This is a genomic window from Pseudomonas sp. CH235 (genome assembly GCF_004368175.1).
GTDB lineage: Bacteria > Pseudomonadota > Gammaproteobacteria > Pseudomonadales > Pseudomonadaceae > Aquipseudomonas > Aquipseudomonas paraglycinae.
In genome coordinates this window covers 57,059-167,322 of the sequence record NZ_RRZJ01000005.1, presented here as the reverse complement: position 1 = coordinate 167,322, position 110,264 = coordinate 57,059, and the positions used below count along the sequence as shown (strand labels likewise).

110 protein-coding genes (2 of these 110 running past the window's edge) are annotated in these 110,264 nt (G+C 60.0%); 53 read left to right on the top strand and 57 right to left on the bottom strand.

All coding sequences use genetic code 11. From position 1 onward, the window contains the following. From cmk to EIY71_RS07880, 5 genes are all read left to right on the top strand, one after another. A protein-coding gene (cmk, locus tag EIY71_RS07900) for a (d)CMP kinase (RefSeq protein WP_085647507.1) crosses the window boundary here: on the top strand, positions 1 to 196 show its 3' end. It extends 494 nt beyond the left edge of the window; the window shows 196 of its 690 coding nt (coding positions 495-690); its start codon lies beyond the left edge, outside the window; the stop codon is at positions 194 to 196. A 120-nt stretch (positions 197 to 316) separates the two neighbouring features. Then, positions 317 to 2,002 (top strand): 30S ribosomal protein S1, encoded by a 1,686-nt coding sequence (gene rpsA, locus EIY71_RS07895; RefSeq protein ID WP_102717097.1) that lies wholly within the window; start codon positions 317 to 319, stop codon positions 2,000 to 2,002. A 203-nt stretch (positions 2,003 to 2,205) separates the two neighbouring features. Beyond that, a complete protein-coding gene (locus tag EIY71_RS07890; RefSeq protein ID WP_085745007.1) occupies positions 2,206 to 2,484 on the top strand; it encodes a hypothetical protein in 279 nt (92 codons plus the stop codon). A 151-nt stretch (positions 2,485 to 2,635) separates the two neighbouring features. Then, positions 2,636 to 2,926, top strand: coding sequence for an integration host factor subunit beta (ihfB, locus tag EIY71_RS07885; RefSeq protein WP_085745006.1), 291 nt, complete (start codon positions 2,636 to 2,638; stop codon positions 2,924 to 2,926). Positions 2,927 to 2,950: 24 nt separating this feature from the next. Continuing rightward, on the top strand, positions 2,951 to 3,190 hold the full coding sequence (locus tag EIY71_RS07880; RefSeq protein ID WP_134021262.1) for a LapA family protein: 240 nt from the start codon (positions 2,951 to 2,953) through the stop codon (positions 3,188 to 3,190). An 89-nt stretch (positions 3,191 to 3,279) separates the two neighbouring features. On the opposite strand, the gene EIY71_RS07875 is transcribed toward EIY71_RS07880, so the two are convergent. From EIY71_RS07875 to wecB, 10 genes are all read right to left on the bottom strand, one after another. Next, positions 3,280 to 4,290, bottom strand: coding sequence for a glycosyltransferase family 4 protein (locus EIY71_RS07875; protein ID WP_134021259.1), 1,011 nt, complete (start codon positions 4,288 to 4,290; stop codon positions 3,280 to 3,282). After that, the gene (locus EIY71_RS07870; protein WP_085745003.1) at positions 4,287 to 5,246 is read right to left on the bottom strand and encodes an SDR family oxidoreductase; all 960 of its coding nucleotides are present in this window, start codon (positions 5,244 to 5,246) and stop codon (positions 4,287 to 4,289) included. The genes EIY71_RS07875 and EIY71_RS07870 overlap by 4 nt, the downstream gene beginning before the upstream one ends. Before the next feature lie 2 nt (positions 5,247 to 5,248). Continuing rightward, complete coding sequence (locus tag EIY71_RS07865) at positions 5,249 to 6,427, bottom strand: glycosyltransferase family 4 protein (protein ID WP_085745002.1); 1,179 nt, start codon at positions 6,425 to 6,427, stop codon at positions 5,249 to 5,251. Positions 6,428 to 6,434: 7 nt separating this feature from the next. Continuing rightward, complete coding sequence (locus tag EIY71_RS07860; RefSeq protein WP_134021256.1) at positions 6,435 to 8,084, bottom strand: heparinase II/III family protein; 1,650 nt, start codon at positions 8,082 to 8,084, stop codon at positions 6,435 to 6,437. 51 nt (positions 8,085 to 8,135) lie between these two features. Then, positions 8,136 to 9,974 carry an asparagine synthase (glutamine-hydrolyzing) gene (asnB, locus tag EIY71_RS07855; protein WP_129972547.1) on the bottom strand — a complete coding sequence of 613 codons (1,839 nt, stop codon included), beginning with the start codon at positions 9,972 to 9,974 and terminating at the stop codon, positions 8,136 to 8,138. Then, the gene (locus EIY71_RS07850) at positions 9,974 to 11,596 is read right to left on the bottom strand and encodes an O-antigen ligase (protein ID WP_134021253.1); all 1,623 of its coding nucleotides are present in this window, start codon (positions 11,594 to 11,596) and stop codon (positions 9,974 to 9,976) included. The genes asnB and EIY71_RS07850 overlap by 1 nt, the downstream gene beginning before the upstream one ends. A gap of 2 nt (positions 11,597 to 11,598) precedes the next feature. Continuing rightward, positions 11,599 to 12,078: a serine O-acetyltransferase gene (locus EIY71_RS07845; RefSeq protein ID WP_085744998.1), complete on the bottom strand. Its 480-nt coding sequence runs from the start codon at positions 12,076 to 12,078 to the stop codon at positions 11,599 to 11,601. Between the two features lie 2 nt (positions 12,079 to 12,080). Next, entirely contained in the window at positions 12,081 to 13,325 is a 1,245-nt protein-coding gene (locus EIY71_RS07840; protein ID WP_085744997.1) for a hypothetical protein, read from the bottom strand. Between the two features lie 133 nt (positions 13,326 to 13,458). After that, positions 13,459 to 14,724 (bottom strand): UDP-N-acetyl-D-mannosamine dehydrogenase, encoded by a 1,266-nt coding sequence (gene wecC / locus EIY71_RS07835; RefSeq protein ID WP_085744996.1) that lies wholly within the window; start codon positions 14,722 to 14,724, stop codon positions 13,459 to 13,461. A 9-nt stretch (positions 14,725 to 14,733) separates the two neighbouring features. After that, positions 14,734 to 15,861, bottom strand: coding sequence for a non-hydrolyzing UDP-N-acetylglucosamine 2-epimerase (gene wecB, locus EIY71_RS07830; RefSeq protein WP_134021250.1), 1,128 nt, complete (start codon positions 15,859 to 15,861; stop codon positions 14,734 to 14,736). Between the two features lie 1,078 nt (positions 15,862 to 16,939). Between wecB and EIY71_RS07825 the strand changes: the two genes are divergently transcribed. The 4 genes from EIY71_RS07825 (at position 16,940) to fabF (ending at position 21,702) form a co-directional block, all read left to right on the top strand. Further along, complete coding sequence (locus tag EIY71_RS07825) at positions 16,940 to 18,934, top strand: nucleoside-diphosphate sugar epimerase/dehydratase (RefSeq protein ID WP_134021347.1); 1,995 nt, start codon at positions 16,940 to 16,942, stop codon at positions 18,932 to 18,934. Positions 18,935 to 19,047: 113 nt separating this feature from the next. Then, positions 19,048 to 19,383 (top strand): helix-hairpin-helix domain-containing protein, encoded by a 336-nt coding sequence (locus EIY71_RS07820; RefSeq protein ID WP_134021247.1) that lies wholly within the window; start codon positions 19,048 to 19,050, stop codon positions 19,381 to 19,383. Between the two features lie 217 nt (positions 19,384 to 19,600). Further along, positions 19,601 to 20,395 carry an SDR family oxidoreductase gene (locus tag EIY71_RS07815; RefSeq protein WP_134021244.1) on the top strand — a complete coding sequence of 265 codons (795 nt, stop codon included), beginning with the start codon at positions 19,601 to 19,603 and terminating at the stop codon, positions 20,393 to 20,395. A gap of 32 nt (positions 20,396 to 20,427) precedes the next feature. Beyond that, the gene (gene fabF / locus EIY71_RS07810; RefSeq protein ID WP_134021241.1) at positions 20,428 to 21,702 is read left to right on the top strand and encodes a beta-ketoacyl-ACP synthase II; all 1,275 of its coding nucleotides are present in this window, start codon (positions 20,428 to 20,430) and stop codon (positions 21,700 to 21,702) included. Here fabF and EIY71_RS07805 read toward each other — a convergent pair. Continuing rightward, positions 21,699 to 22,256 (bottom strand): TetR/AcrR family transcriptional regulator, encoded by a 558-nt coding sequence (locus tag EIY71_RS07805; RefSeq protein ID WP_134021238.1) that lies wholly within the window; start codon positions 22,254 to 22,256, stop codon positions 21,699 to 21,701. The genes fabF and EIY71_RS07805 overlap by 4 nt on opposite strands. A 175-nt stretch (positions 22,257 to 22,431) precedes the next feature. On the opposite strand from EIY71_RS07805, the gene EIY71_RS07800 reads away from it, so the two are divergent. Then, a complete protein-coding gene (locus tag EIY71_RS07800) occupies positions 22,432 to 23,283 on the top strand; it encodes a DUF1989 domain-containing protein (protein ID WP_134021234.1) in 852 nt (283 codons plus the stop codon). Between the two features lie 45 nt (positions 23,284 to 23,328). Here the strand turns inward: EIY71_RS07800 and EIY71_RS07795 are convergent, their stop codons facing one another. Then, entirely contained in the window at positions 23,329 to 23,496 is a 168-nt protein-coding gene (locus tag EIY71_RS07795; RefSeq protein WP_007950938.1) for a DUF2897 family protein, read from the bottom strand. A 119-nt stretch (positions 23,497 to 23,615) separates the two neighbouring features. Then, positions 23,616 to 24,980 carry an ethanolamine permease gene (gene eat, locus EIY71_RS07790; protein ID WP_064598376.1) on the bottom strand — a complete coding sequence of 455 codons (1,365 nt, stop codon included), beginning with the start codon at positions 24,978 to 24,980 and terminating at the stop codon, positions 23,616 to 23,618. 417 nt (positions 24,981 to 25,397) lie between these two features. On the opposite strand from eat, the gene kdpF reads away from it, so the two are divergent. Genes kdpF through EIY71_RS07760 form a run of 6 tightly spaced genes read left to right on the top strand, consistent with a single transcriptional unit; the run spans position 25,398 to position 33,303 of the window. Further along, positions 25,398 to 25,487, top strand: coding sequence for a K(+)-transporting ATPase subunit F (gene kdpF, locus EIY71_RS07785; protein ID WP_007950940.1), 90 nt, complete (start codon positions 25,398 to 25,400; stop codon positions 25,485 to 25,487). An 8-nt stretch (positions 25,488 to 25,495) separates the two neighbouring features. Beyond that, positions 25,496 to 27,190 carry a potassium-transporting ATPase subunit KdpA gene (gene kdpA, locus EIY71_RS07780; RefSeq protein ID WP_039770510.1) on the top strand — a complete coding sequence of 565 codons (1,695 nt, stop codon included), beginning with the start codon at positions 25,496 to 25,498 and terminating at the stop codon, positions 27,188 to 27,190. A 10-nt stretch (positions 27,191 to 27,200) separates the two neighbouring features. Next, entirely contained in the window at positions 27,201 to 29,267 is a 2,067-nt protein-coding gene (kdpB, locus tag EIY71_RS07775; protein ID WP_134021231.1) for a potassium-transporting ATPase subunit KdpB, read from the top strand. A 57-nt stretch (positions 29,268 to 29,324) separates the two neighbouring features. Next, a complete protein-coding gene (gene kdpC, locus EIY71_RS07770; protein ID WP_134021228.1) occupies positions 29,325 to 29,870 on the top strand; it encodes a potassium-transporting ATPase subunit KdpC in 546 nt (181 codons plus the stop codon). A gap of 34 nt (positions 29,871 to 29,904) precedes the next feature. Beyond that, a complete protein-coding gene (locus EIY71_RS07765; protein ID WP_134021225.1) occupies positions 29,905 to 32,556 on the top strand; it encodes a sensor histidine kinase KdpD in 2,652 nt (883 codons plus the stop codon). Positions 32,557 to 32,604: 48 nt separating this feature from the next. Beyond that, positions 32,605 to 33,303: a response regulator gene (locus EIY71_RS07760; RefSeq protein WP_134021222.1), complete on the top strand. Its 699-nt coding sequence runs from the start codon at positions 32,605 to 32,607 to the stop codon at positions 33,301 to 33,303. Here the strand turns inward: EIY71_RS07760 and EIY71_RS07755 are convergent. Further along, entirely contained in the window at positions 33,300 to 34,337 is a 1,038-nt protein-coding gene (locus EIY71_RS07755) for a patatin-like phospholipase family protein (RefSeq protein ID WP_085607182.1), read from the bottom strand. The two genes, EIY71_RS07760 and EIY71_RS07755, sit on opposite strands and share 4 nt — an antisense overlap. Before the next feature lie 216 nt (positions 34,338 to 34,553). On the opposite strand from EIY71_RS07755, the gene EIY71_RS07750 reads away from it, so the two are divergent. From EIY71_RS07750 to EIY71_RS07740, 3 genes are all read left to right on the top strand, one after another. Next, on the top strand, positions 34,554 to 34,832 hold the full coding sequence (locus EIY71_RS07750) for a hypothetical protein (protein ID WP_007950948.1): 279 nt from the start codon (positions 34,554 to 34,556) through the stop codon (positions 34,830 to 34,832). Positions 34,833 to 34,909: 77 nt separating this feature from the next. Beyond that, the gene (locus tag EIY71_RS07745; RefSeq protein ID WP_134021219.1) at positions 34,910 to 35,677 is read left to right on the top strand and encodes a CHAD domain-containing protein; all 768 of its coding nucleotides are present in this window, start codon (positions 34,910 to 34,912) and stop codon (positions 35,675 to 35,677) included. A 121-nt stretch (positions 35,678 to 35,798) separates the two neighbouring features. Then, positions 35,799 to 36,593: an acyl-CoA thioesterase II gene (locus EIY71_RS07740; protein ID WP_085744984.1), complete on the top strand. Its 795-nt coding sequence runs from the start codon at positions 35,799 to 35,801 to the stop codon at positions 36,591 to 36,593. A gap of 1 nt (position 36,594) precedes the next feature. Here the strand turns inward: EIY71_RS07740 and EIY71_RS07735 are convergent, their stop codons facing one another. The 3 genes from EIY71_RS07735 to EIY71_RS07725 form a co-directional block, all read right to left on the bottom strand. Continuing rightward, on the bottom strand, positions 36,595 to 36,960 hold the full coding sequence (locus EIY71_RS07735; RefSeq protein ID WP_007950951.1) for an Mpo1-like protein: 366 nt from the start codon (positions 36,958 to 36,960) through the stop codon (positions 36,595 to 36,597). 120 nt (positions 36,961 to 37,080) lie between these two features. Continuing rightward, positions 37,081 to 38,562: a methyl-accepting chemotaxis protein gene (locus EIY71_RS07730; RefSeq protein WP_134021216.1), complete on the bottom strand. Its 1,482-nt coding sequence runs from the start codon at positions 38,560 to 38,562 to the stop codon at positions 37,081 to 37,083. 108 nt (positions 38,563 to 38,670) lie between these two features. After that, entirely contained in the window at positions 38,671 to 39,477 is an 807-nt protein-coding gene (locus EIY71_RS07725; protein WP_102717110.1) for a TatD family hydrolase, read from the bottom strand. Positions 39,478 to 39,713: 236 nt separating this feature from the next. On the opposite strand from EIY71_RS07725, the gene EIY71_RS07720 reads away from it, so the two are divergent. The 3 genes from EIY71_RS07720 to EIY71_RS07710 all read left to right on the top strand — a co-directional run bounded on the left by EIY71_RS07720 (position 39,714) and on the right by EIY71_RS07710 (position 42,236). Continuing rightward, positions 39,714 to 41,135 (top strand): transglycosylase SLT domain-containing protein, encoded by a 1,422-nt coding sequence (locus EIY71_RS07720; protein ID WP_134021213.1) that lies wholly within the window; start codon positions 39,714 to 39,716, stop codon positions 41,133 to 41,135. A 107-nt stretch (positions 41,136 to 41,242) separates the two neighbouring features. Further along, the gene (locus EIY71_RS07715; RefSeq protein ID WP_007950955.1) at positions 41,243 to 41,677 is read left to right on the top strand and encodes a DoxX family protein; all 435 of its coding nucleotides are present in this window, start codon (positions 41,243 to 41,245) and stop codon (positions 41,675 to 41,677) included. 250 nt (positions 41,678 to 41,927) lie between these two features. After that, a complete protein-coding gene (locus EIY71_RS07710) occupies positions 41,928 to 42,236 on the top strand; it encodes a hypothetical protein (protein WP_085607170.1) in 309 nt (102 codons plus the stop codon). 3 nt (positions 42,237 to 42,239) lie between these two features. On the opposite strand, the gene greB is transcribed toward EIY71_RS07710, so the two are convergent. The 3 genes from greB to EIY71_RS07695 are packed head-to-tail and all read right to left on the bottom strand — an operon-like array spanning position 42,240 to position 45,959. Beyond that, positions 42,240 to 42,737 carry a transcription elongation factor GreB gene (gene greB, locus EIY71_RS07705; protein ID WP_085744980.1) on the bottom strand — a complete coding sequence of 166 codons (498 nt, stop codon included), beginning with the start codon at positions 42,735 to 42,737 and terminating at the stop codon, positions 42,240 to 42,242. 34 nt (positions 42,738 to 42,771) lie between these two features. After that, entirely contained in the window at positions 42,772 to 45,276 is a 2,505-nt protein-coding gene (locus EIY71_RS07700) for an ABC transporter permease (protein ID WP_102686463.1), read from the bottom strand. Then, positions 45,276 to 45,959: an ABC transporter ATP-binding protein gene (locus EIY71_RS07695; RefSeq protein WP_134021210.1), complete on the bottom strand. Its 684-nt coding sequence runs from the start codon at positions 45,957 to 45,959 to the stop codon at positions 45,276 to 45,278. Before EIY71_RS07695 ends, EIY71_RS07700 begins: the two co-directional genes overlap by 1 nt. 10 nt (positions 45,960 to 45,969) lie before the next feature. Between EIY71_RS07695 and EIY71_RS07690 the strand changes: the two genes are divergently transcribed. The 3 genes from EIY71_RS07690 to EIY71_RS07680 all read left to right on the top strand — a co-directional run bounded on the left by EIY71_RS07690 (position 45,970) and on the right by EIY71_RS07680 (position 48,048). After that, positions 45,970 to 46,575, top strand: a complete 606-nt coding sequence (locus EIY71_RS07690; RefSeq protein ID WP_007955652.1) for an arylesterase — start codon at positions 45,970 to 45,972, stop codon at positions 46,573 to 46,575. A 57-nt stretch (positions 46,576 to 46,632) separates the two neighbouring features. Beyond that, positions 46,633 to 46,926, top strand: coding sequence for a hypothetical protein (locus EIY71_RS07685; protein WP_007955656.1), 294 nt, complete (start codon positions 46,633 to 46,635; stop codon positions 46,924 to 46,926). A 150-nt stretch (positions 46,927 to 47,076) separates the two neighbouring features. Beyond that, positions 47,077 to 48,048 (top strand): L,D-transpeptidase family protein, encoded by a 972-nt coding sequence (locus tag EIY71_RS07680; protein ID WP_102686461.1) that lies wholly within the window; start codon positions 47,077 to 47,079, stop codon positions 48,046 to 48,048. A 123-nt stretch (positions 48,049 to 48,171) separates the two neighbouring features. On the opposite strand, the gene oprI is transcribed toward EIY71_RS07680, so the two are convergent. Continuing rightward, positions 48,172 to 48,423, bottom strand: a complete 252-nt coding sequence (gene oprI, locus EIY71_RS07675) for an outer membrane lipoprotei OprI (RefSeq protein ID WP_003183784.1) — start codon at positions 48,421 to 48,423, stop codon at positions 48,172 to 48,174. A 639-nt stretch (positions 48,424 to 49,062) separates the two neighbouring features. Here oprI and EIY71_RS07670 point away from each other — a divergent pair. Next, entirely contained in the window at positions 49,063 to 49,344 is a 282-nt protein-coding gene (locus tag EIY71_RS07670) for a GNAT family N-acetyltransferase (protein WP_007955658.1), read from the top strand. A 68-nt stretch (positions 49,345 to 49,412) separates the two neighbouring features. Here EIY71_RS07670 and EIY71_RS07665 read toward each other — a convergent pair whose 3' ends face one another. Both EIY71_RS07665 and EIY71_RS07660 read right to left on the bottom strand, forming a co-directional pair. After that, entirely contained in the window at positions 49,413 to 50,489 is a 1,077-nt protein-coding gene (locus EIY71_RS07665; protein WP_134021207.1) for a 3-deoxy-7-phosphoheptulonate synthase, read from the bottom strand. Between the two features lie 145 nt (positions 50,490 to 50,634). Then, a complete protein-coding gene (locus EIY71_RS07660) occupies positions 50,635 to 51,063 on the bottom strand; it encodes a PilZ domain-containing protein (RefSeq protein ID WP_007955677.1) in 429 nt (142 codons plus the stop codon). On the opposite strand from EIY71_RS07660, the gene EIY71_RS07655 reads away from it, so the two are divergent. The 5 genes from EIY71_RS07655 to cysB all read left to right on the top strand — a co-directional run bounded on the left by EIY71_RS07655 (position 51,062) and on the right by cysB (position 55,020). Beyond that, positions 51,062 to 51,448: a co-chaperone YbbN gene (locus EIY71_RS07655; RefSeq protein WP_085744977.1), complete on the top strand. Its 387-nt coding sequence runs from the start codon at positions 51,062 to 51,064 to the stop codon at positions 51,446 to 51,448. The genes EIY71_RS07660 and EIY71_RS07655 overlap by 2 nt on opposite strands. Next, positions 51,445 to 52,401, top strand: coding sequence for a putative 2-dehydropantoate 2-reductase (locus tag EIY71_RS07650; RefSeq protein ID WP_173892740.1), 957 nt, complete (start codon positions 51,445 to 51,447; stop codon positions 52,399 to 52,401). Before EIY71_RS07655 ends, EIY71_RS07650 begins: the two co-directional genes overlap by 4 nt. Before the next feature lie 23 nt (positions 52,402 to 52,424). Beyond that, a complete protein-coding gene (locus EIY71_RS07645) occupies positions 52,425 to 53,330 on the top strand; it encodes a 5'-nucleotidase (protein WP_007955682.1) in 906 nt (301 codons plus the stop codon). A 98-nt stretch (positions 53,331 to 53,428) separates the two neighbouring features. Next, complete coding sequence (locus EIY71_RS07640) at positions 53,429 to 53,932, top strand: universal stress protein (protein ID WP_007955683.1); 504 nt, start codon at positions 53,429 to 53,431, stop codon at positions 53,930 to 53,932. Between the two features lie 113 nt (positions 53,933 to 54,045). Further along, positions 54,046 to 55,020, top strand: a complete 975-nt coding sequence (cysB, locus tag EIY71_RS07635; protein ID WP_007955684.1) for an HTH-type transcriptional regulator CysB — start codon at positions 54,046 to 54,048, stop codon at positions 55,018 to 55,020. An 8-nt stretch (positions 55,021 to 55,028) separates the two neighbouring features. Here the strand turns inward: cysB and EIY71_RS07630 are convergent, their stop codons facing one another. Both EIY71_RS07630 and EIY71_RS07625 read right to left on the bottom strand, forming a co-directional pair. Beyond that, positions 55,029 to 55,511 carry a GreA/GreB family elongation factor gene (locus EIY71_RS07630; protein WP_085744974.1) on the bottom strand — a complete coding sequence of 161 codons (483 nt, stop codon included), beginning with the start codon at positions 55,509 to 55,511 and terminating at the stop codon, positions 55,029 to 55,031. A gap of 2 nt (positions 55,512 to 55,513) precedes the next feature. After that, entirely contained in the window at positions 55,514 to 55,921 is a 408-nt protein-coding gene (locus EIY71_RS07625; protein ID WP_039770468.1) for a hypothetical protein, read from the bottom strand. Positions 55,922 to 56,045: 124 nt separating this feature from the next. On the opposite strand from EIY71_RS07625, the gene earP reads away from it, so the two are divergent. Continuing rightward, entirely contained in the window at positions 56,046 to 57,188 is a 1,143-nt protein-coding gene (earP, locus tag EIY71_RS07620) for an elongation factor P maturation arginine rhamnosyltransferase EarP (protein WP_134021204.1), read from the top strand. Positions 57,189 to 57,236: 48 nt separating this feature from the next. Next, entirely contained in the window at positions 57,237 to 57,806 is a 570-nt protein-coding gene (locus EIY71_RS07615; protein WP_007955690.1) for an elongation factor P, read from the top strand. 65 nt (positions 57,807 to 57,871) lie between these two features. Here the strand turns inward: EIY71_RS07615 and EIY71_RS07610 are convergent, their stop codons facing one another. From EIY71_RS07610 to EIY71_RS07595, 4 genes are all read right to left on the bottom strand, one after another. Further along, on the bottom strand, positions 57,872 to 58,885 hold the full coding sequence (locus tag EIY71_RS07610) for an alpha/beta hydrolase (RefSeq protein ID WP_085647565.1): 1,014 nt from the start codon (positions 58,883 to 58,885) through the stop codon (positions 57,872 to 57,874). 33 nt (positions 58,886 to 58,918) lie between these two features. Further along, a complete protein-coding gene (locus EIY71_RS07605) occupies positions 58,919 to 59,338 on the bottom strand; it encodes an organic hydroperoxide resistance protein (RefSeq protein WP_034155242.1) in 420 nt (139 codons plus the stop codon). A 274-nt stretch (positions 59,339 to 59,612) separates the two neighbouring features. Continuing rightward, positions 59,613 to 60,077, bottom strand: coding sequence for a MarR family winged helix-turn-helix transcriptional regulator (locus EIY71_RS07600; RefSeq protein WP_134021201.1), 465 nt, complete (start codon positions 60,075 to 60,077; stop codon positions 59,613 to 59,615). Between the two features lie 83 nt (positions 60,078 to 60,160). Then, on the bottom strand, positions 60,161 to 61,117 hold the full coding sequence (locus EIY71_RS07595; RefSeq protein ID WP_129972556.1) for a LysR family transcriptional regulator: 957 nt from the start codon (positions 61,115 to 61,117) through the stop codon (positions 60,161 to 60,163). 112 nt (positions 61,118 to 61,229) lie between these two features. Between EIY71_RS07595 and EIY71_RS07590 the strand changes: the two genes are divergently transcribed. Further along, positions 61,230 to 61,979 carry a sulfite exporter TauE/SafE family protein gene (locus tag EIY71_RS07590; RefSeq protein ID WP_085744971.1) on the top strand — a complete coding sequence of 250 codons (750 nt, stop codon included), beginning with the start codon at positions 61,230 to 61,232 and terminating at the stop codon, positions 61,977 to 61,979. Here the strand turns inward: EIY71_RS07590 and EIY71_RS07585 are convergent. Beyond that, positions 61,969 to 62,823 carry a LysR substrate-binding domain-containing protein gene (locus EIY71_RS07585; protein ID WP_007955701.1) on the bottom strand — a complete coding sequence of 285 codons (855 nt, stop codon included), beginning with the start codon at positions 62,821 to 62,823 and terminating at the stop codon, positions 61,969 to 61,971. The two genes, EIY71_RS07590 and EIY71_RS07585, sit on opposite strands and share 11 nt — an antisense overlap. Positions 62,824 to 62,920: 97 nt before the next feature. Between EIY71_RS07585 and EIY71_RS07580 the strand changes: the two genes are divergently transcribed. After that, positions 62,921 to 63,136, top strand: coding sequence for a DUF1127 domain-containing protein (locus EIY71_RS07580; RefSeq protein WP_085744970.1), 216 nt, complete (start codon positions 62,921 to 62,923; stop codon positions 63,134 to 63,136). A gap of 64 nt (positions 63,137 to 63,200) precedes the next feature. Next, on the top strand, positions 63,201 to 64,448 hold the full coding sequence (locus EIY71_RS07575; RefSeq protein WP_134021198.1) for a winged helix-turn-helix domain-containing protein: 1,248 nt from the start codon (positions 63,201 to 63,203) through the stop codon (positions 64,446 to 64,448). Here the strand turns inward: EIY71_RS07575 and EIY71_RS07570 are convergent. Next, complete coding sequence (locus tag EIY71_RS07570; RefSeq protein ID WP_007955704.1) at positions 64,445 to 65,791, bottom strand: class II 3-deoxy-7-phosphoheptulonate synthase; 1,347 nt, start codon at positions 65,789 to 65,791, stop codon at positions 64,445 to 64,447. The genes EIY71_RS07575 and EIY71_RS07570 overlap by 4 nt on opposite strands. Positions 65,792 to 65,941: 150 nt before the next feature. Here EIY71_RS07570 and EIY71_RS07565 point away from each other — a divergent pair, with 150 nt between their 5' ends. Beyond that, complete coding sequence (locus EIY71_RS07565; protein WP_134021195.1) at positions 65,942 to 66,697, top strand: spermidine synthase; 756 nt, start codon at positions 65,942 to 65,944, stop codon at positions 66,695 to 66,697. Between the two features lie 3 nt (positions 66,698 to 66,700). On the opposite strand, the gene EIY71_RS07560 is transcribed toward EIY71_RS07565, so the two are convergent. Continuing rightward, a complete protein-coding gene (locus EIY71_RS07560) occupies positions 66,701 to 67,492 on the bottom strand; it encodes a crotonase/enoyl-CoA hydratase family protein (RefSeq protein ID WP_134021192.1) in 792 nt (263 codons plus the stop codon). 422 nt (positions 67,493 to 67,914) lie between these two features. Here EIY71_RS07560 and EIY71_RS07550 point away from each other — a divergent pair, with 422 nt between their 5' ends. Next, positions 67,915 to 69,588 carry a DEAD/DEAH box helicase gene (locus EIY71_RS07550; protein ID WP_085744967.1) on the top strand — a complete coding sequence of 558 codons (1,674 nt, stop codon included), beginning with the start codon at positions 67,915 to 67,917 and terminating at the stop codon, positions 69,586 to 69,588. A gap of 77 nt (positions 69,589 to 69,665) precedes the next feature. On the opposite strand, the gene EIY71_RS07545 is transcribed toward EIY71_RS07550, so the two are convergent. Continuing rightward, the gene (locus EIY71_RS07545) at positions 69,666 to 70,433 is read right to left on the bottom strand and encodes a class III extradiol ring-cleavage dioxygenase (RefSeq protein WP_134021189.1); all 768 of its coding nucleotides are present in this window, start codon (positions 70,431 to 70,433) and stop codon (positions 69,666 to 69,668) included. Positions 70,434 to 70,535: 102 nt separating this feature from the next. On the opposite strand from EIY71_RS07545, the gene EIY71_RS07540 reads away from it, so the two are divergent. Further along, complete coding sequence (locus EIY71_RS07540) at positions 70,536 to 71,189, top strand: thiopurine S-methyltransferase (protein WP_134021186.1); 654 nt, start codon at positions 70,536 to 70,538, stop codon at positions 71,187 to 71,189. Between the two features lie 59 nt (positions 71,190 to 71,248). On the opposite strand, the gene htpX is transcribed toward EIY71_RS07540, so the two are convergent. After that, positions 71,249 to 72,136, bottom strand: a complete 888-nt coding sequence (gene htpX / locus EIY71_RS07535; protein ID WP_007955710.1) for a protease HtpX — start codon at positions 72,134 to 72,136, stop codon at positions 71,249 to 71,251. A 303-nt stretch (positions 72,137 to 72,439) separates the two neighbouring features. Next, positions 72,440 to 73,651: a pyridoxal phosphate-dependent aminotransferase gene (locus EIY71_RS07530; RefSeq protein ID WP_007955711.1), complete on the bottom strand. Its 1,212-nt coding sequence runs from the start codon at positions 73,649 to 73,651 to the stop codon at positions 72,440 to 72,442. Between the two features lie 225 nt (positions 73,652 to 73,876). Here EIY71_RS07530 and msrB point away from each other — a divergent pair, with 225 nt between their 5' ends. From msrB to EIY71_RS07515, 3 genes are all read left to right on the top strand, one after another. Continuing rightward, entirely contained in the window at positions 73,877 to 74,272 is a 396-nt protein-coding gene (gene msrB, locus EIY71_RS07525) for a peptide-methionine (R)-S-oxide reductase MsrB (protein WP_129972559.1), read from the top strand. Positions 74,273 to 74,373: 101 nt separating this feature from the next. After that, entirely contained in the window at positions 74,374 to 74,859 is a 486-nt protein-coding gene (locus tag EIY71_RS07520) for a glutathione peroxidase (protein ID WP_085607138.1), read from the top strand. Next, the gene (locus EIY71_RS07515) at positions 74,856 to 75,317 is read left to right on the top strand and encodes a MarR family winged helix-turn-helix transcriptional regulator (protein WP_129972560.1); all 462 of its coding nucleotides are present in this window, start codon (positions 74,856 to 74,858) and stop codon (positions 75,315 to 75,317) included. The genes EIY71_RS07520 and EIY71_RS07515 overlap by 4 nt, the downstream gene beginning before the upstream one ends. Here the strand turns inward: EIY71_RS07515 and EIY71_RS07510 are convergent. Further along, entirely contained in the window at positions 75,301 to 77,622 is a 2,322-nt protein-coding gene (locus EIY71_RS07510) for a response regulator (RefSeq protein ID WP_134021183.1), read from the bottom strand. The two genes, EIY71_RS07515 and EIY71_RS07510, sit on opposite strands and share 17 nt — an antisense overlap. Positions 77,623 to 77,788: 166 nt before the next feature. On the opposite strand from EIY71_RS07510, the gene EIY71_RS07505 reads away from it, so the two are divergent. Both EIY71_RS07505 and EIY71_RS07500 read left to right on the top strand, forming a co-directional pair. Beyond that, on the top strand, positions 77,789 to 78,679 hold the full coding sequence (locus EIY71_RS07505) for an ATP-binding protein (protein ID WP_007955716.1): 891 nt from the start codon (positions 77,789 to 77,791) through the stop codon (positions 78,677 to 78,679). Beyond that, a complete protein-coding gene (locus tag EIY71_RS07500; RefSeq protein WP_011335287.1) occupies positions 78,676 to 79,158 on the top strand; it encodes a GAF domain-containing protein in 483 nt (160 codons plus the stop codon). The genes EIY71_RS07505 and EIY71_RS07500 overlap by 4 nt, the downstream gene beginning before the upstream one ends. Here the strand turns inward: EIY71_RS07500 and EIY71_RS07495 are convergent, their stop codons facing one another. The 8 genes from EIY71_RS07495 to EIY71_RS07460 form a co-directional block, all read right to left on the bottom strand. Further along, positions 79,159 to 82,101 carry an HD domain-containing phosphohydrolase gene (locus EIY71_RS07495; protein ID WP_134021180.1) on the bottom strand — a complete coding sequence of 981 codons (2,943 nt, stop codon included), beginning with the start codon at positions 82,099 to 82,101 and terminating at the stop codon, positions 79,159 to 79,161. A 48-nt stretch (positions 82,102 to 82,149) separates the two neighbouring features. Further along, positions 82,150 to 85,794 (bottom strand): transporter substrate-binding domain-containing protein, encoded by a 3,645-nt coding sequence (locus EIY71_RS07490; RefSeq protein WP_129972564.1) that lies wholly within the window; start codon positions 85,792 to 85,794, stop codon positions 82,150 to 82,152. 8 nt (positions 85,795 to 85,802) lie between these two features. Next, entirely contained in the window at positions 85,803 to 86,429 is a 627-nt protein-coding gene (locus EIY71_RS07485; protein WP_007955724.1) for a response regulator transcription factor, read from the bottom strand. Between the two features lie 308 nt (positions 86,430 to 86,737). Then, entirely contained in the window at positions 86,738 to 88,066 is a 1,329-nt protein-coding gene (locus tag EIY71_RS07480; RefSeq protein ID WP_085744960.1) for a deoxyguanosinetriphosphate triphosphohydrolase, read from the bottom strand. A gap of 68 nt (positions 88,067 to 88,134) precedes the next feature. Then, a complete protein-coding gene (locus tag EIY71_RS07475) occupies positions 88,135 to 89,298 on the bottom strand; it encodes an EAL domain-containing protein (protein WP_102718495.1) in 1,164 nt (387 codons plus the stop codon). A gap of 124 nt (positions 89,299 to 89,422) precedes the next feature. Beyond that, positions 89,423 to 89,761, bottom strand: a complete 339-nt coding sequence (locus EIY71_RS07470; protein ID WP_085744958.1) for a hypothetical protein — start codon at positions 89,759 to 89,761, stop codon at positions 89,423 to 89,425. Further along, entirely contained in the window at positions 89,758 to 90,144 is a 387-nt protein-coding gene (locus EIY71_RS07465; RefSeq protein ID WP_085744957.1) for a phage holin family protein, read from the bottom strand. Before EIY71_RS07465 ends, EIY71_RS07470 begins: the two co-directional genes overlap by 4 nt. A 2-nt stretch (positions 90,145 to 90,146) precedes the next feature. Then, positions 90,147 to 90,461 carry a YqjD family protein gene (locus EIY71_RS07460; protein WP_085744956.1) on the bottom strand — a complete coding sequence of 105 codons (315 nt, stop codon included), beginning with the start codon at positions 90,459 to 90,461 and terminating at the stop codon, positions 90,147 to 90,149. Between the two features lie 318 nt (positions 90,462 to 90,779). Here EIY71_RS07460 and EIY71_RS07455 point away from each other — a divergent pair, with 318 nt between their 5' ends. Next, positions 90,780 to 91,988, top strand: coding sequence for an ammonium transporter (locus EIY71_RS07455; protein WP_134021178.1), 1,209 nt, complete (start codon positions 90,780 to 90,782; stop codon positions 91,986 to 91,988). Here the strand turns inward: EIY71_RS07455 and EIY71_RS07450 are convergent. Then, positions 91,985 to 93,697, bottom strand: coding sequence for a monovalent cation:proton antiporter-2 (CPA2) family protein (locus EIY71_RS07450; protein WP_134021175.1), 1,713 nt, complete (start codon positions 93,695 to 93,697; stop codon positions 91,985 to 91,987). The genes EIY71_RS07455 and EIY71_RS07450 overlap by 4 nt on opposite strands. Positions 93,698 to 93,887: 190 nt before the next feature. On the opposite strand from EIY71_RS07450, the gene EIY71_RS07445 reads away from it, so the two are divergent. The 3 genes from EIY71_RS07445 (at position 93,888) to EIY71_RS07435 (ending at position 95,568) form a co-directional block, all read left to right on the top strand. Then, a complete protein-coding gene (locus tag EIY71_RS07445) occupies positions 93,888 to 94,124 on the top strand; it encodes a glutaredoxin family protein (protein ID WP_007955734.1) in 237 nt (78 codons plus the stop codon). Between the two features lie 164 nt (positions 94,125 to 94,288). Continuing rightward, a complete protein-coding gene (locus EIY71_RS07440) occupies positions 94,289 to 94,606 on the top strand; it encodes a hypothetical protein (protein ID WP_064598282.1) in 318 nt (105 codons plus the stop codon). 68 nt (positions 94,607 to 94,674) lie between these two features. Further along, complete coding sequence (locus tag EIY71_RS07435) at positions 94,675 to 95,568, top strand: pseudouridine synthase (RefSeq protein WP_129972566.1); 894 nt, start codon at positions 94,675 to 94,677, stop codon at positions 95,566 to 95,568. 83 nt (positions 95,569 to 95,651) lie between these two features. Here EIY71_RS07435 and EIY71_RS07430 read toward each other — a convergent pair whose 3' ends face one another. Together EIY71_RS07430 and mobA are read right to left on the bottom strand one after the other, a co-directional pair. Then, positions 95,652 to 95,873: a YgdI/YgdR family lipoprotein gene (locus EIY71_RS07430; protein ID WP_039770418.1), complete on the bottom strand. Its 222-nt coding sequence runs from the start codon at positions 95,871 to 95,873 to the stop codon at positions 95,652 to 95,654. A gap of 78 nt (positions 95,874 to 95,951) precedes the next feature. Then, positions 95,952 to 96,554 carry a molybdenum cofactor guanylyltransferase MobA gene (gene mobA / locus EIY71_RS07425; RefSeq protein WP_134021172.1) on the bottom strand — a complete coding sequence of 201 codons (603 nt, stop codon included), beginning with the start codon at positions 96,552 to 96,554 and terminating at the stop codon, positions 95,952 to 95,954. Positions 96,555 to 96,635: 81 nt separating this feature from the next. On the opposite strand from mobA, the gene moaB reads away from it, so the two are divergent. Then, a complete protein-coding gene (moaB, locus tag EIY71_RS07420; protein ID WP_085744951.1) occupies positions 96,636 to 97,175 on the top strand; it encodes a molybdenum cofactor biosynthesis protein B in 540 nt (179 codons plus the stop codon). Next, positions 97,159 to 98,385, top strand: coding sequence for a gephyrin-like molybdotransferase Glp (glp, locus tag EIY71_RS07415; RefSeq protein ID WP_134021169.1), 1,227 nt, complete (start codon positions 97,159 to 97,161; stop codon positions 98,383 to 98,385). The genes moaB and glp overlap by 17 nt, the downstream gene beginning before the upstream one ends. 56 nt (positions 98,386 to 98,441) lie before the next feature. Here glp and EIY71_RS28655 read toward each other — a convergent pair whose 3' ends face one another. Beyond that, positions 98,442 to 98,750 carry a hypothetical protein gene (locus tag EIY71_RS28655; protein WP_173892738.1) on the bottom strand — a complete coding sequence of 103 codons (309 nt, stop codon included), beginning with the start codon at positions 98,748 to 98,750 and terminating at the stop codon, positions 98,442 to 98,444. A 314-nt stretch (positions 98,751 to 99,064) separates the two neighbouring features. Here EIY71_RS28655 and yegS point away from each other — a divergent pair, with 314 nt between their 5' ends. Then, positions 99,065 to 99,982 carry a lipid kinase YegS gene (yegS, locus tag EIY71_RS07405; RefSeq protein WP_102686451.1) on the top strand — a complete coding sequence of 306 codons (918 nt, stop codon included), beginning with the start codon at positions 99,065 to 99,067 and terminating at the stop codon, positions 99,980 to 99,982. Here the strand turns inward: yegS and EIY71_RS07400 are convergent. The 3 genes from EIY71_RS07400 to EIY71_RS07390 form a co-directional block, all read right to left on the bottom strand. Next, positions 99,966 to 100,625 (bottom strand): response regulator transcription factor, encoded by a 660-nt coding sequence (locus EIY71_RS07400; RefSeq protein WP_007955750.1) that lies wholly within the window; start codon positions 100,623 to 100,625, stop codon positions 99,966 to 99,968. The genes yegS and EIY71_RS07400 overlap by 17 nt on opposite strands. After that, positions 100,622 to 101,515 carry a sensor histidine kinase gene (locus tag EIY71_RS07395; RefSeq protein WP_085744948.1) on the bottom strand — a complete coding sequence of 298 codons (894 nt, stop codon included), beginning with the start codon at positions 101,513 to 101,515 and terminating at the stop codon, positions 100,622 to 100,624. The genes EIY71_RS07400 and EIY71_RS07395 overlap by 4 nt, the downstream gene beginning before the upstream one ends. 482 nt (positions 101,516 to 101,997) lie before the next feature. Next, complete coding sequence (locus EIY71_RS07390; RefSeq protein ID WP_085744947.1) at positions 101,998 to 102,468, bottom strand: hypothetical protein; 471 nt, start codon at positions 102,466 to 102,468, stop codon at positions 101,998 to 102,000. Positions 102,469 to 102,920: 452 nt separating this feature from the next. Between EIY71_RS07390 and EIY71_RS07385 the strand changes: the two genes are divergently transcribed. After that, complete coding sequence (locus EIY71_RS07385) at positions 102,921 to 103,856, top strand: chemotaxis protein CheV (protein WP_034155209.1); 936 nt, start codon at positions 102,921 to 102,923, stop codon at positions 103,854 to 103,856. A gap of 90 nt (positions 103,857 to 103,946) precedes the next feature. Further along, on the top strand, positions 103,947 to 104,753 hold the full coding sequence (locus EIY71_RS07380; RefSeq protein ID WP_085744946.1) for an MOSC domain-containing protein: 807 nt from the start codon (positions 103,947 to 103,949) through the stop codon (positions 104,751 to 104,753). Positions 104,754 to 104,825: 72 nt separating this feature from the next. On the opposite strand, the gene EIY71_RS07375 is transcribed toward EIY71_RS07380, so the two are convergent. The 6 genes from EIY71_RS07375 to atuC form a co-directional block, all read right to left on the bottom strand. Further along, positions 104,826 to 105,110, bottom strand: coding sequence for a pyrimidine/purine nucleoside phosphorylase (locus EIY71_RS07375; protein ID WP_007940055.1), 285 nt, complete (start codon positions 105,108 to 105,110; stop codon positions 104,826 to 104,828). Between the two features lie 82 nt (positions 105,111 to 105,192). Next, positions 105,193 to 105,735, bottom strand: a complete 543-nt coding sequence (locus tag EIY71_RS07370; protein WP_011335265.1) for an exonuclease domain-containing protein — start codon at positions 105,733 to 105,735, stop codon at positions 105,193 to 105,195. Between the two features lie 69 nt (positions 105,736 to 105,804). Then, positions 105,805 to 107,766: an acetyl/propionyl/methylcrotonyl-CoA carboxylase subunit alpha gene (locus tag EIY71_RS07365; protein ID WP_134021167.1), complete on the bottom strand. Its 1,962-nt coding sequence runs from the start codon at positions 107,764 to 107,766 to the stop codon at positions 105,805 to 105,807. A gap of 67 nt (positions 107,767 to 107,833) precedes the next feature. Then, positions 107,834 to 108,631, bottom strand: a complete 798-nt coding sequence (locus EIY71_RS07360) for an enoyl-CoA hydratase/isomerase family protein (protein WP_085744944.1) — start codon at positions 108,629 to 108,631, stop codon at positions 107,834 to 107,836. Next, positions 108,628 to 109,785: a citronellyl-CoA dehydrogenase gene (gene atuD, locus EIY71_RS07355; RefSeq protein WP_085700109.1), complete on the bottom strand. Its 1,158-nt coding sequence runs from the start codon at positions 109,783 to 109,785 to the stop codon at positions 108,628 to 108,630. The genes EIY71_RS07360 and atuD overlap by 4 nt, the downstream gene beginning before the upstream one ends. Before the next feature lie 29 nt (positions 109,786 to 109,814). Next, on the bottom strand, positions 109,815 to 110,264 hold the end of the coding sequence (gene atuC, locus EIY71_RS07350; RefSeq protein WP_085744942.1) for a geranyl-CoA carboxylase subunit beta. 1,167 nt of this gene lie beyond the right edge of the window; 450 of the gene's 1,617 nt are visible here — the last part of the coding sequence; the start codon falls outside the window, past its right edge — the gene reads right to left on this strand; its stop codon occupies positions 109,815 to 109,817.

The window sequence follows — 110,264 nt, the reverse complement described above, 5'->3', positions numbered from 1 at the left end:
GGGCAAAGTCGAGGGTGTTAGTCTGTCGAGTCTGCTAGATGAGATCCGTGCGCGCGACGAGCGTGATACCCAGCGAGCGGTGGCCCCGCTAAAGCCGGCGGCCGACGCCATACAGCTGGATTCCACGGAGTTGTCCATCGATCAGGTGCTGGAACGCATCATGAGCGAGATCGCCATTCGCGATATCGCCGGGTGACCAGGAAGGCCGCAGGGGACCAGTCATAGTCCTGCGGTGGCTTCCTTTAAATGAAACTGACCCGCATCGTCTGGGATGTGGAGACGGGCGTATTTTTCGCCCTAATCAACAGGAATTAAAATGAGCGAAAGCTTTGCGGAACTCTTTGAAGAAAGCCTAAAGACCCTGAACCTTCAGGCAGGCTCCATCATCACCGGTGTTATCGTTGATATCGATTACCAAGCTCGCTGGGTAACCGTTCACGCTGGCCTGAAGTCCGAAGCACTGATCCCTCTGGAGCAGTTCTACAACGACGCTGGCGAACTGAACATCAACGTCGGTGACGAAGTTCACGTTGCTCTGGACTCGGTTGAAGACGGTTTCGGCGAAACCAAGCTGTCCCGTGAAAAAGCCAAGCGCGCTGAATGCTGGATCGTTCTGGAAGCAGCCTTCGCAGCCGAGGAAGTGGTCAAGGGCGTTATCAACGGTAAGGTTAAAGGCGGCTTCACTGTCGACGTTAACGGCATCCGTGCGTTCCTGCCAGGTTCCCTGGTTGACGTCCGTCCAGTGCGCGACACCACGCACCTGGAAGGCAAAGAGCTGGAATTCAAGGTCATCAAGCTGGACCAGAAGCGCAACAACGTTGTCGTTTCCCGTCGCAGCGTCCTGGAAGCCGAGAACTCCGCCGAGCGTGAAGCTCTGCTGGAATCCCTGCAGGAAGGCCAGCAAGTCAAAGGTATCGTCAAAAACCTCACCGATTACGGCGCATTCGTCGATCTGGGTGGCGTGGACGGCCTGCTGCACATCACCGACATGGCGTGGAAGCGTATCAAGCACCCTTCCGAAATCGTCAATGTTGGCGACGAGATCGACGTCAAGGTTCTGAAGTACGATCGCGAGCGCAATCGTGTTTCCCTGGGCCTGAAGCAACTGGGCGAAGATCCATGGGTTGCTATCAAAGCCCGTTACCCAGAAAGCACTCGCGTTACCGCTCGTGTAACCAACCTGACCGACTACGGCTGCTTCGCTGAGCTGGAAGAAGGCGTTGAAGGTCTGGTACACGTTTCGGAAATGGACTGGACCAACAAGAACATCCACCCTTCGAAAGTCGTACAAGTCGGCGACGAAGTGGAAGTCATGGTTCTGGACATCGACGAAGAGCGTCGTCGTATCTCCCTGGGCATCAAGCAGTGCAAGTCGAACCCATGGGAAGACTTCTCTGGCCAGTTCAACAAGGGCGACAAGATCTCCGGCACCATCAAGTCGATCACCGATTTCGGTATCTTCATTGGTCTGGACGGCGGCATCGACGGTCTGGTTCACCTGTCCGACATCTCTTGGAACGAAGTGGGCGAAGAAGCCGTACGTCGTTTCAAGAAGGGCGACGAGCTGGACACCGTTATCCTGTCGGTTGACCCGGAGCGTGAGCGTATCTCCCTGGGTATCAAGCAACTGGAAAGCGATCCGTTCTCCGAGTACGTCTCGGTTAACGACAAAGGCGCAATCGTTACTGGCACCGTGAAAGAAGTTGACGCCAAAGGCGCCATCATCGTTCTGGCCGACGATATCGAAGCGACTCTGAAAGCCTCCGAAATCAGCCGTGACCGCGTTGAAGACGCGCGCAACGTTCTGAAAGAAGGCCAGCAAGTAGAAGCCAAGATCATCAGCGTTGATCGTAAGAGCCGCGTAATCCAGCTGTCGATCAAATCGAAAGACGATGCTGAAGAAAAAGAAGCTATCCAGAGCCTGAAAACCGCTCCGGAAGGCGAAGCAGCTGACACCACCATGGCGGCACTGCTGCGTCAAGCAATGGCCAAACAGAACTGAGTTCTGTCTGATCATTAAAAAGGGCGACTTCGGTCGCCCTTTTTTGTGCCTTCGATTTGGTAAGCCTCGCTCTCTGGTTATACGGGTGAAACCATTTCCTTTGCCGGGCGGTCTGTTTCTTTAATCGGATCAATCGTCTATTCGCGTCTAGGCTTAGTCTGAAGATCGCAGTAGTCGGGCAGGCGCCTGGCATAAGGATGTGAATGAACAAGTTTATAGTTCTGTTGGGTATGTTGGTGTTGGCAGGCTGTACGACTAGCGCCAAGACTCATGCGGTGCGCGGAGTCAGCGGTATCGAGGTTGACTGCTCCGGCTTGGGTTCGGGCTGGGAGAGGTGTCAGAAGCGCGCAGCCAAGGAATGCAAGGGGGCGGGTTACAAGGTGATCACGCGATCTGATGATGCGCGGGATGAGGATGAGTTTCCCTTTGGTTTCAATCCTGCCGGCTATGTCACTCGAACCATGCTGGTGATTTGTCGGTGAGTGAGCGTTGGCGTGCATGCGATCCGATGCCCTGAAAATGGGCGTTTCGGCGAGCGGAAAGATATGTCAAGCCCTGGGCTGTTCAAAATCTTCCGGGCGTGCTAAAACCTTTCAAGCGCTGATCTAGCTGCTTGAAAAAGAAGGGAAAAATATGACGAAGTCGGAGTTGATCGAACGAATTGTCACCCATCAGGGGCTGCTCTCATCCAAGGATGTTGAGCTGGCCATCAAGACCATGCTTGAGCAAATGTCCCAGTGCCTTGCCACAGGTGATCGTATCGAGATCCGTGGCTTTGGCAGCTTCTCCTTGCACTATCGTGCGCCGCGAGTCGGCCGCAACCCGAAGACAGGGCAGTCTGTCAGTCTTGACGGAAAGTTCGTTCCCCATTTCAAGCCAGGCAAAGAGCTTCGGGATCGAGTGAATGAGGAAGAGGATGAATAGTAGATATGACCAGGGAAGCAGTTTATGACTAATCTCAAACGAATCCTCTTGGGAGGATTTCTACTGCTGCTGGTTCTGGTAATCCTGGCATTTGTACTTGAAAATCAGCAAACAGTATCCCTGCTGTTTCTCGGTTGGGAAGCACCTCATTTACCCGCTTCTGTCGTAATATTGGCGGCACTCTTGGTCGGTATGATCATCGGCCCTCTGTTACGTCTGTTATTGGGTCGTGCTCTACGCGCTCGGCGCAAACCTTCGATTTAGATTTTTTAAGTTTCCTGAGCAGAATAAAGAGGGGAAGCCATGGCTTCCCCTCAATTGTTTCTGCAACAAAATACTAAATCATCACTGGCTTATTCCTTGCCTCCAGCATTGAACTTCACTGCCAGCGCTGCTAATGGCACATAAGCAATCAGAACCCCCAGCAGACCGTCCAGGTAACCGTTAGCCACCAATAGCGCAATCGGCAACAGCCAGCAAAGATTGATCGCGGCAACGCCCAGCGTGACGGGCAGGTGCTTTTTGTATTTTCGAGAAGCGAATTGATAAGCATGGCTACGGTGAGCTTCGTAGACTTTTTCTCCCCGTAGCAGCCGGCGGAACAAAGTCCAGGTTGCATCGACGATAAACACGCCCAGCAGAATCAGCCAGCTCCACAGCAATTGTGGTGCGGCCCAGGCAGCCTGCAGGGAGAGGACGCCCAGAGTGATCCCGAGGAAGCCGCTACCAGCATCCCCCATGAAGATGCGAGCTGTCGGGAAGTTCCAATACAAAAAACCGGACACTGCGAAGGCAAGCAGAAGCGGGAGGAGGGCCAATACACCATTGCCCGTCAGCCAATAAAGCAACGTTGCACCCAGGCAAACAAAAATCGCCTCGACGCTGGCAATGCCATCAATACCATCCATGAAGTTATACAGGTTCAGCAGCCAGACCAGATAAAACGCGGCCAATACATTGCCAACCCAACCCAGGTCAAATACGAATCCGAAGATCGTCAGAGGTGGTAAGCCGCCTATCCAGTAAAGTGCCCAAATGGCTGCAATGAAATGACCCAGCAAACGCCAGCGGGCGATGATATGGCCGTGATCATCCAGAAAGCCCAGTACTGCGATGCCGACACCTGCCCCCATCAATGCCCACATCGTCGGCAAGGTGATGGCACCCATGCTTGTCGCCAATATCAGTGCGACCAGAAAGCTCACAACGATCGCAACGCCGCCACCTCTTGGGGTGGGGACGGCGTGGGAGCTTCGGGCGTTGGGCACGTCTATAAGGCTTTTAGCCAGCGCATATTGCCGTAGGGCTCCGGTCAGAAACAGTGCAACGACGGCGCAAGCCGGTAATAACCACCACATATTCATTTGATTCGCAGGTCCAGAAAGTGTTTAGCCGTTTTACGCAGCGCCTCATCGACAGAGACGGGCGGGGTCCAGTTCAAAAGGGTACGTGTTTTTTCAATATCTACCTGAAGTGAACCGCAAAGTCGTTGGGCCAGGGCTTGCTTGCCCAGCATCGATGCCCCGGTTTCAAGTACCCAGCCGGGGATTGGCAGCATTCGGACAGGTTTGCCCAACGCAGCGCCCATGCGCCGAAGAAGCATGGTAGTCGATAGGTCTTCGCCATCGCTGACCATGAAAGTCTGGTTCGCAGCAGCAGGATGGACTACGCAAGTCGCAATCAGGTCAGTGAGATTGTCCAGTGCGACGAGGCTGCGGCGGTTGTGAAGTGCGCCGAATGGCAGCGGCACGCCTTTGTGGAGCCAGCGCATCATGCTGAGAAAGTTGGCCTGTACGCCTGGCCCATAAACCAGTACGGGACGGATGATGACTACTTCCATCCCGGTTTCTGTGGAAAGCGCACGTAGTCCCTGTTCGGCCTCAAGTTTTGAAATCCCATAGGGATCAAGAGGCACAGGTTGGCTTTCAGCGCTGTAAGGGTTGCCTGGGGTTGTGCTCTCGCCGTTGACTTTCACTGAGCTGATGAAGATGAATCTTCGGATGCCTGCTTCAGCCGATTGCCGGGCGAGATTCAACGTGCCCTCGACATTGGTCTTGCGGTATTCGGCAAGAGGGTCGGATGACTCGTCGCTCATGACATGCACGCGGGCAGCCGAATGGATGACGACATCATGTCCGCTCAGCACCGACATCCAGTTCTGCTCGCTGGACAGATCGCTGATCAGCGCCTGAGTTGCACGGGAGTCGAGCTCATTCGAGTTTTTGCGAACAGCAGCGGTAACCTCATGACCCTGCTCCAGCAGCAGAGGTGTCAGGCCGCGTCCCACAAAGCCCGTTGCGCCTGTAAGTAGAATTCGCATGATCAGGAAACTTCCGATGTGGAGATTACATCTACAGCCATGTCGCGCATGATATTCGCTCTGGAGAACCGATCGATAAAGGCCGCGCGTGGGGTCGTGGAGATCGTCAGTCTTTCGAAGGATTCGACCGCCGCATCGACATCACAAGGTGCAAATACCGATGCATTTTCGATGTGCTCGGTCACAAACTCTGCCGCGTAGCCTGCAATGCCCGCCCAGATCGGTTTTCCCAGGGCAGCATATTCGAACAGCTTGGACGGCAATACTTTACGAAATGCATCGTAGTCATTCAGGTGCAGAAACAATATGTCCGCTGATTGGTAGACGCCGATCAGTTCGTCGCGTTTGACCGGGCTCAGCAGGTCGACATTGTTGCACTTGGACGCATTGATGGCGTCTTTCAATGCAGCCAGTCGGCCGCCATCACCGATTACCTTGAATCGCACCTTTCCTTCAAGGCGTTTTGCCAGTTGAGGGATGATGTTGTGAAGGCCCTGACCTTCCCCGAAGTTTCCTGCGTACACCACATCCAGAATGCGGTCCTGGTTGTCTTCGGTGTTCACAATCGGCAGGTTGAGGAATTCGTCATCGATACCGTTGGTAAACAGCGAATACTTCTGGTCCGGGTATCTGGATTTGAAGTAAGGAAGAAAGCCTGCTGAGACCAGGTTGACTTTGCGCGCCGACTTTATCGTGAAGCGTTCGAGCAACGAGAGGATCGGTTTGATGAACCGCACCATCTTCCCGGATAGAACGTCCTTGATGGTGTCCACGAAAATGTCACGGATGTCGAGGTACAGTGGTGTTTTCTTGCTGCGGGCAATGACGGCTCCAAGTGTTGCGGTCATCAGGCGTGAAGACGTTGCATAAACAAGGTCGTAGTGCTTGCCGCGAGCGAAGTTGCGCACATGTCTGGCGTAGACCAGAAACGCTTTTGCCTGATCGACCATCCCGCTTTTGTGAGCGGGCAGGGCGATACGGCGTATGGTCAGGCGCGGATGTTCTTCAAGCTCGGGCGCTTCGCTGCTGAATGAGCTGTAGCGATTGGGCAGTGTCGTGATCAGTTCGATATGGGCATCAGCCGGCAATTTATCCAGCAATGCCTTTACCAGTGCCGTGGTGCGGAATGAGCCGGCGGACAGATCCGGCTGATAATAAAAACTCAGGACTAAAAGTTTCAAATAAGCCTCACCACGTTACGCGGGTAATAAGTGTGTCTGATGATAGTTCGACAACGATGCATTGGTTCGCCACGGACTTGCCGAACTCCGGGTGCCAGGTTGTGTTCGCAATGCTGATGCATGCCGCGCCCGAGATGGAGACAGAGACTGTCTCTCCAGAAGCCAGGGTGATTGTCAGGCCGTTGTCATTCTGAGTCACTGACGCCTCGGGGTGGAGGTGGAATCTTGCGATCGACTTGTCAAAGGCGCCCGTTACCGAATCGTTGATCTGTAGCGTGTTCCTGGTGGCGTTCCACTCCCGCGTGTGAAGGTTCTTGCCCTTCAGGCGCTGGTAGCCGTCATGTGAGCAAACGATGCGAACGGATTCACCGGTGCTCTCGAAGGTGCTCAGGCTGACGCGGGCGCGGCGGGCGACCCTGAAGCCGGCCCAGACCTCCGAGGAGTTTTCGCCATCGATCTCTACGGTGTTATGAGCGGCGGTACTGCGTTGACGATGACGCTCGCTGTCCTCGCCGTATTGCGATGTGCCGGAGTTAACGAATACTCGCTGCCCGAATACGCTCAACTCGAAGCTCAACGTATCTGCGTGAGTATGGCCGGGCTGATAAACGGGAGCGACTTGTGCAAAGTTCAAGAGTGCTTTGCTGCCCTCACCGAACGCTATGTGCGCAAACCCGCTTTCGGCATGGCAAATGGCACCGATCGAAGAAGTGTCCGCTGCGTCTGCCGGTGGCTGGCAACCCAGCAAGGCGGCATAACCTTCGATGTCGCGCAGGGCAGGAGCAATGCCGAAGGCGCAATCATTGAAGAAGGGGATTTCGCCATCAGGATGCTGCATGCTGCGCAGCCAGATGATTCCTTGCTCGATCACTCGGCGCCACTCGGGTGCACGGCTTTTCAGTGCGTCGATTTTGGCATTGAGTGCCAGATTGAGCAGGTCGCACATGTCCCAAAGCAACGAGGCGTGGTACATGGGCGACAGTTCGAAATGCGCCCCATCTGTCAGGAATTGCTCCTTCACCTCTCTGTCCAGAATCTTCAGTCCGGTTTTCAGCCAGTTCTCGGCCTCCCCGGTCTGCAGAAAGCTGCCCGCGAAAACCAGCGCCTTGCCATTCACGAACAAGTGATTTGCGAGGATGTGATATTCAATCCGTTGTGACAGTGCGTGTGTCTGCACTGCCAGGCTTTCCAGCCAGCGCTGATCCAGATGCGGCTGCATTTGCAACCACTTGACCAGGTTAACGATCCTGAGGGACAGCGTATAAGGTTCCCAGCCACAGCCGGCGAACGGCGGGTTGGCCGTGATCCAGCTGTTGACCAGATCCGTTTCCGACAGGGATGAATCATGTTCCTGGCGGGCGGTCAGGTGATCCAGATAATGCAGATTGTATTGCCAGATCTTTGGCAGCGACTCGTTGTGCCATTCGATGGCCGCCTTGCTGCCCATGAAGTCGAACTGCCCGTCTTCGGTTATGCGCGATGAATTCCAGCGAGGTGGATTGGCCAGATCAAAGGACGGGTTCTTGCTCGCCGGTGTTGCGGCATACGGTTTGATCTTGGCAAAACGATAGTAGATTCGATAGAGAATCTGCTCCGGTCGCAGCACTTTGGCAGTGTGGTAGAGCTTTGTGAGCCGGGCTATCCGTGCGTTGCGCATATGAGTCACTGATTCAAATGGTTGATTCGTTGTAATGTATTTTCGAGCTACTCAAGCGAAGTTGAATTTGAGCCAGCGTTCAAAATACAGAAGTTGCCAGAGTTTGTAGGTGTTATTGGCGGCACCGGAAAAGTGACTCTTTATCAGCCGCTCAACTTCCTCGCGATTGAGGAATTGATAGATTCGCTGGAATTCAGATGCCAGGCGTTCCGCACCCAGGCGCAGAATGATCCCGTCCAGAGGAGGGTTGAACCCGGTTTTCGGACGGTTGACCAGCGTGGAGGGGAGCAGGCTTTTCAAGAGCGTCTTGAGCGGTGCTTTAGGCGCGCCGTCTTTCAACAGATCGGCACTGGAGGTTGCGAACCCGTTGGCAACGACGCGCTCATCCAGCAACGGCACTCTGAGTTCGATGCTTGCCAGCATGCTTGCCTTGTCGGAAACGCCCAGGTTGTGACTCAGGAACCCGGTCATGTCGAAATGCTGTGCGCATTTCACTTTATCGTCCACATCGCCTTTGTACTGGCTCAGCACATTGTCCAGGCGCTGTTTGTACGTGTTTTCCAGTGTCGAGTAGTTGGAGAAGAAATTGCTGAGTTCCTGTTTTGAGAAATAGCCGAGCATCCGCGAATACGCCAGCGGCCAATAACTTTCCTGGGCGTACGAGACGAGTCGCTCGAACTTCTTGTCGAGTTTTTTCGGGAAAAGATTGAGCTTCAGCAACGACTTGAGCAGCGGGTAGACAGCGCGGATCAGATTGTGGTGCTTGAGGACCTTGTATCGGGGGTATCCGGCAAACGCTTCGTCGCCACCCATTCCGCTGAGCATTACGGTATATCCGCTCTTCCTGGCCTCGTCGGACAGTCGATAGGTGGCCCAGAACGTATAATCCGACACTAGCTCTTCAGTATTTTTGGCGACGAAGTCGATGGATTCAAACGGATTGTCGTTCGCGTCGAGAATTTCGGTAACTTTAAGTTCTTTGCCCAAGTGCTTGGCGATGTCGGCAGAAAACTTCATGTCCACCGCGGAGTCTTCGGTTTCTTCGTATTTCGCGAAAAACAGGTCCGCAGCTCCTGTGTAGTTCGCAAGAATGCTGGAGTCGGCGCCGCCGCTGAAGAACACCCCTACCGGAACATCAGCTTCCAATTGACGGGTGACCGCAGACTCGATGGTGTCGGCAATGGACCGTTGAGTATTGAAGTTGATGATGTCCTGGTAGCGTACGATTGTACGGGCGCCGGTGGTCAGGTCAAATTCGATATAGGTTCCCGGCTGTACTTTCTTGATTGCCTTGTAACCGGTGTTGGGCTCGTAGATGAACCCATTGTTGAAGAACTCGAACACGTCATCGTTATCGATTTCAGCAACAACCTCTGGATAGCTTTTCAGACCGCGTATTTCCGAGCAGGCATAAAAACCATTGGCGCTTGAATAGTAATAAACCGGCTTGATGCCCACGACATCTCTGACCAGAAAGAACTTCCTGGCATTCTCGTCAAGAATGACCAGCGAAAACATTCCTTGCAGTTGCTTGAATGCCTGTTCCTTGTATTCGACATACAGCTTCAGGATGACTTCGGTATCGGACGTGCCGTTGAAGGTATAACCCTTCTTGACGAGGTCGTCCCTCAACTCGTGATGGTTGAAGACTTCGCCGTTGAAAATGATGCTGATGCCATTCCCAGCATGCATGGGCTGGCTGCCGGCGGCTGTCAGATCCAGAATGCTCAGTCGGTTGTGACCGAGTCCTACCTGGAAGTCCGCAACGGTAGTGAAGTATGTTCCAGAGGCATCCGGTCCACGATGTTTTGTGACGGCAAGACTCGCTTCCAACTGGAGGTTGGTGTCGGACGCGGACTGCTTAACACAAAAGAAACTTAAACCGCACATTATGCCTTGAGCTCCATATTTTCTTGATTGGCGGTGTTTTGCACAGGCGACGACGGTGAGGGTGAAGCCTCGCCTGTATCAACACTCTTCCTGTCATTTTGAACTTTCGGCGCTCGCGAGAGCGCTTGGGTGAGAATCAGGCCCCAGGCTGTAGCGAGCAGCAAGTTGAAGGTGATCAGGCGGAAAACGGCGAAAAACAAACCGTAGATGGCCATGGTCAATACCACGGATCGCAGTATCGTCCAGTGGGCTGGCTCGACTCTGAGCGAGGTCACTCGAAGGACAATCGGGCCCAGCAGGACCAGCGCATAAGTAATGATTCCCAGCAGGCCACCGACCATCAAGGTATAGAGCGGCCAGTTGTGAATATAAGCGACCCATTGGGTAAACGATTCCCCGCTGGATGTTTCCCAGCGCATTTCGTGTTTGATGCCCAGTCCGTTACCCGCTACCGGGTGCGACTTAAACATGTCCCATGCAATGCCATACTCTACAACGCGCGAAGAGACGTTGAAGTCGGCATTTTCCTTTGTTGGAGCGATGGGTTGCAACATGCCATCGTCGCCGGCTTTTGATTCTTCACTTGGCTTCCAGTTAACGATTGTCTCTATGCCAGACTCGATCAGCAGGCTCATCCTGCCGAGCCATATCTGCTGCATGCCTGTAGCGAAAATGAACAGCAGCGCGCAGATGCCCAGAGCGGTGGCGCTCACCATCAATTTTTTTCGCAGTTGGGCGTGAAACACAAAAACGAAGGCGGAAAACAGCATCATCACCAGCAGTGCGCTCAACAGCATGCTGCGGGTGAAAGTGATCAGTACGGCGGTCATGCAAAGCAGAGACATCAAGGCACCGACAGCGGTGATCTGCTTTTGCCGCGACAGGATGCAAGTGACAAATCCGGCCGCCATTCCCACGGGCAGCAGACTGTCGGTCGCTTGCGCCAGAACCATGGTTATACGGTCGCGCATGGGGCCGATAGCATTGGCATTGTGCAAGGCGGCTTCTTTTGTAAGCTTGATGGCCTGAGCGTCTGCAGGGTCGATCCAGTAGGGTCTCCAGATGCCTTGGTAGAAGTAGTAAAAAACGATATATCCGGCGGTCAGAAAGACCAGCGTCGCTACTGAGCCGCCTACCCAGCGAATACGCGTTTGATCCTGACTGACCAATATGCAGACAGGGATCAATGCGTAGATGAACAGGAAGGGAATGACGCCCCTCACCCAGTCGGCGAGGGGAACGTGATTGTGCATGGCAACTGCCAGGTTGGTGCCCAATATAAGGAGACCGACCAGCAGGGGAGCTGCGAATACCTTCAGTGCATCTTTTAACGTGTACGTGCGCAGGAGCTGCAGCAGGCTGCCTGCAAAAACGGTGGCCAGCAATGCTGCAAATGATAGCTCCTGCAGGCCCAGTGAGGGTGGCGCCGGACGCATGGCAAATGCCATTGGAAAGAGCGCCAGCAAACCGTGCCAAGGCGATTTCAGTGCCATGAGAATAAGGAGAAGAACGCCGGCGGTACCGATGTAGAACGCAGCGCCAGGATCTTGTGAAAGAAGAATGGCAGTGCCCGCGCCGGCAGCAATCGCGCAACTGTTTTTATTAAAATATGATTCTTTCATCATTATTCTCCGGCCATCTTCCGCGGACGAATTGCTTTGAAATCAGCAGATGTCTGGCCAACAATTCGAGCGGGAATTCCAACAACCACGGAGTTGTCTGGTACGTCCTTCAGTACGACGGCGGACGCGCCAATCTGGCAGTTGTTCCCGATCTTGATGTCGCCGATTATTCTTGCGCCTGCACTGATATAGCAGTTGTCGCCAATCACGGGGCACTTGTTTATTTCGCTGGATGCAAAGCCTTCCGCCGCACCGATCGTGATGCCCTGGCCCAGCACGCAGCCGCTACCGATCCTGGCGTTTGCGTGAAGCACAACGCCGATGGCGCCATAAGCGAAGATCGAGCCTTTGCCAATGCTTGCCGAAACGGGGACATACGAATTGAAGATCAGGAAAATGAAATTTCGAATGAGCATCGGAATAACCGGGATCTTTCGTTGATAGAACCAGTGTCCAATACGATAAAGCGTGACTGCGTTCATTCTCAAAACCTCAATTTACGGAAATCTGCCAGGCGCAGACGGAGAGTCCAGGTTGCGATGATCAACAGGGAGCACATATAGAAAATGCCCCAGATCAGGCTGACGTTGGCCATGACTATAGAAAGGGGGGAAAGTATTGCCACCCAGAAAATCACCGGAAGCTGGATGCCGGGGCGACAGAACAGGTGCAGTGTCAGCAGGTAAGCGGAGAACCCCAGTGCATAGAATACTTTTGCGGCCTCAAGTCCCTGCACGAAAAAGACCATGCAGACCACAGCGATACAACCCAGTGATACGTTTATCGCGATGACCCTGCGGTGAAATCCCGAGGCAATGAGATATCGCTCCGTCACCACCGCCCAGTAGAGAACCGGCAAGCAGGGGAGCAGGGCCAGATAGCCCGAATATTTGGGAAAGAGCCACGATACGAAATAACCGAACAACCCCACGAGCGCGAAGTACATCACGGCGATCGACATGATGATCCGGTATTGCTCCTGGCGCTGCCCTCCGGATATGAACGAAACAAATACTGCCCTGACGTTGATGGGGAAAAGACTGGTTGCGGATTGAATGATCGACACAATCACGCGAAACAGTCCCAGCTCACGAACCGGCAGGATCTTCGAGAGTATGTAAGGTAGTATGTTGGTGAACAGGTTGAAGAACAGCGTGATGGAGATCATGCGCGGCAGAAGGGTAATGACCTGCCAGAGCGTTGAGCCCAGCTGCTTGCCAAGCGGTAGTTTTGCTCCGTGAGTAAACAGCGCAACCAGTGCCAGCAGACAAGGGATCAGGTTGGTCAGGCACAGGATGTCCACGATGCTCAGCGGCCAGATGTTCTGATGGCTGACAAACAGGGCGGCGAAGAAAACCCCCAGAAACAGAATCAGATACCCGACGATCCAGCGGTAGAGTCGCAGTCCGAAAAGTGACAGCAGGCAGGCTGAACTAAGCAGCATGACGCTGAGCAGCAAGGGATTGCCCAGATCCGTCAACTGACTTAGTCCGCTGAAGAGCAGGAAGATCAGGCTTGCCATAAATAAGGAAGTGACAAGGATGTGTTCAGGTTCAACGCTTGCAAGAAGTTGTTCGTTGATGATGTCCAGCAGTTTCTGAAATAAAAAAACCAGCACGTTGGCTTTGATGAACTCGCCATAGGCTTCAAGTCCATATAAACCAGGAATAACAAAGTTTACTACCAGGCCACTAATCAGTGTCAGCGCCTGAATCAGCAGATTGACCATGTCTCAACCTTCTTCAATCTCATCATGACTAATTCGAGCACATGATCATCGGAGTTTTCATCGAAGCAACGAAGTGCGCAGGACCCGGTGACTCATGGAGACACCTGGTCCTGCGCTCAGTTTCGATAAGTGGTCAGTTCCAGATACCGCGCGTATCGACTCGCTCTGCACGCGCCAGGCTGCTTTGCGGGATCGACTTGAATTGCTTGTGGTCGACAAGCAGAACAATCACATCTGCTTGAGCCAGTGCGCTGTCGATATCGCAGAGAGTGACTTTGCCTTCCATGTTGGCAGGCAATTGATCGATATTGGGTTCGACGGCCAGTACCTTGCCCGGATGAGCATCGGCAATTTTCAAAGTGATTGCCTTGGACGGGCTTTCACGCAGGTCGTCGATATCCGGTTTGAAGGCCAATCCGAAGCAGGCGACTGTAACGTCCTTGGCCGTCTTGTCCGGGTTTGCCTGCAGGTGCTTGCCGATGGCTTGCTGGACCTGGTCGATCACCCATTGCGGCTTGCTGTCGTTCACTTCACGAGCTGTGCGGATCAGGCGCGCCTGCTCCGGAGTCTTGCTGACAATGAACCATGGGTCCACGGCGATGCAGTGGCCACCGACACCCGGGCCGGGTTGCAGAATGTTCACTCGTGGGTGGTGATTGGCCAGACGGATCAATTCCCAGACGCTGATACCCAGCTTGTCGCATATGATCGAAAGCTCGTTCGCAAATGCAATATTCACGTCACGGAAGCTGTTTTCGGTCAGTTTGCACATTTCGGCGGTGCGGGCGTCCGTGATGATGCACTCGCCTTCAACGAAAGTTTTGTACAGTTGCACGGCAGCTGCGGAGCATTTCGATGTCATGCCGCCAATGATGCGATCGTTCTCGATCAGTTCACGCAGTACGTGACCCGGCAGAACGCGCTCGGGGCAGTGTGCGATACGAATGTCGGACTCTTCGCCATGGGTTTGCGGGAAGGTCAGGTCCGGGCGGGCCTCTGCCAGCCACGCGGACATCTGTTCGGTCGCACCCACTGGAGAAGTGGACTCGAGAATGACCAGATCGCCTTTCTTCAGAACCGGAGCGATGGATTTGCTGGCGGATTCGATGTAGGCAAGATCGGGCTCATAGTCGCCTTTGAAAGGCGTAGGAACGGCGATCATGAACGCATCTGCCGGTTCGGCGACGGTGGTGGCCCGCAGGAAACCTTCGGTCACGGCTGCGTGGACGACGATATCCAGGTCTGGTTCGACGATATGGATTTCACCGCGATTGATCGTTTCGACAGCGCGGGGGTTTACATCGACGCCAATCACCTTTTTCTTGCGGGCGGCGAAAACGGCTGCCGTTGGCAGTCCAATGTAGCCGAGACCGACCACAGAAACAGTTTCAAAGCTCATACGTTGGCCTTATTGGATTTTGGAAAGAGTTTCGAGAATGCGAGCACAAGCCTTCCCATCACCGTAGGGATTGTGAGCGTAGCTCATCTGCTCGTAGGCATCAGAGTCAGTCAGCAGGCGGCTCAAGTTGCTTGTAATTGCGTCTACGGCAGTACCGACAAGTTTTACGGTACCTGCCTCAACAGCTTCCGGGCGCTCCGTTGTATCACGCATCACCAGGACCGGCTTGCCGAGCGAGGGGGCTTCCTCTTGAATGCCGCCCGAGTCGCTGAGGATCAGGTAAGAGCGATTCATCAGCCAGACAAACGGCAAGTATTCCAGAGGCTCGATCAGGTGGATGTTTCCGATGCCTGCCAGAAGACGATTCACAGGCTCCCGTACATTCGGATTCAGATGCACAGGGTAGACAATCTCGACGTCCGGAAAGGCTTTCGCGGTAGTGGCCAGTGCCTTGCAGATGTTCTCGAAGCCGTCGCCGAAGCTTTCACGGCGGTGGCCGGTGACGAGGATTACTCGCTTGCCTTCACCGATGAACGAAAACTGCTCGTGGAAAGCCTGTTGCAGAGAGGCTGTGTTGCTGACGCGTGAAACAACGTCCAGCAGGGCGTCGATGACCGTGTTCCCGGTCACGTGAATCGAAGCTTCCGCTACGCCTTCCTTGAGCAGGTTTTGTCTGGAGGTCTCGGTAGGAGCGAAGTGGACCGCTGCCAGTGCGCCGGTAAGTTTGCGGTTAGCCTCTTCCGGCCAAGGCGAATAGAGATTGCCGGTACGCAACCCCGCCTCGACATGAGCAACCGGGATCTGCTGGTAGTAGGCCGCCAGTGTCGTTGCAAACGTGGTTGCCGTATCGCCATGTACCAGAACGATATCCGGCTTGTATTCGGTAAAGACCTTTTTCATGCCTTGCAGGATTGCCGTGGTGACGTCGGTCAGATCCTGGCCCGGCTTCATGATGTTCAGATCAAAGTCGGGCTTGATCTCGAACAGATCCAGTACCTGGTCGAGCATCTGGCGATGCTGACCGGTCACGCACACTTTGGCTTCGAAGCGTTCGTCGGCAGCAAGGCTCAGCGCCAGGGGAGCCATTTTGATCGCTTCAGGGCGCGTGCCGAACACACATAACGTTTTCAAAGTCATCACAACACCGCTATTGAAAATAAATGAAATTTACCGCGTGTACATGCCGTACCACTTGTCCGCAGAGGGACGATTGGATAACTCACTGAGCCGTTCTTCCTTGGTTTAGCCTAATGACGCGTAATTCAACCGGCATGCTGAAGCCCGCAGGTCTTATATAGGTTCATCGGGTTTATTGATGTTCTGTACATGTTGCGCTCAAGGGGTAATGGGCTTTCTGGTCGGGATTGATTCGTTTCCGGCATCTTGCACTGTCTGACGTATCTTATCGTTACCCAGGAAGCCGCTATTGCACGCAGGGCAGAGTCATGCCTTGAGCAGCGTGGTCGATCGACCGTCGGGACGCTTGTCCAGGAGGAGACCCGAGAGCATGCGCAGTTTGCCCTCATGAGCGCGCGAGCGCGTTTTTCCCATGAATAGTCGCTCGCAGGGAGCCTGTGTAATTCCTTTGGCGTAATCGACATTGTCGAGAGACATCTTTGTCATCAGGGGCAACCGCTCAGTTTGTGTTAACCGTGCATGTCTTGGGAATTGAAATGAATCAGCGCGTCTGGAAGCCGCTGTTAGTCGGTATCGAACGTGCCGCATGTAAATGCGACGCCGATTATAGCCTTCTTTGCGCGACGCTTTCCAAGGTTGTGGCGTTGCGGATCGCGGTCTCTCGTTTTTGCTGTCCATCAGGCTTCAAGAGGTCTGAAGCCATGAAGGGACGTCGAATGTATCGGTTTCGGTACGTTGTATCGATCACTCTCGTCCTTGAAGTGACATGCGGCTGATGCCGACCTGACGATCGGTACCTCTGGCAGTCAATGCAATGCATTGGCCGAATACTGGCGGTTTTTGATTTTCTGCCATGACTGTCGGCAATCAGCGGCAGGCCATTTTTATCCAGACAGAGGGTTTTAAAGGGATTTTTGCCAGAACCTAGGTATTATGACGCCGACACAAAGACCCATACAAGGAGCGAAGGACAAAAGCTTCGGGGTCGAAGCATTGTGTATCTGAGCGTTTCAATTTTGAGTCTATGGGCAATAGTTTTTCTCGGTTTCAGGAGCTTGAAGGGGTGTTTGATACGTTTATGGATAATATCAGAGCAGTTTTGTTAGCCCTTCCTCGCCGACGCAAGCGGGTCTTGCAGGTAATTGCCGATGTTTTTCTGGTCTGGCTTTCTCTGTGGATGGCGTTTGTCGTACGTCTGGGAATAGACGAACTCAACAGTCCCATTCAACAGCACCTCTGGTTGTTTTTCAGCGCCCCCGTAGTGGCTATTCCCCTCTTCATTCGATTCGGCATGTATCGCGCGGTCATGCGTTATGTCGGTAACGACGCACTGATCGCTATCGTTAAAGCGGTGACGCTTTCCTCGCTTATTCTCGGCGTAGTGGTCTACTGGTACAGCAATCATCAAACCATCGTGCCCAGATCCATCATTTTCAATTACTGGTGGCTCAGTCTTGTGATGATCGGCGGCCTGCGCGTTGCGATGCGACAGTATTTTTCCGGCGACTGGTTTGTCGCGGCTCAACACGTTCCATTTGCCAATATCGACGATGGCTTGCCACGGGTCGCTGTCTATGGCGCCGGCGCAGCAGGCAACCAGTTGGTCGCTGCCTTGCGCATGGGGCGTGCGATGCGTCCGGTAGCGTTCATCGATGACGATGGCAGTATTGCCAGCCGTGTGATTGCAGGCTTGCAGGTTTTCAAGCCCAAGCATATTCAGCAAATGATCGATACGACTGGCGCTCAGGAAATTCTGTTGGCGATCCCTTCCGCCAACCGCGGCCGGCGTCGTGAGATTCTCAGTTATCTTGAAAAGTTTCCCCTGCACGTTCGCAGTGTTCCGGGATTCATGGATTTGGCCAGCGGACGCGTCAAGGTCGATGATATCCAGGAGGTGGATATCGCGGATCTGCTGGGGCGCGATACCGTGCCCGCCCAGGATGATCTGCTGGAGCACTGCATCACTCGCCAGGTCGTCATGGTAACGGGCGCCGGTGGATCAATCGGCTCTGAACTGTGCCGTCAGATTCTTGAGTTGCAGCCGACCACTCTTTTGTTGTTCGAACACAGCGAGTTCAATCTCTACAGTATTCTTTCCGAGCTGGAGCAGAGGATCTCTCGCGAATCCCTGTCTGTGAAACTGCTTCCGATCCTCGGTTCCGTCCGGGATGAAAACAAGCTGCTCGACGTGATGAAAACCTGGCATGTCGATACGGTTTACCATGCCGCAGCCTACAAACATGTACCGATGGTCGAACACAACATCGCCGAGGGCGTGTTGAACAACGCCATTGGCACCCTGAACACCGCGCAGGCTGCCTTGCAGGCGGGTGTTGCCAATTTCGTGCTCATCTCTACAGACAAGGCCGTACGCCCAACCAACGTGATGGGGAGCACCAAGCGCCTTGCGGAACTGACGCTGCAGGCACTCAGTCGTGAGAAAGCCCCGGTGCTGTTCGGTGATGAGGCGTGCGTGTCTCAAGTCAACAAGACCCGTTTCACCATGGTGAGATTCGGTAACGTACTGGGCTCCTCCGGTTCGGTGATCCCGCTTTTTCACAAGCAGATCAAGTCGGGTGGGCCGCTCACCGTTACGCACCCGAAGATCACACGCTACTTCATGACAATCCCTGAAGCTGCCCAATTGGTCATCCAGGCGGGTTCGATGGGGCAAGGGGGGGATGTCTTCGTCCTTGACATGGGAGAGCCGGTGAAGATCGTTGAGCTGGCGGAGAAGATGATTCACCTGTCTGGTCTCAGCGTGCGTTCGGAAAGAAACCCGCACGGTGATATCGATATCGAGTTTTCCGGCCTGCGTCCGGGAGAAAAGCTCTACGAAGAATTGCTGATCGGCGACAACGTGTCAGCGACCTCTCATCCAATGATCATGACTGCCAACGAAGACTATCTGGACTGGGATCTGCTCAAGGAAAAACTGAATCAGTTGCTGGTTGCGATCGAGCGGGACGACTACTCGCGAGTCCGTCAGCTCCTGCGTGAGACGGTCAGTGGCTATTCTCCGGATGGTGAAATCGTCGATTGGATTTATCAGCAGCGCCGTCTGGAACCCTGATTGTTTCACATCTGGTAACGAACGCATTTTTGACAGGCGCCCGGGATGACCTAGGTTTGGAGAGCAGCTACGGAAAAGCTGCTTTCCCAACTTGATCTCATGGAGCGTCACCTATGCGTACCGGCTTTTTCTACTCCCTGGTATTTGCCCTTCTCACCAGCACCTCGATCGCCGTAATTGCTGCGCCAGCAGTAACTCCGAACGTGGATGGAACACCGCCGGTCATCGACGTCAATGCTACGTCGCAAAACCTGAAAGTCGATCTCAACAACGCCGATGCGGCCACTCTGCAGAAGGAACTGGCAGGCGTGGGCGAGGCCAAGGCGAAAGCGATTGTTGCTTATCGTGAAACAAACGGGCCGTTCGCGTCCGTGGATGAATTGCTGGAAGTGAAGGGGATCGGCAAGGCGATCCTGGATCGCAATCGCGACAAGCTGGAAGTGAACTAAGCTGATTGTTCAACGCCAAGGGGCCGGTCATTGACCGGCCCTTTTTGCTTCCCGCTTCCTTCAAGCGTCCCAAGAGGGCGACAGCCTTTCCGTCGGAAAATAGAAAATTACGGCTATCATATTGGTTTCAGATTATGCCTATAATAATTTCAGTAGCCACTGAAGCCATCTGCTTTTCAGCGGTCGCTCATTCCTCACGCATTCCAGGAGTATCGTCATGAATTCCCCGAAATCCCAAGGTACGGCGCTGGTCACTGGCGCTTCTTCCGGCATTGGTGCGGTGTATGCCGAGCGGTTGGCGGCACGTGGTTTTGATCTGTTGCTGGTGGCTCGCGATCAGGAGCGCCTGGAGTCCGCGGCCAGCAAACTGCGAGACGCCCATGGCGTTCAGGTCGAAGTCCTGAAGGCCGATCTGACGCAAAAGGATGAAGTGCTCAAGCTCGAGCAGCGCCTGCGCAGCGACTCCAGCATTAGTCTGCTGGTCAACAATGCGGGGGTAGCGGTCAACGGATTGCTGGCGAACGCCGACCCGGACGAGCTGGAAAAACTGATTCAGTTGAACGTGACGACCCTGACCCGGCTGGCAGCCGCAGCCGCCTCGGCGTTCACCCGCGCCGGGCGCGGCACGATCATCAACATTGCGTCGGTGGTTGCCCTGTTTCCTGAGCGTTTCAATGCCACCTACAGTGCCAGCAAGGCTTATGTGATGAGCCTCACCCAAACGCTTAATGCGGAACTGGAAGGCACCGGGGTCAAGGTGCAAGCGGTATTGCCCGGTGTGACCCGCACCGAAATCTGGGAACGCTCCGGATTCGATGCCAGCGGCATTCCGGCGGAAATGGTCATGGAGGCGGGCGAGATGGTCGATGCTGCGCTGTCCGGTCTGGATCAGGGCGAGCTCGTCACGATTCCTTCGTTGCCCGATGCGGGCGAGTGGCAAGCCTTCGTTGCCGCCCGTCATGTGATGGCGCCCAATCTGTCCCACAGTTCAGCGGCCAGCCGTTACAAGTAAAGGTCTTTTGAGTCACGAGAGGTCAACCCGATATGGATCAGCGTCGAGTAGTTGTCACGGGTATGGGCCTGGTATCGCCCTTGGGAAGCGGCGTCGAAGTCGTCTGGCAGCGCTTGCTGGCCGGGCGTTCGGGATTGCGGAACCTGCCGGAAGCGGTGATTGCCGATCTGCCGACCCGGGTCGGCGGCGTGGTGCCGACGATGGAGGAGGACGCCGAAGCAGGTTTCGATCCGGATCGCGCCACGCCGCCCAAAGAGCAGAAGAAAATGGACCGTTTCATTCTGTTCGCGATGGAGGCTGCCCGGCAGGCGCTTGAACAGGCCGGCTGGCACCCGACCGAGCCCCACGCTCAGGAGCGCACGGCCACCATCATCGGCTCCGGTGTCGGCGGCTTCGGCGCGATCGCCGATGCGGTGCGCACCACTGACAGCCGAGGCCCGCGACGCTTGTCGCCGTTCACCATTCCCTCGTTTCTGGTCAACCTGGCGGCGGGGCATGTTTCGATCCAGCACGGTCTCAAGGGGCCGCTTGGTGCACCGGTCACCGCGTGTGCCGCCGGCGTGCAGGCGATTGGTGACGCGGCGCGGCTGATTCGTGCCGGTGAGGCCGACATTGCAGTGTGCGGCGGTGCGGAAGCCTGTATCGATCGCGTGAGTCTTGCCGGATTTGCGGCGGCGCGGGCCTTGTCAAGCGGCTACAACGACACGCCTGAACGCGCTTCACGCCCGTTCGACAGCGGCAGGGATGGTTTCGTGATGGGCGAGGGGGCCGGGCTGCTGGTGATCGAGTCGCTGGAGCACGCACTGGCGCGCGGCGCACAGCCGTTGGTCGAACTGGTCGGCTATGGCACCAGCGCCGATGCCTATCACCTGACCGCCGGGCCGGAGGACGGCAGCGGTGCACGGCGAGCGATGCAACTGGCGCTGGCCCAGGCCGGCATCACGCCGGATCAGGTGCAGCATCTGAACGCCCATGCGACTTCGACGCCGGTGGGCGACCTCGGTGAACTGGCGGCGATCAAGTCGGTGTTTGGCACGCAAAACTCCATCGCCGTGACCTCGACCAAATCCGCGACGGGGCATCTGCTCGGTGCGGCGGGAGGTCTGGAGGCGATCTTCACGCTGTTGGCGATCCGCGATCAGATCGTTCCGCCGACTCTCAACCTGGAAAATCCCGATCCGGCAAGCGAAGGCGTGGACATCGTCCACAGTCAGGCGCGGTCGATGCCGATCGAGTATGCGTTGTCCAACGGGTTCGGCTTCGGCGGGGTAAATGCCAGTGTGCTATTCAAGCGCTGGCAGGCTTAGTCTTCCGAGCGTTTGAGGTGTTCGCGGGTGACATCAAGGATCTGCTGCGCAAATTCAGGATTCGCGACACTGCGTGACAGCAGGAGCGCCCCGGCCAACGTCGCCATGATGACGATGCTGCGCTCGGCGGCGTTCTCGCCTTCAAGGGCGCCTTCGACCTGGTCCAGGCGCGCCTTGAGCACTTCATCGCTGGTCGGGCTCGGCTGGCCACGCAGTCCAAGTTCCGACGAAATGGTCAATAGCGGGCAACCTTCATGAGGTGAGGTCAGGTGCCATTCGGAGAGGTACGTCTCGATGAAGGCTTCCAGTGGTTTTTCCTGGGCGAACAGCTCCTCGCACAAGCCCGCAACCTGATCGCCAGCCGCTTGCAGGGCTTTTTCAACCAACTCGTCCTTCGATTTGAAATGCGAATAAAAGCCGCCATGGGTCAGGCCCAGCGCCTTCATCAATGGTTGCAGACCGGTTGCACCAATACCGTCCTTGCGAAACCGCTCGGACGCTTCCTTGATGATGCGCTGATGGGTCTGGGCTTTATGATCCTGCGAGTAACGCATTTAAACTCTCCGCAACAAGACCGCCATCTTAACCAATGCAAATTGAATGGTGACTGTACTTCTACTTCTAAAAAAACTGTCGGTGACTCCGATATGTTCGTAACAGCCGCCAACGGTTGGCACGGATAGTGGTTGCAGCTTGCAAAGTTGCCATCGCTTGAGGAGCAGGAGAATCATGTACAAAGACTACCCGGCCGCCTATCAGGTCAGCAAAGGCTCGGCGTTGCAGGTCGATACACCTTTCTACGAACGGATTCGCGACCGCAAGGACGGGCGCACGCTGATCGAGCAATTCGAGGTGCCGATCCGCACCGGCCGCGCCTGGCACGTGCCGGCGGGGCATGTGTTTCGCGTCACCACACCGGTCGGGCCCCAGGTGGGCGATTTCAATGTGTGGAACGCACACGATCCGCGCGAGCGGATGTGGGCGGCGCGCACCCGGCAACTGCAGGGCGCGCATGTCAGCACTCATGACCGGTTGTGGTCGAACCTGCCTTTTCTGCGTCCGCTGGTGACCATCACCGATGACAGCCTGGCCGGCTACGGCATCGACGAGCACGGAGGGCGCTTGCACGATTTGCTCGGCACGCGCTGCGATCCCTATGTGAACAAAATGCTCACTGGCGAGGATTTCCACCATCACTGCCATTCCAACCTGACCCGCGCCGTGTTGCCCCATGGCCTGACCGAGTTCGATGTGCATGACGTGCTGAACATCTTCCAGTGCACCGGCCTGAATCACGATGACCTGTATTTCATGAAGGCCTGCCCGGCGCAGAAGGGCGATTACCTGGAGTTCTTCGCCGAAATCGACTTGCTGTGCGCGTTGTCGACCTGTCCGGGTGGTGACTTGTCTTTGGCGATGTGGGGGCCGGACGCGCAGGATCCGCTGACCGTGTGCCGCCCGCTCGGGGTGGAAATCTATCGTCTGGACGATGCGTTGCTTGAAGGCTGGAGCCAGCCGGAACGCGCGGCGTACAAAGGCCTGCATGGCTTGCACATCGCGAAGGCCGAGTGGGAAAAATAATCGCCACAAAAAACAAACCCCGCCGATTCTGGCGGGGTTTTTCGTTCAGCGGTCCTGCGCGTCCTTGATGTCCGCTTCGGCATTGCGTTCAGCGACGCGCTTGCGTTGTTCATCGGTCAGTTCGACCTTGTTGGCGGTGTCACGCAACATCATCAGACCGCCGACGATCGAGCCGATTGCAACGACCAGAATCAACCAGGCATACCAGGGCATAACGGCTCTCCTTAAAGGCAGGTCGACGGGCGAGGGTTTCGCCGTGCAACGCTGCATACCACTTTGAGCGAAGTGCATTCGCAGTGGTTCCATTCTAGGCCGGTTATGCCCGTCGCGGTTTACAGTCCGGTGAGCATGGCGTCTGCCGGGGCGTTGGCGCGCAATTGGCCGGTCAACAGGAAGTAGCCGAAACCGACTGCCATGAAGCCGAGGAAGATCAGCCCGATCAACGCATTGAACCAGGCCATCGCCACCAGGCACACCACGGCCAGCACCAATGCAATCAGCGGAATCAGCGGATAGCATGGCGCGCGGAAGGTGCGCTCCAGGTTCGGTTCGGACTTACGCAGTTTGAACAGGCTGAGCATGCTCATGATGTACATCACGATCGCCCCGAACACCGCCATGGTGATCATCGCGGCGGTGAGGGTCATGCCGCCGAGGTTGATCAGGCCGTCGCTGTAGATCGCCGCGATGCCGATCACGCCGCCGGCGATGATGGCGCGGTGCGGGGTCTGAAAGCGCGACAGTTTCGCCAGCGAGGCGGGCAGGTAACCGGCGCGGGCGAGGGCGAAGAACTGCCGCGAGTAGCCAAGAATGATCCCGTGGAAACTCGCCACCAGCCCGAACAGACCGATCCAGACCAGCATGTGCAGCCAGCCGGAATTGTCGCCGACCACTGCTTTCATCGCCTGCGGCAACGGATCGTTGATGTTCGACAGGGTGCGCCAGTCGCCGACACCGCCGGCAAAGAACATCACGCCCATCGCCAGCAGCACCAATGTCAGAATGCCGCTGATGTAGGCCTTGGGAATTGTGCGTTTCGGGTCCTTGGCTTCTTCGGCGGCCATGGCCGCGCCTTCAATGGCGAGGAAGAACCAGATTGCGAACGGAATCGCCGCGAACATCCCGGCAATCGCCGGTGCACCGAAGATGTCCGAGCCGGCCCAGCCATTGAGCGCGAAGTTGCTGAAGCTGAAGGCCGGGGCGACCACGCCCATGAACACCAGCAACTCGGCGACGGCCAGGACGCAGACGATCAACTCGAAAGTCGCGGCCAGTTTCACACCGAGAATGTTCAGACCCATGAACACGATGTACGCGCCGACCGCCGCGTGTTTCGGGTCGAGGGCCGGAAACTGCACGTTCAGGTACGCGCCAATCGCCAAGGCAATCGCCGGCGGGGCGAAGACGAATTCGATCAGCGTCGCCAGTCCGGCGATCAATCCGCCTTTTTCACCGAAAGCCCGGCGACTGTAGGCAAACGGCCCGCCCGCGTGGGGGATCGCCGTGGTCAGTTCGGTGAAGCTGAAGATGAAACAGGTGTACATGGTCGCGACCATGAACGAGGTCACCAGAAAGCCCAGTGTTCCCGCGACGCCCCAGCCATAACTCCAGCCGAAATATTCCCCGGAAATCACCAGCCCCACCGCAATGCCCCACAGGTGCAACGTGCCCAGCGTGGGTTTGAGTTGTGTGTTCATGCGTTTGCTCCCTGAACGGTTTGGAAAGCTCGGGGAAGGGCGTGTGCAGTGGGCGTGCCATTTTGTATTGGCGGGTCGTAATGGGCTGAAAGCTGTCGTATCGGGGATGTTCGCGGCGCAATGCCGACAAAATTGTGCGCCAGTTGGGTGCGATGTTGTCTGTGCTGCCGTCTTCGCGGGCAAGCCCGCTCCCACAGGTGTCAGCGGTGCCTGGACGCGCGCATTTCAAATTGTGGGAGCGAGCCTGCTCGCGAAGAGGCCCGTCCACACGACGCAAAACTCACCTGTAACGCCCGCGTAAACCCACTCTTTACGCTTTCTTTATGCCCCGCGCGCACCCTCGCTCTCGTTCCTTTACAGCCTCCTTTCCGACAATGCCTCCACACGCGGCAATACGCCGTAACACGGAGATCTTCCATGAGCGTTCTGGACGGGGTGTCACTGCTATTGGCAGTGGGGCTGTTCATTTATCTGTTGGTTGCGCTGTTGCGCGCGGACCGGACTTAGGAGCGGCTATGCACAGTTATGACTATTGGCTGATCCTCGCATTCTTCGCGGTGGTCTTGCTGCCGGCGCCGTTCCTCGGGCGCTTCTACTACAAGGTGATGGAAGGTCAGCGCACCTGGCTGACGCCGATTCTCGGCCCGGTCGAGCGCGGCTGTTACCGCATTGCCGGCGTCAACCCGCAGGATGAACAGAGCTGGCAGAAGTACACGCTGGCGCTGCTGGCGTTCAACCTCGCCGGTTTCCTGCTGCTGTTCGCGATCCTGCTGTTCCAGGATCACCTGCCACTGAACCCGCAAAACCTGCCGGGCCAGGAGTGGACCCTCGCGTTCAACACCGCCGTCAGCTTCATGACCAACACCAACTGGCAGGCCTACAGCGGCGAAGCGTCGCTCAGCTACCTGAGCCAGATGGTCGGGCTCACCGTGCAGAACTTCGTCAGCGCCGCCACTGGCCTCGCCGTGCTGGTCGCGTTGTGCCGTGGCATCGGGCGCAAGTCCACCAAGACTCTCGGTAACTTCTGGGTCGACATGACCCGCGCCACCCTCTACGGCCTGCTGCCGCTGTGCCTGCTGCTGGCGCTGTACCTGGTGTGGCAGGGCGTGCCGCAAACCTTCGCCCAATATGTGAATGCAGTGACGATGCAGGGCGTTGATCAGGTGATCCCGCTCGGCCCGGCCGCCAGCCAGATTGCGATCAAGCAACTGGGCACCAACGGCGGCGGTTTCTTCGGTGTCAACTCGGCGCATCCGTTCGAGAACCCGACCGCCTGGAGCAACCTGTTCGAAGTCGCCTCGATCATCCTGATCCCGGTGGCGCTGGTTTTCACCTTCGGCCACTACGTGAAGGACCTGCGCCAGAGCCGCGCCATCATCGGCTGCATGCTCGCGCTGTTCATCATCGGCGGCGCCACTTCGCTGTGGGCCGAGTATCAACCTAACCCTGCCTTGAACAATGTCGCCGTCGAGCAGACCGCGCCGCTGGAAGGCAAGGAAGCGCGCTTCGGCACCACCGCCACCGTGCTCTGGTCGGTGACCACCACCGCGGCGTCGAACGGTTCGGTCAACGGCATGCATGACAGCCTCAACCCGCTCAGCGGCATGGTCGCGCTGGTCAACATGATGGTCGGCGAAGTGATCTTCGGCGGCGTCGGCGCGGGGCTCTACGGCATGTTGCTGAACGTGCTGATCGCGGTGTTCCTCGCCGGCCTGATGATCGGCCGCACCCCGGAATACCTCGGCAAGAAACTCCAGGCCCGTGAAGTGCAACTGCTGGTCGTCACCCTGCTGGTGATGCCGGTCGGCGTGCTGGTGCTCGGCGCGATTGCCGCGAGCCTGCCCGGCCCGGTGGCGGCGGTGAGCAACCCCGGCCCGCACGGTTTCAGCCAGTTGCTCTACGCCTACACCTCGGCCAGTGCCAACAACGGTTCGGCGTTCGGCGGCTTCGGCGCCAACACCGCGTTCCACAACCTGATGCTCGGCCTGGGCATGTTGATCGGTCGCTTCGGCTACATCCTTCCGGTACTGGCTTTGGCCGGCAGCCTGGCGATGAAGAAAACCGCACCGATCGGCCAGAACAGCTTTCCGACCCACGGCCCGCTGTTCGTGACCCTGCTGACCGTGACCATTTTGCTGGTGGGCGGCCTGACCTTCTTGCCGACCCTGGCGCTCGGCCCGATTGCCGAACACCTGAGCATGGGCTTCTAAGGAATCCATCATGAATATGCATGTTCCAGCTTCAAAACCAGCGACAGCTGCCAAGTCGGCTGAAGCTCCGAAAACCGCGATCAGCGCCCTGTGGCGTCCGGCGCTGGTGCAAGCGTTCGTCAAGCTCGACCCGCGCCAGTTGCAACGCTCGCCGGTGATGCTGGTGGTCGAACTGACGGCGATCCTGACCACCGTGCTGTGCTTCATTCCCGACAGCAGCGTGCCGACCTTCGTTGCCGCGCAAATTGCCCTGTGGCTGTGGTTCACCGTGCTGTTCGCCAACTTCGCCGAAGCGCTGGCCGAAGGTCGCGGCAAGGCCCGCGCCGACAGCCTCAAGGCCGGCAGCGAGGGCCTCAGCGCCCGACGCAAACTGGCCAACGGCAGCTTCCAGGTCGTACCGGCCACCAGTCTGCGCAAGGGCGATGTGGTGCGCGTCGAAGCCGGGGAAATGATCCCCGGTGACGGCGAGGTCATCGAAGGCATCGCGGCGGTCAACGAAGCGGCGATCACTGGTGAGTCTGCTCCGGTGATCCGCGAGTCCGGCGGCGACCGCTCCGCCGTCACTGGCAACACCCGGCTGGTGTCCGACTGGTTGTTGGTGAAGATCACCGCCAACCCCGGTGAATCGACCCTCGACCGGATGATCGCGCTGGTCGAAGGTGCCAAACGCCAGAAGACCCCGAACGAAGTGGCGCTGGACATCCTGCTGATCGGCCTGACCCTGATCTTCCTGCTGGTGGTCGTGACCCTGCAGCCGTTCGCCCACTTCGCCAACGGCAGCCTGCCGCTGGTGTTCCTGGTGGCGTTATTGGTCACGCTGATTCCGACCACCATCGGCGGTCTGCTGTCGGCGATCGGTATCGCCGGGATGGATCGTCTGGTGCGCCTGAACGTGATCGCCAAGTCCGGTCGCGCGGTGGAAGCGGCGGGTGACGTGCACGTGTTGCTGCTGGACAAGACCGGCACCATCACTTTCGGTAACCGTCGTTGCAGCGCGGTATATGCCGCGCCGGGTGTGAACGCCCGTGAACTGGCCGAAGGCGCGCTGTTCGCCTCGCTGGCTGACGAAACCGCTGAAGGCAAGTCCATCGTCGAGTACCTGCGCGGCTCCAATCCGCAGCCGGAACCTTCGCCGGAAACCCTGACTGCCGTGCCGTTCAGTGCGGAAACCCGCTTGTCCGGTGTGGACTACCAGGGCCGTGTGTTCCGCAAGGGCGCGGTGGATTCGCTGCTGGCGTTCCTTGGTCAGCAACGCAAGGATCTGGCCCCGGCGCTGTCCCGGGAAATCGACAAGATCGCCCAGAGCGGCGGCACCCCGTTGCTGGTTTGTGCCGACGGCAAATTGCTCGGTGCGATTCATCTGAAAGACGTGGTCAAGCCAGGCATCCGCGAGCGTTTCGCCGAGCTGCGCAAACTGGGGATTCGCACGGTGATGGTGACTGGCGACAACCCGCTGACCGCTGCCGCGATTGCCGCTGAAGCGGGCGTCGACGACGTACTGGCCGAAGCCACACCGGAGAAGAAACTGGCGCGCATCCGTCACGAGCAGAACGACGGTCGTCTGGTCGCGATGTGTGGTGACGGCGCCAACGACGCCCCGGCGCTGGCCCAGGCTGACGTCGGCATGGCGATGAACGACGGCACACAAGCCGCGCGTGAGGCGGCCAACATGGTCGACCTCGACAGCGACCCGACCAAGTTGCTGGACGTGGTGCAGATCGGCAAGGAATTGCTGGTGACTCGCGGCGCGCTGACGACTTTTTCCATCGCCAACGACGTGGCCAAGTACTTCGCGATCCTGCCGGCGCTGTTTGCCGCGATCTACCCGCAGCTCGGCGTGCTGAACATCATGCAGTTGAGCAGCCCGCAGAGCGCGATCCTGTCGGCCATCGTTTTCAACGCCCTGATCATCGTGGTGCTGATCCCGCTGGCCCTGCGCGGCGTGCGGGTGCAGGCAGCGAGCGCGGCGGCGCTGCTGCGTCGCAATCTGCTGATCTATGGCCTGGGCGGGATTCTGGTGCCGTTCGTGGGGATCAAGGCGATCGACATGCTGTTGACGGCGTTGCATCTGGTTTGAACCTGAACAGCGGTGTGCCGGGCACACCGCTTAAAGCACGAATTCGAGGATTTTGAAATGTCCACAATGTTACGTCCGGCCCTGAGCCTGCTGGTGCTGATGACCCTGGTGACCGGCGTTGCCTATCCGCTGGTAGTCACGGGCGTCGCGCAAGTTGCCTTCCCCGAGCAGGCCAACGGCAGCCTGGTGCGCGACGCAGAAGGCAAGGTGCGCGGCTCGTCGCTGATCGCCCAGGATTTTGTCGGCGATGCCTGGTTCCATCCGCGTCCATCAGCCGGTGCCTTTGCCACCGTGTCGAGCAGCGCGAGCAACCTGTCGCCAAGCAATCCGGCGCTGGCCACTCGGGTGATCGACGACGCCAACAAGCTGCAGGTGCCCGGTCAGGGTCCGGTGCCGCTGGCGCTGGTGACCACCTCCGGCAGTGGCCTCGATCCGCACTTGCCACCGGCGGCGATTGCCTATCAACTGGCGCGTGTTGCGGCAGCGCGCAATCTGCCGGTGGCGACCTTGCAGCAGTTGCTCGACGCGCACATCGAACAGCCTCTGGTGGGCCCGCCGGTGGTGAATGTGCTGGCGCTGAACATGGCGCTGGAAAAGCTGTGAATCGCGATCACATCAGGAAGAGAGAGCTTCAAGCATGAGTGACTCCGGCCGCGCCGACGCGCTGTTAGCAGAACTGCCCCGCGACGGACGCGGCCGGCTCAAGGTTTTTCTCGGCGCAGCGCCGGGTGTGGGCAAGACTTACGCAATGCTGCAGGCGGCCCATACCCAGTTGCGCCAAGGCGTGAAAGTCATTGCCGGCGTGGTCGAAACCCACGGCCGCGCCGAAACCGAAGCGCTGCTCGGTGGCCTGCCGCAATTGCCGTTGGTGCGCTCGGAATATCGCGGCGTGACGCTTGAAGAAATGGACCTCGACGGCCTGCTCGCGGCCAAGCCGAAACTGGTGCTGGTCGACGAACTCGCCCACAGTAACGCCCCCGGCAGCCGCCACGCCAAACGCTGGCAGGACATTCAGGAACTGCTTGCCGCCGGCATCGACGTGTACACCACGGTCAACGTCCAGCACCTGGAAAGTCTCAACGATCAGGTGCGCGGCATCACCGGCGTGCAGGTGCGCGAAACCCTGCCGGACTGGGTGTTGCAGGAAGCCTACGAACTGCTGCTGATCGACCTGCCACCCCGCGAACTGCTCGAGCGCCTGCGCGAAGGCAAGGTCTACGTGCCGGAGCAGGCACGCGCCGCGATCGATGCATTTTTTACCCAGACTAATCTCACCGCGCTGCGCGAACTGGCGATGCAGACCGCTGCCGCGCAGGTCGATAACGATCTCGCCCAAGGCTATCGCCAGCTCGGTCAAGCCGCGCCGGCGGTACGCGGGCGCTTGCTGGTCGGCGTCGATGGCGATGCCCAGGCGGAACGGCTGGTGCGTCACGCCAGTCGCGTTGCCCAGCGCCGACATTTGCCGTGGAGTCTGGTGCACGTCGACAACGGCAGCGTGCGTGACGAGCAATCGCGTCTGCGCCTGCAAAGCGCCCAGCAACTGGCCGAACGCCTCGGCGGCGAAGTGGTGCTGCTGCGGGCCGGTGAAGTGGCGAAAACCCTGATCCAGCATGCGGCGGAACGTCGGGCGAGTCTGGTGCTGGTCGGCCAGTCGCGGCCACGCCTGCGCAGGCGTCTGTTCGGTGGTGGGCTGGCGGCGCGTTTGCTGCGTCAGGCCCATGGTCTGGAAATCAACGTGCTGGACAGTGATCAGCAACAGCATCAACCGCGCCCCCGTGTAGCGCCGACGCTGGTGTGGTTCGACTATGCGCTGGCGCTGGTGGCGACAATTCTGGCCAGTGCGCTGGCGTGGGCGGTGTCCAGCGTGCTGCCGCTGCCGAACATCTCGCTGGTGTTTCTTGCGGCGGTGTTGCTGGTGGCGGTGCGCAGCAGTCTCGGCCCGGCGCTGGCCTGTGCGGCGCTGTCGTTTCTGACCTATGACTTTCTGTTTATTCCGCCGAATTTCTCCTTCAGCATCCAGCGCGAAGAAGACGTGCTGACGTTGCTGTTCTTCCTGCTGATGGCGGCGCTCACCGGTAACCTCGCGGCGCGTCAGCGGCGGCAATTGCAGGCACTGCGCGATACCCAGGAAGAGACCACCGAGCTGCTCGACCTGTCGCGCAAACTCACCGCCGCCACCGACCGTCAGGCCGTGGTCAGCGCCGCAGCCCAGCACCTCAATGGCTGGAGCGATCTGCAACTGTGCCTGCTCAATCGTGACGGGCAGGGCGGCTGGAAAGTCGAAACCGGCGGGCCGCTGCAATTCACTGAATCCGAACGCGCCGCCGCCGACTGGGCGTGGCAACACGATCAGCCGGCGGGCATGGGCACCGGCACGTTGCCGTTCGGCCGCTGGTGGTGGTGGCCGCTGTCGGTGGAGGACGGGCCGCTGGCGTTGCTCGGTGTGTGCGCCAAAGAGGGCCAGACCCTGAGCGGCCAGCGCCGTCGTTTGCTGACGGCGTTGAGCCAGCCTTTGGCTCAAGCATTGGCCCGTGCGCAACTGGCCGATGACCTGGAAGCCGCACGTCTGCACGGCGAAACCGAACAACTGCGCAGCGCCTTGCTGGCCTCGGTGTCCCACGATTTGCGCACGCCGCTGACCTCGATGCGCGGCAGCATCGACAGCCTGCTGGCCCTCGGTGAAGCGATCCCGCTGGAGGATCGCCGCGAGTTGCTCGAAGGCACCCGCGATGAAGCCGAACGTCTCGACCGCTACATCCAGAACCTGCTGGACATGACTCGTCTCGGCCACGGCGCCCTGAAGCTGGCGCGGGATTGGGTGTCGCCAGCGGACATCGTCGGCAGTGCGCTCAATCGTTTGCGGGCGGTGTTGTCGTCGTTGCAAGTGAGCACCGATGTACCGGCCGAGTTGCCGCTGTTGTACGTGCATGCCGCGTTGATCGAGCAGGCGCTGGTCAACGTGCTGGAAAACGCCGCACGCTTCTCGCCATCCCACGGCCGTCTGCAACTGCGCGCCGGGGCGGATGACAGCGAAGTGTTTTTCTCGGTCAGCGACGAAGGGCCGGGGATTCCGGTCGATGAGCGGGCGAAGATTTTCGACATGTTCTACACCGCCGCCCGAGGTGACCGGGGCGGGCAGGGCACGGGGCTGGGGCTGGCGATCTGTCAGGGCATGGTCGGCGCCCATGGCGGGCGGATCAGTGTCGGCGACGGCATCGACGGACGCGGCACCTGCATCACTCTGCACCTGCCGTTGCAGACGCAACCGGGGATGGACGGTGAAGCCTGATCCGCGCTGCGCTACTCTCTTGCCACTCTTTTGTGTTGATGTGAATTCATGAGCCAGACCGCGACCATTTTGGTCATCGATGACGAACCGCAGATCCGCAAGTTCCTGCGTATCAGCCTCGCTTCCCAGGGCTACAAAGTGCTGGAGGCCGGCACCGGCGCCGAGGGCCTGGCCCAGGCGGCGCTGAACAAACCGGATCTGCTGGTGCTCGACCTTGGCCTGCCGGACATGGACGGCCAGCAAGTGCTGCGCGAGTTTCGCGAGTGGGCCACGGCGCCGGTGTTGGTGCTGTCGGTGCGCGCCAGTGAAGGGCAGAAAGTCCAGGCGCTGGATGGCGGCGCCAATGACTACGTGACCAAGCCGTTCGGCATTCAGGAATTTCTCGCCCGGGTGCGTGCATTGTTGCGTCAGGCACCGGCCGGCGAAGCGCAGCAAGCCGCGTTGAATTTCGGCCCGCTCACCGTAGACTTGGCGTATCGCCGGGTGTTGCTCGACGGTGTCGAAGTCGCCCTGACCCGCAAGGAATACGCAGTGCTGGCGCAACTGGCGCGGCATCCGGGGCGGGTGATCACCCAGCAGCAATTGCTCAAGGACATCTGGGGTCCGACTCACACCGAGGACAGCCACTACTTGCGGATCGTGGTCGGGCATCTGCGACAGAAACTGGCGGACGACCCGACCCGGCCCCGGTTCATCGTGACCGAGGCGGGCGTCGGTTATCGCTTGTTGAGCGAGAACAGCCTTTAGTTCTGCTCGCTCTCGTAGCGGTCGAGGGTATCCCGGGCAATCTCGCGACCCAGCGCGATCAGCTCCGGCGCCTTGTAGAACTCGAAGAACCGGCACACCCGTTTCGGCACGTTGATCAGGATGTCCGGCGGATACCCGGCGATCTTGTACTGCGCCAGCGAGGTCTGCATCACCTCGAAACTCTGGTTGATCAGGTCGAGCAATGACGCCGGCCCGACGTTATCGATGATGAATGATCCGGTGGCGGATTTCGGTGCGCCGTCGCGCTCAGGGGCGGCGGCCGGTTGCTGGGTTTCCGGCTCGGCGCCTTCGACCCACGGATTGATGTCCGCCGCTTCGGCACGCAGCGCTTCCTGTTCCAGCATCAGCAGTTGCTCGGCCTGTTTGCGGCGGAACGGCATCTTCGAGCCCAACGAATTGATCAGGCTGTCGAAGCGCGTGCGGAACGCGGCGGGCCGCTGGATCACCGGCAGTTTGTAATGGCGCTGGTTGGTCGAGTTGAGATTGACCGCGATGATCAGATCGCAATGGCTCGACACCACCGGCACGATCGGCAACGGGTTGAGAATGCCGCCGTCCACCAGCATCCGGTTGCCTTGCATCACCGGGGTGAACAGGCTGGGAATCGCCGCCGAGGCCCGCATCGCCTGATGCAGGCAGCCTTCCTGAAACCAGATTTCCTGCTGGTTGGTGAGGTCGGCGGCCACCGCCGTGTAGGGGATGCGCAGGTCTTCGATGTTGATCTCGCCGACGATCTTGCGGATCTGGCCGAAGACTTTTTCGCCACGGATTGCGCCGAGGCGGAAGCTGACGTCCACCAGGCGCAGCACGTCGAGGTAATCCAGGCTTTCGATCCAGTTGCGGTACTCGTCGAGCTTGCCGGCGGCGTAGATTCCGCCGACCACGGCCCCCATGGAACAGCCGGCAATACAACTGATGTCATAGCCCCGTCGTTCGATCTCTTCAATGACCCCTATATGGGCATAGCCCCGGGCGCCACCGGAGCCCAGCACCAGTGCGACACGCTTTTTCATCAAACTTCCTCCCGACAAGGTTGCACAATGCACCCATCGAGGGCAGGGCTTCAATCGCCGGGGTCGCTCGGGGCGGCGATGGCGTCGTTTTTTCGATACTTCATGACCCGTCGGCGTTATCTTGGCCGTGCAGCGCAATGGCGGGGCCCAAGGCACTTTTTCGCTGGCGCACCGTCTTACCTGCACGACTGTTGACCTATCTCTGAGGTGTGAGTGATGAAAGCCTGGATCTGTGTGCCGTTGATGGCTCTGGCATTGGCCGGTTGCGCCGGCAAGACCGCTTATCGTGACAGCTGCGGCAGCCAACTCGACGCGGCGTGGCATGAACTGGATCTGGCCAAGGCCGAAGGTTTTGCCGGCACCGTCAGCTATTCCAAGGCGCTGTCGCTGTTGACGGCGGCCAAGACCCAGCAGCAATTCGAAGGGTTTGAAGGCTGCACCAAGAAAGCCGAAAAGGCACGTTTCTACATTCGCGAATCCCGCGCCGGGCGCTAAGCTGCTGACGTGGCGCAAGGGCAGGTCCCTTGCGCAGGTGCACACTCATGCAGCGCCATTGAATTCAGGAGCAAGTAATGTCTGCGTTGGTCGATCGGTTGGTGGCTCATGTCTTGAGCCTGGAAGTCAGGCTGCTGGGCTGTCAGGCCCGTTTGACCGCTCGAACCGACCCTGAAGCACTGCACGATCTGCGCACCACCGTGCGGCGCTTGCGCAGTCTGCTGCGACCGTTGCGCGGCTTGCCCGGTGTCGAGCAACTGGAAAGCGCGGCGGCCAGCGTCGGGCAACTGACTACGCCGTGGCGCGATCGCGAGGTGTTGGCAGCCTGGCTGATCAAACACGATCAGCCCGAAGCCGCGCAGCGCCGCATGGCGCAGATGGCCGAGGCGTACCCGACGCTGGCGGCCAGCGCCGAAGTGGCGTCGCTGTTGATGATCCTCGACGCCTTTCCGCGTTTTCTGCGCGCGTCCCAGCGCCAGGGACTACTCAAGAATCTGGACAGACGCATCGAAAAACGTCTGGGCAAACAATGGAAGAACCTCGATGTGGCGCTGCACGACCCGGCCCATGACCGTCATCGCCTGCGCCTGCTGATCAAGCGCGTGCGTTACGGCATCGAGGCCTATCCTGAACTGGATCGTTTGCCCGAAGCCGCATTAACCCGTTTGAAGTCCGCACAAGGCGCCCTCGGTGACTGGCACGATTGCTGGCAATGGCTGGCCCGCGCCGAGCTGGAGCCGGATCTTCAACCCTGCGTCGCCACTTGGCAGGCGACCATGGCCAAGGCCGAAATCAAGGCCGACCGGGTGCTGGAAAAACTCAGCGCAGCCTGCTTCAAGTCCTGAAACTCGCTGGCGCGCAGCATCGCTGTCTTATCTGTCAGTCTCTTTGACCGGAATGGACGCTGCGCCGCTCTGCCGCGCTGGTTAAGATCCGGTCATTCCCTTTTTCGTGTCCGAGGTTTCCATGCGCTTTTGCGATCTGATCGATGCTGTCCGTCGTCAACCGGAGGTCACGATTCCGGCGGAGTGGGGGCAGGGCCGGGCCAGTTTTGGCGGATTGGTGGCCGCGCTGCAATTTGAAGTGATGCGCACCAAGGTTCCGACCGATCGGCCGGTGCGTTCGCTGGCGATCACTTTCGTCGGCCCGGTCGAGCCCGAAGTGCCGGTGAGCTTTGAAGTCGAAGTACTGCGCGAAGGCAAAGCGGTCAGCCAGGTGCTGGGGCGCGCTGTGCAGAACGGTCAGGTGGTGACGATGGTGCAAGGCAGCTTCGGGGCTTCGCGCTCGTCGGAAGTGGCGGTTGAAGCCTATCCGGCACCGGAGATGAAACACTGGGATGACTGCCAGGAACTGCCGTATATCAAGGGCGTAACCCCCGAGTTCATGCGCCATCTGGCGATGCGCTGGAGTGTCGGCGGCATGCCGTTCACCGGCAATCAATCGCGGCTGATGGGCGGCTGGGTGCGTTTGCGTGGGGATGTGAAGGAAGAGCCGGTCAACGAAGCGCACCTGCTGGCGCTGGTCGATGCCTGGCCGCCCGCGCTGTTGCCGTATCTGAAGAAGCCGGCACCGGGCAGCACGCTGACCTGGACCATCGAATTCGTTCAGCCGTTACGGGATTTGAGTACGCTGGATTTTTGCCAATACCTGGCGGACATCGAGTATGCGGCTGACGGTTACGGGCATGTCGCCGCCAAGCTGTGGAGCGCGAAGGGTGAACTGATTGCCATGAGTCGGCAGACGGTGACGATCTTCGCCTGACTCAATGGCGGCGATGGCGTTCACGCCAGGCGCGAAACCAGCCGCCACTGAGGAAGAACCGCGGAAACGTCAGGAACTGCTCGACCAGCAGCCGCGAAACGGCGTCCTTGCGATCACTGAACGGCTCGGAGGCTTGCGCCTCCAGGCTGTGGCCGTGACGCTGCAGACCCAGCGCCGCGATGATGCCGATCACGCCGATCGCCACGCTGGCCAGACTCAGGCTGAACACGCCCGAGACGATCAACAGAAACGCGACAATGAACAGCGGCACGGCAATCAGGTGCAGCACCAGATTGGTCGGGTGCTGATGGTTGTTCGGGTACGCGCGCCATTGCCACGCGGGAAGGTTGGGGTGACGTTTGCCCATGTTGCTGCTCCTCGATCCATGTTTGGTACATGGTTGAAGAATAGGCCCGGGCAGCGAGGGCGGCGAATCAAGGTTGGCTATTGAAGTGATAGGAACAATGGCCATTCTTGATGTTGCCCCCTAGAGCTTCAATTGGCCGATCGCCTTGTTCAGCTCCCCGGCCAGCGTCGCCAACTCGTTACTGGTGGTCGCCGAGTCCACGGTCTGTTGCACGGTGTTTTCGGTGACATCGCGAATGCTCACTACCGCGCGGTTCATCTCTTCGGCCACCTGACTTTGCTGTTCTGCCGCCACCGCAATCTGCGTGTTGCTCTCGCGCATTTGCGCCACCGCGCCGGTGATTTCCGCCAGTGCTTCGCCGGCCTCCTGCGCCTGTTGCACGCAGTCATCGGCCTTGTACGAACTCTCCTGCATGAAGTCCACCGCGTCGCGGGTGCCGGCCTGCAACGCCGAGACCATGGTGGTGATCTCATCGGTGGAGGTCTGCACACGTTTGGCAAGGTTGCGCACCTCGTCGGCGACCACCGCAAACCCGCGACCCATCTCCCCGGCGCGCGCCGCTTCGATGGCGGCGTTGAGTGCGAGCAGATTGGTTTGTTCGGCGATGCTGTGGATCACGCTGACCACGCCGTTGATCTTTTGGCTGTCCTCGGCCAGACGCTGGATCATCTCGGCGGTCTGCTGCACGCCGCTGGACAGTCCGGCAATCGAATTCTGCACCCGGCTCACCACTTGCTGGCCGCTGCCGGCCAGACCGTCGGCGGTCTGCGACAGATCGCGAGTGGCGCCGGCGTGCTGGGCGATGTGGTAGACGGTGGCGGTCATTTCGTTGATCGCCGTGGCGGCCTGATCGGTTTCGCTCTGCTGGCCGAGCATGCCGTGACGCACTTCGTTCATGCTCGACGCCAGTCGCGCGGCACCGACGTCGAGTTGCCGCGCGGTGTTGGCCACTGTGGTCACTACTCGCTGATAACCGGCCTGCATCGCATTGAACGCGTTGGCCATCTGACCGACTTCATCCTTGCAGGCCAGCGGCACCCGGGCGGCGAGGTCGCCGGTTTTCTCCACGTGCAGCATCACGTCCTTGAGGGTGTTGAGTTGGCTGAGCAGGAAACGGATCAACAACTGTGAAGCGCCAAGCATCGCCAGCATCAGGATGAACACCGCCACCGCGTAGTTGGCGAAGCGTTCGCTGAACACCTGACTGAGGCTTGGGGCATAGGCGATCACGGCGACCTGCTGACCATCGGCACGGCTGAAGACCTCGGCGCCGAGCAGCGGGTTTTCACCGAACAACGGCAAGTGACTGATCTCGATCCAGCCGTTGCTGTCGGTGATCTCCAGCAGCGGTTGATCGTTGAGGCGCGGCGCTTCGCCGCGTTTGAAAGTCAGCACTTGATCGGATTTGGGCAGCGCCTGCCCGGCCGGCCAGGCCTTGAGCAATTGCGCCTGGGCCTGGGCCGAAGTTTGCGCGGCGTGGCTGCGGGCCTGTTGTTCGAGCTGCACGGCGTACAGCACCAGCAACAGGGTGGTGACAAAGGCGACCGCGTTGACCGCCCAGAATTTGTATTTCAGCGAGATATTGCTAAGCCAGGCACCCATGGAGGTCTTCTCTGATAGCGGAAACAGTTTTGGCAAGGTGCCATTATTGTGCCGCTACGCAGGTGTCCGGATCTTGATGTGCATCAACAAGTGATGCATTGGCCTCGGCTAGGGCAGGGTAGGTAAACCGTAGAAAGCACGTGCGCAAGCGGTGGTGTGGGCCGCCAGGTCTGCTTCGGTCTCGCCTCGATGCAACGCCACTTCACGCAGCACTTCGGTCAGATACGCCGGCTCGTTGCGGCCGTTTTTCGGCTTCGGCCGCAACGTGCGCGGCAGCAGGTACGGTGCATCGCTTTCCAGCATCAGGCGACCGCGCTTGATCTCCTTCACCAGCGGATGCAAATGGGTGCCGCGACGCTCGTCGCAGATCCAGCCGGTGATGCCGATGTGCAGATCCAGATCGAGGTAGCTGAACAGGGCTTTCTGCTCGCCGGTGAAGCAATGCACCACGGCGGCGGGCAAGCGGTCGCGGAAGTCACGGAGGATGTCCAGCAGGCGCTGGCTCGCATCACGCTCGTGCAGGAACACCGGCAATTGCAGTTCGGCAGCCAGCGCCAGATGTTCTTCGAGGACTTTTTCCTGCTGCGGGCGCGGCGAAAAATCACGGTTGAAATCCAGCCCGCATTCGCCCACCGCGACCATGTTCGATTCCTGCAGCAGACTGCGCAGACGCCGCGCGCTGTCGGCGTTCCAGTCGCTGGCCGAATGCGGGTGAATGCCGGCGGTGGCGAACAGTCGCTGGCCGTCCGGATCCAGTTGCTGGCATAGCTCCAGTGCCTGTTCGCTGCCTTCGACGCTGGTGCCGGTCAGCACCAGTTGGCAGACTCCGGCCGCATAGGCGCGGTCGAGCACGGCCTGGTGTTTGTCGGCGAAACTGGGGTTGGTCAGGTTGACGCCGATATCGATGAGTTGCATGGTGCTACCTCGGGCCGAAGGCCGGAAAGCATATCAGAGCTGTAGATTTATAAGAAAAGCCAAGAACTACAACGGCTTATGGCTGTCTGTTGAGGCCGCGTAGCAGGCCGGGTTGGCAGAGTTGCCATCACTGTGCCAGTCTCTCGCACTTTATCAGCGCTCCAGGCGCTCTGTTTTCGTCGGTGTTTTGCGGCCGCTCAGCGGTGAAAACGCCCCGTATTCTTTCCGGAGAGTGGATGGTTCGTCCCTCGGTTTTGCTCCTGCTGTGTGGTTCGTTGCTGCTGCCGATGACGGCGGTCGCACGGCTGCCCGGGCCGCTGCAAGCCGTGCCGGCCGCCAAGGTTCGCGACCTGACCGAAATCCGCAGCAGCCGCGTGTTGCGAGTGTTGGTCAACCAGAGCCGCAACAGCTCCGGCGAAGTCCAGGGCCAGGCGATCGGCATCGAATACCACCGGCTGCGCGCCTTCGAGCAATACCTCAATGGCCACGCTCGCGACGGCCAGGAAATCACCCTCAAGATCATCCCCAAAGCCAAGGATCAACTGCTCGGCGCGCTACAGCGTGGCGAAGGCGATCTTGTTGCGCCAGGCGAACTGCTCGAGCTGCAACCGGGCCACGCGGTCGCCAGCAGCGAGCCGATTGCCAGCAACGTGCCGCTGGTGCTGGTCGGCATCAAGGGTGAAAAACGCTACACCAAGGTCGAGCAACTGGCCGGCAAAACCCTGGCGCTGCCCACCGGCAGTGCGGCGGGGGAGGCGGTCAGTCAGCTCAACCAGAAACTGGCGCTGCACAAATTGGCGCCGATCAAGATCGAATGGGTCGATCCGACGCTGGCGGTCGAGGACGTGCTGGAGATGGTTCAGGGCGGGATCTTCCACTTGACCATCGTCGAGCAACCGATTGCCGAGCGGTGGGGCAAGATCCTGCCCAAGCTGCGTTTCGACCGTCAGGTGATGATCAGCGAACCGGGCGAGGAATACTGGTTCGTGCGCCGTGATGCGTCGATGTTGCGGGCCAGCATCGACCGCTTCCTGACCGGCTACAAAAAACCGTCGAACGAAGATGCGGCGTTCCTGCGGATCTACCGCCGTCTCTATCAGGTGCACTATCCGTTGGCCAAGGCTGACCGCCAGCGCCTGGAGAAACTGCGCCCGACCCTGCAGAAGCACGCCGAAGCGCAAAACATGGATTGGCTCAACCTGGCGGCGCTGGCCTTCAAGGAGTCGGCGCTACAGCCCAACGCGCGCAACGGCAGCGGCCCGACCGGGCTGATGCAGATCACGCCGTCCGCCGCGCAGCGAGTCGGCGTCAACAATATCCAGAATCTCGATGCGAATGTGCAGGCCGGGGCCAAGTATCTGGCGATGATCCGCCGCAAGTTCTTCAACAGCCCGAAACTCAACGAGCGCGAGCGCATGGCGTTCACCCTGGCCGCCTACAACATCGGCCCGGAACGGGTGCAAGGCATGCGTGCCGAGGCGCAGCGTCGCGGCCTGAATCCCAACCAATGGTTCTTCCAGGTCGAGCGCATCGCCATGGAGCAGGTGGGAATGGGCGCCGTCAGCTATGTTAATAGCGTGAACAAGTATTACTTGGCGTTCGACCGGGAGCGGGAGTCGTTGGAGCCCGGGGGGCAGAAAGTGGTTTCACGCAAATGATCAAAAAAGTTGATTGTTATGGCGGAATTTTTGCGCTTTTAACATGAAATTAACTGATTAATATAGCGGCCAACCAACAAGCACTTCTGACAACAAGGAAACGCAACATGAGCTCTCTGATCAACAAGGTTCTGTTCACCCGCGCCGGCTACGGTCTGACCATTCTGCGCATTGCCGTCGGCGTGATCTTCGCCGCCCACGGCTCGCAGAAACTCTTCGGCCTGTTCGGTGGCTACGGCCTGGCGGGCACTGCGCAATACATGGAAAGCATCGGCCTGACCCCGGGTTACCTGATGGCCACCTTGGCCGGCGGTACCGAGTTCTTCGCCGGTCTGGCGCTGATCATCGGCCTGCTGGTTCGCCCGGCGGCACTGGGCCTGACCTTCCTGTCGCTGGTGGCGATCTTCACCGTGCACATCAGCAACGGTCTGTTCATGGCCAACAACGGTTACGAGTTCGCTCTGGCCCTGCTCGGCGGTAGCCTCGCGGTGCTGATCGAAGGCGCCGGCAAGCTCTCGGTGGATCGCGCCATCGCCGGTTGAAGGCTCTGTCTCAAGCAAAAGGCCCGCATTGTGCGGGCCTTTTTTGTTGCGGCTGATTCTTGACACTGGCCGGTCACGTTCTCTAGGATGCCGCTCATGCGCCGATTTAAACAGCTACTTGCGGGGCGCCAGGTGACTATTCTTCAGTTGCCGTCAGAAGCCGGAACAGGGCTTCGAAATACCGCTAAAGCGCTGGTTCGGTGTTGCCTCTCACCTGCCATGCAGACTTTTGAGGCAGAGACACGACACGATGAATGCACTACGCCCTCCAGCACGTCCCGCGCCGATCACGGCACACATCACCCAGCGCAATCCGAAAATCCTGCTTGGCGGCAAACATCAGCCGACGCTGTTGCGTTATCTCGATGGCTGGCCACGCCGCAGCGGCGGTCCTGCCGCCTTCCTGATCCAGTTTGTCGAAGACGGTGAGTCGCTGGCGCGTTTTGCCGATGACAGTTTCGATCTGGCCGTCATTCAGGCCCCAAGCCTTGAAGAGGCGCCGGAAATGATTCGCCAACTGACCCGCGTCGCGCGTCAGGGCCTGATCACCCGGCGCTGAGCGTCAGGCATATTCGATCGCCACGATGTAGACGAACTGTTCGCCGGTCGGCGTCTGTACCCGCACTTCAGCATCCAGCGCCTTGCCGATCAGGGCGCGGGCCAGCGGTGAGTCGATGCTGATCAGGCCGAGTTTCAGGTCCAGTTCGTCCGGGCCGACGATGCGATAGCGCGATTGTTTGCCGTCCTCGTCTTCGATGGTCACCCACGCGCCGAAGTAGACCTTGTTCGGATCGCTCGGTTTTTCGCTGACCACTTTCAACGCCTCAAGGCGTTTGGTGAGAAAACGCACGCGACTGTCGATCTCGCGCAGCATTTTCTTGCCGTAGGTGTACTCGGCATTTTCCGAACGATCACCCTGAGCCGCCGCTTCGCTGACCGATTGCGTCACCTGCGGGCGGCGCACGTGCCAAAGCTCATGGAATTCGGCGCGCATCCGCGCTTCACCTTCGGGGGTGATCAGCGCGGTGCCGGCGGTGCGGGGAGGGCGATAACGGCTCATGGCAACTTCTTTTGATTAAGACGGCTGGAGTCTATCAACCCTCGCGCAACACTGTCAGCGGGCTGGCGTTCAGCGCACGCCGCGTGCCGAACACCCCGGCGCCACCGATCAGCGCCGCGCCGATCAACGGCAACAGCAGCAACCACGGATGGGGATGCCATGGCAGGTCGAAGGCAAAGCGATACAGCACCAGACTCACCACTTCCGAACCGATCGCCGCGAGCAATCCGCTGACCGCGCCGAGCAAGCCGAACTCGATCCGTCGCGCCTTGATCAGCAACTGCCGCTCGGCCCCCAGCGCACGCAACAGCGCACCCTGGCGAATGCGCTCATCCAGGGTTGCCTGCAAACCGGAAAACAGCACCGCCATCCCCGCCGCCAACACAAACAACAACACATACTCCACCGCCAGGGTGACCTGGGCAAGGATGCTGCGCAGCTGTTCGAGCAAGGCTTCGACCTGCAGGATGGTCACTGCCGGGAATGCTCGGGACAGCTCGACAATCTGCTGATCGTGACCGGGTGCCAGATAGAAGCTGGTCAGGTAGGTCGCCGGCAGATCCTTCAGGGTGCCGGGCTGGAAGATCATGAAGAAGTTCGGCTGGAAGTTGTCCCAGTTGATCTCCCGCAAACTGGTGACCTTCGCTTCGCGATTGACCCCGCCGACGCTGAACACCATGTGATCGCCCAGCTTGAGCTTGAGGCTTTCGGCCACCTTGCCTTCCACCGATACGCCCGGAACGTCATCCGAAGGTTGCCCGGTCCACCACGAACCGGCGGTGATCTTGTTGCCCGCCGGCAGATCCGCCGCCCAGGTCAGGCTCAGGTCGCGCTGGATCGCGCGGTCGCCGGCCGAATCCTTGCTGACGATCTGCTGCACCGCTTCGCCATTGATGCTGATCAGCCGTCCCGGTACCACCGGATACAACGGCGCGGCCTGGGCCGAGACATTGATCAGGTGATCGGTGAAGGCCTGTTTGTCGGCCGGCAGGATGTTCAGGGCGAAATAGTTGGGGGCGTTCTTCGGCAACTGGTTTTGCCAGGTGTCGAGCAGTTCACCGCGCAGCAGTGCAATCAACGCCATGGACAGCAGAATCAGCCCGAAGGCCAATGACTGGCCAGCCGCCGCCAAAGGATGGCGCAACAACTGACCCAGCCCGAGACGCCACGGCAAGGACGCGCGCGCAAGCAGGCGACGCAGGCTTTGCAGCAGCAACAGCAGCAAGCCGCCGAGCACCAGCGCGGCGACCACACCGCCGCCGAGCAGGGCGAACGTCAGCAGCAGGTCCAGACTCAGGCGCCACATGATCAACCCGAGCGCGCCGAGTGCCGCGCCATAGACCATCCAGGTGCTCGATGGAATCGGCAGCATGTCCCGACGCAATACCCGCAGCGGCGGCACGCGGCCCAGCGCGGCGAGCGGTGGCAGGGCGAAACCGGCCAGCGCCACCAGCCCGGTGCCGATTCCGGCCAGTGCCGGCAACAAGGCACCCGGCGGTACGTCGGTCGGTAGCAGATCATGCAGCAGCGCGAACAATCCCAATTGCGCGAGCCAGCCGAGCAGGGCGCCGCTGAGGCTGGCGAGCAGGCCGAGCACCGTCAGTTGCAGACTGAACAGCACCAGGGTTTCCCGGCGCGACAAGCCCAGGCAACGCAGCAGGGCGCTGGCGTCGAAACGCCGGCTGGCGAAGCGGTTCGCCGATAGCGCCACCGCGACACCGGCCAGAAGCACGGCAACCAGACTGGCCATGTTCAGATAGCGTTCGGCCTTGCCCAGTGCACCGCCGATCTGCCGGTTGCCATCGCGGGCATCCTGAATCCGCTGGTTGGCGGCGAGTCCCGGTTTGATTAGCTGGCGATAGGTTTCCAGCGCCTGCGGCTCTCCGCGCCACAGTTCTCGGTAACTCACCCGGCTGCCGGGTTGCACCACGCCGGTCGCGGCGAGGTCGTCGAGGTTGATCAGCACCCGTGGCGTCAGGCTGTAGAAGTTGCCGGCGCGATCCGGTTCGTAGGTCAGCACTCGCGTCAGTTTCAACGTCTTCATGCCGACGTCGATGCTGTCGCCGATCTTCAGGTCCAGCGCCGTCAGCAGGCGCGCTTCGACCCAGGCTTCACCGGGCTGCGGCTCGCCTCCCGTTTCTTCTGTCGCGTAAGGGGCGAGAGCGCTTTTCAGCTCGCCGCGCAGCGGATAGGCGCGGTCGACCGCTTTGATGCTGGAGAGCTGAATGCCGTTGTCCGTGGCGATGACGCTGGAAAACTCCACCACCTGCGCATGATCCAGACGCAGCTCGGTGCCGCTCCGGATCTGTTCCAGCCGGGCCGGCGAACTGCCTTCGAGCGACAGGTCGGCGCCTAAAAACTCGGTGGCGCGCAGCATCATCGCGCCGTTGAGGCGGGCACCGAAATAGCCGATCGCGGTACTCGCCGCGACTGCCACGACCAAGGCGAAAAACAGTACCCGCAGTTCACCGGCGCGGGCATCGCGCATCAGTTGGCGCAGGGCGAGACTGAACAGACGCAACAGCGGCAGACGTGCCATCAAGGCTCCAGAGGGGCGACCAACAGGCCGGCTTCAAGACGGATCAGACGCCGGCAACGATGGGCCAGGCGTTCGTCGTGGGTCACCAGCACCAGGGTGGTGCCGCGTTCCTTGTTCAATTCGAACAGCAAGTCGCTGATGCGCTCGCCGGTGTGGCTGTCGAGGTTGCCGGTGGGTTCGTCGGCGAACAGCACGTCCGGCTCGGCGGCGAACGCCCGGGCAATCGCCACGCGCTGCTGCTCACCACCGGAGAGCTGGCGTGGCGAGTGAGTCAGGCGCTGGCCAAGGCCGACCCGTTGCAGCAATTCGGTGGCGCGGCTTCGAGCGTCTTTGCGGCCGTCGAGCTCCAGCGGCAGCATGACGTTTTCCAGCGCGTTGAGGCTGTCCAGCAGCTGAAACGACTGAAAGACGAAGCCTACGTGTTCGGCGCGAATGCGCGCGCGCTGGTCTTCGTCGAGATTGCTCAGGCCTTGCCCGGCGAGCGCCACTTCGCCGCTGCTCGGCAGGTCAAGGCCCGCGAGCAGACCGAGCAGGGTGGATTTGCCGGAACCGGACGCGCCGACGATGGCCAGGCTGTCGCCCTTGTTCAGTTCCAGGCTGAGTTCGTGCAGGATGGTCAGTTCACCTTCCGCGCTGGGAACCACTTTGCTAAGGTTCTTCGCGGTGAGAATGCTTGCGCCCATGGAGAATCCGATGCGTGTGTGGTTTTTGAGTGCTGGCCTGGCCTTGATGTGCATGGCCCAGAACGCAGCGGCGGGTACAGTCCTGATCGTTGGCGATAGTATCAGCGCCGGTTTCGGACTGGATACCCGGCTGGGGTGGGTGTCGTTGCTCGAACAGCGGCTCAAGACCGAAGGCTTTGACGACAAAGTGGTCAATGCGTCCATCAGTGGCGACACCAGTGCCGGAGGCCAGGCGCGGCTGCCGGCGCTGCTTGCAGAGCACAAACCGGAACTGGTGATCCTCGAATTGGGCGGCAATGATGGCCTGCGCGGAATGCCGCCGACGCAATTGCAACAAAATCTTGCTTCGATGATCGACAGCTCCCGCCAGAGCGGTGCCAAGGTGCTGTTGCTCGGCATGCAGTTGCCACCCAATTACGGCAAGCGCTATACCGATGCCTTTGCCGAGGTCTACGGCAAGCTCGCCGAGGAGAAAAAAATCCCGCTGGTGCCGTTTTTCCTTGACGGAGTGGGCGGGCATCCGGACTTGATGCAGGCCGACGGTCTGCACCCGGCGGCGGGGGCTCAGGGCAAGTTGCTGGAAAATGTCTGGCCGACGCTAAAACCGCTGTTATGAGGCTTTTCTAGCGGCAGGCTTTCGGCTAATGTGGCGCCCCCTAATTTGGAGCCCCCGATGCCGCGTTCTGCCTGGTCCCTGTTCGCCTACCAACTGATCGAGCCTGACGAACAGCTGGATCTGTTCGCCTGCCAGGAAGTGCGAGTGCATCTGGTGACCCGTCAACTGGAGCTCGGTGGCTCGGCTGACCGAACCCTGTGCGGCAGTCTGCTGCCGGCGCAACCGCGCTGGTCGAGCGTGGATCGCCGGGTGTTCCAGGATCAGCGCCTGTGTTCGCTGTGCCGGGCGATCCTCGAATCGCAGAAGCGCGGCACCTCGCCGATCTGGCCCGAGTTGCGTTTCGAGCTTTAAGCGCAGGCATCTTCCGAATGCAGTCCGGGCGGGCGGCAGCTTCAATCATGAAGAGTTTGCCAGCCCATCGGCGCATCTCCCCGAATTCTCTGGACGCGGTGTACAATCGCGTTCTTATTACCCTTGTCGATCTTGCGAAGGATTCTCCGGATGTTGCCGCGTTTTCCTGCCGTCACCCGCTGCCTGTCTCTTGCCGCCCTGTGTGTGGCCGGTCCCGTTGCTGCACTGGAGTTTCCCCTGCCACCACCCGGTGAAGACATCATCGGCCAGGTGCAGGTGATCAAGGCCAAGTACGAAGACACCTTTGCCGATCTGGGCACCACCTACGATCTGGGCTATTCGGAAATGGTCGCGGCCAACCCGGGTGTCGATGCCTGGTTGCCGGGCGCCGGCACCGAAGTGGTCCTGCCGACCCGCTTCATCCTGCCACCGGGCCCGCGCGAAGGCATCGTGATCAACCTGGCCGAATACCGCCTCTACTACTACCCGAAAGGCCGGAACGTGGTGTACACCTTCCCGCTGGGTATCGGCCGTGAAGGCTGGGGCTCGCCGATCGCGCACACCACGATCACCGCCAAGACGCCGAATCCGACCTGGACGCCGCCTGCCTCGATCAAGGCCGAGCACGCTGCCGACGGTGATCCGCTGCCGAACGTGGTGCCGGCCGGTCCTGACAACCCGCTGGGGCCGTTCAAGTTCACGCTGGGCACGCCGGGCTACCTGATCCACGGTTCGAACAAGAAGTTCGGCATCGGCATGCGCACCAGCCACGGCTGCTTCCGCATGTTCAACAACAACGTGCTGGAAATGGCCGGCATGGTGCCGGTGGGGACTTCGGTACGAATCCTCAACGACGCGTACAAGTTCGGTCGCAGTGGCGGCAAGATCTACCTGGAAGCGCACACGCCGATCGACGACAAGGGCAACCCGTCGGTGGTCGACAAGCACACCGCCGTGATCAACGCGATGCTCAAGCGTGAAGACATCACCAACAACCTGCGCATGGACTGGGATGTGGTGCGTGATGTGGTGGCGGCCGAAGATGGCCTGCCAACCGAAATCGGCACGCCGAGCACCTCGGCGCCGATGGTCTCTAGCGCACCGATCGACCTGCAGCAATAAGCTGAAAGACAAAACCCGCCGAGGCTTGCGCAGCGGCGGGTTTTTTATTGCCCGCAGAAAACTGCTGGCACAAAAAAGCCGACCCAAAAAATGGGTCGGCTTGATAACAATCCCGAAGGACTATTACTTGCGGCTAGCTTTTTCCAGCATGCGCAGAGCACGCTCGTTAGCTTCGTCAGCAGTCTGTTGTGCTTTTTGAGCAGCAGCCAGAGCTTCATCAGCTTTACGGTAAGCTTCGTCTGCACGAGCCTGGGAGCGAGCAGCTGCGTCTTCAGTAGCGGTCAGACGTGCTTCGGTTTCTTTCGATGCGCTGCTGCAACCGGTAGCCAGAACTGCGGCCAGAGCCAGAGCAGAGAATTTCAGAACGTTGTTCATCGTGTTCCCCTTCAAGGACTTTCAATTAAGTGGCTGTCTCCTCCGATTGAGGAAATAGCCGGCGTACATACTACCCATTACTTGTAGTAAGTAAACTGACGTGAGGCAAGAAGCAAAAAAAATTGTAGGCGTTGATTCTTTTTCGAGCAACTTTTAACTGGGCTGTATAAAAAATATCCAGCTGTAAGGCGCGAGATGAGCGAGTTATTGAGAAAAAGTTCCCGTTGTCGTGCGCTGTTTTGCAGGTAACGGCTAAAGTGCGTCTATATGGATTCGTCCACACTTTTGTTGCGAATTTGCGCAGCGCCTCGCATATCTTTGTCCATGTTGAGGTGACTTTAAAACGGGGGGCTCGTCTTAAGTCTCAACATCCGGCGATGTTCAGCCTTTTGGCTCGGGAAGATTGTCTCCCGAACCCGCCCTGAGTCCACCGGAACTGCCCCCCGTCAATCTGCGTGATGACGAGCGTACCTTGAGCATTTTCGCCAATGGTGCCTACTATTTGATACGTGCTCGGGTTGCGCGAGATCGGTGCAGTTCTTCTCGGTGTCCATCAGGCACGGGGTGGCGTAGATGTTCCTTCGCCGGGAAAACATCGGTAAGGTAGGGGTCAGAATTCGAGACCCGCGAGGAGTAGTGATGAGCGAGGCGTTGTCCATCCACCATGACCAGGCTGGTCATCAGTTCGAGACCAATGTGGACGGTCATCGTGCCTACCTGACCTATATGGATCTGGGGAAACAGACCCTGGATATCTACCGCACCTTCGTGCCCAACGCGTTGCGTGGCCGAGGCATCGCGGCAGCCCTGACCGAACGGGCGTTGCAGTACGCCGATGAAATGGGCTACACGGTCATTCCATCGTGCTCCTACGTGGAGCGCTACATGGAGCGTCACCAGCGGCGCACCGCCAAGATCTGACTGACCTCACCGCACACACAAAAACGCCGGGCAATGCCCGGCGTTTTTTTATGCCTGCGAAACGGCTGTCAGCCGCGCTGACGTTTCGGCAGGACATCCTTGAGTTTGGCGTGCATGCTGCGCAAGGTGTTTTCGGTAGCGGACCAGTCGATGCAGGCATCGGTGATCGACACGCCGTATTGCAGGTCGGCGAGGTCTTTCGGGATCGCCTGGCAGCCCCAGTTCAGGTGACTCTCGACCATCAGGCCGATGATCGAGTGGTTGCCTTCGAGAATCTGGTTGGCGACGTTCTCCATCACCAGCGGTTGCAGGGCCGGATCCTTGTTGGAGTTGGCGTGGCTGCAATCGACCATGATGTTCGGCTTGATCTTGGCCTTGTTCAGCGCCTGCTCGCACAGGGCGACGCTGACCGAATCGTAGTTCGGCTTGCCGTTGCCACCGCGCAGCACCACGTGACCGTAGGCGTTGCCCTTGGTGGTGACGATCGACACGCCACCTTCCTGGTTGATGCCCAGGAAACGGTGCGGGCTGGAAACCGACTGCAAGGCGTTGATCGCCACGGTCAGGCCGCCGTCGGTGCCGTTCTTGAAACCGACCGCCGAGGACAGGCCGGAAGCCATTTCTCGGTGGGTCTGGGATTCGGTGGTGCGTGCGCCGATGGCCGACCAGCTGATCAGGTCCTGCAGATACTGCGGGGAGATCGGGTCGAGGGCTTCGGTCGCGGTCGGCAGGCCTTTCTCGGCCAGGTCCAGCAGCAACTGGCGACCGATGTGCAGACCGTCCTGGATCTTGAACGAGTCATCCAGGTACGGGTCGTTGATCAGGCCTTTCCAGCCGACGGTGGTCCGTGGCTTTTCGAAATACACGCGCATGACCAGATACAGGGTGTCCGAGACTTCTGCCGCCAGCACCTTCAGGCGATCGGCATATTCGTGGGCAGCCTTGATGTCGTGGATCGAGCAGGGGCCGATCACCACGAACAGACGATGGTCGGTGCCATCGAGAATGTTGCGGATGACCTCGCGACCCTTGGTGACGGTGCGCAGGGCAGCGTCGCTCAGAGGGATATCACGCTTGAGCTGATCGGGAGTGATCAGGGTCTCGTTGGAAGCGACGTTCAGGTCGTTGATCGGTAAATCAGCCATCGTTTACTCGTCAGGTCACGGGTGCCGGCCGCCAGCGATCCCCGCGCGGCGGAGCACAGCGGATTTAAGCGCGTCGGGGAGCCGAACCTTATCGCGTTAGACGCCTGCTAGACAATGGGCAAGTAACTGTTCAGTCCAGCTATGGTTACGCGAAAGCCTTGCGAACGCTGTCGTGGGAGAACTCTTCGGCGTGTTGTTCGACCCATTGCAGGGCTCGCGCCTGGATATCCTGCAGGTCATCGTGGGCATCGTTGATTCGGCAATAGCGCTCGATCTGACACACCTGCTCACCCATTCGCGCGCTGAACAGCGTCTGCTCATCAGTGAATGCAATGCCGACCAGATAACCTTTTTTGCGACGCAGGCACCAGGCCACATAGCCCGGATAGGCGAAATCGGCATTGATGGTCGGCATGCGCACCTGCAAGGCGGTGCCATGGCGCCAGGCACGGTGGTAATTGCAAGCGATGCCGCCGAGGCTGATAGTGTGCAGCCGTTGACGCGAAATACACTCCGGTGTGAGCAAGGTCAGTTCAACGGGCACATCATCCGGATGAGGAATAAACCGTCCCATGAGCACAGACTCCCTGTGTCGGCCATTTGACATTGTTTCCCCCAGTATAGTGGTCGAATCGCAGCTGACCGATTTTGACGCCGACCAACGGCTGCTGGCGATGAACGGCGTTTCGCTGGTGATTTTCACCAGCGTCGGCTGCGCCAGTTGCCGCTATGCCCGCGAAGTGTTGCCGGGGCTCGATCTGGCCGTCGATCGCGTGTGCTGGATCGATGCCGGCGACAACGGCGGACTGGTCGAGCGTTATCAGGTCTTTCATTTGCCGGCGCTGTTTGTGGTGCGCGACGGCGAGTTCTTTGGGGCAGTGCACACGCGCCTGAATGTCGATGAGCTGAACGCAGCCGTGGCGCAGGCGCTGGGTCGAATTGCAGAGGAGTTGCCGTGATGGGAGCAGTGAACAAACCGGTGGTGGGGATTATCGGCACCGGCGCCATCGGAGGGTTTTACGGGGTGATGCTGGCCCGGGCCGGATTCGATGTGCACTTTCTGTTGCGCAGTGAATTTTCCGCAGTCGCCGAGGGCGGCTTGCAGGTGGACAGCGCCGTGCATGGCGCCTTGACGCTGAACCCGGTGCAGGCCTATTCGTCGGCAGAAGACATGCCGCCCTGCGACTGGCTGCTGGTCGGCGCCAAGACCACCAGCAATGCCGGGCTGGCACCGTCGATCATTCAGGCGGCGAAACCCGACGCGAAAGTGCTGGTGCTGCAAAACGGCCTCGACGTCGAAGACAGCTTGCGTGCGTTGTTGCCCGACTCCCTGCATTTGCTGGGCGGTTTGTGCCTGATCTGCGTCCACCGCGAAGGGCCGGGGCAGATCACCCATCAGGCGCTGGGGGCGGTGAACGTCGGTTACCACAGCGGTCCGGCACCGGATGATGCGGCGCGCATGGCAATCGTCGGAGAGGGCGCCGGCCTGTTCCGCGCCGCCGGTCTCGATTCCCAGGCGATGCCGAACCTGCATCAGGCGCGCTGGCAGAAACTGGTTTGGAACATTCCCTACAACGGGCTTTCGGTGTTGCTCGGTGCCGGCACCACGCCGTTGATGGCCGACACTGACAGCCGCGCACTGATTCAGGCGCTGATGGCTGAAGTGGTGCAGGGCGCCAAGGCCTGCGGTCACGACATGCCGCCCGGTTACGCCGAATACCTGTTCATGATGACCGAGAAAATGCCCGACTATTGGCCGAGCATGTACCACGACTTTTTGCACAAGCGACCGCTGGAGCTCGAGGCGATCTACGCTCGTCCTTTGGCGGCGGCAAAAGCGGCAGGCTGCGAGTTGCCGCGAATCGAATCGTTGTATCGCACATTGAGCTTTATCGACCGGCGTAACGTTTAAACCGGTCGCACTGGGGGAAAGGCATGGCCAAGAACATCGATGACAAACTGGTGCTGGCGATCTCGTCCCGTGCCCTGTTCGACCTGAGCGAAAGCCACAAGGTGTATGAGTCGAGTGGCGTCGAAGCATACCGTCAATATCAGATCGATCACGAAGACGAAATCCTCGCGCCGGGCGATGCCTTTCCGCTGGTGGAAAAACTGCTCAACCTCAACAGTCGCCTCGGCCGCGCCCGGGTCGAGGTGATTCTGGTGTCGCGCAACAGTGCTGATACCGGCCTGCGCGTCTTCAACTCCATTGGTCATTACGGCCTGGCGATTTCCCGCGCGGCGTTCGTCGGCGGGCGCAGTCCTTATCCGTATCTGAAGGCCTTTGGTTGCGATCTGTTTCTCTCCACCCATGCCGAAGATGTGCGCGCTGCGCTGGATGCCGGTTTCGCGGCGGCGACCATTCTGTCCGGCGGCGCCAGTCGTGCGGCCAGCGATGAGTTGCGCATCGCCTTCGACGGTGACGCCGTGCTGTTTTCCGACGAATCGGAGCGCGTCTATCAATCCGGTGGCCTCGAAGCCTTCCAGGCCAAGGAGCGTGAATCCGCTCGCGAACCGTTGCGCGGCGGGCCATTCAAGGGCTTTCTCGCGGCGCTCAATCTGTTGCAGCGCGAGTTCTCCGATGAGGAGTGCCCGATCCGCACCGCGCTGGTCACTGCGCGTTCGGCGCCGGCCCATGAGCGGGTGATCCGCACACTGCGCGAGTGGGACATTCGTCTGGACGAGTCGCTGTTTCTCGGTGGCCTGACCAAATCGGCGTTCCTCGAAGCCTTCGCCGCCGACGTGTTTTTCGACGATCAGGCCGGCCACTGCGAGCTGGCCCGGGAAGTCGTGGCGACCGGTCACGTGCCCCACGGCATCAGCAACGAACCGGCGGTCTAAAGCCCACGTGGTTCAAGACGTTGCGTCGCACGCCGTAGTCGTCAAGGCACTGCTAAGCTGAATCAAATCTCCGCCATGTTGGCACGCGAGGAGGTCATATGATTCGTTCGATGCTGTATGCCACTGACCTCGGTCTGTACGCACCGTTAGTGATGCAGCATGCCCTGGCAATGGCGCGAACGTTCAATGCCGATCTGTACGTGGTGCACGCGGTGGAACCCATGGGGCTGTTTGCCGAATCGGTGTTGCAGAGCTATCTCGACGAACAGGCGTTGAACGAATTTCACAGTCAGGGTCTGAAAACCGTCATCGCCAATATCGAGCAGCGGGTGCTCGACAGTTTTCGTGAAGAACTGGGGGACGAGGGCGAGCAGGACTTGCAGCGGATACGCGCGGTGCGGGTGCTGCAGGGCGATCCGTCACAGGTGATTCTCGATCAGGTACAGAAACTCTCCGTCGATTTGCTGATCGTAGGAAGTCACAGCCACGGGGTCGGGGCGGAAACACCTTTGGGGCGAACGGCGGCCCGGCTGCTGCAATTGTCCAAGGTGCCGGTTTATCTGGTGCCGCTGGTGGAGCGTCGGCGTCGGGAGGATCGCTGAGGCAGGAATAATGGCACTTTGATAAAAAAGTTCTAGATTTATTCTTCAAACCATTAATATAGTTATATACCGTCGCTGATGCCCGTGGCGTCTACCTGCTTTGAGGGATTCATATGAAGCTTCAACAATTGCGCTACATCTGGGAAGTGGCGCACCACGACCTCAACGTTTCCGCTACAGCCCAAAGCCTCTACACCTCGCAACCGGGCATCAGTAAACAGATCCGCCTGCTGGAAGACGAACTGGGCGTCGAAGTGTTCGCCCGCAGCGGCAAGCACCTGACCCGCGTCACCCCAGCCGGCGAGCGCATCATCACCACCGCCGGCGAGATTCTGCGCAAGGTCGAAAGCATCAAGCAGATCGCCCAGGAATTCTCCAACGAGAAGAAAGGCACCCTGTCGATCGCCACCACCCACACCCAGGCACGTTATGCGCTGCCGCCGGTGATCAGCAATTTCATCAAGCAATACCCGGACGTGGCGCTGCACATGCACCAGGGTTCGCCGATGCAGATCGCCGAGATGGCCGCTGACGGCACCGTCGATTTCGCCATCGCCACCGAAGCGCTGGAGCTGTTCGGCGATCTGGTGATGATGCCGTGCTACCGCTGGAACCGTTGCGTAGTTGTGCCTCAGGGCCACCCGCTGACCAAGTTGCCGAAGCTGACCCTCGAAGCGCTGGCCGAATACCCGATCGTGACTTACGTGTTCGGTTTCACCGGCCGTTCGAAACTCGACGAAGCCTTCAGCCATCGCGGCCTGACGCCGAAAGTGGTGTTCACCGCTGCCGACGCCGACGTGATCAAAACCTACGTGCGCCTGGGCCTGGGCGTTGGCATCGTGGCGAAAATGGCGGTCGACACCAAACTGGATAACGATCTGGTGGTGCTCGATGCCAGCGAACTGTTCGAGTCCAGCGTGACCAAGATCGGTTTCCGTCGCGGTACTTTCCTGCGCGGCTTCATGTGCGACTTCATCGAGAAGTTCGCGCCGCACCTTACCCGCGAAGTCATGGCCAAGGCCATTCAGTGCCACAACAAGCAGGAACTGGAAGAACTGTTCGAAGGCGTCGAACTGCCGGTTCACTAAGCCCCTGTCTACAGCACCTCGGTGACAGCAAACTGTTGCCGGGTGCCTGCCACCAGAATCTCTACCTCGTCACCCTCGAATTTGCCCAGCAGGCTTTTGCCCAGCGGCGAGCGCGGGGTGATGACGGTAATCGGCTGACCCACCACGTCGACCTTCAAACCTGCCGCATCCGGCGCCAGAAACAGCCATTGTTCACGACCCTTTTCGTCTTCCAGACCGAGCAGGGCGCCGATTTCAATCCCCCGCTGATCGTCATACGCGCGCAGCGTCAGGTTCTGGCACAGCGCCAGTGACTGACGAATTTCCTCGACCCGTTTCGCCTGGCCCGCCGCCAGGTACGACGCCTCAAGACCCAGGGTGTCGTACTTGTTTTCGGCGATGTTCTCTTCGTGGGTCGCGGTTTCGTAGGCGGTTTGCGCCGCGCGCTCGGCGATGTCGAGATCGACGCGCAGCTTGTCGAGAATCAGTTGGTGAACAATCTGTTTATTCATGATCAATCGCAGAATTGCAGGACATTGGCGCGGCTCTTTTCGCTCGGGGCCGTCTGATCCTGTTGCAGCCAGAACTGGCATTTGGGGTTCGACAGATTACGTGTGCTGCCACGGGCCTGGTCCAGGCGTGCCTGTTGCTCGTTTTTGCGCAGGTTTTCTTCGTACTGTTCGAACAGGCGGTTTTGTGGCTCAGGTTCTGGCTGCGGCTGGGCGGCTACCGGAGGCTTGCTCAGTTGTTGCACCGCTTCCGCCACTGGCTGCAACTGACGGCTGAAGAGTAGTGAGGCGAGCCAGCAAGTCAGTGCAATGGCCAGGAAACCCAGCCACAGACCCAGGGCAATGCTGCCGGTCAATTGCAGCGCGCTAAGCTGAACAGGCAAGGGGCGACGCGGGTTGGGACGATAGGGCATGGCTGCCTCCTGGCGGATGAATGCGGGCGAGTGGCGATTGTCGCACGAAGATTAATTGCCGTCGGCTCTTCTGCATGGAGACATTTATGCGGACAATCGGCGCTTTTGCCAACGGGAGCCTTGAATGCCGCAACCGAAAACCCGCTGGGACATTTTTTGTACGGTCGTCGACAACTACGGCGACATCGGCGTGACCTGGCGTCTGGCCCGGCAACTGGTCAGCGAGCAGGCAATGACGGTGCGGCTGTGGGTCGATGACCTGCGCGCCTTCGAGCGCATCTGCCCCGAAATCGACATCAGCCTCGATCAGCAATGGCAGCAGGGCGTCGAAGTCCGGCACTGGCCGACCGAATGGCAGGAAGCGGAGGCGGCCGAGGTGGTGATCGCCGCGTTTGCCTGCCAGTTGCCGAGCGTCTACATGGACGCCATGGCCGCTCGGGAAAAACCGCCGTTGTGGATGAACCTCGACTATCTCAGCGCCGAAGACTGGGTGGTCGGTTGCCACGGACTGCCGTCGGTGAAATACAAGTCGGTGCAGAAGTACTTTTTCTTTCCGGGATTCCAGCCGGGCACCGGCGGCCTGTTGCGTGAAAGCGGTTTGCTGGAGCGGCGTCAGCAGTTTCAGCAGGACCCCGAGGCGCAGCGACAATTCCTGCAAGGTCTGGGGATCATTCCTGCGCCCCGTGCGCAACTGATTTCGCTGTTTGCCTACGAGAATGCGGGACTCGCCAGTTGGCTGGATGTGCTCGCCGCTGACTCGATGCCCACTCATCTGCTGGTGCCGGAAGGACGGATTCTCGGCGATGTCGCCCGTTGGCTCGGGGTCGAGTCGCTGGCGGTCGGGGCGACGCATGTTCGTCAGTCGCTGACCGTGCAGGTGCTGCCGTTCGTCCGTCAGGATCAATACGATCAATTGCTCTGGTGCTGCGATTTCAACGCGGTGCGCGGCGAGGACTCGTTTGTCCGGGCGCAATGGGCGGGGCGGCCGATGCTGTGGCACATCTATCAGCAGGACGAAGACATCCATCTCGACAAGCTCGACGCCTTCCTTGCGCTCTACACAAAAGGTCTTTCGCCCGTTGCCGCCGAGGCGATGAACGGTCTCTGGCGTGCCTGGAGTGCCGGGCAGCCTATCGGCGACCACTGGCTTGAGGCCCGCAAACACTGGCCCGAACTGCAGGAAAATGCCCGCGCGTGGTGTCTGGAACAGGCCTTGCAGGCGGATCTTGCGACGGCGCTGGTACAGTTTTACCGAAATTGGATATGATACGCGGCCTAGATTTTTGTAAATCCCATCCAAATTCGGATATTCGCAATGAAAACTGGTAAAGAACTCAAACCCGGTACCGTGATCCGTATCGACAACGATCCTTGGCTGGTTCAGAAAGCTGAATTCACCAAATCGGGCCGTAACAGCGCGATCATGAAGACCAAGCTGAAGAACCTGCTGACCGGTTACAAGACCGAAACCGTTTACGGTGCGGACGACAAGCTGGACGACGTGATCCTGGATCGCAAAGAAGCGACCCTGTCCTTCATCAGCGGTGACTCCTACACGTTCATGGACACCACCGACTACACTATGTACGAGCTGAACGCCGAAGACATCGAAAGCGTTCTGCCATTCGTGGAAGAAGGCATGACCGACGTTTGCGAAGCCGTATTCTTCGAAGGCCGTCTGGTTTCCGTAGAGCTGCCGACCACCATCGTGCGTCAGGTTGACTACACCGAAGGTTCCGCTCGCGGCGACACTTCCGGCAAGGTGATGAAGCCTGCCAAACTGAAGAACGGTACCGAGCTGTCGGTTGCTGACTTCATCGAAATCGGCGACATGATCGAGATCGATACCCGCGAAGGCGGTTCCTACAAAGGCCGTGCCAAATAAGCACTGCTTTTTGCGGAAAGAAAAAGCCCGACCATTGAGTCGGGCTTTTTTGTGCCTGATGAAAATTACTTCTTCAGGTGCTGTTTCAGCTCCTCCGAGGCCTGCAGCATCGCCGAACGCACCGCCGGCACCTGGCTGACCACGTTGAGCAAACCGTAGTCGTGGATCATGCCGTTGTAGCGCACGGAGGTCACCGGCACGCCGGCTTCGTCGAGTTTGCGGGCGTAGGCTTCACCTTCGTCACGCAGCACGTCGGCTCCGGCGGTCTGCACCAGCGCTGGCGGCAGACCCTTCAATTGCGCGGTGGTGGCCCGCAGCGGCGAGGCGTAGATCTCGTTCCGCTGGTTGGCGTCGGTGGTGTAGTTGTCCCAGAACCACTTCATCATGTTGCGAGTGAGGAAGTGCCCCTCGGCGTACTGGTTATACGAACCGGTGTCGAAATTGGCATCGGTCACCGGCCACAGCAGCACCTGGAATTTGATCGCCGGGGTGCCTTTGTCTTTGGCCATCAGGGCGACGACCGCCGCCATGTTGCCGCCGACGCTGTTGCCCGCCACCGCCAGACGCTTGCCGTCGACGTTGATCTCTTTGCCGTGTTCGGCCACCCATTTGGTCGCGGCGTAAGCCTGGTTGATCGCCACCGGGTAATGCGCTTCCGGCGAAGGGGTGTAGTTGACGAACACCGCCGCCGCACCCGAGCCGACCACCAGATCCCGCACCAGACGCTCGTGGGTCGGGAAATCCCCCAGCACCCAGCCACCGCCGTGGAAGAACATGAACACCGGCAGCTCGCCCTTGACCCCGGCCGGCCGGACGATGGTCAGGCTCAACGGTTGGCCATCGACCTGGATGGTCTTCTCGCTGACGTCCGCTTTGGGCAGCGTCAGTTTGACCCCGGACTGCGCGCCCGTCAGCACGGCGCGGGCATCCTTGGGCGTCATCTGTTCCATCGGTTTGCCGGTGCCGGCATTCAGCACATCGAGAAACGCCTGGGTGTTGTGTTCAACTTCCCCGGCAAATGCGCTGTGGATGGACAGGGCGAGAAGGGTACCGGTCAAGACTTTGCTGAAAGTGTTCATGTTCATTTCCTGTACGGGCCTGAGTGTCAGTGATTACACGGTGACGTGCAGACGCACATCAACGTTGCCGCGAGTGGCGTTGGAGTACGGGCAGACCTGGTGGGCAGCGTCGACCAGGCTTTGTGCGTCTGCCTGTTCCAGGCCCGGCAGGCTGATGTGCAGGTCGATGTCCAGGCCGAAACCGCCAGGAATCTGGCCGATGCCGACGTGAGCGGTGATCGAGGCGTCGTCCGGAATTTTGCGTTTGGTCTGGCTGGCGACGAATTTCAGGGCACCGATGAAGCAGGCCGAGTAGCCGGCGGCGAACAGTTGCTCAGGGTTGGTAGCTGCGCCGCCGGCACCGCCGAGTTCTTTCGGGGTGGCGAGTTTGACGTCGAGGATGTTGTCGCTGGAGATCGCGCGACCGTCACGGCCGCCAGTGGAGGTTGCGATTGCGGTGTAGAGAGTTTGCATGGTGTGAGCCTCATTGAGTGTGGTTTGTTGCGCTAATTGTTTGCGCGCTAACTAGGTGCGAAGTAAATGTACTGCGCGAATATTTAGCGCGCAAGATAAATTTTTTGAAGAACGCGCGAATGGTCACTTGGATTGGGTAGGGTCGTGATCCCAAGCTTTTGATATAGAAGGTTTTTTTTAGTGTGAAACGAGAGGAAAAAAATTTTCGGGGATCAGCGGGGAAGGTGCGATTAGCCTGCAGGCGCAAGGCTGCGCCCACAGGAAAGGGGGAGTCTTAAGCGAGACTGTCCTGCAAATGACCACGCAAGGCCTGCAACTCGGCTTGCAGATTTTGCAGACGTTCCAGGGTGAAGCCGCTGGCCCCCAGAATGCACTGCGGAACGGTTCGGGCCTTGTCTTTCAAGGCGCGTCCCTGGGCAGTCAGTTCAACGATCACCACGCGTTCATCCTCACGGCTACGGGTTCGGCTGAGCAAACCTTCACCTTCCAGACGTTTGAGCAGCGGGGTCAGCGAACCCGGATCGGTCAGCAGGCGCGTGCTGATTTCTCCGACGGTCAAACCATCCTTCTCCCACAGCACCATCATCGCCAGGTATTGCGGATACGTCAGGCCAAGCGCTTGCAGCAGCGGCTTGTAGACCTTGGTCATCATCAGCGAAGTGGAATGCAGGGCGAAGCAGGCCTGATTGTCGAGCAGCAGCTCTTCGCAGTGATCGGAGGTGTTGCGGTCGGTGGTCATGTCAGTGCCTTGAACGGTGATGCAGTTGAATCTAGCGCTCGAATCTTTAATGCGCCAGACAATTGTGCCCGGTGGCGAATCGGTCAGTGCCGGCCCAGTTCCCGCTGCAGGGCCAGATCCCACGGTGGCACGGGGCTGAACCGGGTTTTGAGGTATTCCAGCAGCAGGCGGCTGCGGGAGCTGGCCTGTTGCTCCAGACGCAGCGCATAGATGCCGGTGCTTTCCGGTTTTGGCAGGCCGTTTTCACAGAACAGCGGCAGCAACTCGCCGCGCAACAGGTATTCGCTGGCCAGCCAGGTCGGCAGATGCGCGATCCCGAGTCCCGCCAGCGCACCGCAAACCAGTGCCTCGGCGTTGTTGGCGCTCATGCGTATCCGCGCCGGGCGGTGCAGTTGCATCTGCCCGTTCTGTTCGAAACGCCAGGCGAAGGGCGGGGCAAGACCGTCCCAATCCAGACCGTCATGTTCACTCAATTGCGCTGGCTCGCTCGGCACGCCTCGGCGCTTGAGATAATCGGGGCTGGCGCAGGCGATGCGCACCATGCTCGCCAACGGTGTGGCGACCAGCCGGGTGTCGGCCATCTGCCCGGCGCGCAATACCAGATCGACCTTGCCCAGGTTCGAACCGTCCATGTCCACGAAGCTGTCGATCAGATGCAGCTGCACGTCGAGCCCCGGATACAGCACCAGAAAATCGGCAATCACTGGCGCCAGATGCCGGCGCCCGAAGGCCGCCGGCGCATCCACCCGAATCAGACCCTCCGGCGCGCTGCTCAGGGACACCGCTTCCGCCCGGGCCAGTTGCAGCTCGGCAACGATCCGTCGCGCCCGTTCGGCAAACGCCAGACCCGCCGGCGTGGCGCGCACCGCGTGAGTGCTGCGGATGAACAACTGGCTGCCGACAGCGCTTTCCAGACTGTCGATACGCCGGGCAACGGCGGACGGCGTCAGCGGATGTCGGCGTGAGGCGGCGGAGAAACTGCCACTTTCCAGCACATCGAGAAACAGCCCGAGTTGTTCGGTCAATTGATTGGGATTCATGAATCAGTTCAGTGCCTATGCGGATTTGGCACAGCCATTGTGCGTTGCTGTGCGTTTCCGTGCCAGCGTCGACTGCGTAGGATGAGTCGCCTGACGTTTGAGGAATTCTGCTGTGATCGAGTTTTTGCTGTACCTGTTGTTTGGCGCCGCCCTCGGCACGCTGGGTGGGATCTTCGGCATCGGTGGTGGCTTGATCGCCATTCCGCTGCTGGGCGTGTGGTTCGGGCTCGATCAGCAGATCGCCCAAGGCACGGCGCTGGTGATGGTGGTGCCGAACGTGATGCTGGCGCTGTGGCGTTATCATCAGCGCAATCGCATTGAGCTCCGGCATGCATTGCCGTTGGCGGTGATGGGATTCTGTTTCGCGTGGATCGGCTCGATCTGGGCCGTGGGCATCGACGCGCAAACCATGCGCATCGGCTTTGTCGCGTTCCTCGTGGCGTTGTCGGCCTACAACCTGGTGCGCATGTTTGGCGCGCGTCCGGCAGCGACTTCCGAGATGCGTTATTCATGGCCGTGGCTGGGCGTGCTCGGCGCGGCGTCGGGCACCATGGGCGGCTTGTTCGGTGTCGGTGGGGCGGTGGTGGCGACGCCGGTGCTGACCAGCCTGTTCGGCACCACTCAGGTGGTTGCCCAAGGCCTGTCGCTGGCGCTGGCGTTGCCGAGCACCGGCGTCACGCTGGTGACGTACGCGGTGCACCACGAAGTGGACTGGATGATCGGCCTGCCGCTGGCCATTGGCGGTCTGGCCAGCATCAGCTGGGGCGTGAAAGTGGCCCACGCGATGCCGGAAAAACTCCTGCGCGGGCTGTTCTGCGGGTTCCTGGTGCTGTGCGCGGTGATGCTCGCCTTTAAAGTTTGAAGCCTTCGACGATGTGCTCGGCCAGGCATTCGGTGATCGGCGAGGGATTGTTGAGGTTGCGGATCAGCATGATGCTGGCCTCGGGCAACAGCGGCAGATCTTCGGCGGCGCCGAGAATGCGCAGATCCGGGGTGATCAGGCTTTCCAGTTGCGCGGTGATCGCCAGACCCGCGCTCACCACCGCCATCAACGCCGACAGGCTGGTGCTGTTGTAGGCAATCCGGTACTCGCGGCCCATCGCGTCCAGCGCGTTACAGGCCCACAGGCGGCAAAAGCAATCACTATTGAACATCGCCAGCGGCAACGGCGTTTGTTCGTGGGCGCTGAAATTCTGCGCCTCGGCCCAGACGAAGCGCTCCTTGCGCAGCAATTGGCCAATCTCGTTGCCCGGCTCGCGAGTGACGATCGACAGATCCAGGTCCGTGCGTTGCAGTAACTGTTTGGTCGACTCGCAATGCACTTCGATCTGGATCAGCGGATAGAACTGCGCGAAGCGCGACAAAATTCCCGGCAGAAAGCGCATCACGTAATCGTCCGGCGTGCCGATCCGCACCGTGCCGACCATGTGCGGCTCGCGCAGGGTGTTGAAAACTTCACTGTGCAATTTCAGGATGCGCCGCGCGTAGCCGAGCAACACCTGGCCTTCAGCGGTCAGGCGCACCTGCCGTCCGTCGCGCTCGAACAACTGGCGCTGCAACACGTCCTCTTCCAGACGCTTCATCTGCATGCTCACCGCCGATTGGGTGCGGTTGACCATTTCGCCGGCGCGGGTGAAACCGCCCTGATCGGCAATCGCGACAAAGGTGCGCAGGACATCGGTATCGATACTGGGGTACGCCGACAATTGATGAATCTCCGTGATGCATGCCATCAGAAACATTCGTTGGATTGATCGTAGCCCCGGCGCGAGACTTGAGCCATCCCTAAAGGAGGGCAATACGATGAAAGGTCAAAAAGTCTATGTGAGCGATGACAGAGTGCCGGTCCATCTGATTACCGATTTGCTGCACAAGTTTAGCCGCTGGTACGAACTTCACCGCGAACGCGAGTTGCTTGCCAGTCTGAGCGACGAAGCGTTGAAGGACATCGGAGTCAGCCGTGCCGACGTCGAACATGAGTCGGTGCGGCCGTTCTGGGACGATCCGATGCATAAATGATGAGGCCATCGCTACACAACCCCCTTTGTAGTGAGGTAGGTTGCGAGCAGACATGGAGGTACACATGCCCGCGACATTGTCCTTTTCCCTTAAACAGGCTCGACGTCTGGCACTGGCTGCCCAAGGGTTTCACGGGCGCCAGCCGCCGGCTGTCAAGGCGATGCACGTAAACCGGCTGATCGAACGCCTCGGCCTGTTGCAGATCGACTCCGTCAACGCCGTGGTGCGCTCGCACTACCTGCCGCTGTTCTCCCGTCTTGGTTCCTATTCTGCTGACTTGCTCGACCAGGCTGCCTGGAGTTCGGGGCGACGCCGTTCGCTGTTCGAATACTGGGGCCATGAGGCGTCGTTGCTGCCGCTGTCGATGTACCCGCTGATGGGCTGGCGCATGCAGCGGGCCAGACGTGGTGAAGACATCTATCAGCAACTGGCGCGATTCGGTCGCGAGCAGCAGGACACCATTCGCCGGGTGCTGGCGTCGGTCGAAAAGCAGGGCGCACTGGGCGCCGGCAGCCTGTCGACCCGCGAGGAAAAGGCCGGGCCATGGTGGGACTGGAGCGCGGAAAAGCACGCCTTGGAATGGCTGTTTGCCGCTGGCGAAGTCACCGTCGCCGGACGCCGTGGTTTCGAGCGTTTGTATGACTTGCCCGAGCGGGTGATTCCAGCTTCCGTGCTGCAGCGGCCATTGCCCGATGAGGCCGAGGCGCAGCGCGGTTTGTTATTGCATGCAGCGCAGGCGCTGGGTGTCGGCACGGAAAAAGACCTGCGTGATTACTTCCGCCTGAATCCCTCTGATGCCCGCCCTCGTCTGGCCGAACTGGTCGAGGACGGGCAACTGCTGACCTGCGAAGTCGCCGGTTGGCGCCAGATTGCTTATTGTCTGCCCGAGCCGAAAATCCCGCGCAAGGTCGAGGCCAGTGCATTGCTGTCGCCGTTCGACTCACTGATCTGGGAGCGCAGCCGAACTGAGCGGCTATTCGATTTCCGCTATCGGCTGGAGATCTACACGCCGCAGGACAAGCGGGTCTACGGCTATTACGTGCTGCCGTTCCTGCACAATGAACGGATTGCCGCGCGGGTCGATCTGCGTGCTGAACGGGCGGCGGGGCGGTTGGCAGTGCATGCGGTGCACGAGGAAGAAACCGGACTGGATGACGCGGGGATGCTGGCGCTGGCGCTGAATTTGCGGCGCATGGCGGACTGGTTGGGGCTTGAGCACGTGCAGCTCAATTGTCAGCGGGAAAGTGCGGGGCGATTGCGGGTGGCGTTGGCTCAAGTCGAAAACGACCGAGCCAACGTCATCGCGATTTAGCGTTTGACCTGTTTCAGCGTCTCGGCAATCAAGAACGCCAGTTCCAGCGACTGATCGGCATTCATCCGTGGGTCGCAGTGAGTGTGATAGCGATCCGACAAGCCGTCTTCAGTGATTGGCCGCGCGCCACCGATGCACTCGGTAACGTTCTGCCCGGTCATTTCGATGTGGATACCGCCGGCGTAGCTGCCCTCCGCTTCGTGAACCTGGAAGAACTGCTTCACCTCGCCAAGAATCTGCGCGAAGTCGCGGGTCTTGTAGCCGCTGCTGGCCTTGATGGTGTTGCCGTGCATCGGGTCGGAACTCCACAGCACCTGCTTGCCTTCGCGCTGCACCGCGCGGATCAGCGCCGGCAGGTGATCGCCGACTTTGTTCGCGCCCATCCGTGCGATCAGGTTGAGGCGGCCCGGATCGTTGTCCGGGTTGAGCACGTCGATCAGGCGGATCAGGTCGTCGGGGTTCATGCTCGGGCCGACTTTCACCCCGATCGGGTTGTTCACCCCGCGCAGGAATTCGACGTGGGCGCCGTCGAGCTGACGGGTGCGGTCGCCGATCCACAGCATGTGCGCCGAGCAATCGTAGTAATCGTTGGTCAGGCTGTCGCGGCGCACGAAGGCTTCTTCGTAGTTCAGCAGCAGCGCTTCGTGGGCGGTGAAGAAACTGGTTTCGCGCAGTTGCGGCGAGCTGTCCATGCCGCAGGCGCGCATGAACGCCAGGGTTTCATCGATACGGTCGGCGAGGTGGCTGTATTTTTCGGCCAGCGCCGAGTTGGCGATGAAATCGAGGTTCCACTTGTGCACCTGATGCAGGTCGGCAAAACCGCCCTGGGCGAAAGCGCGCAGCAGGTTGAGGGTGGCGGTGGACTGGTGATAGGACTGCAGCAGACGCTCCGGATCCGGTACGCGGCTGGCCGAGTCGAAACCGATGCCGTTGACGATGTCACCCCTGTAGGCCGGCAAGGTCACGCCGTCGATGGTCTCGTCGTTGGCCGAGCGCGGCTTGGCGAACTGGCCGGCCATGCGCCCGACTTTGACCACCGGGCAGCCGGCAGCGAAGGTCATGACGATTGCCATCTGCAGCAACACTTTAAAGGTGTCGCGGATCTTCGCGGCGGAGAACTCGGCGAAGCTTTCCGCGCAGTCGCCGCCCTGCAGCAGGAACGCCCGGCCCTGGGTGACTTCGGCAAACTGACGACGCAGCTCGCGCGCTTCGCCGGCAAACACCAGCGGCGGGTAGCTGGCCAGCGTCTGCTCGACCTGGCGCAGATGCGCGGCGTCGGGGTATTGGGGTTGTTGCTGGATCGGCAGGGCGCGCCAGCTGTCAGGGCTCCAGGGTTGGCTCATCACGGTCTCTAAGGTTCTACGCACGGACGGCCATGTTAGCAGCAATTAGTGCGTGACCTGCTGCCGCCGCTTCGCCGACAATCGCCGCTTTGCCACGGCGCCAGAGCGGTGCCATCGCGTCACCGCGCCCGGTGACCACCAGGAGACGAAATGACTGAGGAGCGCGTCGAGCTGTTGCTCGCCGAGGTACAGGATGAGTTCGGCGTGATTCGCGTGCTGGAAGTGGCCGACTACCGCTTTCTGGAGTTCGGCGATGCGATCGAGCAAAGCTGCGTGTTTACCGCCGACCCGAGCTGGCTGGAGTACGACTACACCCGGGCGATGCTGATCGGCGCGCTGTGCCATCAGCAACCGGAGAGTGCGCTGTTCCTCGGGCTGGGCGCGGGGACGTTGACCCAGGCCTGCCTCAATTTCCTGCCGCTGGAAGATGTCGAAGCCATCGAGCTGCGCCCGGACGTACCGCGTCTGGCCATCGAATATCTCGGCCTGGATGACGATCCACGGTTGTACATCCGCGTCGGCGATGCTCTCGAACTGCTGCCGACGGCTGAGCCGGCGGATCTGATCTTCGTCGACCTGTACACCGATGTCGGCCCCGGCGCCGGGCACCTTGCGTGGAATTTCCTCGGTGACTGTCAGAAGCGTCTGAATCCTGGCGGCTGGCTGGTGATCAACCAATGGGCCACCGATGACGGCAAACCCTTGGGCGCGGCGCTGTTGCGCGGGCTCTATCACCGGCATTACTGGGAGCTGCCGGTGAAGGAGGGCAACGTCATTCTGATCGTGCCGGCGGATCTTGATCAGGTGCTGGACATGCAGGCGCTGACCGCCCGGGCTGAAGCGCTGGCGCCGAAGCTGGGTTACTCGTTGCAGACGTTGATCAACTGCATCCGTCCGGCGACCTGATCTTCAAAGGCCTTTGAAAACGCCAGGCCTGCGCTCCACCAGGGAGCGCACACCTTCCTTGGCGTCTTCAGTGGCCAGCAACTTCTTCACCAGTGGCGGCAAGCTTTTAGCCGCTGCGGTCTCGCCTTCATAGCGCGCCTTGCGTGCCGACATCAACGTTGCCTGTACGCCCAACGGCGCCTGTCGGGCGATTCGCTCGGCCAATTCGATGGCGCGTGGCAGCAAGTCTTCGCTGGCCATGACTTCCTGCACCAGACCCAGGCGCAACGCATCATGGGCATCAAACTCGTCGCCGGTCAGCAGCCAGCGCATCGCATTGCCCCAGCCGGCGACCTGATGAAAGCGTAACGTCGCGCCGCCGAACGGAAAGATCCCGCGCTGCACTTCCATCTGCGCGAACCGAGTATTGCTCGCGCACAGGTTGATGTCGGCGGCGAGCATCAATTCGATGCCGATGGTCAGGCAATAACCCTGCGCCGCGACGATCACCGGTTTGCTGACCCGTGGCCCGACGAACACGCCCCATGGATCGCAACCACCGGGCGGCACCTGCCAGCCCTGGGCGAGGGCGGAACTGGCGTTGACCAGATCGAGCCCGGCGGTGAAATGCTCGCCATGCCCGAACAGCACCGCCACCCGTGCGTCGCTGTCGGCCTCGAATTCACCGTAGGCCAGGGCCAGGTCGTTGAGCAGGTCGAGGTCGAAGGCATTGCGCTTGGCGGCGCGGTCCAGGCCGATCAAATGCACGTGACCGTGGCGCGCACGGCTCACGCGGCCGGGGCAGGGCTGATTCATGGGTGTTTCCTCGCAGGGGAAGAAAAGGTGCAGCGACCAGATGCCGCACGTCGGTGAATCGTTTAAGCGCCATCGCCCGCAGGGCCGGGGTCTTTGAAAAATAGACCTTTGCCCGATTATCCGCAAAACCCCGTTACACAGCGGTGACAACTGTATTTCGCCGATAAAAAAAGCTCCCTTTTTGGGCAAATTCCGGTATAGTGCGCGCCGGCCTTTAACCGGGCCGCGTTTAGGTAGCGCAATTCCCCGAAGTCAGCTTCGGCTGCACGTCCGCACTGCGGGCTCTTCCTTGACGATTCTTTTTCATTCATTCGTTTTCGCAAATCCCCGCCGACAAAGCTGCCAGGGCGACTCTTGAGTCTCAACACGGCATGTGCAGCTTTGGAGCATGGGTCTTTGCGGATGCACTTAGAGGCAGACCCATGACCCAGGAAATCGGCGGCTTCGCCGCTCTTGAACTTCATCCCAATATTGTCGCTGCAGTAGTCGCTACCGGCTATGAAGAGCCTTCGGCCATTCAGCAGCAGTCGATCCCGATCATCCTCGCCGGTCACGATATGATTGGTCAGGCGCAAACCGGTACCGGTAAAACCGCTGCCTTTGCCCTGCCTATCCTGCACCGCATCGATCCGTCCAAGCGCGAGCCGCAAGCTCTGATCCTGGCCCCAACTCGTGAGTTGGCGCTACAAGTTGCAACCGCTTTCGAAACCTACGCCAAGCAAATGCCGGGCGTGACTGTTGTGGCTGTCTACGGCGGCGCGCCGATGGGCCCACAATTGAAAGCAATCCGTAATGGCGCACAGATCGTTGTCGCCACTCCGGGCCGTCTGTGCGACCACCTGCGTCGCGACGAAAAAGTACTGCAGACCGTGAACCACCTGGTTCTCGACGAAGCAGACGAAATGCTCAAACTGGGCTTCATGGACGACCTCGAAGTCATCTTCAAGGCCATGCCGGAAACCCGTCAGACCGTATTGTTCTCGGCGACCCTGCCGCAATCGATCCGTGCCATCGCCGAGCGTCACCTGCGCGATCCAAAGCACGTGAAGATCCAGAGCAAGACCCAGACCGTTACCGCGATCGAACAGGCTCACCTGTTGGTTCACGCTGACCAGAAGACTTCTGCCGTTCTCAGCTTGCTGGAAGTGGAAGATTTCGACGCTCTGATCATGTTCGTGCGCACCAAGCAAGCGACCCTGGATCTGGCCAGCGCCCTCGACGCCAAAGGCTACAAAGCCGCCGCGTTGAACGGCGACATCGCCCAGAACCAGCGTGAGCGCGTCATCGACTCGCTGAAAGATGGCCGTCTGGACATCGTTGTTGCGACCGACGTAGCCGCCCGTGGTCTGGACGTTCCGCGCATCACCCACGTGTTCAACGTGGACATGCCGTACGATCCGGAATCCTACGTGCACCGTATCGGCCGTACCGGCCGTGCCGGTCGCGAAGGCCGCGCGCTGCTGCTGGTGACTCCGCGTGAGCGCCGTATGCTGCAGGTAATCGAGCGTGTAACCGGTCAGAAAGTTGCCGAAGTGCGTCTGCCGGACGCCCAGGCCGTTCTCGATGCCCGCATCAAGAAACTGACCAACAGCCTGTCGCCGCTGGTGGCTGACGCCGAATCGACTCACGGTGATCTGCTGGATCGCCTGACCGCCGACATCGGTTGCACCCCGCGTGCCCTGGCTGCCGCTCTGCTGCGCAAGGCCACCAATGGTCAGGCGCTGAACCTGGCAGCGATCGAGAAGGAACGTCCACTGGTGCCAAACAGCGCACCGCGTGGCGACCGTCCTGAGCGTTCCGGTGATCGTCCGGAACGTGGTGACCGCGAGCGTCGTGCGCCAATGCCTTTGGGCGAAGGCCGTGCCCGTTGCCGTACCGCGCTGGGCGCGCGTGACGGTATCGCGGCGAAAAACCTGCTGGGCGCCATCCTCAACGAAGGTGGTCTGGCGCGTGAAGCCATCGGTCGCATCCAGGTGCGTGACAGCTTCAGCCTCGTCGAGCTGCCGGAAGATGGTCTGGACAAGCTCCTGACCAAACTGAAGGACACTCGCGTTGCCGGTAAGCAGCTGAAACTGCGTCGCTACCGCGAAGATTGATCCGCCTCTGGGCTGATTGATCGAACATAAAAAATCCCCGACTGGTTCGGGGATTTTTTTTGCCTGCGATTTAGGCATCAGCCGAAGCGGTAGATGTCCATACCCAGTGCACCCATGGTGAAACCTTGATGGGCAATGCTGAAATCACCACCGGCACCTCGGGCGAAGTACAGCGGCAGCAGATGCTCGTCACTCGGATGGCTGCGCACGGCGTTCGGTGCCTGCTGGCGGTAATCGTGCAGGGCGGCTTCGTCGTTGGCGGCGAGCTTGTCGACAATCCAGTCGCGGAAATCCCGGGCCCACGGCTCGACGCTTTCCGGGCCGGCGTGCCAGTCCAGTTCCCGCAGGTTGTGGGTGATGCTGCCGGAGCCGATCAACAGAATGCCCTGATCGCGCAGACTGGCCAGCGCCTGGCCGACGCGGTTCTGCAACGCCGGGCCGCCACGGCTGGGCAGGGAAACCTGAACCACCGGGATGTCGGCCTGCGGGTACATCAGCGACAGCGGCACCCAAACACCGTGATCGAACGGTCGTTGCGGGTCGAGACGTGCCGGCAGGTTGTTGGCGGTCAACAGGTCGGCAACCTCGCGGGCCAGTTGCGGATTGCCCGGTGCCGGGTACTGCACTTCAAACAGTGCGCGGGGGAAACCGCCGAAGTCGTGCCAGGTTTCCGGTTGCGCATGGCTGCTGACCAGCAGCTCGTGGCTTTCCCAATGGGCGGAAACGATGACGATGGCGTTCGGGCGTGGCAGTTCGGCTGCCAGCCGCGCCAGGGCCGGACCACTGGCACCGGGCTCCAGCGCCAGCATGGGCGAGCCGTGGGAGATAAACAGGCTGGGAAACATGGAAGGGTTCCTGAGCGTTAAGATGACCCATCTTCAGTCAGTTCATTGATCTAATTCCAATATAAGTTTTAACGTCTTTTGATCGAATTCTTAGGAGGATGCATGCAGCCGGAGTTTTGGCACAAGAAGTGGGAATCGAACCAGATCGGCTTTCACCAGCCTGAGGTGAACCCTTATTTGCAGCGGCACTGGCCTGATCTGGCCATCCCGTCGCAGGCGCGTGTGCTGGTGCCGTTGTGCGGTAAAAGCCTGGATCTGTTGTGGCTCGCCGGTCGAGGTCATCAGGTGCTTGGTGTCGAGCTGTCGGAGAAGGCCGTGGAAGACTTCTTTCTTGAGCAGCAATTGCAGGCGCAGGTGAGCGAGCAGGGCGACTTCAAGGTTTATCGCGCCGGGTCGATCGAGTTGTGGTGCGGGGATTTCTTCTCGCTGACGGCAGATGATGTTGCCGGTTGCACCGCACTGTATGACAGGGCGGCGGTGATCGCCTTGCCGCCCGCGATGCGCGAGCGTTATGCGGCGCACTTGCAGGGTCTTTTGCCGACATGCCGAGGGCTGTTGGTGACGCTGGATTATGACCAGTCGCAGATGCCCGGGCCGCCATTTTCCGTAGACGATGCCGAAGTGCAGCGTTTGCTGGGCAGTGTCTGGCGTGTCGAGATGCTGGAGGAGCAGGATGTGCTCGGTGACAGCTGGAAGTTCGTGCAAGCCGGCGTAACTCGGCTGGAAGAGCGGGTCTACCGGATTTCCGGGGCGTAATCGACAGGCAAAAAAAGGCCCGCATCACTGCGGGCCTTTTCGTTGGTGCGCCGGTTTGATCAGCCGCGACGACGCAGGGCGTCGATACGCTCTTCCAGCGGCGGGTGGCTCATGAACATGCGGGCGAACCCTTGCTTGATGCCACCGTTGATGCCAAAGGCGTTCAGGGTGTCCGGCATGTGCACCGGCAGGCCTTGTTCGGCGCGCAGGCGTTGCAAGGCGTTGATCATCGCGCCGGTACCGGCCAGGCGGGCACCTGCATCGTCGGCACGGAACTCGCGTTTACGCGAGAACCACATCACGATGGCGCTGGCCAGAATGCCCAGCACCAGCTCGGCGAAGATGGTCGCGATGTAGTAGGCCATGCCTTGGCCTTCTTCGTTCTTGAAGATCACCTTGTCGACGAAGTTGCCGATGATTCGCGCGAAGAACATCACGAAGGTGTTCACCACGCCCTGGATCAGCGCCAGGGTGACCATGTCGCCATTGGCCACGTGACCGATCTCGTGAGCCAGCACGGCCCGCACTTCATCTTCCTTGAAACGCTCAAGCAAACCCTGGCTGACTGCGACCAGTGCGTCGTTCTTGTTCCAGCCGGTGGCGAAGGCGTTGGCTTCATAGGCCGGGAAAATCCCCACCTCGGGCATCTTGATCCCGGCTTCCCGGGACAGTTGCTCGACGGTTTGCAGCAGCCATTGCTCGTGGCGAGTGCGTGGCTGGGTGATGATCTGGGTACTGGTGCTCATCTTCGCCATCCACTTGGAGATGAACAGCGAGAACAGGGAACCGGCGAAACCAAAGACTGCACAGAAAACCAGCAGCTGACTGAGGTTGAGATCAACCCCGTTGGCCGCCATGAACCCGTTGAAGCCAAAAAGGCTCAGGGTGATGCTGGCTATCAGCACGACCGCCAGGTTAGTGGCCAAAAACAGCAGGATGCGCATCATGGTTGTAGAAATCTCCTCAAGCTAAAGATGTAGCGTACTGCGGGGTATATAAGGCGCGGCACCTGGCGATTCAACCGAGTGACTATTTCAAACTGTGTCCTACACCGGATTTGTCGGGCATGGGATATTTCCCACTGCTGAATCCGGTATGGATGACAGGCACACGGCACCCGGTCTCATTGCGTCAGGCACGCATGATTCGTATGAGTCGCAAGTGTAGAAGGTGCTGGAGGAGGGGCGGAGCAGAAGTGTTGCTGAATCAGACAGTGCGCAACGTTCGGGCCGTTGCGCACTGAGCGCCGGTTACTGGCGGTAGGACTTGAGGAAGTTGCCGATGCGACCGATGGCCATGTCCAGGTCATCGACCCGCGGCAGGGTGACCACGCGGAAGTGGTCAGGCCACGGCCAGTTGAACGCCGTGCCTTGCACTACCAGCAGCTTCTCGGAGAGCAGCAGATCAAGCACGAATTTCTCGTCGTTGTGGATCGGGCAGACTTTCGGGTCGATCTTCGGGAACGCGTACAGTGCGCCCATCGGCTTCACGCAGCTCACGCCGGGAATGTCGTTGAGCAATTCCCAGGTACGGTTGCGCTGTTCCAGCAACCGGCCTTGCGGCAGCACCAGATCATTGATGCTCTGATATCCGCCGAGAGCGGTCTGAATTGCATGCTGGCTCGGCACGTTGGCGCACAAACGCATGTTGGCCAGCATGTCGATGCCTTCGATGTAGCTGTGAGCGTTGTGTTTCGGCCCGGAAATGGCGATCCAGCCCGAGCGGAAACCCGCCACGCGATACGACTTGGACAGACCGTTGAAGGTCAGGCACAGCAGGTCCGGGGCCAGCGAAGCGGTGCAGATGTGCACGGCGTCGTCGTAGAGGATCTTGTCGTAGATTTCGTCGGAGAACACCACCAGGTTGTGCTGGCGGGCCAGCTCGAGCATGCCCAGCAGCACTTCCTTCGAATACACCGCGCCGGTCGGGTTGTTCGGGTTGATGATCACCATCGCCTTGGTGTTCGGGGTGATCTTGGCCTTGATGTCGGCCAGGTCCGGGAACCAGTCGGCACCCTCGTCGCACAGGTAATGCACCGCGTTACCGCCGGCCAGACTCACGGCTGCGGTCCACAGCGGGTAGTCCGGCGCCGGCACCAGCACTTCGTCGCCGTTGTTGAGCAGCGCCTGCAGCGACATCACGATCAGCTCGGACACGCCGTTGCCCAGGTAGATATCTTCGATGCCGACACCTTCGACCTGCTTCTGCTGGTAGTACTGCATCACCGCCTTGCGCGCGCTGAACAGGCCTTTGGAATCGCTGTAGCCCTGGGCGGTCGGCAGGTTGCGGATCACATCCTGAAGAATTTCGTCCGGCGCTTCGAAACCAAAGGGCGCCGGGTTGCCGATGTTCAGCTTGAGGATGCGATGGCCTTCCTCTTCCAGGCGTTTGGCGTGCTTGAGCACCGGGCCGCGAATGTCGTAGCAGACGTTGGCGAGCTTGTTCGATTTGCTGAACTGCATGGCGATGTGATCCCGAAAATGAACGATCCAGGCGGCGGGTGGACAACCGTGCTGGGAATCCTGCGTCTTCACACAGGCAAATGTCTCGAGCGGCGGTTTCCAATAATCCGTTTGAATGCGCAGGAACCCGCTGCCAGACTGGCGTGTGACGAGGCGCAATCATACGTGCCGCCCGATCCGTGGAAAAGGTACAGATCGGGCTTTTTCAGCCGCTGAGGTGTGATGATGGAAAAGATTGAAAAGACCCTGGAAGAATGGCGGGCGATGCTCGACCCCGAGCAATACAACGTGTGCCGTCTCAGTGCTACCGAGCGACCGTTCTCCGGTAAATACAACGGCACGAAGACCGATGGCGTTTACCACTGCGTCTGCTGCAACGAGCCGTTGTTTGATTCCAAGACCAAATTCGATTCCGGTTGCGGCTGGCCAAGCTTCTACGCGCCGATCGGCGAGAGCGCCATGACCGAAATCCGTGACACCAGCCACGGCATGATCCGCACCGAAGTGAAATGCGCCAAGTGCGATGCGCACCTGGGCCACGTATTCCCTGACGGTCCGCCGCCGACCGGCCTGCGTTATTGCATCAACTCGGTGTGCCTGGACCTGGTGCCGCGCGAGTAACCGATACGGGCGATCCACGGGTCGCCTTTCGAATAATTAAATTGCACACAATTCAATTGCTCGCTATTTTTGCCGTCTACCCATTTTCAAGAGTGCGCACCATGAGCGATAACCTGCTGAACATTCCGTGCACCACCATCAAAGGCGAGCAAAAGACCCTCGCCGATTTCGCCGGCAAGGCAGTGCTGGTGGTCAATACCGCCAGCAAATGCGGTTTCACGCCGCAGTACAAAGGCCTTGAGGAACTGTGGCAGACCTACAAGGATCAAGGTCTGGTGGTCCTGGGCTTCCCGTGCAACCAGTTCGGCAAGCAGGAGCCGGGCAACGAGGGCGCGATCAGCGAGTTCTGCGAGCTGAACTACGGTGTCAGCTTCCCGCTGTTCAAGAAGATCGAAGTCAACGGTAATGGCGCGCATCCACTGTTCGTGCAGTTGAAGAAACGCGCGCCGGGCGTGCTGGGCTCCCAGGGCATCAAGTGGAATTTCACCAAGTTTCTGATCGGCAAGGACGGCCAGTTGGTCAAGCGCTTCGCCCCGGCCACCAAGCCGCAGGATCTGAGCCGCGAGATCGAAGCCCTGCTCAAATGAACAACCTGTCCGCCGATTCGCTGAAGCTCGACAGTCAGCTGTGCTTCAAGTTGTATGCCGCATCGCGGGCGGTGATCCGTGCCTACAAGCCGATGCTCGATCAGCTCGGTCTGACCTACCCGCAATACCTGGCGATGCTGGTGTTGTGGGAGTGGCAGCAATCCGCGCCGGAGCAGCCGACGGTCAAGGCGCTGGGTGAACGTCTGGCACTGGATTCCGGCACGCTGACGCCGCTGCTCAAACGTCTGGAGCAACTGCAACTGGTCCAGCGTCAGCGCTCGGCCCGGGACGAACGCGAGGTTCATCTGAGCCTCACGCCGCAGGGGCAGGCACTGCGTGAACAGGTCGGGCCGTTGAAGGCGCGGCTGTTGTGCGACAGCGGGGTGGATCTGGACCGGCTCAATGACTTGCGCGACGGTCTCGATCACCTGCTGGGGCAGATCAAAGCACTGTCGTAGTCGGAATCCACTGGTCCAGCAGCGCCGCCAGTTCTTCCCGACGGAACGGCTTGGCCAGATAGTCGCTCATGCCCGCTGCCCGGCAACGTTCGCGCTCCTCGGACATGGCGTTGGCGGTCAGGGCGACAATCGGCAGATGCGGCCAGCGCCCGCTCTGACGGATCTGGCGACTGGCTTCGTAGCCGTCCATCACCGGCATGTTGCAGTCCATCAGCACCAGATCGAATTCGTCGTGTTCCAGCTGATCCAGCGCTTCCACGCCATGGGCGGCGACTACTACGTCGCAGCCGAGTTTGCCCAGCATGCCCTTGGCCACCAACTGGTTGACCGGGTTGTCCTCCACCAGCAGCACCCGACCGCGCCGCTGCGACGGCACGCTTTCGAGGCGTGCGCGGTCGATGGTGGTGAGGTCCGGCTGCAGTGTCCGGCGCAGATTCTGATACAGCGCGTTGCGGGCCAGCGGTCGAGCCTGCTGCTGCAATGGGGCAAGGGCAGTGGCTTCTTCACCCGGCATGAAACTGCCATAAGCCGTCACCAGCAGAATCGGCGCCGTCATCGCCGGACGCAGACCGAACAGGCATTCGGGGCAGTCGGTGATGATGACGTCGGGGGACAGACCGAGCAGCGGGTCGTCAAGGGTTCGCTGCTCGTAGGTCAGTCCCCAGACCGGCAGCAGACTTTCCAGCAGTTCCGCCAGCCCGCTGACCGCGTTGGTGATTGCCAGCACCTTGCCGTGCAACGGTGGCGGAATCACCGCTCGGGTGTGGCAGGGCAGTGGCAGTTCGGCGCAGAACTGACTGCCGAAACCCACTTCGGAACTGATGGTCAGGCGCCCCTGCATGGCTTCGCACAGGTTGTAGGTCAGTGCCAGGCCCAACCCGGTGCCGCCGTACTGGCGGGTGATGCCGGCACCCGCCTGGGTGAACGGCTGGAAAATCTTCACCTGCGCTTCCTGGGCGATGCCGATGCCGGTGTCGCAAACTTCGATCCGGACGCCATCCTTCCAGGTGGACAATCGCACATCGACGCGGCCGAAGCGGGTGAATTTCAGCGCATTGGACAGAAGATTGCTGACGATCTGCCTGACCCGGGTCGGATCGCCGAGCACCAGCGCCGGGAAGTACGGATCGATCAGGCAGGTCAGTTCGACACTCGGCGCCGCGTTCTGCGACAGCAGGTTGGCGGTGTCTTCGATCAGCGAGCCAAGATCGAATGGAATGTGTTCGAGCTCCAGTTGCCCGGCATCGAATTTCGACAGGTCGAGAATATCGTTGAGCAGCTCCACCAATACCTTGCCCGAGTCGTGGGCGATCGACAGTTGTTGCTGTTGTTCGGCGTTGAGCGGGCCGTCGAGCGACAGGGCGATCATCCCCAGCAGGCCGTTGAGCGGGGTGCGGATCTCGTGGCTCATGTTGGCGAGAAACGCCGAGCGTGCCTCGGCCATGTCCAGTGCCGTGCTGCGGGCCACTTCCAGTTCCTGGTTGGACTGGCTGAGCCGCGCGTTGATCGCCTTGAGCTCGGCGGTACGCGCCGACACGATGTCTTCGAGTTGCGCGAGGTAGTCGGTGAGGCGGTTTTCCGCATTGCGCCGCTGCTGGATTTCGGTGGCGATGTTTTCGAACTGCTGGTTGGCAACCTTGACCAGCACGCCGATCTCGTCGTTGGCGTGCCCGCCCGGACATTCCAGGGTCGTCGGCTCGGCGCTGCGCGGGTCGCGGCCGCTGAGTTCGCGGATCACCCGCACCAGCGGTTTGGTCAGCATCACGTAGAACAGCGCGAGCAGAATCCCGGTGAGAATCAGGCTGCGGGCAAACCCGTTGAGCAGCGTGACCTCGGCCCGGCGCAGGAAGCGGCTGCCGAACGCGTAGGTGTCGACTTCCAGTTTCAAGGTGCCGAGGGATTCGTTGGGCAGGTGATCGAGGTAGAGGCGGTCTTCGAACTGGCGTTTGGCGCCGAACAGGAAGTCGCTGATCATCCGGTACCCGCTTTGCAGCTCCGGGCGTTTGACGTTGGCCAGCACCGTCTGATTGTTGTCGGTCAGTTGTGCGGAAATGATCGCCGGCGAGCGCAGCAGGCCCAGGGTCAGTTCCTGCGCCAGTTCGGCATCGATGTTATAGGCGATGCGCGAGGCCGGGTTGTGGCTGATTTCCAGCAAAGACAGGATTTCACGGTTGATGGACGCGTCTTCACTGGCATAATCGATGCCGATTTGCAGCAGGCTGAGCAGCGTGCCCAGAATGAACCCGACCAGCACGGTAAGCCGGGCCTGTTTGTACGACAGCCGGTGGGTGAATTTGATATCCATGGGGTGTTGAACCACTTCCGTTTCCCTTCGCTGCTCAAGCATAGTCGATCATGCATGGATTCCGGGGTTCCCGAAGCGCCTTGTAACAAGGGCCGGGACTGGTTTCGAACGCTGTGTGTCGTCGCTGCACCGCCATCATCACTGTGAACGAGCCCGAGGAGAAGACGTGGATTCCCGATTGAATGCTTTTCTTGAGCGCGCCGAGTCGGTTCTGGCGCGGATCGAACCACTGCTGCCGGCTCCACGCCCGGTCATCGACTGGGGCACCTGCCTCGCCGCACGCTGGCAGCGTGACGGTCGCAGCGGTTATCTGCTGCCGCTGGAAGTCAGCCTCGACATGCGCTTGTCGGACCTGATCGGCGTCGACCGCCAGCTGGAGCAACTGGGCCGCAACACTCAGCAATTTCTCGACGGCATGCCGGCCAACCATGCGCTGCTGTGGGGTTCGCGTGGCACCGGTAAATCGTCGCTGGTGCGGGCGCTGTTGGCAGAGCATGCCAAGGCCGGTTTGCGCCTGATCGAAATCGAGCGTGATCACCTGGCGGACCTGCCACGGGTGGTGGAGCAGATCGCCAAGCTGCCGCAACGCTTTGTGCTGTTCTGCGACGACTTGTCGTTCGAGTCCGGCGAAGGCGACTATCGCGTGCTGAAAAGCGTGCTGGACGGTTCGCTCGAACAGGCGCCGGACAACGTGTTGCTGTACGCCACTTCCAACCGTCGCCATCTGGTGCCGGAAAAGGAAAGCGACAACGAAAACTGGAAGCGCGTCGATGGCGAGCTGCATCCGAGCGAGGCGGTAGAAGACAAGATCGCGCTGTCGGATCGATTCGGCCTGTGGCTGTCGTTCTATCCGTTTACCCAGGAACATTTCCTCAACGTCGTCGAGCACTGGATCGGCCAGTTGGCCGCCAAGGCCGGCCTGAGCTGGGAGCGCGACGAACAACTGGACATTCTCGCCGTGCGCTGGGCAACCGGCCGTGGCAACCGCAACGGACGTTGCGCGTACCAATTCGCCCGTTACTGGGTGGGACTGAAATTGTTGGAGCACAAGGCATGATTGATTTGCAACAGAGCGGCCAGGGCCTCGAAGGCTATGGCATGTTGGCCGCGCAACTGGAGTCGCTGCTGGCGGACGAGCGCGATTTCATCGCCAACGCCGCGCAGTTTTCGGCGTTCCTGTTCAACCAGCTCGATGACCTGAACTGGGCCGGCTTCTACCTCAATCGCAACGAAGAGCTGGTGCTCGGCCCGTTCCAGGGCCAGATCGCCTGCGTGCGCATTCCGTTCGGTCGCGGCGTATGCGGCGCGGCGGCTGCCAGCCTGCAGACGCAACGGGTCGAAGACGTTCATGCATTTCCCGGCCATATCGCTTGCGACAGCGCATCGAACAGCGAGCTGGTCGTGCCATTGGTCAAGGACGGTCGCCTGATCGGCGTGCTCGACCTCGACAGTCCGAAGCTCGCGCGTTTCGGTGCCGACGATCAGGCCGGGATCGAACAACTGGCGGCGATCTTCCTGCGTCTGACCGACTGCTGATCACGCTGTAAGGCCTGCCTTGAACAGCACGGCCGCCGGGTCCACGGCATCGATCTGCCGTGGATCGAGAAACCGCGTGGCGTACTGCAAATACACGCCATCGCGGATGAACAGCCCGAATAGCTCGGCATCGATGTGCGCCTCGCGGCACATGGTGGCCATGATCCCCAGCGCTTCACTGAGGGACTTGGCCTTTTTGTACGGGCGGTCGGCGGCGGTCAGGGCTTCGAAAATATCGGCAATCGCCATCATGCGCGCCGGCAGGCTCATGTCTTCGCGTTTCAGGCGCTTGGGATAACCGGTGCCGTCCATCTTTTCGTGATGCCCGCCGGCGATTTCCGCCACGCTGTTCAGATGCCCGGGGAAGGGCAGGTGGCTGAGCATTAGGATCGTCTGCACCATGTGGTGGTTGATGATGTAGCGTTCTTCGCGGGTCAGGGTGCCCCGGGGGATGCTCAGGTTGTACAGCTCGCCGCGATTGTATTTGTACGGCGGGACGTCGAGCTTGAAGCCCCACGGATTGTCCTCCGGAATGAGCTCGCCCTCGGCGCGTTCCAGCAGATGTTCGGGCTTGTCTGCCAGCAACGGTTCGGTGACCGGCAAGGTCGGTGCCGGGGTGCGTGACTGACGCCGGTTCTCTTCCCATGACAGGCCCAGCCGATCATCCAGCGTGCGCGTCCATGGGCGTTTCGCGATGCCTTGCAGGCGTTGCAGGTCGGCCTCGGCCATCGCTTCACTGCCCAGATTGCAGTGGGCGACGAATGCAAAATCATCATCCAGTGCTGTCAGGGTTGCGTCGCGCAGCTCGGCCAGTTGCCGCTCTTCGCCGCCCATGGCCAGGGCTTGCCAGTAGCTGACCCAGGCATCGCGCTTGAGCACTTCGAAGCGGGTGCGGATTTCATGCAGGCGATCGTTCAGGGTTTCCAGTTTGGTGGCTTTGTCGACCACGTATTCCGGGGTCGTGACCTTGCCGCAATCGTGCAGCCAGGCGGCGATGTGCAGGGCCTCCCATTCGTCTTCGTTCGGCTGGTAATCGCTGAATTCCGGTGCCTGACTGGCCGCGGCGGCGTGGGCGAGCATCAGGGTCAGCTCCGGCACACGCTGGCAATGCCCGCCGGTATAAGGGCTCTTGGCATCGATGGCGCCGGCCAGCAGTTGAATGAACGCATCCAGCAATTGCTTCTGCCGGGCTTGCAGGCGCTGGCTTTCGATACTCACCGCCGCTGCCCCGGACACCGCTTGCAGGAAGGCAATGCGGTCGGGCCGCAGCTTTTCCAGATCACTCGCCGTGCCGCTGTCATTGATCAACAGCACCAGCAGGCCGACGGTCTCGTTGTGCCGGTTATGCAGGCGGATACCGATCAGGTGCACCCTTGGCGACTCCATGGCCAGCAGCACTTTCTGCAGATCGGTGGCCTGTTCGAAGCCCAGATTGCTCACTACCGTGTTGGCGCTCGCCAGTTGCCGGAACCATTCGGGGCTCTCAGTGGCGTCAAGGTTGCGCCCCTGAATATCGAACGCGGCCAGCGCTTGGGACGCGCCGTCGACCACCAGTCCGTAGGGCTCCATGCGATTGCCATCGTTTTCGCGCAAATAAATCAGGCCCGCCTGGGCCTGGGCGATCTGCACGGTCTCGAACAGCGCCCGTTGCAGCAGCGGTTCGAAGCGGGTTTCAGCAGTCAGGCTGTCGGTGATCCGAAAGAAGCTGGCCAGGGTGTCCTTCATGCGGGCCATCGACAGACTCAGCTGGTCGACCTCCAGCACCGGTGATCGACGGGTCACGGGAAAATTGAAATCGAAGCTGCGGATCGCATCGGCTTCCTTGACCAGCGCATGCAGCGGCTTGACCAGAATTCGCGAGATCAGCCACCCGAGCGGCAGGCACAGCAGCAGAGTAGCCAGCGTGATCAGCGCGCCTTGCCAGCGCATGCGATAGGCATCGACCAGCAACTCGTCCTCCGGCACCAGCAACGCCATCTGCAAACCTTTCGGCCCGCCTTCCTGCAACTGGCTGCGGGCGACAATCCATTGCCGGCCGTCGGCCTTGAGCCGGTTGCCCTGGTGACCGGACAACAAGGCATGCAGGGCGGGGCTCAAGTCGGCAGCCTTGGCCAGACGCGCCGTTCGGTCATCGACGATCAGCCGGCTGCTGTCGGGATAGGCCACGGCGTTGCCTTCGGCGTCGAACAGGACGATTTCCGTGGCCGGTGTCACCACGTGTTTGATCAGGGTTGCGGAGAGTGCGTCGAGGGTCAGGTCGGCGCCGATTACCGCGTCATCACCGCTGCGCCGGGCCAGTGTTGTGCCGACGTTGTGGGTGGAGAAAAAGACGTAGGGTTCGGTGGTGATCTGTTCAGTCTGCTGCCGTGCGTTGATGTACCACGCCCGGCTGCGGGGATCATAAGGATCGTCGGGATTGTCCTGCCGGCCGACCGGGGACAGGGCCTGGTCGAAGAACAGCGACTGCGAATGCGCCTGACCGCTGGCGTCATGTTCGATGCTCCAGACCTGAAATGCCGCGGCGTCGGGTGCCTTGAGCAGGGTTTTCAGCGCGGGTGTGCGCAAAGGACGGACCATGAAAAAATCGCCGTTGCCATAACCCAGGTACAGCGAGGCCAGGTCCGGGTTGTCCGTCAGTGACTGGCTGAACGGCTTGAGCAGCGCCAGACGCGGTTCGAGGCCGGAAGAGCGGGCGGCGGGGGTGTCCGCCAGCAGGCTCAGCAGGTGTCGAATCGGTTCATAAGTGGCCTGCAGATCAAGGCGCACGTCCTGTTCGATGCGGTTGAACAGTTTTTCGCTGCTCGACAGGATGATCTGCGTGGTCTGCCGATAGTTGAACAGACCCAGCACCACCCCGGTGAGCAACAGCAGAAAAGTGAACATGACGCTGATGTGCACATGCAGCGGAAACCGGCGTTGTTCCGGGTGCAGTGGGCTGGGCATTGCGGACTCTCCGTATAGGTAAGCACACTGCTCAGCGTCCAAGCATAGTTAAGCCCCGGTCACTTTGCTCTGGTGGATCCGGGCGAGTTGCTGTTCCAGTGCCTGCTCCAGTTCCAGGATGGCGAGACGGCTGGCCTGACAGCGACGCTCGATCTCATCCCCCGGCAGCGCTTGCAGGCACGCCTGCTCAAGCGCATCGCAGCTGTCGATCAGGCGCGAGGCCTGGGCAATTCGGGCTGCGCCCTTGATCTTGTGGGCGATGACGGCCAGCGCAGGGGGATCTCGAGTAAGGGACAGTGCCTGCAATTCCTGTCGGTCAACGCGGCTGCTGTTGAGCAGTTCTGCCAGCAGGCGGTGAGTCTGGGAAGGGTTGCCGCCGGTCAGCAGTGTGAGCCCCTGCAGGTTGAACGCCGGCGCGCGGAACAGCGGCTGAACGCTGTTGACCCATTGGCTCAGGCTGTTGAGGCTCAGGGGTTTGAACAGGCATTCGTTCATGCCTGCCTGCTTGCAGCGCAGGATCTCTTCGGGCTGGGCATTGGCGGTGAACCCCAACACGGTGCAAGCCGGGCGGTGGGTCAGCTTTTCGTGCTGACGAATCGCGCGGGTCAGCTCGTAGCCGTTCATGACGGGCATGTTGCAATCGGCGATGACCAGATCGAACTCACCGCTCTTCCATTCTTCCAGTCCGCGCAGGCCGTCTTCGGCGATACGGAAACGATGGCCGAGGTATTCCAGCTGCTGGCACATCAGCAACCGGTTGGCCGGATGGTCATCGACCACCAGAACCGTCAGCGGGGTGAGAGACGCGTGAATCTGCGGCTCGTCCTCAGCTTTTGTCACTCTCGCTGGAAAAATCGTCAGTGGCAGCGACAGACTGACCTGGGTGCCGACTCCGGGCAGGCTGCTCAACCGCAGTTTTCCACCCATCATCTCGCACAGGTTACGGCTGATGACCAATCCCAGTCCTGCACCGCTGACGGTTCTCTGTCCGCCATTACCGGCCTGGGCAAAGGGTTCGAACAGACGCGACTGATCCTGCGTCGTGATCCCGATGCCGCTGTCCTGTACGGTCAACTGCACCATCGAGCGTTCGGGATCATTCGTGGGTAGAACATCCAGCGTGATCCTGATGTGTCCTTCTTCGGTGAACTTGATGGCATTGCTGATCAGGTTCGACAGCACTTGCTTGAAGCGCAGGGGGTCGAGGTGCACATCGACATTCAATTCGGCAGGAGTGACGCTAACTTCCAGTGAGAGCTGTTTCTGTCGGGCGAGGCCTTCGAAGATCCTGACCACTGAGCCTATGGTATCAATCAGGTTGATTCGCTCGGGGTGCAGGCTCAATCGCCCGGATTCGATGCGGGCAATGTCCAGTATGTCGCCGATCAGGCCCAGCAGATCCTTGGCCGAATGGTAGGCCGTTTCGATTCCGGAGCGATCCGGGTGAGCCTGATCCATGCGCTTGAGCGTCAATTCGAGCATGCCGATCACTGCGTTCATCGGGGTGCGGATCTCGTGGCTCATGGTCGCCAGGAACGTACTTTTGGCGCGATTGGCATCGTCCGCCCGTTCCTTGGCCGAGCGCAGTTCGTCGAGCAGCTCGCGACGCTCACTGATGTCGATCCAGCCGCCTATGATCCCCCGCACTTCACCACTGGAGTCCCGGTACGGCAGGATCCAGTGATAGATCGTCAGGCGCCGGTTGCCGATCTGCAGCGGCCGGTCGAGCACCAGCGGCCTGCCCTCGGCCACCACCCGCTGGTAGTCGGCCTGAAAAGTCTGTGCCTCGAAAGCATTATTCAATGCACCCTGCATCACGCTTTTGCCGATGACGTCTTCACGCCGGGCATTGAACGCATGGAGATAGCTGTCATTGCAGCTTTGCAGAAGTCCCTGTCGGTCACGCACATAGATTGGATGGGGCGTGCCGTTGACCAGTGAACCCATGAACTCCAGCTGGTCGTTCAACGCCCGTTCGGCTGCCTTGCGTTGATTGATCTGGCGGCGCATGTAGGCATTCCAGAACAGCGACAGCAGCAACAGCAGGCAGGCCCCGCCGATCGCCTGATAGAAAAAGCGCTGGTATTGACGCCAGGTGCCTTGCGAAACACTTGAGTAACCCCGCCAGCGGCCATTGATGATGCCCAGTTCTTCGGGGGTGATGCTCATCAGGGTCTTGTCGATGATCGAGCCCAGTTCCGTGCTGTCCCTGGCAGTTGCCAGCGAGAACGCCGCCTGACGTGTGCCGATGGTGGTGGTGATCTGCAGTGGCTGTTCGAAAATGCGGGAGGAGATGAAGTAGTTGGCGATGACCAGCGAGTTCACTGCGCCCTCGACCTGGCCTTCGTCGAGCAACGCTACGGCGCTGAAGGTATCCGGCGTTTCGATCAGCTGGATACGTGGAAATTCGGTGCGCAGGTATTCGATCATCGGATTGCCCTGCGCGATCGCCAGACGTTTGCGTTTGAGCTGGCCCAGGTGCGTCGGGCTGTCGGCCGCTTTTCGGGTCAACAGAACGTAGGAGTTTTCCAGGTAGGGACGGCTGAAAGTCAGGGTTTCCTCACGCTGAGCGGTGGGTAGCAGGGCGGCAATCAGGTCGGCCTGGTGATTTTCAATCTGCCTGATCATCTCGGCATCGCTGCGACTGCGGCGTATCTCGAATCGCAGACCGGTGCGCAGGCGAATAAGTTCGAGCAGGTCGGCACTGATGCCGCGAAAGTTGCCATCACTGTCGAAGAACGTCAGCGGTGCGAAGGCTTCGTTGACGACGACGCTTACCACCGGATTCCTTTTCAGCCATTGTTCTTCACGCTTGGTCAGTTGCAACTTCTGGTCGGTGAGCAGTGTGTCGCTGCCGACACTCCAGCGTTTGGCGATGTTTTCGCGCTCGCTGCCCGGAACCGCCTTGAGCACCGCGTCGATGATGCCGGTCAATTGCGTATTGTTGCGATGCACGGCGAAGCTGAAGCCGTGGGCTTCGTGCTTGCCGAAGTTGGCCATGCGGATGTTGTTCAGATAGCCCTTGCTGATCATGTAGTGAGTGGAGATGGTGTCGCCGAGAAACACGTCCGCCTGATCGAACGCGACGGCATTGATCGCGTTCTGGTAGGACGGATAGGAGGTGATGAGGGCTTTGGGATACATCGCCTTGACCTCCTCCAGCGGCAGGTAGTGATAGAGCATGCTCAGCCGCAGACTGGCCAGGCCTTCGGTCAGAGAGCGGGTTTCGCCTTCGCGTGTGACCAGGACCGGTTGATCGACTGCGTAGGGCCTGGACAGCATGATGTTGGCGTTCTCCGCTTCGAACCCGTTGGACGTACCGAGCATGTCGATGCTGCCCTCGATCAATGCGCGGATCGCGGCCTCGCGCGAGGCGAAGCGCCTGACCTTGACCGGTAGCCCCGTCGCCTGTCCCACCAGCCCGGCGTAGTCCGCTGTGAAACCTTCGTAGTCGTGTCCGCTGGTTGTCATGTCGAAAGGGGGGTAGTCCGGAGCGGATGCTCCCAGAATCAACTCATTGCGAGTGTGCAGCCACGCCTCTTGCGATGGCTCGAACAGGACCGGAATTGATCTGTCGGTCGAACGCGCGAGCAGGGCAAGGTCCTGGAAGGTTGACGATGCAACTGTGACAGGCGCGCTGAGACTCAGGCATGCACTCAATGCAATCAGAAAACTCTTTAAGCGACTGGGCATGTTGGCTCTCACACGAGTGCGTTACGTTTGGCCATTTCGATAAGTTCTACAAGGGACTTGGCTTTGAGTTTTTGCATCAGGCGTTTTTTATAAGTGCTGACGGTTTTATTGCTGAGAAACATGCCTTTGGCAATTTCCTTGTTGGTGCGGCCTTGGGCAAATAGTTGCAGGACCATGAGTTCCCGATCATTGACGGACTTGAAAAGTTCAAGTTCTACATAGCGCACATCATCGTGACGAACCGGATTCAAGGCCTGGCTGGGAAAGTAGTTATAACCGGACAGTACGGCTTTGATTGCACTGACCAGTTCACTCAGGTCTTCCTGTTTGCATACATACCCCGACGCACCTGACTGCATGCAGCGAATGCCGAACAGGGTCGGGCATTGTGCGGTCAGCACCAGGGTCTTGAACGGCGAACTCATGGAGTTGAAGCGGGCCAGGACCTCCAGACCGTCGAGTTTGGGAATGCTGATGTCGAGAATGATCAGGTCGGGCATGCATTCGCGAACCATCTGCATGGCATCGACACCGTTATCGGTTTCTCCGACTACTTTATAACCTTCATGCTCCAGCAGCATTCGAACGGCGAGGCGGATGACCGGGTGATCGTCGACAATAAAAACGGAGTTCATAATCAAATCCCATACGAGCGCGAATAAAGGGCGCACCTTAGCTCAGATGAATGAGCGGTCGCATGAACTGACGGAGTGTTAGCGGCAATCTAGGATAAGTCCTACAAATAAAGAGGAATCAGACTACGTGTTAACTAGGTTTGCCGTAGGTAGATGCGTGAGATGTCCAGTGACGGGGCTTGATATAAGTTTAAGTGCGCAGAGAAAGTTTATCGGGAAAAGACCTTCGATGATTGTTCTTTGTTTATTTAAGACATTATCTTCGGCCCTCCCGACCAATCCATTGCAGATCGGTCGGGGAGCAGGCGTCAATGGCTGGAACGTCCGGTCATTTCCAGTGCCATGTCACTGGCGTAGCTGTCGGTCATGCCGGCGATGAAGTCGATCATGCGCAGGAACGATGCATGCAGCGGGCCGTGCGGGTTCGGCGCATTATTGCCCAGCAGATCGAGAATCCGGCGGCTCTTGAACGACGGCGTGCGGCCGTTGTGCTGTTCCAGGGCAGCACCGCAGAAGGCGTTGAGCAGAATCTCCAGGGTCGTGTAGGCGCCGATCTCATGCAGGGTCTTGCGCTTGTCCTGGAAGATTTTCTTGCGGGCGATGTCCTTGGCGTTCAACACACAGCGTTTGGCCGGTCCGTGCATGTGTTCCACCAGATCCCCCGGCAGCGTACCGGCCAGCAGCGCGTCCTGTTGTTCGACGAATGCCCGGGCAGCGGCGTTGGTCAGGTGCTCGATGGCCTTGCCGCGCAGGATCGCCAGTTTGCGCCGGCGCGAATCCTGGGGACCGAGCTGGCGATAGGTTTCCGGCAGATCATCGCCGACCAGGCCGAGCAGCAGCGACTCGACTTCGGCGTATTCCAGCAGCTCCATTTCCAGGCCATCTTCCAGATCGATCAAGGCGTAGCAGATATCGTCCGCCGCCTCCATCAGATACACCAGCGGATGGCGCGCCCAACGCTGCTCTTCCAGTTGTGGCAGACCCAGCTTGTGGGCGATCTGCTCCAGCAACGGCAACTCGCTTTGGTAGCAACCGAACTTGTGCTTTTTGTAGCCGAGGGAGTCGGCGTGACGGGCGGTCCACGGGTACTTCAGGTAAGTGCCGAGGGTGGCGTAGGTCAGCCGGGTGCCGCCGTCGAACTGGTGATACTCCAGTTGCGTGAGGACCCGGAAGCCCTGCGCATTGCCTTCGAAGTTCAGGAAGTCACCGCGCTCGGCGTCGCTCATCGCATCCAGCCAGCCACGCCCGGCAGCCTGCTGGAACCAGTGACGGATCGCGTCTTCGCCGGAATGGCCGAACGGCGGGTTGCCGATGTCGTGCGCCAGGCAGGCCGACTGGACCACCATGCCCAGATCGCTCGGTTCGCACCATTCGGGCAAGGCGCGACGCAGGGTTTCGCCAACGCGCATGCCCAGCGAGCGGCCGACGCAACTGACTTCCAGCGAGTGGGTCAGGCGCGTGTGAATGTGGTCGTTGCTCGACACCGGATGCACCTGGGTCTTGCGTCCCAGGCGGCGGAAGGCGCCGGAGAAGATGATGCGGTCGTGGTCTTTGTGGAACGGGCTGCGGCCAAGTTCCTGCGGGCTGTGCAACGGTTTGCCGAGACGTTCGCGGTTGAGCAGGGTATGCCAATCCAAGGCTGATTCTCTCCGTCTGGTGACTGATTCCCTAGCTTCCCGGTTCAGGCTGGCATCTGCAAGCGCAACTACAGCCCCGCCGCATCAATGTCGATCAGCAACAGACGCTCGCCGTTATCGAAAAACTGCCCGGCGGTCAGGCAATACTGGTTGCTGGTGGCGTCGCGATAGGTGTTGGAAAGGGTCAGTCGCCGTTCCTCCCAGCCTTCGGCCAGCAGGTGATAGAAGTAGGGGCGCCACGACCAGTTGTGGCCCAGGTAGCGGTCGTCGGCCACCCAGCCGCTCTGTCGCCATTCCAGGTTCGGCGTCAGCTGGGTGCCGTGACGGTCGCATTGGTAAAAGCGCAGCAGCCAGGGGAACGCGTCGAGCTGTGGCAGTGCACTGAGCGGCGCGCGGGCCTGGGCCCAGGTTTGCAGGATGGTCATGAGTTCGCTGAGCTGCTGGCGCATGAACATCAGCTTGCTGCGCTCGGACAGCTTCTGACGCACGTAAGACTGGCGCAGCTCGGCAAAGCGCTCCACGAAGTCATTCGTACCGAAAAGCGCCTCCTGCGCCCGGGCGAACAGAAATCCCTGCACGTAACGCGATCCGCACTCCAGCGCAAAATTCAGTTGCGCTGCGGTTTCCACGCCTTCGGCGATGATCCAGCAGCCGGTCTTTTCGGCCATTTGCGCGAGGGCCTTGACCACGTCACTGCTCGGTCCGCCAAGTGCGGCGGCCTGGAACAGGCGCATGTCGAGTTTGAGAATGTCCGGTTGCAGCGCCAGCACGCGATCAAGCTGTGAATACCCCGCGCCGAAATCATCGATGGCAATCCGGGCGCCGGCATCGCGATAGCGCGCCACGACTTCGGTCAGGCGCTGGCTGTTACCGCCCAGTTCAGTGATCTCGAAAACAATCCGTTGCGGGTCGATACCGTGCCGCGCGAGTTGCTTCAGGCTGGGCAGTGCTTGGTCGGCACGCAAGCGGCTGATCCAGCGCGGTGACATGTTCAGGCTGAGAAACCAGTCCGGCGGCGCCTCGTGCAGTCGACTCAGCGCGTTGTCGCGAATCTGCCGGTCCATTCGGCGCAGCGCGATGGCCGGGGTGCGCGGGTCGGCGAACAGCGGTCCGACCGATGCCAGTTGGCCATCGGCCTGGCGCAGACGACCCAGTGCCTCGACGCCTGCAATGCGTCCGGTGGCGGTATCGATGAAAGGTTGAAAGCAGGCGAGCGGTTGCCCGTCGATCACGGGGCCTCCTTGTCGTTCTTGTTCTGATCAGATTTTGCCGGCCGGATAGGCAAGCGGGATTGAATCTCCGGATAAGAGATTCAATCCCGCCGGTGTTGCAAGAATGCAGCCAGATGCGTGGGGATCAGCGCTTGCTTGAACTCTGCATGACCAGCTTGATCAGCGGAGCGAGGCTGGTGCCCAGGCGGATCAGTCGGGTCAAGCCGCCGACGCCACCGCTTTTGGCCCCTTTACCCGTGATGAAACCCAGCAGCGTCACAGCCGCCACGCCCCACAACGGCGCGTGCTTGATGCCGAAACCGCCCTGCAGGTTCTGCGTCATGCCACGCATACGATGCAGAGGTTGCAAGACCTGGCCGGTTTCATGGCGGATCTCCTGTCGATGCATTTCCATGCGCAGGCGGATCAGTGCCTTGCGCATTTCCCGGCGTGAGCTGTTGTGCGGAAGTTCAGGCAGGCTCATGGCAGCAGGCGCTCCCGATCATTGGCCAGTTCTTCCAGCGTGCCGTGGAAGGGCGAGGATTCATCGAAGATCGCGGCTTTGAGACGCAGCGCGCAAAAGATTGCCGCCAAGGTGTAGAACACGCACAGACCAATAATTGCGGCCAGGCGATACGTGTCCCAGAACACGATCAGGACAAGCGTCGACAGGCCGACCAGCAACAGCAGCGCAAACACCAGCGCCAGACCGGCGAACAGCAACAGGCTGACGGTGCGTGATTTCTGTTCCTGCAGTTCGATGCCGAACAGTTCGACGTGGCTGTGCAGCAGACCGAGAACGGCAGCCCCCAGGCGACGCGTGGAAGAGGCGGTGCCCGCATTCGGGCCGGATTCACCGATCGACATGATCAGCGCCGCGTGGCCAGCAGGCCGATCAGAAAGCCGACGCCAGCGGCGATGCCCACCGATTGCCAAGGGTTGGCCGACACGTAATCCTCGGTGGCGGTGACCGCCGCCTGACCGCGCTCGCGTAGGGTTTCTTCGGTCAGCTTCAGGGTTTCCCGCGCGCGAAGCAGGCTTTCGTGGATCTGTTCGCGCAGCTCGTCAGCCTGATCACCGGCCAGCGTGGCGGTGTGTTCCAGCAACCGCTCAGTGTCGCTGACCAGAGTCTGGAAGTCGTTCATCAGGATTTCTTGAGCAGTCTTTGCCTTGATGCTGGCCATGAGGGATCTCCGTAAGTGGCGTTCTGAAGCGGTGTTCTGAAGCGTTCGAGTATGAGCCAAGTGTGAAGGTTCAGTGCAAATGGCTGGTACAACTTTTGCTGTGTCGTGGTGCGTCGATCGGTGGCAGTGCGCTGTTGCCGGGCGCGAAGCCGGGCAGAGCAAGGCCCGGATGATGAAGGTTCATGTCAGCCCATCGACCTTGTGCGCCAAAGCGGTTCACCGGACCACCGGATCAGTGATCGTGCAGTCGCAACTTGGTGCATGAAATGCGCGCATGAACCGCTTTGGTGCCTTTTTCTGCCTTGGGTCTGCCTCCTCATGGAAAATCTGCAAAGCGCTGTGGACACGCTGGTTCACAGTTCCAACACGTTGTTCATTCTGATCGGTGCGGTCATGGTACTGGCCATGCACGCCGGTTTCGCGTTTCTGGAGGTCGGAACGGTTCGCCAGAAAAACCAGGTCAACGCCCTGTCGAAAATTCTCAGCGACTTTGCGGTGTCGACCCTGGCCTATTTCTTTATAGGCTACTGGCTTTCGTACGGGGTGACCTTCCTGCAGCCGGCGGCGGTGCTCAGTGCTGATCATGGTTATGGGCTGGTGAAGTTTTTCTTCCTGCTGACCTTTGCGGCGGCGATCCCGGCAATCATCTCCGGCGGTATCGCGGAACGGGCGCGGTTTGTGCCGCAACTGTGCGCCACGGCGCTGATCGTAGCGTTCATCTACCCGTTTTTCGAAGGCATGATCTGGAACGGCAACTACGGTCTGCAAGCCTGGCTGACCGCGCAGTTCGGTACCCCTTTCCATGACTTTGCGGGTTCGGTGGTGGTGCATGCCATGGGCGGCTGGCTGGCGCTGGCGGCGGTGTTGCTGCTGGGGCCGCGCAACGGGCGCTATCGCGATGGTCGGCTGGTGGCGTTCGCGCCGTCGAGCATTCCGTTTCTGGCGTTGGGTTCGTGGATCCTGATCGTCGGCTGGTTTGGCTTCAACGTGATGAGCGCGCAGACCCTGCAAGGGGTCAGCGGACTGGTGGCGGTCAACTCGCTGATGGCGATGGTCGGCGGCACGGTAGCGGCGCTGATCGTCGGGCGCAACGACCCGGGTTTTCTGCACAATGGCCCGCTTGCCGGGCTGGTGGCGGTGTGTGCCGGTTCCGACCTGATGCATCCGGTCGGCGCTCTGGTGACCGGCGCGATTGCCGGCGCCCTGTTTGTCTGGTGCTTCACGGCGGCGCAGGTCAAATGGCGCATCGACGATGTGCTGGGTGTCTGGCCGTTGCACGGTCTGTGTGGTGTGTGGGGCGGCATTGCCTGCGGGATCTTCGGCTCGACCGCGTTGGGCGGACTCGGCGGCGTCAGCCTGATCAGTCAGTTGATTGGCACCGCCCTCGGTGTGGCGGTGGCGCTGATCGGCGGTTTCGCTGTCTATGGTTCGATCAAGGCGCTGCATGGTCTGCGCCTGAGCCAGGAACAGGAGTACTACGGCGCTGACCTGTCGCTGCACAAGATCGGCGCGGTGAGCCAGGACTAGGTCTCTTCATCGTCGGTTCCGGGGTAAAAGCCGTGAAGCAGGCGATAGCGATCGATGCGCACCTGATCGACTTTCTCCTGCACCCGGTGCGCAGGAAACCCCAGCAGGATCAGGGCATGGGAGCCGAGCATCAGGCTCGACTCCAGCAGTTCCGGCACCACTTCGCTGGCGCCGGCTGCCTTCAGCACTGCCGACTGGCTGTCGTCCCGGGTGCGCACCAGAATCGGCACCGTCGGGTTGAGGCGTCTGGCCTCCTTGAGAACCCGCAAGGCCACGTCGGCTTGATCCACGGCAATCACCAGCAGCCTTGCGCGCAGCAAACCGACGGCGATCAACAGATCGCCGCGGGTTGAATCGCCGTAGTGGACGTCGCGCTCGGCGGTGGCGGCCTCCTGAATTCGCACCGGATCGTTGTCCAGCGCGACGTAGGTTTGCCCGGCATTGCGCATGAAGCGTCCGATCGACTGACCGACACGGCCGTAGCCACAGATCACCACATGCCCGTCGAACCCGGCATTGAGGGCGCTGATTTCCTCGATCTGCGCTTCCTGATTGGGTTTGCGGTGCAGGGCGGCGGCGATGCGCGGTGCGGCGCGTAACAGCAGGGGCGTCAGCAGCATCGAGCAGAAGGTGGCGGCGAGCAGCAGGGCGCCGATCTCGGCGGGGAGCAACCGGCTCTGCTGCATCTGCGCCATCAGGGCGAAGCAGAATTCACCGCCCTGGGCGAGGGCGAGACCGCTGCGCCAGGCCGTTTCACTGTCGCTGCCGCGCCATTTCACCAATAGCGCCACCACCAGGCCTTTGATCACCAGCAAACCCAGGGTCATCCCGATAATCAGCAGGCTGTGGCTGGCGAACAGTTGCAGGTCGATCAGCATGCCGATGCTGACGAAAAACAGTCCCAGCAGAATGTCGCGAAACGGCCGGATATCGGCCTCGATCTGATGCCGGTAATGGCTCTCGCCCAGCAGCATGCCCGCGAGGAACGCGCCGAGGGCCGGAGACAGGCCCAGCAGGTGGGTCAGCCAGGCCGTCAGCAACACGATCACCAGTGCCAGCAGCACGAACAACTCTGCTGAGCGGGACGCCGCGACTTCCTGAAACAGGCGGGGCAGCAGCCAGCGGCTGGCCAACAACAAACCGAAGAACAGCAAGACGGTCTTCAACAAGGTCAGGGGCAACGCCCAGTACCAGGCCTGATCACTGCTGCCGGCGAACACTGGCACCAGCGTCAGCAGCAACACGGCCACCACGTCCTGGAACAACAGGACACCCACCGCGTTCTGGCCATGGCTGCTGAAGATTTCGCCGAGACTGCCCAGCTCTTTGGTTACGATTGCAGTGGATGACAACGACAGGCCAGCGCCCAGCAGCAAGGCCGGTGTAGCAGGCATGCCCAACAGCATCAGCACGCCTCCCAGCAGGAATGTGGTGATCAGCACCTGCTGGCTGCCCAGTCGGAAAACCACCTGGCGCAGGGCAATCATTTTCGACAGGGAGAACTCCAGCCCCAGGGAAAACAGCAGAAACACCACGCCCAGTTCGGCAAGATCCGGCAGATGTTCGCTTTCATTGATCCAGTCGAATGCCTTCGGCCCGACCATCAAGCCCACGCACAGGTAGCCCAGCACAGGCGGCAGGCGCAGGCGACGGAACAGGGCAATCATCACCAGGGACGACGCCAGAATGATCAGCAGATTGGCAAACACAAGGCACTCCGGGACAGGTCAGGCTCTTCAAGCGTAGAGGTAAAAAACACCGGAGCATCGCGTAAATGGCGATTTTGTGGGCTGATTTACATCAGGGTTTTACAAGGGACGGGATCGAACCCGGTGGGTGGGTCGACGGGCTTTGCGGGCAGGCCTAGAATGATCACTCGATTTTTGGGGTTGAGCGCACATGCTTCCTGAATGCCAGTTGTTCGGCACCCTGGGGTGCCATTTGTGTGAAGTCGCGGAGGCCGAACTGATGCCTTTTGTCGAGCATGGTCTGCTGGTGGAGCTGGTGGATATTGCTGACGATGAATCATGGTTCGAGGCTTACAGCCTGCGGATCCCGGTCTTGCGCAGGGTCGATACCGGCGCGGAACTGGGGTGGCCGTTCAGCGCCGATCAGGTGGTGGCATTCCTGCGTTAATGACTTTTTCTCGTTTGCGTTGATGGCGTTCGTCACCTTCGCTAATCACGGCTTGGCACTTTTCGGGTTATTCGGTTACTGTATGCGCATACAGTAATTGGATTGGCCTGCCTTGCCGTTTTCGGGCATTTGTCAGGGCAAACTGGATGTCAGAGGGAGCCACCGTGGTCAATGTCGAACAGTTGAAAAGCAGCGTGAACGGGATGTCGGTTGACGTGGTGCGCGAGGCCGTCCACGAATTGCGCCTGGACGGTCTGGTCACGGAAGGCAAGACTCCCTTCAACAAGCTGCATTTCAATACCTGCTTTGCCGAGATCGAGGCGTTGTTCCAGCGCGCCGGCTATCACAAGCAACTGGATGTGGTCGGTTATCAGGGGCTTTTGTACGCCTTGTATGACCCAGGTCGCTGGGAAGCCGTTGATGTACTTCGCTGGCTGAAGGAATTCACCGAGGCAGCAGCGCTCAAATCGATCCCCGCCTGATTCCGCGCTAGGTCTGCCGCGTCCGGTGTTGGATAATGCCGCTCTGCTTTGAAGGTTAGAGTTTTCGTATGTCCAGCACATCAACGTTTTCCGCCGCACAGAATCAGGCCAGCACGCTGTATCTGCCCCCCGGTAGCTGGCGGACAGTGCTCGACTGCCTGTGTGAGCATTTCAATGCCATCGGGCGCGATCAATGGCTGGATCGGATCGCCCGGGGCCGGGTGCTCGACGGTCAGGGTCAGCCGATTGCGTTGGACTTGCCCTACAAGGAAGGGCTGCGCATTCACTATTTTCGTGAAGTGCTGGATGAAAAGCCGATCCCGGTGGTCGAGTCGATCCTGTATGCGGATGACCATCTGGTGGTGGCGGACAAGCCGCATTTCCTTCCGGTGACCCCGGCAGGCGAGTACGTCGAACAGACGTTGCTTCGCCGATTGATCCGGCGCCTGGACAATCCCCATCTGGTGCCGCTGCACCGGATTGACCGGCACACGGCCGGGCTGGTGATTTTTTCGGCCAACCCACAGACGCGGTCGGCGTATCAGTCACTGTTCCCGACTCGGCAGATCGAAAAACGCTATGAAGCCATTGCGGCCGCGCTGCCCGAGTTGGACTTTCCGTTGGTGCACAAGAGTCGCATGGTCGACGGCGAACCGTTTTTCCGCATGCAGGAAGGGCCGGGTGTGAGTAACACCGAAACGGCGGTGGAGGTTCGTGAAAAGAACGGCGAACTATGGCGCTACGGCCTGTACCCGGTAACTGGCAAGAAGCATCAGCTACGGGTGCACATGACGGCGCTGGGGGCGAGCATCTGCAATGATCCGTTCTACCCTGAAGTGCTCAAAGACGTTGAAGATGACTACGCCAATCCGCTCAAACTGCTGGCGCAGGGATTGCGATTCATCGATCCGGTCACGGGGCAGGTGCGCGAATTTGAAAGCCGAATCACGCTGGACTGGTGATTCCGGGTATCGACCCTTTTCTGCCAGACACGAAAAAGCCCGCATATTGCGGGCTTTTCTGTATCCGCTGTCGAACTGAAGACTTACAGCTCTTTGACTGTGCGGACCTGATCCTTGTTGATGCGAGTGTGCTTGCCGTCCAGTTGTTCGAACTCGTAGAAGCCCGAATCTTCATCATACTTAGGGGCGTCGACAGCCTGGATTTCGCGACCGTCATTCAAGGTGATCACTGTTGGCGAAGCGCAACCGGCGAGGGTGGCGAGGCCCAGTGCGAGCATGAAAGTGGCGAGGGTCCGTTGAGTCATGAGTGTGTCTCCGAAGGGAAATTCTTTTGGTTACTGAGCTTGAGACGTATACAAGGCGTGCAAGTTCCTTGAATGCTGTCAGTCTGACACAGTGTTGTGCGAACTCAACAGTTCAGGGGTGTTGAGATTGGCCAGGCGTGGATCGTTGTCAGGGCAAACCAGGGCCTGGGCATCAAGATTGCGCATCACTCGGCCGGGGCTGCGTTCTCCTGCGCTCCAGGCGTTTTCGAATGCCGGCAGGAGTGCCACCGGGATCACGCAAAGTAGCGGTTCCCAGTGATCGTCATGGCGCAACATTAAAGGTTTTTCAGAATTCAGACTGGCCGCCTCGCGCATGCTGTGCAGAAGCGCAATATCGATGCGCGGAACATCACAGGGCAGAACCAGCAGGTGGGTGTGGCGCGCGGCTTTCAAGCCGGCGCGTATACCGGCCAATGGTCCGGGAAAGTCCTCCTCGTCATCGCTTACCAATTGGTCGGCGAACGGCGCATAGCGTTCACGATTGCGGTTGCAGGAGATGATCAGGTCATCCGTCAACGGCCGAACCTTGCGATGCAGATGTGCGATCAGTGGTTCACCGTGCCACTCCACAAGTCCCTTGTCCCGGCCGCCCATCCGCTGGCCGCGTCCACCTGCCAGCAACAGAATGGAGCAGGGTGGTAGTGGCGAGTTCGAAGTCATGGCAGCTCTCTGCAGGGGCGGCGAAAAAAGGGGGCGCTGTGATATAACACCGGGCTGTTTCTTCTACAACTGGACGAGCCTATGAAAGCCAAGGCTGATGTACCTTTCGTGCCGCTTAATATCGCGGTGTTGACGGTCAGCGATACCCGAACCCTGGAAACCGATACCTCCGGCCAGGTCTTCGTCGACCGGCTGACGGCCGCCGGCCATTATCTGGCGCAGCGAGTGCTGCTCAAAGATGACCTGTACAAGATCCGTGCGCAAGTCGCCCACTGGATTGCCGAAGACGTCGTGCAAGTCGTGCTGATCACCGGAGGCACCGGTTTTACTGGCCGTGACAGCACCCCGGAAGCGGTCGCTTGCCTGCTGGACAAACAGGTCGATGGCTTTGGTGAGCTGTTCCGCCAGATCTCGGTGGCCGACATCGGCACCTCCACCGTGCAATCCCGGGCTTTGGCGGGACTGGCCAATGGCACGCTGGTCTGCTGCCTGCCAGGTTCGACCAACGCAGTGCGCACCGGTTGGGATGGCATCCTCGCCGAGCAACTGGACTCACGCCACCGCCCGTGCAATTTCGTCACTCATTTGAAACAGGCGGCGCCTTGTGAATCCCGTGGGTAAGCCGGGCAAGACCGGCAGCCTGATGCCCGTCGAAGAGGCATTCGCGCGATTGCTGGAAATGGCCGAGAGCTCGCGGATTGTCGAGAGTGAGTTTTTGCCACTGGCGCATGTTCAGGGGCGGGTGCTGGCGCAGGATCTGATTTCGACACTGGATCTGCCGCCGTGGCCGAACAGCGCCATGGACGGTTACGCGTTGAATCTGGCCGACTGGACCGGCGAACCGTTGCCGGTCAGTCAGAAGATCTTCGCCGGACAGGCGCCCAAGCCTTTGGAACCAGGCACCTGTGCGCGGATCTTTACCGGCGCGCCGGTGCCTGCCGGTGCCGACTGTGTCGAGATGCAGGAAAACGCCGAGATTCATGCCGACGAACGTGTGAGTTTCATCGAGACGATGGTGACCGGGCAAAACATTCGCCCGCGAGGCCAGGAAACGACTGTTGGCGAGCTGGTCTTGCCTGCCGGAACCCGGCTCGGTCCGATCGAGCAGGGGTTGGCCGCGTCACTGGGTTGCGCTGGGCTCGAGGTGATTCGCCGGGTCCGTGTGGCGGTGCTGTCCACGGGGGACGAGTTGGTCGAGCCGGGCACGACACTGGGGCCGGGACAGATCTACAACAGTAACCGGGTGTTGTTGTGCAGCTGGTTGCAGCGCCTGGGATGTGAAGTGGTGGATGCCGGTATTCTTCCTGATGACTTGCCCACCACCCGTGCGCGACTTGGGGAGCTCCAGGATGTAGACCTGATCCTGTCGACCGGTGGCGTATCGGTAGGGGAAGCGGATTTCCTCGGAATCGCATTGAGGGAAGAGGGCGAACTGACACTCTGGAAGCTGGCGATCAAACCCGGCAAGCCGCTGACGGTCGGGCATTTTCGCGGTGTCCCGGTGATTGGGTTACCGGGTAATCCGGCCTCGACACTGGTGACCTTTGCTTTGTTGACCCGACCTTATCTGTTGCGTCGCCAAGGCGTGCAGGATGTCGAGCCGCTGAAGTTTTCGGTGCCCGCAGGATTTGTCTGGCCTCAGGCCGGTAACCGCCGTGAATTTCTGCGCGGACGTCTGGAGCAGGGGCAAGCGATTATCTACCGCAACCAGAGTTCGGGCGTTCTGCGCAGCGCTGCCTGGGCCGAGGGTCTGGTGGAGGTGCAGGAAGGCCGAGTCTTGGCCAAGGGTGACCAGGTGCCATTCATTCCACTCAGCGAGCTTCTCGGTTGATTGCAGGCATTTGAAAGGCAGGCATCGTCGCAAAACGATGCGTGCCTTTCAGCCGTTCAACGGCTGAGCAGTGTGACGAGCTGATCGAACCGGCTGTTGGCAATCCAGCCCAACAGTCCGAGCACCATCGCTGTCGCGCCTGCCGAATAGGCAAGACGATGTTTGATGGCTTTGACGTCTCCTCTGACTTCGTCCATGTCACGTCGAATGTACTTGAGGTGAGTTTCCAGCTCGGTGACGCGCGGTTCCATTTCGTTTTCTCCAGTACTTCTGGCGCTGCATTTGAATTCGTCTTTAAGACTGGCGCGACTTTCGGAGAGAGAGGCAACCGGACTCACGGATAATCTTGCTTCATGGCTTTGCATGGAAACACCCGCCTGATGCGATGGGGTTCTGTCGGCAAATGCCGGAATGCAAATTTTCGTAAGTCCTGAAACTGTATGCACTCATTACATGCACATCCTTGTGTAATTGAATTGAAGATTGCTGACGCCGACACACGTTGTACCAAGGACCGGGCTGGGTCAATTGAGCCGATTCCTTACGTTCTGTACGAAAATGTACCGGCATGTAGGACGATCAGTGTGAGCCTCAGGAATTAATCAGAAGGCGTGTGACTTTTTTACCTGCGTTGGTGGTCAAGATGTCCCGTACTGATTCAATTCCGGGAGTAACAGCAATGAGTGAACGCAAGGCATTGTTGATTCTGCATGGCAAGCAGGCACTCAACGAGGCGGTTCGTGCCGCTGTCGAGAACAAACGCAAGCAGGGCTGGGAACTGGCTGTGCGCCTGACCTGGGAGGCCGGCGATGCCCAGCGACTGGTGGAGGAGGCGCTGGCGGCGGGATACAGTCAGATCATTGCCGGTGGCGGAGATGGCACCCTGCGCGATATCGCCGAAGCAATGGCGGCGCAGCCGGGCAAGGCCAGCCTGGTGCTGTTGCCGCTGGGAACCGCCAACGATTTTTCCCGCGCGGCGGCCATTCCGCTGGAGCCGGCCGAAGCGCTCGAATTGCTTGAGGCACCCGCCCATGACATTGATCTGGGCGAGGTCGGCGGGCAGATTTTCCTGAACATGGCCACCGGCGGATTCGGCAGCCAGGTGACCGCCAACACGTCGGAAGATCTGAAAAAAGTGCTGGGCGGCGCGGCCTATCTGTTCACCGGTTTATCGCGGTTCAGTGAGTTGCATGCCGCTTATGGCGAATTGCAGGGTCCGGATTTTCACTGGCGTGGCGAGCTGCTGGCGCTGGGGATCGGCAACGGTCGTCAGGCGGGCGGCGGGCATGTGTTGTGCCCGGAAGCGTTGGTGGACGACGGTCTTCTGGATATCAGCATTCTGCCAGCGCCACAGGAGCTGGTCGGCACGCTGAAAAATCTGCTCAGCGACGGATTCGGCATCGATAACATGTTCGTGCGTACCCGTTTGCCGTGGGTTGAAATCAAGGTTGCCGAAGGGCTTTGCATCAATCTCGACGGTGAGCCACTGGAGGGCGACAGCCTGCGGTTTGCGGCGCGCCCGGGGGCGTTGCGTTTGCATTTGCCCAAGGACTCGCCGCTGTTGGGCGCAACGCCCCGGGTCAGTCGTCCAGACTGATGATCTGTTCGCGCACGGCGAACAGCACCAGGCCCGCCACATCGTAGATTTGCAGGCGTTTCATGATCTGCGACCGGTGGGTTTCGACCGTCTTGATGCTCAAGCCCAGGCCATTGGCGATTTCTCGCGTGGACTTGCCGCGCACGATCAAACGCAGGATTTCCAGCTGGCGTGCCGTGAGGTTGTGCGACTCGGCGACTTCCGGCTGCTGCTTCAGATTGCGGGTCAGCGCCTGATTGATCACGGTATGGGCGATGGCAGGACTCAGGTAGCGCTCGTTGTTGCGCAGTGCTTCCAGTGCATGTTCGAGCTCGGTGGCCGTGGTGTCCTTGAGCAGGTAACCGTGCGCACCGGACTCCAGCGCCTGCATGATGAGCGCGGGGTCGGTGTGCATCGACAGGATCAGCACTTTGGCGTGCGGGCGTACCCGTCTGAGCCGCTGCAAGGCTTCCAGGCCGCCGGTTTCCTTCATGGAAATGTCCAGCAATACGATATCGGGAGACAGCAGCTCGACCATCTCGAGCAGCTGCGAGCCATCATTGGCCTCGCCGATGACCGCATAACCGGGAATATCCAGCACCAGGGCGCGCACGCCGGCCCTGATCAGCGAGTGGTCATCCACCAGAAGTAAGTTACAAGTCAACGCATAACCTTATTCGTACTGGCCCGCTCGAGTGCACGGGGCGCCCAGGGGAATAGTGCTTCGATTTGAGTACCTTTGCCCGGCTCGCTGGTCACGCTCAGTGTGCCGCCCAGTTGCTCGATCCGTTCGGCCATCCCGGCCATGCCCCGCTGTCCTTCGCGACCCGGATTCGCTGCCGGGGAAAAGCCCAGGCCATCATCGCTGATCAGCAGGGTCAGGCCCTGCGGCAGGCGTTGCACGCGGATCAACAGGTTTTTGGCCTGCGCATGGCGAAGGATGTTGGTCACCGCTTCCTGAGTGATACGAAAGGCGGCCACGGCCATTTCTTCGGGGATTCCGTTCAGGCGCTGCTGGCAGTCCAGACTCCAGTGCACCGAAGTATTGGCCAGTACCTTGAGCAGGTGCGCACGCAAGCTCGCTTCCAGACCAAGGCTGGTCAGTTGCCGCGGGTTGAGAATGGCCGAAACGTCGCGAACCTTGTTAAGGGTTTCTTCGAGCGTCTCGCAAAGTACTGAACAGTGTTCCTGCATGTCCGCGGGCAAGCGACGCTTGAGCCATTCGCTTTGCAGCTTGGCGGCGGTCAGCAGTTGGCCGATATCGTCATGCAGTTCACGGCTCAGGCGATGGCGCTCGTTTTCCTGGACTTCCAGCAAACGGTCGGCGAGTTCCTGAGGCTGGAACTTGATGGATTTGCGCGACAGACGATGTTGGGTCCAGACGCAACCGGCAGCCGCCACGTTGATCAGCAGCAGGCCGAGCGACAACGGCGCAGAGATGCCATAGCTCAACAGACTGCCCAAGGCCGAAGCCGTGCACAGCAGGAGTGTGAACCTGCGGGCATTTTCTCGGGAGGGAGGCCATGTGGTGATTGACTTGAGGCTGGCGTACATAGCGGATGGAGCCAATGGATGTTCGCTGCGGGCAGACCGGTCAGAAGGGCTGGCGGTCTCTGTCTGGAAAACTGTCATTCAGGTTGTTGATTTCAAAACGGTTCAGTGATCGATAATTGAGCGCCAACTTCGGTGGAGACTGCTCATAGAAGTCACAATGCCATTAACTGAAACAACTAACGGGCGGCATAATACCACTTAACATACCGTTGGTCGCGTTTGCGCTATATGTCCAAAGAGTCAGGAAACAGGCCATGTTGGACGAGGGTTCCATAATGGAAAAGTTGAAGTACCCGACTCGATAATTATCGATGCACCACAAGTTTTCTTTTACACAGGAAAACCCTGACATCCGCAGAGGATAGTCTGCATTCATCGCACGTAATTATTTATTGGGAGGTGTCGCAGGCAGGCATGAACTATTCAATTGCGACATTCGACGGCGAGAACTGACGGGCCCGAACAGCCCACTGTATGCTCGGTTACGCTTGGCGTTCCGTCCAGGAGACGAGGGACATCGGCTTGCCATTGAGCGGCATTTGAAAGTGAGTCTGTCCGACCTGGCAGGCAAAGGCTTCAATCAGCGACGCCTGCTCGCTTTCATCGAGGCCCAATTGGCCGGTGCTTGGGTCAACCAGCTCCAGTTGCCAGGCCATCAGGGTGAAGCAGTCTTTCAGTGCTTCCAGGGCCTGCGCATGCAAATCCACGTGATCCTGAACCTGGGTGAGCAGGCCATGCAGGTGCAGGGAGAATTCGGACACCGCCCCCAGCGCCAGGGCATCGGCCTTGTTCGCCAGCTTGAGGAGGGTGCTGAGCATGCAGTCGATGGCGTCCTTGTCATTGCTGATCAGCTGCAAGTGGCTGAGGCATTCTTCAGACTTGGCCAGGAGCGTTTCAGCCTCGACAAGAAATTCGGGGAACCGCTGCGCCCAGTCACTACGGTCGTTCGGCATGCTTATCTCCACCACGTCATGTCTGATGAGGGAATGCCGTGTGTGTCGACGATCATGAACCGTCGCGAGACCGCGCCCCGGTGTGCATTGGCACAGACCTGGGGTTTCAAGAGGATGTGTTTCCACTGAATTGCGATCGCACACAATAGCCTGACTCCGTTCATGCAATGAGAATGGCGTCACATTAATGGCTATTGGATATCGCGAATATCAGGTTGGGCCTGATTGTTACTAGGGGATTCCCTTAGGCATGGGAACCTGTCGCGCAAATCGAGGTCGCGCCGAAGAGAATGTAGCAGATGATTTCACCGGGCCAGTAAAGCATGATGTTAATGTGACATCAATGCCTGCTCATGGCATTTTGTTGGTGATTTGTGACGGGATCAAGATCCGTCAGATTCAGCCGATAACCCCCAATAGTGAATTCATCAGAACAAGCCCAGGAGTCATTGATGGCCGGCATTCTCGACACGGTAGACCAACGCACGCAACTGGTGGGTGAGAATCGCCTGGAAATTCTCATGTTTCGACTGGCCGGACGCCAATTGTTCGCGATCAACGTGTTCAAGGTGCAGGAAGTCCTGCAGTTGCCGAAACTGACCCTGATGCCCCAGCGTCACCCGTTTGTCTGTGGCGTGGTCAATCTGCGTGGGCAGACGCTGCCGGTGATCGACCTGTCCCAGGCGATCGGCATGCGCCCGTTGGTACCAGGTCCGAACAGCACGATCATCGTTACCGAATACAACCGTTCGGTGCAGGCGTTCCTCGTCGGTGGCGTGGACCGCATCGTCAACATGAACTGGGAAGCCATCCTGCCGCCGCCGACCAGCGCCGGTCGCCAGCATTACCTGACGGCCATCAGCAAGGTCGACGATCAACTGGTGGAAATCATCGACGTCGAGAAAGTCCTCGCCGAAATCGTGCCGTACAACGCCAAGGTTTCGCGCGACAAACTGGACGATCCGGTGCTCGAACGCGCCCGTGGCCGTGAAGTGTTGCTGGTGGACGACTCCAACGTGGCGCTCTCGCAATTGCGTGACACCCTAGGCCAGTTGGGCGTGAAGATGCACATCGCCAGCGACGGCCTGAAAGCCCTGAACATGCTCAAGGCCTGGGCGGACACCGGGGTGAACATGACCGACAAGCTGCTGATGATCTTTACCGACGCTGAAATGCCGGAAATGGATGGCTACCGGCTGACCACCGAAATCCGCAACGACCCGCGCCTGCGTGGCCTGTATGTGGTGCTGCACACCTCGCTGTCCGGCAGTTTCAACGACTCGATGGTGAAGAAGGTCGGCTGCGACAACTTCCTCTCCAAGTTCCAGCCGGACAAGCTGGTCGATGTGGTGCGCCAGCGTCTGATGCTCGACGAAGTGCCGGCCTGATCAACGTGTCGAGGCTGACCCTGCGTCAGCCTTTGATTCGCTGACAAAGCTCGTATAGGGTGGCGTTTTTGACCCACCAGGGAGCTGGCCATGCTGCGTCTGAGCGCGCTTTATCGTTACCCGTTGAAATCCGCCAAGGGCGAGGTCCTGCAAGGGATCGGCCTGGACAAACTGGGGCTTGAGGGCGACCGACGCTGGATGCTGGTGGACGAGGCCAGCGGGCGATTCCTGACCCAGCGTGCCGAAGCGAAGATGAGCCAGTTGTCGGCATTGTGGAATGCCAGCGGCGGTCTGACGCTCAGCGCGCCGGGGCATTCGGCAATCGATGTCGCCTTGCCCGGCAGCGACGACGACCTGCGCGGCGTAACCATCTGGCGTGACACCCTGCGTGTGCCGGATGCCGGTGAAGAGGCGGCCCGCTGGGTCAGCGATTTCATCGGCAAACCGACCCGCCTGGTGCAAGTGCCGCTGGATCGTGCCCGGACGACCCAGGCCGGGTACGGCAACGATGACGATCAAGTGGCATTCGCCGATGGTTTCCCGCTGCTGCTGATTGGTGAGGCCTCGCTGCAACACCTGTCGCAGGAAGTCGGGCGTCCGCTGGAAATGCTGCGGTTCCGGCCGAATCTGGTGATCGAAGGCAGTGATGCTTACGCCGAGGATGGCTGGAAGCGGATTCGAATCGGCGATGTCGAGTTCCGCGTGGTCAAGTCCTGCTCGCGGTGCATTCTCACCACGATCGATCCGCAGACAGGTGAGCGCAGCGCTGACCGTGAACCGCTGGCGACCTTGCAGAAGACTCGCGCCCAGGCCGACGGCGCGATGTTTGGCCAGAACCTGGTCAACGACGGCAACGGCCGGCTTGAAGTCGGCATGCCGGTGGAAATTCTCGAATAACCCGCTCTGAAACGAAAAAATGCCCGTGTCCTTGGACACGGGCATTTTTTATTGCCGTAGGAAACCGGGGTTTCAGCCGCGGTATTCGCACAGGTAAGCGGTGTCGACGGCCACTTTCAGCTGGAACTTGCTGTTGGCTGGCACGTTGAACTGGCTGCCGGCGGCGAAGGTTTCCCAGTCGCTGCTGTCCGGCAGTTTGACGGTCAGTGCGCCCGAAACCACGTGCATGATTTCACGCTGGCTGGTGCCGAATTCGTATTCGCCCGGGGCCATGACGCCGATGGTCGCAGGGCCTTCAGCGGTGCCAAAAGCGATCGACTTGACGGTGCCGTCGAAGTACTCGTTGACTTTAAACATGGGCGATTCCTCTCGAAAAGGGCTTAAAAGGGTCAAAAAGGGTCGGCCAGTATGCACAAGGCTCATGGCGCCGTCACCTGCCCTAGAGCGGCAGCACCAACGGCAATAATCGGGCGGTATTGCGCGCATCTTCCAGCGCCCGGTGTTGTTGACCGGTGAATTGCATGCCCGCCAGTTGCAACGCGCCATTGAGGCCCAGTGGCCGTTCGAGGCGTCGGGCCTTGGCAAAGCGCTGTTTGAGGTTCATGTGCGGCACCCGGCTCAGCGCGCTGTCGAGTTGCAGGCGCTGCCATTCCTGAAGCAACTGTTTGCGGTCGTAATCGCCCCAGCTCGCCCAGCCTTCAAGGCGTGTCTGGTGCTGACCGAGCCAGCGCTCGAACGCAGGCCACACTTCACTCAACGGCTGCGCCGCGTCGATGTTGGCCTGGGTGATGTGCGTGAGTTCGCGGCAAAACGGCGTCAGCAAGGGGCGCCGCGTCGGTTTGACGAAGCGCTGGAAGTGATCCTGCTCGCGACCGGCGCGATCAACCAGGGTCGCGCCGATCTCGATGATCTCCATTTCCGTAACCGGCCAGCCACCCTCATCGGTGGTGGCTTCCAGATCTATGACCAGCCAATGGGGCATCGCAGGGTTCCTGATTTCCGCGTCCTGATTATTCAGAGCGTAGTCAAACCTTGCGGATGCGCGCGGCGACTACTCGACCTGCAACAGAACCTGACGATTTTTTACCTGATCGCCGATCTTGACCTGTACCCGCTTGAGCACGCCGTCGATGCCGGCCTTGAGCGGGTGCTCCATTTTCATCGCTTCCAGCACCACCAGCAGCTGGCCCTTGCTGACCGGGCTGCCTTCGCTGACAAGCACATCGATGATGGCGCCATCCATCGGGGCTTTCAACGTGCCGGAACTGACGCTGGTCTGACTGTCGATCACCGCGTGAGTTCGATCCACCAGGTGCAGGCTGCCGGGGTGGGTGAACAGCCAGAGCTGGTCGTCGCGCAGCCGATAGGCATGGCGCTGACGCAGGCCATCGATCTCCAGCGTCACAGCCCCGTCGGTGTGCTCGACCCGTTTGACTTCGATCACGCGCTCCGCGACCTGCACTGCAAACGTGTTGTCCGGACTGGCGCGCAGTTGCACGTTCCAGTCGCGGGCGTCGAGGCCGATGCGATAAAGCAACGGCGCACCGGCATTGTTGCGCCATCCGGACAACGGGGCGCGGTGTTGCTGTGCGACAGATTGGTAAAACAGCACCGCCGCCACGGCCAGCTCTTCGGCACTGGGCGAATAGGCGCGAAGGCAGTCGTGATCGGCGAAGAACTGCGGGATGAAGCCAGTGCCGAATTCTCCGCTGATGAACTGCGGATGCTGCAACAGGCTGGCGAGCAATCGCTGATTGCTATGCACGCCCAGCAACACGCTGTCCTGAACCGCACACAACAGTTTGCGCCGGGCCTCTTCACGGGTCGCGCCGTGGGCGATCAGTTTGCCGAGCATCGGGTCGTAGAACGGTGAGACCGACTGGCCTTCGATCATGCCGTGATCAATTCGCGCACCGCGATTCAGTGCCGGCGCCCAGGCTTCGATACGCCCGGTCTGCGGAAGAAAACCCTGGGCCGGGTCTTCGGCGTAGAGGCGTACTTCCATCCCGTGGCCATCGAGTTTGACCTGCGCTTGCGACAGCGGCAGAGGCTGGCCCTCGGCAACCAAAAGCTGCCACGCCACCAGATCCAGCCCAGTGATCAGTTCAGTCACCGGGTGCTCGACCTGCAACCGGGTGTTCATTTCCAGAAAGTAGAACCGGCCATCGGCATCTAGCAAAAACTCCACGGTGCCGGCGCCGACATAGTTCACCGCACGCCCGGCCTTGAGCGCCGCTTCGCCCATTGCCTGGCGCAGTTCTTCGGTCATCACCGGGCAGGGTGCTTCTTCGATGACTTTCTGGTGCCGACGCTGAATCGAACAGTCGCGTTCCCCGAGGTAGATCAGGTTGCCGTGATGATCGCCGAACAGCTGCACTTCGACATGGCGCGGTTCGATCAACGCCTGTTCGAGGATCAGTTCGTCGCTGCCGAAACCGTTCAAGGCTTCGGAGCGCGCCGTGCGCAATTGCGCTGGCAATTCCTCGACGCTGTGCACCAGACGCATGCCGCGCCCGCCACCGCCGGCGCTGGCCTTGATCATCAACGGGTAACCGATGCGCTCGGCTTCGCGGGTCAGCGTCACGTCGTCCTGCTCGGCGCCTTGATAGCCGGCGATGCACGGGACGCCGGCGGCGAGCATGGCGATTTTCGACTGTCGTTTGCTGCCCATCAGTTCGATGGCTTCGACGCTGGGGCCGATGAAGGTCAGGCCGGCCTGTTCGCAGCCGCGGGCGAATTCGGCATTTTCCGAGAGAAAGCCGTAGCCGGGATGGATCGCGTCGGCACCGCTGCGCCGGGCGGCGTCGAGGATCGCCGTGATGTTCAGGTAGGACTGCTGCACCGGCGCCGGGCCGATGTTCACCGCTTGATCGGCCATTTGCACGTGCAGTGCGTCGGCGTCGGCGTCGCTGAACACCGCGACCGTGCGATAGCCAAGCGCCTGGGCGGTGCGCTGGATGCGGCAGGCGATTTCACCGCGGTTGGCGATCAGGATTTTGTGGAGGGCGGGCATGGTGGTTTTCCTGAATGTTGGCGGTGGATTGAAGGGCCTCATCGCGGGCAAGCCCGCTCCCACAGGGTCAGGTGCTCCATCCGGGTTTGCGCTTTTGCACAAACGCCATCGTGCCTTCGATGCCTTCGGCACCGGTCACCGCTGCGCTGAACCACTGCGCGGCTTCGTCCAGCAATTCACTCGACGGCTGGCCGGCGCTGGCCAGCAGCAGTTTCTTCGTCATGGCATTCGCTTCCGGGGCGCAACACAAGACGTGGTCGAGCACTTCATCCAGTCGCTCGGCGAGCGCCTGTGGATCCTGCTCGACAAAATGCACCAGTCCCATGCGTCGGGCCTGATGGCCGTCGAAGCGGGCGGCGGTCAGGGCCAGGCGTCGGGTCTCGGTGAGGCCGATGCGCTGCACCACAAACGGCGCGATCTGTGCCGGCAGCAGGCCGAGGCTGGTTTCCGGCAAACCGAATTGCGCCTGATGATCGGCGATGGCGATATCGCTGACACAGGCCAGCCCGAAGCCGCCCCCGAGCACCGCGCCCTGCAACACGGTGATCAGCACTTGCGGGGTGTGCTGCGCTTCTTCCAGCAACGACCCGAAGGCACGGTTCAGATCGCGATAGGCATCGCTGCCCTGAGCGCGGGCGTTGGCCATGTCCTTGATGTCGCCGCCGGCGCAGAAATGCCCGCCGGCACCGCTGAGCACCAGCGCGCGAACGCTGCGGTCATCGCGCACCTCTGCCAGCACGGCGCGCAACTCGGCGACCATTTGCAGGCTCATGGCGTTGCGGCTTTCCGGGCGATTGAGGGTGATGTGCAACACGCCGTTGTGCCGTTCCAGCAGCAGCGTCTGGCAATCGGGCAGGGCGCTCATTTCTTTTTCCCCGGCAGGATGCCCATCAGTTTGCAGATGATCCCCAGCATGATTTCGTCGGCGCCGCCGCCAATCGACACCAGCCGCACGTCGCGGTAGGCGCGGGCCACCGGGTTGTCCCACATGAAGCCCATGCCGCCCCAGTATTGCAGGCAGCTGTCACTGACTTCGCGGCCAAGACGTCCGGCCTTGAGCTTGGCCATCGAAGCCAGTCGGGTGACGTCCTGGCCTTTCACGTATTGCTCGGTGGCCTGATAGACCAGCGCCCGCAGGCATTCGATTTCGGTCTGCAATTCGGCGAGGCGGAAGTGGATCACCTGGTTGTCGATCAGCGCATTGCCGAAAGTCTTGCGTTCCTTGCAGTACTCGATGGTGCTGTCGACGCAGTATTCCAGGCCTTTGATCATGTTCGCCGCGCCGAACAGGCGTTCCTCCTGGAACTGCAGCATCTGCATCATGAACCCGGCGCCTTCGTGGCCGATGCGATTGCGCTGGGGCACGCGCACGTTGTCGAAAAACACCTGGGCGGTTTCCGAGCTGCGCATGCCGAGCTTGTCCAGGTGCGAACTGAGGCTGATGCCCGGCGTGTTCATCGGCACCATGATCAGCGACTTGTTGACGTGCGGTTTGTCATCCGAAGTGTTGGCCAGCAGACAGATGAAATCAGCACTCGGCGAGTTGGTGATCCACATCTTGCTGCCGTTGATCACATAGTCGTCGCCGTCCTTGCGTGCGGTGGTCTTGAGCCCGGCGACATCGGAGCCAGCGCCGACTTCCGAGACGCCGATGCAACCGACCTGCTCGCCGGTGATGGCCGGGCGCAGGAATTCTTCGCGCAATTCATCGGAGCCGAAGCGGGCGAGGGCCGGGGTGCACATGTCGGTCTGCACGCCGATCGACATCGGAATGCCGCCGCAATGAATGGTGCCGAACTCTTCGGCGGCGACGATCGAATAGCTGTAATCCAGGCCCATGCCGCCGAATTTTTCCGGCTTGGAAATCCCCAGCAGACCGAGGTCGCCGGCCTTGCGGAATATCTCGTGGATCGGAAAGCGCCCGGCCTTTTCCCACTCATCGACGTGGGGGTTGATCTCGTGCTCGACGAACTGGCGGACGGTACGGCGCAGTGCTTCGTGTTCCGGGGTGAAGATCATTTTTATTGTTCTCCTTTAATCCGTGGCGATCAGAACCGGCTGACGCCGAAGCTGTTGGGTTGCAACGTGCGGATGTCGGCTTCGTGGCAGATGTCCAGCAGGTAACCGAGCAGGGTGCGGGTGTCGCGCGGATCGATCAGCCCGTCGTCCCACAGGTTGGCGCTGCCGTAGAGCGCGGTGGACTGGCTGTCGAGTTTCTGCGCGGTGACCTGCTCCAGCGTGTCGAGCATTTTCGGGTCGGGCACCAGGCCGTCCTTGAGCTGTTTGGCTTCGGTGACGATGCGCAACACCTTGCCTGCCTGGGCGCCACCCATCACGGCGGTGCGGCTGTTGGGCCAGGCGAAGATGAAGCGCGGATCGAGCCCGCGCCCGCACATCGCATAGTTGCCCGCGCCATAGGAGCCGCCGACCACAATCGTCAGTTTCGGCACCCGCGTATTGGCCACGGCCTGGATCAGTTTCGAGCCGTGCTTGATCAC

What these genes read in the sequence shown, in the direction of transcription:
- rpsA (WP_102717097.1), top strand. Translation starts at nt 317, where the DNA reads ATGAGCGAAAGCTTTGCGGAACTCTTTGAAGAAAGCCTAAAGACCCTG.
- EIY71_RS07890 (WP_085745007.1), top strand. Translation starts at nt 2,206, where the DNA reads ATGAACAAGTTTATAGTTCTGTTGGGTATGTTGGTGTTGGCAGGCTGT.
- ihfB (WP_085745006.1), top strand. Translation starts at nt 2,636, where the DNA reads ATGACGAAGTCGGAGTTGATCGAACGAATTGTCACCCATCAGGGGCTG.
- EIY71_RS07880 (WP_134021262.1), top strand. Translation starts at nt 2,951, where the DNA reads ATGACTAATCTCAAACGAATCCTCTTGGGAGGATTTCTACTGCTGCTG.
- EIY71_RS07875 (WP_134021259.1), bottom strand. Translation starts at nt 4,290, where the DNA reads ATGAATATGTGGTGGTTATTACCGGCTTGCGCCGTCGTTGCACTGTTT.
- EIY71_RS07870 (WP_085745003.1), bottom strand. Translation starts at nt 5,246, where the DNA reads ATGCGAATTCTACTTACAGGCGCAACGGGCTTTGTGGGACGCGGCCTG.
- EIY71_RS07860 (WP_134021256.1), bottom strand. Translation starts at nt 8,084, where the DNA reads ATGCGCAACGCACGGATAGCCCGGCTCACAAAGCTCTACCACACTGCC.
- asnB (WP_129972547.1), bottom strand. Translation starts at nt 9,974, where the DNA reads ATGTGCGGTTTAAGTTTCTTTTGTGTTAAGCAGTCCGCGTCCGACACC.
- EIY71_RS07850 (WP_134021253.1), bottom strand. Translation starts at nt 11,596, where the DNA reads ATGAAAGAATCATATTTTAATAAAAACAGTTGCGCGATTGCTGCCGGC.
- EIY71_RS07845 (WP_085744998.1), bottom strand. Translation starts at nt 12,078, where the DNA reads ATGAACGCAGTCACGCTTTATCGTATTGGACACTGGTTCTATCAACGA.
- EIY71_RS07840 (WP_085744997.1), bottom strand. Translation starts at nt 13,325, where the DNA reads ATGGTCAATCTGCTGATTCAGGCGCTGACACTGATTAGTGGCCTGGTA.
- wecC (WP_085744996.1), bottom strand. Translation starts at nt 14,724, where the DNA reads ATGAGCTTTGAAACTGTTTCTGTGGTCGGTCTCGGCTACATTGGACTG.
- wecB (WP_134021250.1), bottom strand. Translation starts at nt 15,861, where the DNA reads ATGACTTTGAAAACGTTATGTGTGTTCGGCACGCGCCCTGAAGCGATC.
- EIY71_RS07825 (WP_134021347.1), top strand. Translation starts at nt 16,940, where the DNA reads ATGGATAATATCAGAGCAGTTTTGTTAGCCCTTCCTCGCCGACGCAAG.
- EIY71_RS07820 (WP_134021247.1), top strand. Translation starts at nt 19,048, where the DNA reads ATGCGTACCGGCTTTTTCTACTCCCTGGTATTTGCCCTTCTCACCAGC.
- EIY71_RS07815 (WP_134021244.1), top strand. Translation starts at nt 19,601, where the DNA reads ATGAATTCCCCGAAATCCCAAGGTACGGCGCTGGTCACTGGCGCTTCT.
- fabF (WP_134021241.1), top strand. Translation starts at nt 20,428, where the DNA reads ATGGATCAGCGTCGAGTAGTTGTCACGGGTATGGGCCTGGTATCGCCC.
- EIY71_RS07805 (WP_134021238.1), bottom strand. Translation starts at nt 22,256, where the DNA reads ATGCGTTACTCGCAGGATCATAAAGCCCAGACCCATCAGCGCATCATC.
- EIY71_RS07800 (WP_134021234.1), top strand. Translation starts at nt 22,432, where the DNA reads ATGTACAAAGACTACCCGGCCGCCTATCAGGTCAGCAAAGGCTCGGCG.
- EIY71_RS07795 (WP_007950938.1), bottom strand. Translation starts at nt 23,496, where the DNA reads ATGCCCTGGTATGCCTGGTTGATTCTGGTCGTTGCAATCGGCTCGATC.
- eat (WP_064598376.1), bottom strand. Translation starts at nt 24,980, where the DNA reads ATGAACACACAACTCAAACCCACGCTGGGCACGTTGCACCTGTGGGGC.
- kdpF (WP_007950940.1), top strand. Translation starts at nt 25,398, where the DNA reads ATGAGCGTTCTGGACGGGGTGTCACTGCTATTGGCAGTGGGGCTGTTC.
- kdpA (WP_039770510.1), top strand. Translation starts at nt 25,496, where the DNA reads ATGCACAGTTATGACTATTGGCTGATCCTCGCATTCTTCGCGGTGGTC.
- kdpB (WP_134021231.1), top strand. Translation starts at nt 27,201, where the DNA reads ATGAATATGCATGTTCCAGCTTCAAAACCAGCGACAGCTGCCAAGTCG.
- kdpC (WP_134021228.1), top strand. Translation starts at nt 29,325, where the DNA reads ATGTCCACAATGTTACGTCCGGCCCTGAGCCTGCTGGTGCTGATGACC.
- EIY71_RS07765 (WP_134021225.1), top strand. Translation starts at nt 29,905, where the DNA reads ATGAGTGACTCCGGCCGCGCCGACGCGCTGTTAGCAGAACTGCCCCGC.
- EIY71_RS07760 (WP_134021222.1), top strand. Translation starts at nt 32,605, where the DNA reads ATGAGCCAGACCGCGACCATTTTGGTCATCGATGACGAACCGCAGATC.
- EIY71_RS07755 (WP_085607182.1), bottom strand. Translation starts at nt 34,337, where the DNA reads ATGAAAAAGCGTGTCGCACTGGTGCTGGGCTCCGGTGGCGCCCGGGGC.
- EIY71_RS07750 (WP_007950948.1), top strand. Translation starts at nt 34,554, where the DNA reads ATGAAAGCCTGGATCTGTGTGCCGTTGATGGCTCTGGCATTGGCCGGT.
- EIY71_RS07745 (WP_134021219.1), top strand. Translation starts at nt 34,910, where the DNA reads ATGTCTGCGTTGGTCGATCGGTTGGTGGCTCATGTCTTGAGCCTGGAA.
- EIY71_RS07740 (WP_085744984.1), top strand. Translation starts at nt 35,799, where the DNA reads ATGCGCTTTTGCGATCTGATCGATGCTGTCCGTCGTCAACCGGAGGTC.
- EIY71_RS07735 (WP_007950951.1), bottom strand. Translation starts at nt 36,960, where the DNA reads ATGGGCAAACGTCACCCCAACCTTCCCGCGTGGCAATGGCGCGCGTAC.
- EIY71_RS07730 (WP_134021216.1), bottom strand. Translation starts at nt 38,562, where the DNA reads ATGGGTGCCTGGCTTAGCAATATCTCGCTGAAATACAAATTCTGGGCG.
- EIY71_RS07725 (WP_102717110.1), bottom strand. Translation starts at nt 39,477, where the DNA reads ATGCAACTCATCGATATCGGCGTCAACCTGACCAACCCCAGTTTCGCC.
- EIY71_RS07720 (WP_134021213.1), top strand. Translation starts at nt 39,714, where the DNA reads ATGGTTCGTCCCTCGGTTTTGCTCCTGCTGTGTGGTTCGTTGCTGCTG.
- EIY71_RS07715 (WP_007950955.1), top strand. Translation starts at nt 41,243, where the DNA reads ATGAGCTCTCTGATCAACAAGGTTCTGTTCACCCGCGCCGGCTACGGT.
- EIY71_RS07710 (WP_085607170.1), top strand. Translation starts at nt 41,928, where the DNA reads ATGAATGCACTACGCCCTCCAGCACGTCCCGCGCCGATCACGGCACAC.
- greB (WP_085744980.1), bottom strand. Translation starts at nt 42,737, where the DNA reads ATGAGCCGTTATCGCCCTCCCCGCACCGCCGGCACCGCGCTGATCACC.
- EIY71_RS07700 (WP_102686463.1), bottom strand. Translation starts at nt 45,276, where the DNA reads ATGGCACGTCTGCCGCTGTTGCGTCTGTTCAGTCTCGCCCTGCGCCAA.
- EIY71_RS07695 (WP_134021210.1), bottom strand. Translation starts at nt 45,959, where the DNA reads ATGGGCGCAAGCATTCTCACCGCGAAGAACCTTAGCAAAGTGGTTCCC.
- EIY71_RS07690 (WP_007955652.1), top strand. Translation starts at nt 45,970, where the DNA reads ATGCGTGTGTGGTTTTTGAGTGCTGGCCTGGCCTTGATGTGCATGGCC.
- EIY71_RS07685 (WP_007955656.1), top strand. Translation starts at nt 46,633, where the DNA reads ATGCCGCGTTCTGCCTGGTCCCTGTTCGCCTACCAACTGATCGAGCCT.
- EIY71_RS07680 (WP_102686461.1), top strand. Translation starts at nt 47,077, where the DNA reads ATGTTGCCGCGTTTTCCTGCCGTCACCCGCTGCCTGTCTCTTGCCGCC.
- oprI (WP_003183784.1), bottom strand. Translation starts at nt 48,423, where the DNA reads ATGAACAACGTTCTGAAATTCTCTGCTCTGGCTCTGGCCGCAGTTCTG.
- EIY71_RS07670 (WP_007955658.1), top strand. Translation starts at nt 49,063, where the DNA reads ATGAGCGAGGCGTTGTCCATCCACCATGACCAGGCTGGTCATCAGTTC.
- EIY71_RS07665 (WP_134021207.1), bottom strand. Translation starts at nt 50,489, where the DNA reads ATGGCTGATTTACCGATCAACGACCTGAACGTCGCTTCCAACGAGACC.
- EIY71_RS07655 (WP_085744977.1), top strand. Translation starts at nt 51,062, where the DNA reads ATGAGCACAGACTCCCTGTGTCGGCCATTTGACATTGTTTCCCCCAGT.
- EIY71_RS07660 (WP_007955677.1), bottom strand. Translation starts at nt 51,063, where the DNA reads ATGGGACGGTTTATTCCTCATCCGGATGATGTGCCCGTTGAACTGACC.
- EIY71_RS07645 (WP_007955682.1), top strand. Translation starts at nt 52,425, where the DNA reads ATGGCCAAGAACATCGATGACAAACTGGTGCTGGCGATCTCGTCCCGT.
- EIY71_RS07640 (WP_007955683.1), top strand. Translation starts at nt 53,429, where the DNA reads ATGATTCGTTCGATGCTGTATGCCACTGACCTCGGTCTGTACGCACCG.
- cysB (WP_007955684.1), top strand. Translation starts at nt 54,046, where the DNA reads ATGAAGCTTCAACAATTGCGCTACATCTGGGAAGTGGCGCACCACGAC.
- EIY71_RS07630 (WP_085744974.1), bottom strand. Translation starts at nt 55,511, where the DNA reads ATGAATAAACAGATTGTTCACCAACTGATTCTCGACAAGCTGCGCGTC.
- EIY71_RS07625 (WP_039770468.1), bottom strand. Translation starts at nt 55,921, where the DNA reads ATGCCCTATCGTCCCAACCCGCGTCGCCCCTTGCCTGTTCAGCTTAGC.
- earP (WP_134021204.1), top strand. Translation starts at nt 56,046, where the DNA reads ATGCCGCAACCGAAAACCCGCTGGGACATTTTTTGTACGGTCGTCGAC.
- EIY71_RS07615 (WP_007955690.1), top strand. Translation starts at nt 57,237, where the DNA reads ATGAAAACTGGTAAAGAACTCAAACCCGGTACCGTGATCCGTATCGAC.
- EIY71_RS07610 (WP_085647565.1), bottom strand. Translation starts at nt 58,885, where the DNA reads ATGAACACTTTCAGCAAAGTCTTGACCGGTACCCTTCTCGCCCTGTCC.
- EIY71_RS07605 (WP_034155242.1), bottom strand. Translation starts at nt 59,338, where the DNA reads ATGCAAACTCTCTACACCGCAATCGCAACCTCCACTGGCGGCCGTGAC.
- EIY71_RS07600 (WP_134021201.1), bottom strand. Translation starts at nt 60,077, where the DNA reads ATGACCACCGACCGCAACACCTCCGATCACTGCGAAGAGCTGCTGCTC.
- EIY71_RS07595 (WP_129972556.1), bottom strand. Translation starts at nt 61,117, where the DNA reads ATGAATCCCAATCAATTGACCGAACAACTCGGGCTGTTTCTCGATGTG.
- EIY71_RS07580 (WP_085744970.1), top strand. Translation starts at nt 62,921, where the DNA reads ATGAAAGGTCAAAAAGTCTATGTGAGCGATGACAGAGTGCCGGTCCAT.
- EIY71_RS07575 (WP_134021198.1), top strand. Translation starts at nt 63,201, where the DNA reads ATGCCCGCGACATTGTCCTTTTCCCTTAAACAGGCTCGACGTCTGGCA.
- EIY71_RS07570 (WP_007955704.1), bottom strand. Translation starts at nt 65,791, where the DNA reads ATGAGCCAACCCTGGAGCCCTGACAGCTGGCGCGCCCTGCCGATCCAG.
- EIY71_RS07565 (WP_134021195.1), top strand. Translation starts at nt 65,942, where the DNA reads ATGACTGAGGAGCGCGTCGAGCTGTTGCTCGCCGAGGTACAGGATGAG.
- EIY71_RS07560 (WP_134021192.1), bottom strand. Translation starts at nt 67,492, where the DNA reads ATGAATCAGCCCTGCCCCGGCCGCGTGAGCCGTGCGCGCCACGGTCAC.
- EIY71_RS07550 (WP_085744967.1), top strand. Translation starts at nt 67,915, where the DNA reads ATGACCCAGGAAATCGGCGGCTTCGCCGCTCTTGAACTTCATCCCAAT.
- EIY71_RS07545 (WP_134021189.1), bottom strand. Translation starts at nt 70,433, where the DNA reads ATGTTTCCCAGCCTGTTTATCTCCCACGGCTCGCCCATGCTGGCGCTG.
- EIY71_RS07540 (WP_134021186.1), top strand. Translation starts at nt 70,536, where the DNA reads ATGCAGCCGGAGTTTTGGCACAAGAAGTGGGAATCGAACCAGATCGGC.
- htpX (WP_007955710.1), bottom strand. Translation starts at nt 72,136, where the DNA reads ATGATGCGCATCCTGCTGTTTTTGGCCACTAACCTGGCGGTCGTGCTG.
- EIY71_RS07530 (WP_007955711.1), bottom strand. Translation starts at nt 73,651, where the DNA reads ATGCAGTTCAGCAAATCGAACAAGCTCGCCAACGTCTGCTACGACATT.
- msrB (WP_129972559.1), top strand. Translation starts at nt 73,877, where the DNA reads ATGGAAAAGATTGAAAAGACCCTGGAAGAATGGCGGGCGATGCTCGAC.
- EIY71_RS07520 (WP_085607138.1), top strand. Translation starts at nt 74,374, where the DNA reads ATGAGCGATAACCTGCTGAACATTCCGTGCACCACCATCAAAGGCGAG.
- EIY71_RS07515 (WP_129972560.1), top strand. Translation starts at nt 74,856, where the DNA reads ATGAACAACCTGTCCGCCGATTCGCTGAAGCTCGACAGTCAGCTGTGC.
- EIY71_RS07510 (WP_134021183.1), bottom strand. Translation starts at nt 77,622, where the DNA reads ATGGATATCAAATTCACCCACCGGCTGTCGTACAAACAGGCCCGGCTT.
- EIY71_RS07500 (WP_011335287.1), top strand. Translation starts at nt 78,676, where the DNA reads ATGATTGATTTGCAACAGAGCGGCCAGGGCCTCGAAGGCTATGGCATG.
- EIY71_RS07495 (WP_134021180.1), bottom strand. Translation starts at nt 82,101, where the DNA reads ATGCCCAGCCCACTGCACCCGGAACAACGCCGGTTTCCGCTGCATGTG.
- EIY71_RS07490 (WP_129972564.1), bottom strand. Translation starts at nt 85,794, where the DNA reads ATGCCCAGTCGCTTAAAGAGTTTTCTGATTGCATTGAGTGCATGCCTG.
- EIY71_RS07485 (WP_007955724.1), bottom strand. Translation starts at nt 86,429, where the DNA reads ATGAACTCCGTTTTTATTGTCGACGATCACCCGGTCATCCGCCTCGCC.
- EIY71_RS07470 (WP_085744958.1), bottom strand. Translation starts at nt 89,761, where the DNA reads ATGAGCCTGCCTGAACTTCCGCACAACAGCTCACGCCGGGAAATGCGC.
- EIY71_RS07465 (WP_085744957.1), bottom strand. Translation starts at nt 90,144, where the DNA reads ATGTCGATCGGTGAATCCGGCCCGAATGCGGGCACCGCCTCTTCCACG.
- EIY71_RS07460 (WP_085744956.1), bottom strand. Translation starts at nt 90,461, where the DNA reads ATGGCCAGCATCAAGGCAAAGACTGCTCAAGAAATCCTGATGAACGAC.
- EIY71_RS07455 (WP_134021178.1), top strand. Translation starts at nt 90,780, where the DNA reads ATGGAAAATCTGCAAAGCGCTGTGGACACGCTGGTTCACAGTTCCAAC.
- EIY71_RS07445 (WP_007955734.1), top strand. Translation starts at nt 93,888, where the DNA reads ATGCTTCCTGAATGCCAGTTGTTCGGCACCCTGGGGTGCCATTTGTGT.
- EIY71_RS07435 (WP_129972566.1), top strand. Translation starts at nt 94,675, where the DNA reads ATGTCCAGCACATCAACGTTTTCCGCCGCACAGAATCAGGCCAGCACG.
- EIY71_RS07430 (WP_039770418.1), bottom strand. Translation starts at nt 95,873, where the DNA reads ATGACTCAACGGACCCTCGCCACTTTCATGCTCGCACTGGGCCTCGCC.
- mobA (WP_134021172.1), bottom strand. Translation starts at nt 96,554, where the DNA reads ATGACTTCGAACTCGCCACTACCACCCTGCTCCATTCTGTTGCTGGCA.
- moaB (WP_085744951.1), top strand. Translation starts at nt 96,636, where the DNA reads ATGAAAGCCAAGGCTGATGTACCTTTCGTGCCGCTTAATATCGCGGTG.
- EIY71_RS28655 (WP_173892738.1), bottom strand. Translation starts at nt 98,750, where the DNA reads ATGCAAAGCCATGAAGCAAGATTATCCGTGAGTCCGGTTGCCTCTCTC.
- yegS (WP_102686451.1), top strand. Translation starts at nt 99,065, where the DNA reads ATGAGTGAACGCAAGGCATTGTTGATTCTGCATGGCAAGCAGGCACTC.
- EIY71_RS07395 (WP_085744948.1), bottom strand. Translation starts at nt 101,515, where the DNA reads ATGTACGCCAGCCTCAAGTCAATCACCACATGGCCTCCCTCCCGAGAA.
- EIY71_RS07390 (WP_085744947.1), bottom strand. Translation starts at nt 102,468, where the DNA reads ATGCCGAACGACCGTAGTGACTGGGCGCAGCGGTTCCCCGAATTTCTT.
- EIY71_RS07385 (WP_034155209.1), top strand. Translation starts at nt 102,921, where the DNA reads ATGGCCGGCATTCTCGACACGGTAGACCAACGCACGCAACTGGTGGGT.
- EIY71_RS07380 (WP_085744946.1), top strand. Translation starts at nt 103,947, where the DNA reads ATGCTGCGTCTGAGCGCGCTTTATCGTTACCCGTTGAAATCCGCCAAG.
- EIY71_RS07375 (WP_007940055.1), bottom strand. Translation starts at nt 105,110, where the DNA reads ATGTTTAAAGTCAACGAGTACTTCGACGGCACCGTCAAGTCGATCGCT.
- EIY71_RS07370 (WP_011335265.1), bottom strand. Translation starts at nt 105,735, where the DNA reads ATGCCCCATTGGCTGGTCATAGATCTGGAAGCCACCACCGATGAGGGT.
- EIY71_RS07365 (WP_134021167.1), bottom strand. Translation starts at nt 107,766, where the DNA reads ATGCCCGCCCTCCACAAAATCCTGATCGCCAACCGCGGTGAAATCGCC.
- EIY71_RS07360 (WP_085744944.1), bottom strand. Translation starts at nt 108,631, where the DNA reads ATGAGCGCCCTGCCCGATTGCCAGACGCTGCTGCTGGAACGGCACAAC.
- atuD (WP_085700109.1), bottom strand. Translation starts at nt 109,785, where the DNA reads ATGATCTTCACCCCGGAACACGAAGCACTGCGCCGTACCGTCCGCCAG.